Consider the following 115,343-nt stretch of genomic DNA (forward strand, 5'->3'; position numbering starts at 1 on the left):
ACACATGGCTCGCTTGGCAACATGGCGGCCGAGGATACGGAACTGGCGGCGGTTTGCGTGCGCGCCATCCGCGCCGTCGATCCGAACCTCGTCTTCATCACTCTCCCCTATTCGCGGACCATGCGGGCCGCCGAGGCCGCCGGCCTCAGCGTCGCCTGCGAGGTCTATGCCGATCGCAGTTATCTCGAAAATGGCATGCTGGCGCCACGGCAAATGGAGGGCGCGGTCATTCATGATGTCGACCAAAGCGTCGACCAGGTGCTCTCGATGGTCTGCAACAACAAGATTCCGACGGTCGGTGGCGCAAGTCTCGACGTCACCGCGGCCACCGTCTGCATTCACGGCGATACGCCGGGTGCGGCGGTAACGGCGCGCGCCCTGCGTGACAAACTTATCGCCGCTGGCGTGGATATCGCGCCCTTTTCCAAGCCTGAAATCTGAACGAGGACTGATCTTGACCCGTACCGTATATCTGAATGGCAGCTGGCTCGCCGAAGCTGACGCGAAAGTCTCCATTTTCGACCGCGGCTTCCTGTTCGCCGACGCGATCTACGAAGTCACCGGCGTGATCGGCGGCAAGCTGCTGGAGTATGCCGGTCACGCGGCACGCCTGCAGCGCTCCACGGCCGAACTGGGCATCGCCTGCCCGCTGACGGAAGAGGAACTACTTGAAGTTCATCGCGAGATCGTCCGCAGGAACGATCTTCGGGAGGGGCTTATCTATCTGCAGATTTCCCGCGGCGCCGCCGACCGAGACTTCGCCTTCCCTGAGAACGCAACCCCGACGCTGGTTCTGTTCACCCAGGCCAAGTCCGTGCTCGACAACCCGAAGGTCAAGACGGGGATTTCCGTTGCGCTCGTTCCCGACCAGCGCTGGGCTCGGCGCGACATCAAGACGGTCCAGCTGCTCTATCCCTCGATGGCGAAGATGCAGGCCGCATCCGTCGGCGCCGATGACGCCTGGCTGGTCGAGGACGGCTTCGTAACCGAAGCAAGCGCGGCAACGGCACACATTATCAGCAAGGATGGGACGCTGATCACGCGGGGCCTGTCAAACGCGATCCTGCATGGCATCACGCGCCTCAGCGTTCTCGACATCGCTCGCAACGCCGGCCTTCCCGTCGAGGAACGCGCGTTCACGCCAGAGGAAGCGAAGGATGCCGCCGAGGCCTTCATCACCTCGGCGACCAACTTCGTTCTACCCGTGACCTCGATCGACGGACAGGCGGTCGGCGACGGAAAGCCTGGACCCCAGACGCTGAAGCTCCGCCAGCTCTATATCGAAGACAAGCTGGCAAACGCCATCTGACCCATCGTTGTCGCCCGTTTACGGGCGACAACCGCTATTTCGCCGGTGTCGGCTCGCCGAGCGAGAGCATGAGGCGGTTCGCCCAGTTGAAGAAGGCGGCGCCGTGAATGACGTCGGCGATTTCGAGATCGTCGAGACCCTCGTCATGCAGCTGGTCGACCTGCTCCGCGCCGAATGCTGGCGGTGTCGCGGTCAAAGCCACCGAGGCCGCGACCACGGCCTTCCAACGGGGGCTGGCGAGATCGGCGCCGGTGCCTTCGTCAAGCAGCCTCTGAACCTCTTCAGTGCGCTTCGAATGATGCGACGGAAAGCGCGAATGTACCGAGGCGCAGAAGATGCACCCGTTGCTGCGCGAAGCGGCCGTGGCGGAAAGCTCACGCTCGGCACGCGGCAAACCCGCCTCGGTATTGTAGAAAATGTCCTTGTCGGTCTTGGTGCGGGCTTCGAGGATCCCCGGATCGCGCGCAAGGAGCATGAAGTACGGAGACTTCGACCGAGAGGCGTCAACGAGGCCGGCCCAGTGCCGTTCGGTGAGCTCCCCCTCTGAAAGCGGCTCGAGCCAGGCGTCCAGCCGATTTCTTCCTGGGTAAACCTATTTGGGCGATTTTCAATCCGCGGATGAATGACGATATCGGTCATGACGAGCTCCTTATTCCGCGGCCGCGCGTGGAGCTCCGACGCGCTCCACACAAGCCATTGGAATTTTACCCCGCGATGCTGTCGCTGATCCGTCGCGCGACAGCGCGCGCCTGTGCCCGGATATCGGGAACAGCCGTGATCTCCCAGAACTGACCGGCCGTCAGCGCGCCTACCGCATGCATCGGCACTGAACCGGGATTGCCGCCCACAACCCTGGAAGCCTCGTCCACTCCAATACCAAGCTGAAGGGGGTCGGCCTTGATCAAACCCTGCCGCATCATCTCCCGCAGCAAGGGCGAATGAGCGATGCCGGCGCGTTCCACGCCCGTACAGTTAACCAGCCAATCGCAGGTAATATCCCTCGCATCGTGCGTTCCTCGCCCGCGGTAGCGGAGCATAAGCTGATTTCCCGCCTGCTCGACGCTTTGAAGATATCCGGCATGAACCGACACCTGACCGCTCGCCATCATGCCGCGAAACCTGTCGTAAACATCCGGCGCCACGCGATGGCGATGAATGTTCCACCATGCAAGACCGTGACGCAGAAATCTGGAGCGCTCCGACGGCGGCAGCCGCTGCCACAATGCCTGCGTCTTCGGACGCAAGGTGTCCATGACGCTGCGCCAGTCTCCGGAGCGGCGGCTCTCGCGGCGCAATTCGCGCAGAAGCGCACTCATGCTGCTCGGCAGGCTGGCCGGATCAAAATCCGCCGGTGGTTTTGGTGTCCTTGCGTGCCCGTGCGGCACAAGGCCCCTTCGCGACAGCACGTCGATCCTGCCGCGGAACCCCTGGGCAAACAAGGCAAGGACCTGATCAATCATCGTGAGTCCCGAGCCGAGGATGCAGACACTGTCATGTGCCTCCACGCGACGAAGCCAAGAGAGGCGCCAGGGATTTTCGACAGTCCTGTCGTGTGCCTCCGCGGAAAGTCCAGAGAGCTTAACGGGCATCGGCGCGTTGCCGACGCCGAGACATAGCACCACGTTTCGTCCGACGATCTCGTCGCCATTGTCGAGCAGGAAGCCAAGCGTGGCGCTATAGCGCTCCACGCAGCCGGTGGCCTTCGCGCGGATGAAATCGACCTTGCAGCGTGATCGCTTATCCCGCAGCAGGGCTGCGAGCGTATCTCGAACGTAGAGCCCATAATCTTGGCGCGAGGCGAAATCGCCATCACGCAGCGGACGCTTGCGCTCGGCAAGCCACGTCACGAACGCATCCGGCCTGTCGGGAAAGAGGCTCATCCTGCCGGCCGGCACATTCAATCTGTGCAGATAGAGCTCCGAGCGATAAGCGGTTCCGCGTCCAAAGCCCGGATCATCGCCAACAACGGCAACCTTGGCCGAAGCGGGAAGATGCTCGATCAGATTGCAGACAGTGGCGATTGCCGAAAAGCCCGCCCCTACCACCACCACGTCATAACTCATGCGCATCTCCCTCGCGGCCCGCATGAAGACGTGGTTTCTCCGGCGGGAGTTTCAAGACCGCTACAGCGAGCGGTTGACGCCACACCAGTCGGCGACAGCTTCGGACCGTCGTTCCCAACCCAAACGCTGGCCGGGAACAACCGGCCAGAAAATTCGTTGTGTCAGCATCTCGGAATAAACCCCATCCGAGACTCTCCCGTGGCGAAGCGCGTGCAGCGTCGGGTGCTTCGCCATCGGGATCCGTGGAAAGGAGACTAAGATGATGAACCGCGCCAAGCAGACAGCCGACGAGTATCGCCACCTTGGAGGACGGCGGTTGGCGGCTTTTGACGACAACAAGGCCTCAACGCGAGCCTGGGACAAGGATACGCCGGAAGCCGAGCGTTTTTGGCAGACGAGGATTGCGACCCTCCCGGATAAGGAGCGCGCTGAGGTCCAGTCGTTCTTGCCATCAATCGTTGACGAGACCGACGAGCCACGCGGCGGACACTAACATCCTGTCAGCGGTTTTGAAACTTTCTGATTTTCAGAACGTTTAGCTGGTCATGAGGGACGATGATATTGATCCGACCAACGCTGGCGGCACCCAACCGGGTGAAAGAGAAGATCCGGCCCAGGAGAACACGCCAACGCCTGATATCGCCCCTCCACCAGAGGTCCTGAAACCCGAGGAAGACGTGACGCCCGAGGAATTCGAGGCGGCACGAAGGGCTTATCTTCTCAAGCGGTTCTGGATCAGCGCGCGCGGTTACTGGACGCGGCGCGGTGACAAGCTGGCTTGGCCGCTATCCATCGGCCTGCTGGCGCTGATCGGACTGAACGTCTGCTTCCAATACGGCATAAACGTCTGGAACCGCGGCCTCTTCGATGCCATCGAAAAGCGCGATGCGCCCACGGTCTACTTCCTTGGCGCGCTCTTTCCGCCGCTAGTGCTGGGAAGCGTTGCCCTCGTCACCATTCAGGTCTACATGCGCATGAAGATGCAGCGGCGTTGGCGATCATGGCTGACGAAAGCGCTCATCGGGCGCTGGCTGGCAAGCGGTCGCTACTATCAGCTTAATCTCATCGGCGGTGACCACAAGAATCCGGAGGCGCGCATTTCCGAGGATATGCGCATCGCCACCGAATCCCCGTCGACTTCGTCGCCGGCGTCATCGCGGCCTTCGTTTCGGCTTCGACCTTCATCGTGGTGCTCTGGATGATCGGTGGAGCATTGTCTTTGCCGATCGCTGGAACCGTGATCACCATTCCCGGCTTTCTGGTCGTCACGGCCGTTCTCTACGCCATTATCACATCAACCTCGATCGCCTTCATCGGCCGCCATTTCGTCAAGGTCTCGGAAGCCAAGAACCAGGTGGAGGCCGAATTTCGTTACACGCTGACGCGTGTGCGCGAAAATGGCGAGAGCATCGCCCTGCTCGGTGGCGAGGACGAAGAGCGCAACGACCTGGAAAAGACCTTCGGCAACGTTCTGCATCAATGGGCCCTGCTGGCGCGTCAGTACATGCGAACGACCCTGGTTTCGCACGGTTCGATGCTGATCGCGCCGGTCGTGCCTGTTCTGCTCTGCGCGCCCAAATTCCTCGACGGCAGCATGAGTTTGGGTCAGGTCATGCAGGCCGCATCCGCGTTCACCATTGTCCAAAGCGCGTTCGGATGGCTGGTCGACAACTATCCGCGGCTCGCCGACTGGAACGCATGCGCAAGGCGCGTCGCGTCCCTGATGATGTCGATCGACGGGCTGGAGCGGGCTGAACAGAGCAATGCGCTTGGACGTATCAAACGCGGCGAAACCGAAGGCGATGCGATCCTCAGTTTGAACGATCTCTCTGTCTCGCTGGGCGACGGCACGGCCGTGGTCAAGGAGACGGAGGTGGAGATCCAGCCAGGGGAGCGGGTGCTTGTGGCAGGCGAATCCGGATCCGGCAAGAGCACCTTGGTCCGGGCGATCGCCGGCCTCTGGCCATGGGGCGATGGCGCCGTCAATTTCCGCCCCGACAAACGCCTCTTCATGCTGCCGCAGCGACCTTACATCCCATCGGGGACGCTCCGCAGGGCAGTGACTTATCCGGCGGGCGCCGACACATGGACGGTCGAGGAGATTGGCGGTGGCCTTGAGCAGGTCGGCCTCGGTCATCTGAAGGACAGGATCGAAGACGAGGCGCCTTGGGACCAGACATTATCAGGTGGCGAAAAGCAGCGGTTGGCGTTTGCAAGGTTGCTGTTGCACGATCCCGATATCATCGTTCTTGATGAGGCGACCTCGGCCCTCGACGAAAAGAGCCAGGATCGGCTGATGGAAATGCTGATCGGCGAATTGCCGAAGGCCACTATCTTGAGCGTCGGGCATCGCGTCGAACTGGAAGCGTTTCATAGCCGCAAGATCACATTGGAAAAGCGCGATGGCGGTGCGAGGCTTGTGAGCGACGTCGACCTTATCCCGAGGAAGAAGAAAAAGCGCAACGTCCTGTCACGGCTTGTACGAAATCGGCGCCGGCGCCGTGATGGCGGAACGCCCGTGTCCGGCGGAGCTGGGCAATGAACCACCCAGAGCTCATCAGCCCGGGCCGGTCGAGCGCGCGCCGACAAGCTCCAACACATCCACCTTGCCCGCCCGCCCCTTGAGCCGCGCCAGGCCGAGCGGTCGAAAATCGAACCCACCGCCGACCGCATCCCTCACCGCCGCGCTGACCAGGATCGACGTGTTGAACTCCTTGTTCAGCCCTTCGAGCCGTGACGCCACGTTGATCGTATCACCCATTGCCGTGTACTGCTGGCGCGAAGCGGCACCGAAACTGCCGACAACGGCCGGCCCGGTGTGCATTCCAAATCGCGTCAACAGCAGCGGACGTCCATCCCTCTCATTGGCATCGTTCAACGCATCCACGGCTGCCTTCATCGCAAGGGCGCACCGGCAGCCCTCTTCGACATGGGTTGCGGTCTCGACGGGCGCGTTCCACATGACGAAGATGGAATCGCCGAGATATTGGACAACCGTCCCGCCATGGCGCTCGGCAATGCTGTTCAGCAGTTCGAAATAGGTGGAGAGCGTTTCGACGACGTCTTCCGGCGAGTGCTGCTCGGAGATGGTGGTGAAGTCGCGGATGTCGGTGAACAGCGCGGTTATTTCCTGCCGCTTGGCGGTGACGATGGCCGGCCCGCCCGGCCCCACGATCCGCCGAACCACCTCACGTGGCACATAGAGCGCGAACTGGCCGATGGCCCGGCGGCTTGCCGCGAGAGCGGTCGCGAGCGTATTGATCTCGGTGATCAAGGAATGCGAGGTGGTCTTTTCGTGAACGTCGAGGTTGCCGATCTCCCGTGCCTCCTCCGCCAGCTGGTTAAGCGAGCGGCTGACCATGCGTGACAGAAGCACCGACGCGACGACACCCGCGATGACAAAGCCAGCAGCGATAATGAGATTGTGCATCAGCGATCGGTTTGCTTGCTCCACGAGGTCCGCCAATGGCACGACGATCGCCGCCTCGCTTCCCGCGAACAAACCGGACACGCTGATCGGCGCAACCTGGATCAGATAGCGCTCGTCATCGAGGTCCAGCCGCGCGAGCCCTCCGGCGCCGAGGGCCGAATCTCGCCGCAGGTTGGCCACGGTGGCCAGGCTGGTGTCGAAACCGCTTGCCGTCGCGCCGATGCCGCCGGCGCTTCGAGACCATAGATCCATCAGTCTATTCATGATGTCGGGGTCTGAATGAGCGACCAGCTGATCTTCATCGTCGATAATGTAGGCACGGGCGCGTGACGAAATTTGGCTGGCATCCAGGAGACGACTGATCGTCCTCAGGTGGATGTTGATACCGACCACGACGTTGCCGTCGTCGCGCATGGGTGCCGCGATCGTCAGCGTCGGCGTCTTGAGGGTTCCAGCCACATAGGGCCCGACCGAAACCGCCTTTCCATCCTGGACGACCGCCTGGTACCAAGCCCGCTGCCGCGGATCGAAGGATGCGTACTCGACCGATCTCTCCTCGATCACGCGGGCGTTGGCATCGAGAAAACGCAGCGTTGACACGGCGTCCGGCCGGTCCCTGCCGGCGATCGTCCGGATCGCGAAAGCCGTTCCATCGGGCGCCGACAGCGTCTGCCTGACGTCATCGCGGATGGCGGCGATCACCTGCAGGTACGAGCCATCAGGATATCCGGTGTAGACGCTTGTCGCATTGGGGACGTTGCGCAGAACCTCGAGAAAGAAGCCCTCTTTCGCGCTGATATCCGCCGGCGGCGCGGAGGCGAGCTGCCGCATGGTCGAGGCCAGCGCCACCGCTTCGGTGCCTTCCTGCAATGTGTTTCGGTATCCCTCGATCAGCCGCAGGCTCATCTCGCGCATCTGTTGCGCCCCCGCGGTGACTGCCGCGCTCGTTCCCTGGCTGAAGGCCATCCAGATGATTGGTACCGATGTGCAGAGAAGCGATCCAACGACCAGCACGCCAAGATGCAGCCTAAGCGGCCGGGACCAGTCCACAAGCCCCTTGGACGTGCCATGCCGCTTCATGCCGACCCCCTCATCCGCGCTCCCTTAACACCAGCTAAGCGTGTTTTAAGCCGGCGCACAAGATGGGCAAAGGACGGACGGTGCGGAGGTCAGGAAGTGTTTGCCGGCGTCATGTCACGAACTACCGCGATGTTCGACATGGGGCTCGACCAAGACATGTCTGGCTTCGCGTCTGCCATCGATCCGCTCAAGCAACATTTGCGTCGCCGTTCGTGCCAACTGGACGGGGTTCTGGTCGACGCTTGTCAGCCCGACCAGCGGCAGCGCCGAGACGGGCGAGTTGTCGTAGCCGATGATGGCCAGGTCCGAGGGCACGCCGATATCTCGCATCCGCGCGATGTTGATCAGCGGCACGGCATCGAGATCCGACCAGACGAACACGGCTCTCGGGCGATCGAGAGCGGATAGAAAATCGTTCAGGGCGGCGGTTCTGTCGGCATCAACAGGCGGAAGCCGCAGCACGCGCGCCTCCAAGCCGGCCGCCCTCATGGCGTCCAGATAACCGAGCTCTCTTTGCACGGCGACGATGGTGGCCGGTGAGCCCTCTATGTCGTAGCCGAGCATCGCGATATCGCGATAGCCTTTCGAAAGAGCAGCCTCGACAGCGAGGTAGGCGCCCTTCCGGTCGTCGGAATTGGCGGTGTCGTAGGTCTGAGCGTCCGGCTCGTGATGCGCGATGACCACGATCGGAATCTGCTTGGCGTAGCGCTCGAGAACCTTGCCGGAAATACGGGGAGCGATGATCAGAACGCCATCCATGCGGTTGTCGATCATCGACTCGATCATTGACGCCTCGATCGGCTGAGCAGATCGCCCGAGCCCGACCAGCGCCTTGAAGCCGCTGTCGGCGAGCGTGTTGCTGGCCGCCTCGATCAGGCCGGGCAGGAACGGGTTAGAGAGCTCGATCGCCAGCACGCCAATGGTGTTCGTCCGCCCCCGCATGGCGCGGGCGGCAACGGATGGGCGATAGTTGAGCTTCTCGATCGACGTCTCGACTTTCGTGCGCAGAAGCGCGCTGACGCCATATGCGTTGCGAAGGACTTTCGATACCGCGGCGACCGAGACGCCGGCGTCTTCCGCGACATGGCGGATGGTGACCCGCGCTCGCGCTCCGTCGTTATCCTTCTGAAAGGTCTGCATAATTTTCCGTTCATATCAATCTTGCCCGGAGTATAGGCATTTTTCTGTTGCACATCAAACAGGAATGTAGAATGATATACATATAACGATACACACTTCGTTTGATGGTCCGCCTCAAGCGGATCGGGAGGGGACATGAATATTATGCAAGGGCGCGCGAGCGCTGCCGCTGGCTCGTCATTTCAATTCACCGCCGCGATGGTGGCGCCACTATGCGATGAAGGCCAAGGCACCGCCGGCACCTTCGTGTCCCGCGACTTCCAGCTTGAGCATGCCCCTCGCGAAGCCGTGCTCACCATTTCAGCGCTCGGGCTCTACCGCGCCTTTATCAATGGCCGCCGCGTCGGCTCGGACCTGTTGACGCCGGGCTGGACCTGCTACGACGATCGCATCGCCTATCAGACCTATGACGTCGCCAGCCTGCTTCAGCCGGGCGAGAACAGGATCGAGATTTGGCTCGGCGACGGCTGGTATCGCGGCCAGCTCATGTGGGCCTCGAACCCGATCTTCAATTGCTGGGGCGACCGCACGGCCGCCATTGCCGAACTCAGCGTCGATGGCGCCTTGGCGCTGAAGACAGATTCCACCTGGAAAAGTGGACTGACCCCCGTCACCAGGAACGGCATCTATTACGGCGAGGACTATGACGCCCGCTTGAGGGCGGAAGACGCGTTCGGCGTTGAAGAACTCGCCTTCGACAAAACCTTGCTTGTGCCCCATGAGACGGCCGCCGTTGTCGAGCTCGCCCCGTTCGAGCCGATCGACAGCTGGACGGAAGAGGATGGCCGGCTGGTCCATGATTTCGGCCAGAACGCCGGGGCGTATATCCGCATCGAGGCCCAAGGCGAGGCTGGCGCGAGCGTACGCGTGGAGCATTCCGAAGTCCTCGGGCCAAACCGGTTCTTCGACAACCGCAACTACCGCAGTGCCAGGGCCGAGTTGGTTTACACGCTGTCGGGAGATGGCGTCGAAATCCACGCGCCGCTGTTTACGTTCATGGGCTTCCGCTACGCTCGCGTGACCGTCACCGGCGATGCGAAGCTTCTCTCCATCAAGATGGTCCCGATCACCTCGGTCCCGGTCGCGACAGGCGGCATCATGACCGGCGTGCCCGCCGTCAACCGCCTTGTCGAGAACACGATCTGGTCGCAGCGATCGAACTTCATCGAGATACCGACGGACTGCCCGCAGCGCGACGAACGGCTGGGGTGGACGGGCGACGCCCAGGTCTTTGCCGGCACCGCATGCTGGCTTGCCGACAGCCAGTCGTTTCTCCGGAAATTTCTTCGCGATGTGATGCACGATCAGAGAGAGAACGGAGCAGTGCCGCACTTCTCGCCGGATCCGACACGTCTGCATCCGATCAGCAACCGCGGCGATTGGGCCGGATCGACCGGTTGGGGCGATGCGATCGTCATCATCCCATGGCAGCTTTATCTGCATTATGGCGACAAGGCAGTCCTGCGGGAGTGCTTTCCGGCGATGTTGCGCTGGCTGGATTACCTCTGGGGTATTTCCAACGGCCCGATCATCCGCCCTCCGGCGGTTTGGGGTGAGCACGGCTTCACCTTTGGCGACTGGCTGCAGCCGGTCGGCGACAATCGAAAGCCGCGCCCGACCGTCGCCGACGATTGCGCCGCGACGCTCTATCACTTCGTCGCAACGCAGCTGACGGCGAAGATCGCGCGGGTCCTCGGCGATACGAGCGAGGCACGGCGCCTCGACAGCAAGCTCGAGGACATCCGCGCGGCATTCAAGAACGAGTTCTTTTCCCCATCAGGGCGCATTGCCCATAACGACCAGACATCGTGGGCGATCGCCTTCCTCCATGGTCTCGTTCCGCTGGAATATGAAGAGGCAGGTCGCGGTTATTTCCGCCGCGTCGCGGAAGAGACCGATGGCGTGATCGGCACCGGGTTTATCGGCACCCCTGCGTTGCTGCCAGCCCTCACCCGGCTCGGCATGCTCGATCTCGCCGAAAAGATGTTCCTCAATCGCAAGGTTCCCGGCTGGCTCTACCAGGTGGAGCGCGGAGCAACATCGATCTGGGAGCGTTGGGATGCGCTTGCCGAAGACGGAACGATCTACGATCCCGATATGAACAGCTACAATCACTATGCATATGGCGCCGTTTGCCAATGGCTGTTCGAGGATGTGGCTGGTATCAGGCCGCTTGAAGACAAGCCCGGTTTCGAGGAAATCGAGTTCGATCCGGCTATCCTTCCGGCGCTATCGCCCGTTGCGGCCTGGCACGACACGCGCTTCGGCCGCATCGAGGCCGGATGGGATATCGACGGGGGAAAGTCACGTGCCATCTTGAAATCCCAGATGGCATAACCGTGCATATGCGCGGTAATCGTGCAAGGAAGAACCTGACGGTGAACGGCGCCAACGTGGTGGATGACGAGCGTGTCCAGATCGGACATGGGAGCCATTCGATCACCTTCGACATCTGATCAAGACGGCGCGGCGAGCCGCGCACGACGTGACTGATCTTAACGGTAAATCGCAAGTCCTTTGGAGGAGGAGAAGACCATGCGGATGACCAAGTGCAGCATCATCGCGGCGGCCACGTTGGCGCTGGCGAGTAGCGTCGCCCACGCAGACGTGACATTGAGCGTATTGATCGACACGAACCCGGAAACCATCGCTTCCTTCGATGCCGTTTCCAAAGCCTATAGCGAGAAGCGTCCGGATGTGACCTTCGACGTGGAGCAGCGGGCGGGCGGTTCCGAGGGCGACAACATCGTCAAGACGCGGCTGGCGACCGGCGAGATGCCTGACATTTTCCAGTATAACAGCGGCTCTCTGTTCCAGGCCTTGAAGCCCGAGCAGACGATGGCTGATCTCTCCGATCTCCCATCCGCCGCCGGTATTTTCGAAAGCTTCAAGAAGGTGGTCAGCGGATCCGATGGTCATGTGCGCGGGATACCCTTCGGCCCGGCGATGGGCGGCGGGATTTTCTACAACAGGAAGATCTACGCGGAGCTTGGGCTGCAGCCGCCGAAAACCTGGGCCGAATTCATGTCCAACAACGAGAAGATCAAGGCAGCCGGCAAGGTCGCCATCGCCCAGACATACGGCACGACCTGGACATCGCAGATCTTCGTCCTGGCGGACTTCTTCAACGTCCAGACCGAAGTTCCGACCTTTGCTGACGATTACACCGCCAACGAGGTCAAGTACGCCACGACACCCGCGGCACTTCGCGGTTTCGAGCATCAGGAAGAGGTCGCGAAAGCGGGATTCTTTAACGAGGATTTCGGCGCGGCGAGCTTCGATGACGGCATGCGCATGGTCTCGACCGGTGAGGCAGCGCACTATCCCAGCCTGACCTTCGGGATCGGCAACATCCAGCAGAACTTTCCCGACAACGTTCAGGATGTCGGCTTTTTCGCGGAACCCGGGACCGATGCCGCGAAGAACGGTTTGACGATCTGGATGCCGGCGGCACTCTATCTGTCAGCCAAGGCCGAGCATCTCGACGAAGCCAAGAAGTTCCTCGATTTCGTGGCCTCCAAGGAAGGTTGCGAGCTGATGGCGAAGGCCGTTCCGTCGGGTCCCTACCTGATCAAGGGCTGCGAGCTGCCGAAGGACGTGCCGCAAGCCGTCACGGACATGTTGCCCTATTTCCAGACGGAAGGCCGCAATGGCCCGGCGCTGGAATTCCTGTCGCCCGTGAAAGGACCAGCGCTCGAGCAGATCACCGTCGAGGTTGGAACGGGTATCCGTTCCGCCAAGGACGCGGCCGCGCTTTACGACCAGGACGTCGCCAAGCAGGCCAAGCAGCTCGGCCTCCCGAACTGGTAACATCCAGACGCACCTTGCCAGGCAAATATCCGGGCAAGGTGCTTAGGAACCGCCATGGTTATACGCAAGTCACCCTACCCCTATTGGTTCATCCTGCCGGCGGCGGTCATTTTTACCGTTCTGTTCCTGGCACCCACGATCGCATCCTTCTGGTTCAGCCTGACACGTTGGGATCTGTTCACGACAGAGTTCATCGGGCTTGAGAACTACAAGCAGTTCTTTCGCGAGCCTTTCCTCATCCAGGGGCTGACCAACACTGTAATCTATGCGGTGGCGACGTCGGCCGCGAAGACGGTTCTCGGCCTGCTTCTGGCTGTGCTGCTGACATCCGGCCTTTGGGCTCAGGGTCTTCTTCGAACGGTAATCTTCTTTCCCGTGCTGGTGTCGACCATCGGCGTCGGCATTACCTTTTCGGTTCTCATGCATCCGACGCGTGGCATCATCAATGTCGCGCTGGCCGCCATCGGCATCCACGGACCGGGCTGGCTGACGGATCCGGCGCTGGCGCTCTATTCGATCGTGCTCGTCGATCTCTGGAAGGGCATCGGGCTTGCGACGGTGATCTATATCGCCGGACTGGCATCCATCAGCGCCGACTACTACGAAGCCGCGCGCATCGACGGCGCAACCAGAACGCAGATGCTCTTCCGCGTCACCATACCGCTGGTCAAGCCGGCGACGATCACCGTCATCACCCTGTCGCTGATCGGTGGGCTGCGCAGCTTCGATCTGATCTGGGCGATGACGAAGGGTGGCCCCGGATTTTCCTCGGACGTGCTCGCGAGCGTGATCTACAAGCAATATCAGGCTGGCTTTTACGGCCTTTCCACCGCCGGGAACGTCATACTGTTCGTGCTGATCGCGGTGATCGTTCTGCCGCTGACCTTCTGGCTTAATCGCAGGGAGGTCGATGTATGACCCGGCGCCAGTTTTACACCGGGGCCTCGGCGCTCGCCGCATGCTGCGTGATCTTCGTCATGCCGTTCCTGTTCATCTTTTTGACGGCCGCGAAAACCAAGCAGGATGCCGCGGCGCTTAAATTCACATTGCCGAGCGAATGGCAGCTCTGGACGAATTTCGTGGATGTGATCCAGGCCCGCAATTACATGCTGCTGCTGGCGTACTTCAACTCGACGGTCATCACGGTTGTTGCCGTCACGTTGCTCGTGCTGTTCGGCGCGATGGTGGGCTATGTGCTGCAGCGCCGGCCATCGCGATGGAACGCGGTGATCTATGCCTTTGTGCTCGCCGGTTTGATGATCCCGCCCGCCGTGGTACCGACGATCTGGGTGTTGCAGGCGCTTGGCTTGTTCAAGACGATTTCCGGCATGGTCCTGATCCAGGTCGCCTACGGCCTGTCGTTCACCGTGCTGCTTTTTCGAAGCTTCATCGCGACCATCCCGCGCGACCTGGACGAGGCGGCGATCATCGACGGCGCAAAGCCGCTGCAGATCTTCTTCCGGGTTGTGCTTCCTCTGCTGAAGCCGGTGACCGTGACCGTCATCGTCGTCCAGTCGATTGCGATCTTCAACGATTTCACCAACCCGCTCTACTATTTGCCCGGCCGGGAAAACGTGACCGTGCAGCTCACCCTCTATAATTTTCAGGGACAGTTCCAGACGCAGTTCAACCTGCTGTTCATGAACATCCTGCTTGTGACCATTCCGCCGCTGATCGTGTTCATCTTCTTCAATCGACAGATCGTGGCGGGCATGACGGCCGGCGCAGTGAAAGGATAAGCCATGACCAGCGTTGTTCTCGATGGCGTCAGAAAGAGCTTCGGTAGCCTCGAAGTCATCAAGGGCGTCGATCTCAACATCGGCGCCGGAGAATTTTGTGTGTTCGTCGGACCTTCGGGCTGCGGAAAGTCGACGTTGCTGAGGATGATCTCGGGCCTGGAAACATCAAGCGCCGGAAAGATCGTCATCGATAACAAGGATGTGACCGATGCCGAGCCCTCCGAGCGTGGCATCGCGATGGTGTTTCAATCCTATGCTCTCTACCCGCACCTCACGGTCGCCGAAAATATCGGCTTCGGTCTCTCGCTCGCGAGACGCCCGAAGGCGGAAATCGCTGAGAAAGTGAAGCAGACCGCGGACATTCTGCAGCTCTCGCATCTGCTCGATCGTAAGCCGAAAGCACTTTCCGGCGGCCAGCGGCAGCGCGTGGCGATCGGGCGAGCGATCATCCGCAATCCGAAGGTGTTTCTGTTCGACGAGCCGCTTTCCAACCTCGACGCTTCGCTGCGCTCTCAGATGCGCATGGAGCTCACCGAGCTGCATGCCCGCCTTGGCGCGACGATGATCTACGTGACCCACGACCAGGTGGAAGCCATGACCATGGCCGACAAGATCGTGGTGTTGAACGGCGGTCACATCGAGCAGGTCGGCTCTCCGATGGCGCTCTACAACGGTCCGCGGACCGCCTTTGTCGCGGGCTTCATCGGATCCCCCAAGATGAACCTGTTCGACGGAGCCCTGGCCAAGGCCGAGGGGTGCCGGGTTTACGGAATCCGGCCTGAGCACCTGGCGCTTTCCTCGACCGATGGTAAATGGCGGGGCACAGTCCGGCATATCGAGCGGCTGGGAGCGGATTCGATCATTCATCTCGATGTCGACACCCTCGGAGCCGTGCTCGTAAGGGCTGATGGCGACAGCACCATCAGCGTTGGCGACACGGCGTTTGCCTCACCCTTGCCAAACAAGGAACATCGTTTTTCTTGAGACAGCTTCGGAAGCAAGCGCCGGCCATCGCGGATGGCATCGGAAGCTATACGTCTTTTCGGGCTTAAGCCACGCGATCCCGCGCCGGCCGCACTCTCGAGACCGTTCGTGTCAACGACACTTCCTTCCCTTGATCGCGGTGTCGGTGCGTCCTTCCTTCGGACGAGATATGATCGCCCTCAAGCCAGGATCATTGGAACGGAGAATGATGTCGCCGCCCCTGGCGCGCGATCGCCCGTGCGATGGACAAGCCCAGGCGGACACCACCCGTATCTCGATTGCGCGACGCCTCAAGCCGATAGAAGGGTATCAAATACCTTCTCACGCATTGTCTCCGGAATTCCAGGGCCGCTGTCTTCAACGACGATATCGACCGTCGCAAGCGGCTGCGCAACATGCACGCGCGCCTTCCCACCGTAGCGCACGGCGTTTTCAGCGAGATTGCGCACGGCGCGCCGCAATTCATCCGGGCGGCATCGATAGGTCATCGTCGGGCCCTCGACATATTCGACAGCCTGGCCGAGATCGGAGAGATCGTCGCGGTTGCTGCCGACCAGCGCATCCAGTTCCATGGCTCTTGTCTCCTCGACGTTCGCCTCTCCGCGCGCGAAAGCAATCGCGGCCTCGGTCATGTTCTGGAGCTCATCGATGGTGCCCAGCATCTTCTGCTGGACGTTCTTATCGGTAACGAACTCTGCTCTCAGACGCAGTGACGTCAGGGGCGTTCTGAGATCACGACCGATAGCCGCGAGCATTCTGGTCCGGTCGTCGACGAAGCGACGGAGCCGTTCCTGCATCTTGTTGAACGCCTCTGCCGTGCAACGAATGTCATCCGGACCTTGCTCGGGAAGTGGCGGAAGACTTTCTCCCCGACCAAGGGCTTCGGCCGAGAGCCGGCGTCGCTCCATGCATTAGTAATTCATTAACCGGGCTTGGATAGAAATTGTTAACCATCCCGTCGATGCATGGCGGGTGCCCGTTAGCCTCGACCGAACCAGATGAAATCACCGCTCTCGGCATTCTCCCGCCGCCTAGGCTTGTTCACGGCACTTGCATCGGCCACGCTGCCGGCGCACTGCCTTGCCCAGTCCGCGTGGTCCGGTACCGCGGACAATGAGTTCAGCAATTCATCCAACTGGACCCCATCCGCGCCCGGGTCCAGCGACACCGCGCGCGTGGACGCAGGTTCCCCGCAGGTCACGACGGACGTCACGATCGGCCATCTCGATGTGGGTGGTGGCAACGTTACCGTCACCTCTGACGGTACGCTCAATGCCGCGAGCGGCATCACGATCAGCTCGGGCAGCCTTGGCATCAACCAGGGGGGCGTCGTCAACTCGGATGTCAGCCTGGACGGCGGCAGCCTCTCTCTTGATGGCAACCTCGGTGGCCAGCTAAACCTCAATAACGGCAATGTCACCGTAACCGGCACCGGCACGCTCACCAGCGCCGAGGTCAAGGCCGGGACGGCCCTTACCAATAATGGCGCCACCGGCGCCGCGAACATCTCCGCCGGCGGAACATTGGTCAACAACAGCGGCGCGACGATCGCGACGGTCACCAATGCCGGTACGGCGTCGAATGCCGGTGCGGTAGGCAGCTTGACCAATACGGCGGGGACCTTCACCAATAACGTCGGCGGAACGGTTAGCGGAAAGACGACCATCACGGGTGGGACCGTCACGAACAACTTCGTCATCACCGATGCGGATGTGGCCGCCACCGCTGCCTTCATCAACAACGCCGGAGCCTCAGCCGGCGCGATCAGGAATTCCGGCACCGTCACAAACGCGGGAACGATCGCCTCCATCCAGAACGAGGCTGGATCATTCACCAACAATACGGGCGGCATCGTCACCGGTACTACCAACGTCGACGGCGGGAATGTGACGAACAACGCCACGCTCAATGGGGTTGAGGTCGGCACGGCGGGCATCCTCACCAACTCCAGCGGCGCCATCGCGGGGGCGGTCACGAACGCCGGCACCACATCCAACGCCGGCACGATTGCGAGCCTGACCAATACGGCGGGCACCTTCATCAACAACGCCGGCGGAACGGTGACTGGAAAGACCACCGTCACTGGCGGAACCGTCACGAACAACTTCGTCATCACCGATGCCGACGTCGCCGCCACCGCTGCCTTTATCAACAATACGGGAGCCACGGCCGGTGCAATCAGGACCTCCGGCACCGTTACAAACGCCGGCACGGTCGCCTCCCTGCAAAGCGATGCCGGAACCTTCGTCAATAATGCAGGTGGGGTCGTTAGTGGCAATACCAGCGTCAATGGCGGCGTCGTTACGAACAACGCCACGCTCAACGGCGTCGAGGTCGGCACGGCGGGCATCTTCACCAACGCCACTGGCGCGACCGCCGGGGATGTCACGAATGCCGGCACCACATCCAATGCCGGCACGGTTGCCAGCCTGACCAACAGGGCTGGCACTTTCACCAACAACGCCGGCGGCACGATTGCCGGGCAAACCGTGGTCGCGGCCGGAACCGTGATCAACAATTTCATCGTCACCGACGCCGACGTCGCGGCCGTGGCCTCGTTCGTGAACAACAGTGGGGCCACGGCGGGCGCGATCAGGAATTCCGGCAGCGTCACAAATGCCGGAACGATCGCCTCCGTTCAAAACGACGGTGGGAGTTTCGTCAACAACGCGGGTGGATCGGTAACCGGCAACACGACAGTGAGCGGAGGTGAGGTCGTCAACAATGCGACATTGGCCAACGTCGATGTCGGCGCGCGGGGCACCCTCATCAACAACAATGGCGCAGTGGCGGGAACGATTACAAATGCCGGCAGCACCGCGAACGACGGGACTGTCGCCGCATTGGTGAACAATGGCGGCACGTTCTCAAACACCGGAACCATAGCGGGAACGGCAACGGTTTCGGGCGGCGCGCTGATCAACGACGGCATTATCTCGGGCGCGGTCGACGTCAATGACGGCGGTCTGCTATCCGGTAGCGGCGCCGTCGGCGAGCTCGTCGTGAATGCTGGCGGCTCGTTGTCACCAGGACCGGGTATCGCGACGCTCAGCGTCAACGGCGATCTGACGTTTGGCGCCGGCTCGACCTATCAGGTGGACATCCAGGCCGACGGCCGCTCCGACAGCGTCAATGCGACAGGCGCGGTTGCCATCCAGGGAGGCAGGCTCGACATCAGAGCGGCTGGCGGCAATTATGCGACGACAAGCAGCTACACGATCCTGACCGCCGGAAGCGTTACTGGCGCCTTCGATACGATCTCAAGCGATTTTGCCTTTTTGTCGCCGACACTCACCTATGATGTCACCGGCATAGACATGACGCTCGATCGCAACAATGTGCGCTTTGCCGACGTCGCCGATACGGCGAATGGTCGGGCAACCGCTACGGCCGTGGAAGCATCAGGCTCGGGCAACGCGGTCTATGACGCAGTGTTGTCATTGGATGACATCACCGCGAAAAGCGCGTTCTCGCAACTGAGCGGCGAGGTTCATGCCTCGCTCAAGAGCGCCCTCCTGTGGGAGAGCCGCTTCGCGCGCGAGGCGATCCTCAATGACATCGCTTCACGCGAGGACGACGCGGTTTTCTGGACCTCCGGCTACGCGTCGTCCAACCGTTGGTCGGACAATGGAAATGCGGCGGGAATCGATACCGGCGTTTCCGGTGTCGTGTTTGGAGCCGATGCGCCGATCTCCGATCAATGGCGCGTTGGCGCGATAGCGGGTTACAGCAGAGGCTCCTTGGACCAGGCGGACGCGGATTCCTACCACGCCGGCCTTTATGCCACGGGCGACTTCGGGCCGATAACCCTCACAAGCGGCGCCGTTTACTCCCATAACGAAGCTTCGATACACAGGGACGTCTCGTTTGGAACATTTTCGAATGAACTGAACGCCGAGTATGCGAGCGCCACCAGCCAGCTGTTCGCAGATGTCTCGTGGACGCAACAATGGAATGCCGTCAGGTTCCAGCCATTTGCCAACCTCGCTTACGTCAACCTCAAGACCGACGCGTTTCAGGAAAGTGGCGGCGCTGCAGCTCTGTCATCTGGGGGCGGTAACGATGCAATCGCCACATCGACGGTTGGGTTGCGTTGGTCCATGGATTGGTCGCAAGGCGACGTGCCTATCCTGTTCTCCGGCATGTTGGGATGGCGACATGTCGCGGGTGATGTGACGCCATATTCCAGCCTCGCCTTCGCCGGCGGTTCGCCATTACTCATCGGTGGCGTCGATATTCCGCAAAACTCGATCGTGACACAGTTTGGTATTTCTGCGAAGCTTGCCAAGTCGGCGCGCCTGACACTCGCCTATACCGGTGAGTTTGGCAAGGATCTGCGCTCCAGCGCGGCACAGATCAATTTTGTCACACGTTTCTAGAGGCCGAGCCCTCATGGGCATCAGGCGTAGCCCTTGGCCAGAGCCGGTGCAATCTGCAGCTCCGCAAAGAGCGAACGACCGATGTCGGTCGATTTATTGAACTCGCCGTCTTTGGCGCGACGGATGTATCGCTTATTCGTCCCTGTATCGACGAGTTCGCGTTTTGACATCATTTTCTCCTCGGTTGAGGATTTGAAACGCGCAAGATTCCAAAATGTCGCGAACTGCTCAGCGGGCTACGCTCAACCAGCTGGATGCGCCACTGGAGCTCCGCCATGCGCACCAGCGCTAAAGGACCGGGCCGTCCGCTACGTCTGTGCGCCCTTGCAAAGCCCCGCATATCGCCGTGCCTTTAGAGATCATCATTGCCGAGGGAGCTCATCGGGACAAAAGGGCATATTGCCGATCGCCTCTTCCGCGGCGGCCACTTCGTCCAAGATGCGGCACGCATGGGCGTAGAACATCTCACCCGTCTCGGTCAGGCGAAGACACCTCGTCGAGCGCTCTATTAAGACCCGGCCGACTTCGGCCTCTAACCTCGCCAGAGCCCTGCTCACAGACGATTTAGGCATTTTGAGTGAACGCGCAGCACCCGAAATGCTTCTAACATCGGCGATCAACGCAAAAACGGCGAGGTCTGTAAGGTGGAACATTCAACAAGGCTCACATGTTTAGGCACCGATGTCCACAGCTCGTTGTGTTGTTCATCGATGCAGGAATAATGAAAGGCTAGAGGATGAGAAACGTTTTCATCGCAATCGGCATAGCTCTTTTGACCACAGGCTCGGTCCACGCGTTCGATGCTAAGGGTAAGGGCGGGTACGACAGCTTGCTCGGAGGTGACGCGAATGTGTGTCACCGCGAACCGTGGCGCTGTACAAAACACCCTGAGAGCGCCGAGCGACGCCATTACCGCGACCGAGATTTCAGAGAAAACAACCGCCACTACGATCGACGTGATCGCGACTGGCGACGTGGCCATGACAGCGACTGGTACGACTAGCTTAGGGCACCGTGTCCGTTTTCTGTTAGCGGTTGATCGTCCGACTTCTTGAAACACGGTGACGGGGCAGGGAACGCTGCCAAAACGGCGAAAACCCGGATCCGATTGAAACTTTGAATTGGAGGTCAATATGAACATCAAGAGCCTACTTCTCGGCTCCGCAGCTGCCCTGGCAGTTGTATCCGGCGCTCAGGCTGCTGACGCGATTGTTGCAGCTGAACCGGAAGCAGTAGAATACGTTCGCGTTTGCGACGCATACGGCACCGGCTACTTCTACATCCCGGGCACGGAAACCTGCCTGAAGATCGAAGGTTACATCCGCTTCCAGGTAGATGTTGGTCGTGGCGAAGGCGGTAACTCTGACTGGGATTCGTTCACTCGCGGTAACGTTCAGTTCACCGCTAAGAGCGATACCGAATACGGTCCGCTCACCGGCGTTATCGTTCTGCAGACGGACGCTGACAACGCTTCGAGCCAGTCTTCCTACCTCGACTCGGCTTACATCGACATCGCCGGCTTCCGCGCTGGTCTGTTCTACAGCTGGTGGGACGATGGCCTTTCTGGCGAAACCGACTCGCTCGCTTCGAACTCGACGCTGCACAACTCGGTCCGTTATCAGTATGAGTCTGGCGACTTCTACGCTGGTATCTCGGTTGACGAACTGGAAGACGCGATCCACACGGGTCTCGGCGAAACCTCCAACGACGTTGGTATCGCTGCTGGCATCGGTGGCAAGGCTGGCGCATTCAGCTATCAGCTGATCGGCGGCTACGACACGGACACCGAAGAAGGTGCGATCCGTGGCATGGGCACCGTTGCAGTTGGCCCGGGCACCCTCGGCCTCGCGGCTGCTTGGGCTTCTGGCCCGAACGCCTACTTCGAAGAGTCGGAGTGGACGGTTGCTGCTGAATACGCCATCCAGGCAACCGACAAGTTCAAGATCACCCCGGCTGTTCAGTACTTCGCTAACGCGAAGAACGGTGGACAGGTTGGCACGATCTCGACGGTTACCGACTTCACCGACGTTGACATCTGGAAGGCTGGCGTAACGCTCGACTACCAGATCGTGGAAAACTTCTACGCCAAGGCTTCGGTACAGTGGCAGGACCGCACGGTTGCTGTCGACGACAACACCTGGTCGGGTTACTTCCGTCTGCAGCGTGCATTCTAATCTGATCTGACTTCGGTCTAATCAGGAAAGCCCGGTTCGCAAGAACCGGGCTTTTTGCATTCTTGGCGGTGTGCAAGTTGCGCTGGAAAGCCTGGCGTCTGAAGGCCTGGGTCGGAGTGCTACGTCGCCGCCAGAAAAGTCCGGATGCCCTGGAGCGCCGGCTCTGAATGCAGCAAAGGCGGGTGGCCCTGGTCGGGAACGCTGACGATCCTGAGATTGGAATGGCTATCAGCCATCGCTGTTAGCGTGTTCTCGGAAAGCAACGCCGAATTCTCCCCGCGAACCACCATCAGGGGCAGGCGTGCGAAACGCTCATATTGCGCCCAGAGGTCCGGCATCGGCTTGGTGAAATCGATAGACAACAGCTGCCTGGCAATCGCGGGATCGACATCGGGTACCAACTGACCATCGACGTCGCGAAAGATTGCCGTCGCCATCTCCGCCCAGTCGCTATCCGACAGGGCAGGGAATTCGGTGCCATGCCGTAGCTTCAGCAACGCGGCCGCCTCTTCCATATCGCTCGGAAGCCGTGCGGCGTTGAGATCGTCGCGGATCTTCATCAATCCGCCAGCCTCGATGACCGGGCCGATATCATTAAGAACCACCGCGGCCACCAGATCGGGGTTCATTCCCGCAAGCAGGTGCAGGATCAGGCCGCCGCGTGATGTGCCGATGAAGGCGGCGCGGCCGATGTTCAGATAGGCGCAGGCTTCGATGACATCGCGGGCTTCGACGGCGAGATTGTAGTTGGCCTTGTTTTCGTCCCAGTCGGAGAGACCGCGCCCTCGGTAGTCAAGAGCAATCACCCGTCGTGGAGCAACCGGATCCCGCGACAGGATCAGGGCCAGCTGATGAAAATCGCGGGAATTCCGTGTCAGCCCAGGAAGACAGATCACCGGCAGCCGGCCTTCGGTCACATCAGAGCCCGGATCATAGTCCCGCAGATGCAGCGTCAGGCCATCACTGGAAACATAAGTCCGGTCCTGAAAGGCTCGGCTGTTGGTATCGTCCATCGTCTCTCCCCGCCTTGACGAGAAGAGACTAGACTTCGCTGCACCGGCAGGCAAACGGCGCTTTAGGACGCGTTGCGTCCGCCGATCAGGTCCTTCTGGATGCTGACGGGCTGACCCAACCGGGCCTTGTACACTTCGTAGTTCTCTATCACCCGCTGCACATAGTCGCGCGTCTCAGGAGTAAACCTCATAATTCGGCTGCTGCGGGAAACTCATTCCCGGCGTGGTTCCCAGCCCTCAGAACCACGGCTGAAGCGGTTTCCCAAGGAACGTCCCGAGAATACCGAAAGGCTATGGAGCGGCTGAACGCTCCGCCACAGGCGACGGTGAGGTCGTGTTGTGGTCTCCACGTCCGTGGTGGGGACAGCCTCTGTGTGCGAGCCACCTTCTCTATCTCCCAAAGGCTGAAGCTTGCCCCCGCTCTTGCGTGCCTTCCTTTCCGCATGGGTGACGGTCGGGCGCATCGGTCGGGATTGCCAACGCTCGTGCTGAAGCGTTGGTCCATTCGGCCTTTCGGAGAATTTCATACCTCGTCTTGCGATAACGAATGCTGCCGCCTCATGGGTCGACAGGCCATAACGTCTCGCAAATTTATAACGCCCCACTCGGGTTGTATGAGCGGATGCAACGACGGAAAGCGGAATACCTTGCCGGGCCGATGCCGACGTCATGGCCTTGGTGAATTGCGCATTAGGGTATAATGCCACCCTGCGGGAATACGTCTTATCGGCGAACGCCCGGCGCGACGAGCGAACCTGGGCGAAATCGAGCTTTTCGATCACCAGAGGCACGTTCAGCGTCTTAGCGAATGCCGCGATTTGCGAACAGACTTTCCGGATCTTGTCCTTTGTCTGGTTGGCGGTGCCCCCGCGGTGCGGCATGCGAAAGCTTTGGTCTCGATGAGGTTGCCCGCGCCATCGACCATTGCCGTGACGATCTTACCCGCATTCCAGTCAAGGCCCACCGCGCCGCCATCCCAGCAGACGGGCGGGACCGTGGTCTCCTCGTATATGGTGACCGACACCTTCCACGACACATCATCTTTATGAAACCGGACCGTTATTGGTGCCCCTTGGGCCAAAGCTCTTTGGATACTAACACGACCGTGATGGAAGTTTAGGCCCTTGATGTCGAGGATGTAGATGCTGCGACCTTTGACCACCTCGCTCCGATCTGCTCCCGCCGCCAGCGAAGCGGGCAGCCTGAGCTCGAGGTCGTGAAGGCCCCCTGCCCCATGCAAACGCGCGTACCTGTTCCCAGACGGCGTACTTTTGTCGCCCTCCAGTAAAAAGTTGCTGGAGAGGGCTTCACGCCACGCTCTCCGCCATTCTTCATGCGATGAGAAACCCGATGCCTGCAAATGATGCTGCGCACGAAAGAGCTTACCGGGCGCAAAATGGATCGATGGCTCCTGGATCTCACACTCCACTCGCTTCAGTCGCGAGGCGATCTTCTGGATTTTGCGCTTCGCGAAATGGATGGATCGCAAAATATGAGACTTGCGGGCTACGAGAATTTCCAGACGTTTCTCGCAGCGGAATTTGCGATCGAGCGCATCTTTTATTTTCCGTAGCTGAGTGGCCGTTAATTGGTTTGGCCGGCTGTCCAACATAGATGCCGCTTCTGCCAAGCGTTTCCGGTTGTGGGCGATGTGCTGATCTGTTTGGGAAATCCTCTTCTTCTTGATCTCGAGACGTAGGCATTCCTGCCAGAGGCGACGTCTCAACTGGTCCCGGTGGAGCTTCGAGACAGCTTGAGCAGATTTGACCCTGGCGAGCAATTGGCGGTGAACCATTGCCACCACAGCGGAATGGACCCCGAATTCCCTATGCACCGATCTCCGCAGATCACCTTCCCAAGTACGCCCCCTGCGAAGACGGCTGTAAATAGTTCGCTCGACAGTGCCCAGAATGGCCGCGTACCGCTGGAGAACGTTAGATTGCTGCGCAGTCAGGGTTAAACGTGTTTGGAACGTCCGATACATAATGACCGCCCATCTCGTGACGCCTCCCCTAGAGTAGCCATCCCCTCACCACTCGACAATATTCGCGACGCCATCCAATTGGCGTAAAGCCTCGGCTTCGGCTTTGTCGCCTGTAAGTCCTCACTCAAGAGCAACGTCTCGTACCATGTCAGCTTCCGGGTACCGTCCGCCCGCTAGCATCGACGTCTTGCCGAGGCCGGGAGGACCGTAGAGTATGATGCTTCCCAGCCGGCCGGCCGCGATACGCCGGCGCAGGATGGAGCCAGGAGCAACAACAGCTTCCTGGCCAATGATGTCGTCGAGCGTCGCTGGCCTCAGCGCCGCGGCAAGAGGTTGCGGATTCATCCGTCCAGCAGTGTCAAACAGGTCGCTCATCAGGTCATCCGGCGGGTCGGCAATCACTCATCCGTGGCTCGTCAGCCATTTTGCCGCTCACAACGCGCCGTGATCGGCAGATGCCCGGTTTAAGATGAAGATACCGGATCCGCAAGACATCTGGCGCAAGGCCGATATCGCGCAGCACCTGCCCGCGACATGCTTTCGCCTGCGATCCGGTCCGTGGACTTCCAGCACTTCCAGCAAAAGCGCGACGGATGGGGCGAAGGCCTATCCTTGATCAGCAATCACGCACTTGCTGCCCCAACTGCTGCAACAGCTTGAAAGCGTCATATCTCCGCAGGTGAATATCGGCGGCCGGGCCCGCGGATGGCGTGAACGTTCCGTCGACCATCGTCAGCATGCTCATCGCGTCGCGAACATCGCGGTAACGGCCACTGGCGACCGCGCCAAGGATAGCCGCGCCTAGCAACACCGGTTCATCGGCTGACGTCGCGACAATAGGCTTGCCACAGGCATCCGCCAAAAGCTGACGAACGAAAGCCTGCTGCCCGGCTCCGCCGCTGATGACGACCGTATCGATCTCGACACCCGCCTGCGCTTGTGCGTCGATGATCTGCCTGAGCCCATAACCGATGCCATAGAGCCCCGCCACGTACAGCCGGACGAGGCTGTCGATATCGCGTTCCATGCCAAGGCCCGCGATCAGCGCGCGGGCGTGCGGATCGGCCAGCGGTGCGCGGTTACCCAGGAATTCAGGGACGACGTGAAGGCCTGTCACGAGCGAGGCGGCATCGGTTCCCGCTGTGCTGGCGGCGAGGTCGGCAAGCATGATGGGAAGCGGTTGGCCTTTGTCCTTTGCAATTTGCGTCGCTTCCGCCGCGGCAGGATGAAAGGAGAGAAGCTGTTCGATCGCAGCACCCGCGGCACTCTGGCCGCCTTCATTGAGCCAAAGCCCAGGAACCATCGCGGAATAGTAGGGTCCCCATACGCCCTGCACGAAGGCCGGTTCGACTGTTGATGTCATCGTGCAGGATGAGGTGCCGAAGACATAGCCGAGGTTCGCCGTCGGTCCGTCCCCGAAGCCGACCGTCCCGATCCCGCCGGCATGGGCATCGATCAGTCCGGCGGCAACCGCCGTCCCCGGCAACAGACCGAGTTCCGCCGCCGCAGCCGGCGTCAGGCCGCCACCAAGCGCCGAGCCTGGTTCGACAATCGTCTGGCCGATGCGGGCAAAGCCTTCATCCGCCAGCGCGCCGAGGCCGACTTCCTCGAAATATGTCGGATCCCAGCGTTTCTCGTGCGCGAGATAGGTCCACTTGCAGGTGACGGTGCAGGTGGAGCGCGAGAGGTCGCCGGTGGCGCGCCAGGTCAGGTAATCGGCGAGATCGAGGAATTGCCACGCCGCGTCGAACACGTCAGGCCGATTCTCCTTCAGCCACAGCAGCTTGGGCGTCTCCATCTCGGGAGAGATGCGCCCGCCGACATAGCGCAGGACCTCATGGCCGAGCGCATTGATCCGCTCCGCCTGCGAAACCGCCCGGTGATCCATCCAGACGATGATGTTGCGCTCGGGATCCTCCGATGGGCCGACCGGCAAGGGCTTGCCCTGGTCACCGAGGACGACGAGCGAGCATGTCGCGTCGAAGCCCAGTCCGACGACGGTCTCCGGGCTTACGCCTGCATCTTGAACGGACTGACGCACGGCGTCGCGGACCGCCCGCCAGATCTCGTTGCTCGACTGTTCGACGATCGATCCCGCCTCGCGGTAAAGCGTGATGTCGCGCTTGGCCGAAGCCAGCATCCGTCCGCCGAGATCGAACACCCCCGCGCGAGCGCTTCCGGTGCCGACGTCAACGCCGATCACGTAGCGCGGTGTTTGGACTTCGTCGCTCATGGTCTCTCATCTTTCTGGCATGAATGGCTGATGCCCGCGCATCGCGCGGAGATCACGGTCTCTAGAGGTCGACGCTGTTGGGGAGGATCACGAGGTCACGAATGGTCACGTTGCGCGGCCGCGATAGCATGAAGAGCACGCAGTCGGCGACTTCCCTTGGCTGCATCAGGCTGCCATTGGCAAGCGCTTCCTCCATCTTCGCCTTCGGCCAGTCATCAAGCAGCGCGGTCACGACCGGACCCGGCAGGACAGCGCCGACGCGTACGCCGTGTTGCGCGACCTGGCGGCGTGTCGAATGCACGAATGCCTGCACCGCGAATTTCGAGGCGGTGTAGATCGGTTCCCAGACAACCGGCACGACACCGGCGATCGAGCTGGTGAACAGGATGTCGCCCGACTTCTGGGCGATCATGTGCGGCAACACGGCATGAACGGAGCGGAAGGCTGCGTTGATGTTGAGGTTCAGCATCCTGTCCCAGGCATCGGGATCGCCTTCGGCGACCTGCCCGCCGATATAGGCGCCGGCATTGGCGTGGAAAATGTCGAGCCCACCAGCGATCTCCAAAATCCTGGGAAGGATGCCAGAGAGTTGCTTGCCGTCGAGAAGATCGACGACGAGAGGGAATGCGCGCTCGCCGAACTCCGCGCAGATTTCATCCAGTCTGTCCTTGGCGCGGTCGATGAGAACGACGGTCGCGCCTTCGGCGTGCAATGTGCGGGCGCATTCGAGGCCGATGCCGGAAGCCGAGCCGGTGATGGCGGCGACTTTGCCTTTCATGAGGTCGGTCATGAATTTACTCCTAGAAGTTTGATCAGGCGCGTCCGTGGCTGACGCGGGAACGACGGGCGAGCGAGTCGACGATGACGGCAATGGCGAGAACGCCGCCCGTGATCATGTAGCGCAACGACGAGCTGAGGTTGAGCAGGGTCAGGCCGTTGGAGATCGCCTGGATGACGATGATCCCGAGCAGCGCGGAATAGGCGCTGCCACGGCCGCCGAAGAGGCTCGTCCCACCGATCACGGCGGCGGCGATGGCGTTGAGGTTGACGTCACCAGTGCCGGCCTGCTGGCTCGATGAGGCAAGACGCGAGGCTGACAAAATGCCGCCGATGGTGGCAAGCGTCGAGCAAAGCACGAAGGCGCTCAGATAGATGCGGCGAACATTGATGCCGGCGCGCCGCGCGGCTTCGCGATTGCCGCCGACCGCGAACATCGAGCGTCCCCATTGGGTACGCGTCAGGCCGTAGTTCAAGACCACCGCGATGGCGACGAACAGGCCGAACATCCACGGAATGCCGCGACCGAGGTTGAGATAGTAGACCGCGAATTCGAGTGCCGCGGTCAGCACGACGGCCTTGATGGCTGTCGCCGCGAAGGGCTGCGACGATAGGTTGACGGCAGCGCGTTGCTGGCGTGTCCGCAGGCCCTTGGCGATGATCACGGCGCCTGGAATGAGAGCGAGCAGATAAGACAGCCAATCGGGCATCACCAGGATCTGGCCGAAGCGGACGAGCGGGGAAGCATAGGGAAGGTTGATGCTGCCACTCGGGCCTAGGATGTAAAGCTGCATGCCGAGCAGCGCCAGCAGGCCGGCAAGCGTCGCCACGAAGCTTGGCATTCCCAGCCGATTGTAAAGCAAGGCGTAGACGGTCCCGATGACCGCGCCGGCCGCGATGGCCGCGATGATCGCGACGACAAACGGGAGGCCGTTGTTCACCCAGAGAACCCCGAGAATGGCGGATGACAGGCCGCTCATCGAGCCAACGGAGAGATCGATCTCGCCGAGCATCAGCACGCAGACGATGCCGAGTGAAATGATGCCGACGGTCGCGCAGTCGAAGAGCAGGTTGACGAGGTTGTTGGGCGCGAGGAACACCGGATTGAGAAGCGAGAAGACCGTCGAGATGACGATCAACCCGACCGCGACGGGAAGCATGCCCAAATCGCCGGATTTGACGCGATCGATAAAAGCGCCGACCATCGCCATCATGCTGTCGTCATGGCGGACGCGTTCGTCGCTGCGATCGAGCGTCGTGGCGGGTGCGAGTGTTGTATCGGATGGTTTCTGGCTCATGCCGGTCTCCCGCTGTTTTCCTGCGCCGTGCCTGTCTTGCGCTCGATGCGGCGCGAGACGGAATTTTCCGTGGCACCCGTGATCGAGGCCACGAGTTCCTGGTTGGAGGCATCTGGCGTGAAGACGCCGTTGTTTCGGCCCAACCGCAACACGACGATGCGATCGGCGACGGCGCGGACGTCTTCCATGTTGTGGCTGATGATGATGACGCCCAGGCCCCGGTCGCGGACGCGCTCGATGAGATTGAGCACCTCGGCCGTCTGCGCGACGCCGAGGGCCGCCGTCGGCTCGTCGAGCATGATGATCTTCGGATTGAGGAGCAGCGATCTGGCGATCGCCACCGTCTGGCGCTGGCCACCCGACAGCGAGGCGATCGGCTCCCTGACAGAGGGGATGCGCGCGGCCAGTTCCCTTAGCAAGGTCCAGGCGCGAACCTCCATCGCGACCTCGTCGAGCGCCCAGGGCGAGAGCTCATGCCCGAGAAACAGGTTGGCGACGACGTCGAGGTTTTCGCAGAGCGCCAGGTCCTGGAAGACGGTGGCGATGCCGAGTTCCAGCGCTTTGCCCGGGCTGTCGAGCGAAACGCTCTGGCCGCAGAATTCGATCGAGCCGGAAGAAGGTTGATGAACCCCCGCCAGCACCTTGACTAGCGTCGACTTGCCGGCGCCGTTGTCTCCCACCAGGGCGACGACCTCGCCCGCCTTGACGTCCAGTTCGATGTCGGTCAGCGCCGAGACGGCGCCGAAATTCTTCGACACGTTTCGCAGTCGCAGGATGGGCTGCCCGCGCTCCGGTACATTGCTTGCTGTGGTGCTCATGGCTTAAGGCCTTTGTACGTCCTTGAGAAACCGGCCGCACGCTGTGCGGCCGGAGTGGCGGATCGGCACTTAGTTGCCGATGCCGAGCTTCTTGCAACCTTCGGCATATTCACCGGTGCAGATCTGCTCGGGCGTCTGGATCTTCTTGTCGAAGATTTCCGCCTTGATGTTCTCCGCTGTGACGACGGCCGGGATGAAGAGCTGCGACGGCGTGTTGTAGAGCGTCGTCTTGGCTTCCGGCTTTTCGCCCTTGATGAGCTGGACCGCCACCTGTGCCGCCGCAGCGGCTACGATCTCGGAGGGCTTGGAGATCGTGTTGTACTGGTCGCCCGAAATGATGAGCTGCAGTGCCGCGATCGTCGCATCGTTGCCGGTAACAGGCGGAACGGGATTGACGCCCGCCGCCTTGAACGCGGCGATCGCGCCGCCGCCGGTGCCGTCATTGGCGGCGACCACGCCCTTGATATCGGCGCCGAAGCGGGTGATCTGGCCGGCGGCCCATTCCTGTGCCTTCGGCGGCGCCCATTCCGGCGTGTCGAATTCGGCAAGCGTCTTGTACTTGGATTCCTTCAGGCCGCGATGGATGCCGTCGCGAATGAGGCCGGCGGCCGCGTCGGTCGGCGAGCCGTTGATCTCGAGCACGCCGGCTCCGTCGGGCACGCCGGCCTTCTTCAGCTGCTCGACAAGCGACTTGGCGATGGCGTAGCCGATGCCTTCATTGTCGAAGGAGACGTAGAAGTCGGCCGGCTTGTCGGGAATGGGGCGGTCATAGGCGATGACCTTGACGTCCTGGGACTGGGCGAGTTCCACGAGGCCTGCCGCAGCGGCGGAGTCGACCGGATCGAGCACGACGACCTTTGCGCCCTGCGCGATCACCGAATTGAACTGCTGCTGCTGCAGCGACGCGTCGCCATTGGCGTTCTGATAGACGACGGTGCACTTGGCGCACAGCTTGTCCATTTCGGCCTTGAAGCCTGGAAAATCGTGCTGCTCATAGCGGGTCGACGCCTGATCGGGCATCAGGAACGCCACCGTGGACGCCTCCTGGGCGAATGCTGCTCCGCCAAGCGCGATCAGCATGGTCGCGGATGCCAGGGAAAGTTTGCGATAGGTCATGTTCTCCTCCTTAATTGACCAACGACAAGGTTCGGCCATTGCCGCAACATCGGCCTGACGCGCGATGCGTCATCGCCCCAAGCCGCGGCTCGACGAGAGCCGCACGGCAAAGAGGACCACCAATAGCTGCGAAATCACCTCCCGGTACCAGCCTCCTAGCTGGCACGTATCATCGATTGAGCTCACTTGCTCAATCGATGAAGCTAGATTTGCCACTTCTCTCGTTTGATGTCAAGTTAGCGCCCGATACAGGAGATGAGAATTTTGAGTCTGGACAAGCAGCAGAAGCGCACGACGATTTATGATCTTGCTGAACTCGCGGGTACGTCCGCGAGCGCGGTCAGCGTTGTCCTGAACGGAAACTGGAAGAAGCGGCGCATCAGCAAGCAGCTTGCGGAGAAGATAACGCGCATAGCCGAAGAGCAGGGTTACGCGCTCAACATGCAGGCAAGTCTCCTGCGTCGCGAGAAGTCGCACATCATTGGGATGATCGTTCCCAAGTACGACAACCGGTATTTCGGTTCGATCGTCGAGCTCTTCGAGACGATGGCGCGTGACAAGGGCCTCTTCCCGCTCATCACCTGCACGCGACGCGACCCCGCGCTTGAGATCGAGGCCGCTCGAACGATGCTTTCGTATCAGGTGGACTGCGTGATCGCGACAGGTGCGACCGACCCAGACAGGATCACCGAGCTTTGCGCCGCCGCCGGCGTACGCACGATCAACCTCGACCTACCGGGCAAACTCGCGCCTTCAGTCATTTCCGACAATTTCGCAGGCGCCCGGGAACTGACGCGAAGAATTCTCGTCAGTTGCCAACAACGATTTGGCGCCATGGAGCCGCTGATGTTCGTTGGCGGACGCGGTGGCGATCACAACACGATGGAACGCTTGAGGGGCTTTCGCCAGGCACATGCGGATCACGGCATCGACCTTGAGGACGACAGGGTCATCGCCTGTGGCTACGCCCCCGAAAAGGCGCAGACCGCACTTCAGGAGCGCGCCGCCAGCGGTTTGCCGTTTTCGAGAGGCATGTTCGTCAACTCGACGATTACACTCGAAGGTGTGCTGCGCTGGGTGCGGCTCGCCGGACCTGTCAGCGAACAGGAATTCGCTCTCGGCTGCTTCGACTACGACCCTCTCGTCGCCCTCCTCGGCGACAACATCGAGATGGTCCGCCAGGATGTGCCGGCAATGCTGACCCGGATGTTTGAGCTTATTGAGCTCGGAAACTTCGAGCCCACCGTGTCCGAAATCCCGCCCGTTCTGAGGTAAGTGTTACCGCGCGGCCCAGAGAGCACCGCGCCTGAAGATTTCATACATCTGCGGCACATCGAATTCCTTGGCAGCATGGCCAAGCGACGAGTAGAAAACGCGGCCCTTGCCATACATGCGCTTCCAGACGACAGGCATGGTGACGCCATCGATCCAATAAGCATGTTCACCGGTAAAGGTCGTCGTCGCCAGCACATCGTTCGACGGGTCGACATGCATGTAATACTGCTCGGAACTGTAGCGAAAATCTGCAATCCCCGCCATCCGCCGCAGTGCATGCGACAGGCCACCGGCTTCCGCCGGCGTTCGGATATCACATTGGTGTCTAGAAGGATCATTCGAAAGTCATAGGTTCGGCAGGCGTATCATCACGTGTCCGCTGCAGGGCTTCGACATCCGCATTGGAGAGCTCTGCATTGCGACCAATGCCCAGCAACAGAGAACCAAGCTTTACGCCCTGAGAAGGGCGAGCCGCGGCCTCGATAATGTCGCGGATTTCAGCCTCCGTGCCGCAGCCATTGTGAGCCGCGCGCACGCGCAAAGCGCGATGTGTTTCATCAGGAAGGATGCGGATCGTTACGGCCGGCATCGATATCACCTCGGCTTTAGTGATGACACTGATATCGATATATGTGAAGTGACACCAACATCCAAACAGAATTCGGGTTGCGGGCAAAGCTGCTCTTGTGGGATCGCCCGACGGTGAACGCGCATCCACATCGGCTGGCATGACGGTCTCGCGGAGTTTAACATCACGACCCCAACCAGTCAGGTGGCCGACAAGCTCCTATCTGTGCTCCGGGTTGTGCTTTGGAGGCGCCTCTCCATTTGCCTCGGCGCGATCCCGGTGCAAGGCAGCGCGCGCCAGCATCATCAGCGTGATGGGTGTCGTTACCGTCACGAAAATGCCGATCAGAATCTCGTGGATCGCCAATCGCGACGACGCCACGGAAAAGAAGATCATCGAGCCGAGCATGACGCCACCGATCCCCCAGCTAGTCCCGAGGGTGGGCGCGTGAATACGTTGGTAGAAGCTTGGCAGACGCAGAAATCCGATCGCGCCAATCAGCGCCAGAAGGGCGCCGAGCACGAGAAAGAAGGCGACCAGCGCCGCCACCCAAACAGGCATATCCATAGCCGGGTGCATCATTCGATCACCTCTCCGCGCATAAGGAATTTCGCCAGCGCGACGGTCGCAACGAAGCCGATCATGCCGATGACCAGAGCGGCCTCGAAATACACCACCCGTCCCGTTCCGACGCCGAATGTCACCAGAAGCAGCATGGCATTGATGTAGAACGTGTCGAGGCCGAGGATCCGGTCCTGCGCGCGGGGCCCGACGAACATGCGGATCGAGACGATGGCCATGGCGGCGACGAGCATGATCTGGGCGACCGAAACGGCCGTGAAGAGGATGATTGCACTCATGCGAATATCTCCAGCAACAGCGCTTCGTAGCGGTTCTTGATCGTATCGCGCCATACGGCTTCGTTCTGGATGTCGAGAACGTGCAGCAGCACCGAATGATCGTTGGAATCATATTCCAGCCAGGCGGACCCCGGCGTGCTCGTCAGGATGACGGCTAACACGGCGAGCGCGAACTGGCTGCGGAGTTCCAGATTAATCGTGATAAAGCCGGGATTGTGCCGGCGTTTGCCGCTGCGCAGGATGATCCACGCGACGTCGATGTTGGACTTGACGATATCGCGGAAAACCAAACCGAAGAGCTTCGGCAGGAGATACCACTTCTTCAGCCGTATCGGCTCCGGCTGCAGCGACGCCATCGCCCAACCCGCAAAGACCGCAACGATAAGGCCGAGAATGAAATGGCCGAGGGTGAAGCCGTTGAGCAGCAACCACATAATGAGGAGGCATGTCGCGAGAATGGGATAGGGAAGCATCACTCGCCCTCCGTTCCAGCTTTGACGCCCTTGATCGGCAGCGCGTTGTTGACCGCGTCGATGTAGATCGACGGCTTGCTCAGCGTCCGGATCGTCGTATCCATGTATTGCATCGCCGGCCCGGCCCGCACGGTGAGTGCAAGCGTCAGGGCCAAGAGGAACATCACCGGCACGATCTCGATCACCAGCACGCGGGGAACCGTTCCCTCGATCGAGCTCCAGAAGGTGCGGATGCCGACGCGCGTCATGGAAATCAATGCGGCGATGCCCGAGAGAATGACAAGAACGACCAGCGCCCAGATCGCGGCCGTGGGCGGCACGCCGATGGAGCCGGTGCCCATCATCGCTGAGAGCATGGCGAACTTGGCGACGAAGCCCGAGAGCGGCGGGAGGCCGGACAGGAGAATGCCGCAGGCCGCAAAGCAGATGCCGAGAACAGCCATGGTCCCCGGCATTGTCACGCCTTCTTCCTCGTTTTCGGGTTCGTCGTCCGCCTCGCCATAGGCCTCCATGGTAACAGCCAGAACGTTTGCGCCGGCATCCTGGCCGCGCTCGACGAGCTCGATCAGCATGAAGAAGGCGCTTATCGTCAGTGTCGAGCTGACGAGATAAAGCAGTGCGCCGGAAGAGACGGCACCGTCGTTGATGCCAAGCACCATCAGCAACGTTCCCGAGGAGACCAGCACCGAAAAGCCTGCGAGCCGTCCGAGTGCCTGCGATGCAAGCACGCCGACGATCCCGAAGATCAGCGTCGCCATGCCACCATAGAGCAACACCGGCGCGCCGAAGCCGGCCGAAGGTCCCTCGCCGAACAAGAGCATCGTCAGCCGCAGGATCACGTAGATGCCAAGCTTGCTCATGATCGCGAAGATGCCGGCCACCGGCGCAGATGCGGCGCTGTAGGCGGTGGGTAGCCAGAAGCAGAGCGGCCACATGCCAGCCTTGATGAGGAAGACAACACCCAATATGCCGGCACCTGCCTCCATCAGCATGCGCCGGTCGGGCTCGATCTCGGGGATGCGGGCGGCAAGGTCGGCCATGTTGAGCGTCCCGGCGGTTCCGTAGATGAGGCTGACGCCAATCAGGAACAGCAGGGCGGCAACGAGGTTGACGGCGATGTAATGCATGCCGGCCTTGACGCGCAGCGGGCCGGAACCGTGCAGCAGGAGGCCATAGGAGGCTGCCAGCATGACCTCGAAGAAAACGAAGAGATTGAACAGGTCGCCCGTGAGGAACGCCCCGTTGACGCCCATGAGAAGCAGCTGGAACATGCTGTGGAAATGCGCGCCCACGGCATGCCAGCGGGCCAGCGAAAATACGAGCGCCGACACGGCAAGCAGCGCCGTCAAAAGCAGCATCATTGCGGAGAGGCCATCGAGAACCAGCACGATGCCGAACGGCGCTGACCAGTTACCGACGAGATAGACGCCCTCGAAGCCATTCGGGCCGCTTTCGATCCTGAACAGGATGAACGCGATCACCACGAGCAAAATGGCCGACGCGAGACTGACCATCGCCTTGGCGACGCGCCGCCGCTCGTCGATGAACAGCAAGAGCGCGCTGGCGATCAGCGGAATGAGGATGGGCGCGACGATGAGATGATGGGACCAACCGTTCATTTCGGCTCGTTCCTTCCGTCGACATGGTCGCTGCCCGTCAGCCCGCGCGACGCGAGCAGAACGACGAGAAACAGTGCCGTCGTCGCAAAGCCTATCACGATAGCCGTCAGTACCAGCGCTTGCGGCACCGGATCGGCGAGAATGGACGGATCGTCATTGCCGAGGATCGGCGGCACATTGGCCTTCACGCCGCCGACGCCGAAGATGAACAGGTTGACGGCGTAGGAGAGCAGCGAGAGCCCGATGATCACCTGATAGGTACGCGGACGCAGGATAAGCCAGACCCCGCAGCTCGTCATGATGCCGATGGCGATCGACAGAACCAGTTCCATCACCGCTCCTCCGATTTGGCCGCTTCGATCGTGCGCAGGCGATTGATCCGCAGCGATTGGTGGGCAAGCGCGACAAGGATCAGCACGGTCGATCCGACAACCAGCGAGAAGACGCCGAGATCAAAGAGCAGCGCCGTCGCCGCCGGCACCTTGCCGATCAGGGGCAGCTCGAGATAGCGCGAATGCGAGGTCAGGAACGGATAGCCGAGCAACCAAGCACCGGCGCCCGTGAGCACCGCCGTCAACAATCCCGCGCCCATCCAGCGCAACGGCAGGATGCGGATGCGGTCTTCGGCCCAGCGCGTGCCGCCGGCGAGATATTGCAGCAGAAAGGCGATCGAGAGCGTCAATCCCGCCGAGAACCCGCCGCCCGGCAGGTCATGCCCGCGCATGAAGAGGTAGACGGAGAAGGTGATGATGACAGGGAACATCCACTGCATGATGACCGATGGGACGAGCAGATAGTCACGCACCGTGTCGCCAGCCGAACGCTCCGGCCGCTCCTCGTCGAAGCGATTTTGCACCTGCTGCTGCTCCGGCATCCCCATGCTGTCGTCAGCCGGACGAAAGCGGCGCAGCAGGCCGTAGACGGTGAGCGATACGACGCCGAGCACCGCGATTTCGCCCAGCGTGTCGAAGCCGCGGAAATCCACGAGGATCACATTGACGACGTTTCGTCCACCGCCGAGCGAATAGGCGTGCTCGAGAAAATAGTTGGCGATCGCGTCGGGCACCGGCATCGTCATCACGGCATAGGCGATTGCCGACATGGCGACGCCGCAGAGGACGGCGAGCGCGAAGTCCCGGAAGCGCCGGAACCTGGCGCGGATCGTCATGGATTCACGAATGTCTTCGGATCGCTTCGGCAGCCACCTGAGCCCCAAGAGGATGAGAACGGTGGTGACGATTTCGACCAGCAACTGGGTGATGGCAAGATCGGGTGCGGAAAGCCATACGAAGGTGGTGCACACGATGAGGCCGACGCCGCCGAGCATGACCAGTGCGGCAAGTCGGTGGTATTTGGCCGTATAGGCGGTGCCGATCGCCAGGCACACTCCGATCAGCCAGAGCGCGGTGAAGATAGGATCGACACCGGAATAGACAAAGGGGCGATGCTCGAAGCCTCTGAGATAGAGCGGCAGCGCACCGGCCAGGAGACCTGCAACCACCAGCCACCGCAATTGCGGCTGCAGCTTGCGCGTTCCAAGGCGCCGCTCGGCAACACGCGCCCAGCGCCAGGAGACTTCCACAAGGATTCGCTCGAAGATGCGCTGCCCCTTCAGCCGCCGGATAAAGGGCGGGCCATCATCGCAGCGAGACAGATAGCCTTTCAACGCCCAGTAGATCGCGGTCCCGGCGATCAGCGCGATGACGCTCATGATCAGCGGAAGATTGATCCCGTGCCACAGCGAAAGGCTGTACTCAGGCGTGTTGTCTCTCAGAACGCTGATCACGGCGCTATGGAGAAACGGTCCGATCGAGAGTGCCGGCACGATACCGACAACCAGGCACAGCACGACGAGAAACTCGATCGGGAATCGCATCCAGCGCGGCGGCTCGTGCGGATGCGCGATCGGCAGGTCTGTCGGCGGTGGCCCGAAGAAAACCGTGTGAATAAAGCGCAACGAATAGGCGACGCTGAAGGCGCTGGCGAGCGTCGCGACATAAGGCAGGATTCGATCGAGGATGGAATCGGCATGCGTCTCGACCGCCTCGGCGAAGAACATTTCCTTCGAGAGAAACCCGTTCAGCAGCGGCACGCCTGCCATGGCGGCGCTGGCGACGACAGCAAGCGTCGCCGTGATCGGCATGAACCGGTACAAGCCGCTCAGCTTGCGCATGTCGCGCGTGCCGGTCTCGTGATCGATGATACCAGCCGCCATGAACAGCGATGCCTTGAAGGTCGCGTGATTGAGCATGTGGAAAATCGCCGCCACCGTCGCCAACGGGCTTCCAAGGCTCAGTAGCGTCGTGATCAGGCCGAGATGGCTGATCGTCGAATAGGCTAGCAGACCCTTCAGGTCGCGCTGGAAAATCGCGAAATAGGCGCCGAGCAGCAAGGTGATCATGCCCGCGGCACCGAGTATCCAGAACCACTCGTAAGTTCCCGACAAGACGGGCCAGAAACGCACGAGCAGGAAAACACCCGCCTTCACCATTGTTGCCGAATGCAGGAACGCCGACACGGGCGTTGGCGCCGACATGGCGTTGGGTAGCCAGAAATGAAACGGAAACTGAGCGCTCTTCGTCAGAGCGCCGAGCAGGATGAAAATCAGCGCGGGCACATAGAGGCTGTGATTTCGGATCAGGTCGCCTGAGTTCAGGATCTTGTCCAGATCGTAGCTGCCGACGATCTTGCCGAGCAAGATCAGGCCTATCAACAGGCAAAAGCCACCGATCCCGGTGATCGTCAGCGCCATTCGCGCGCCATCGCGCGCGGCGGCATTGTTATGCCAGTAGCTGATCAGCAGGAACGAGAAGATGCTTGTCAGCTCCCAGAACACCGACAGCAGGATGACATTACCCGATATGACGATGCCGACCATTGCTCCCATGAATGCGAGCAGGAACGAGAAGAAGCGCGGAACCGGATCGTCTTCTGACATGTAATAGCGAGCGTAGAGGATCACCAGGAAGCCGATGAAGGTGATCAGCATGGTGAAAATCCATGCAAAGGCATCCATGCGCAGCGTCAGATCAAGACCGAGCTGCGGCAGCCATTCCGCGTTAAAGCGAATGACGTCACCATCAATGACTTGCGGGTAAAGAGAGGCGGTGAGCAAAAGGGAAATGAGGACGACGAAACCAGCTAGACCAGCGGGCAGACGACGTGATGCCGTTCTCAAGAAAAAGACCGATAGAATGCTTCCGATGAACGGCAGAAGCAGCAGCGCAACGAGCATGAACGGTTCGGCTGTTATCCCAATGCGTCGATCCTTTTCGAATTATGATCCCCCGGCTGAGCACCTTAGGTACCCACCTAGAAATCTCTCTGAAATTAGCCTATATGATCTATGTCAACCAATATGGGCGATAGTCGAACATGGGTCAAGCTTACGACCATAAGATTTTGTCACCGGCTCTTTGTCGAGCGGCCCGCGGTCTTCTGGACTGGACACAGCTCGAGCTGTCGGCGCGTGCGGGTGTGTCGCGAAGCACGGTTCGCGATTATGAAGGTGGGCGCCACGATGTCCACCGTGCGACGGCGGCACAATTGAAGTTCGCGCTGGAAAATGGCGGTGTCAATTTCATTGCTCTGGATGACGGCAAGATAGCCGTTTGCGCCAACCAATCGCCGGGGCAGCCTTGACGTATGGTAAAATGTGGATCTTTGCGCATGAGTAAGAAACCCGACCACTCCGCGGACCTTCTTGTGACGGAGAAGGACGGTGTGGTGGCAAGGCTCGTCGTGCGCGGCGCAGCGCGTCGCCCCGATGCCTTGCAAGGCTTTTTGAATGCCTTTGCCTCGGCAATGCTCTCCTCCAACGCCTGTCCAACGGCAAGCTTCATCGCGGGAAAGGTGCTTCAGCGAACGGAACGAACGGGGATTTTCAATCTCGAGGAAACGGCGTCGCGCAAGCAATCCTTCGAAACGGCATTGCGCCACGCTCGCCAATCATCCGGCTTTCCCCACCAAGGCTTGGCCACTGAACTCGCTCAGCTGAGCCCATATATTGCCTGGCGAAGCGGTCGCTCCGGTCCGTTTGCGAGCGTGAACTTCTCGAAAGCGCACGCGCACAGCATTTTGATCGGTCCGTCGGGCATTGAAACTCGACCAGACATCCGGATTTGTTTGATCCTGATGGAGCCGTATACGCGGTTTCCCGATAACGTGCAGGCCCGCTCCAAGGCTTTCCTGCTTCTAAGCCCCTCGGAAATATGCATCGATGGTGAAGCTTGGTTGAGGGCTGACGCAGGATCGGTTTTCGCGGTCGAGGCAGGGCAGACATTCGCGATACGGTGCACCTCTCAACCGCTACTCGCCATCTGGTGCCAACTTGAAGAGGGCTTCAAGTAGCCGCTCGTTTCCAGTCCCTCCCCTCTTTACGCAAACGATTTTGCCGAAGGTTTCGGACCGAGATACGGAAATGCCGCGCGGCTTTCGCGGTCGTCGATTCCGGATCCCCTTCCGCTCATTCCCGAGCATGCTCCTCCAGCGTCTCGCCGCAGGTCTAATATTTGGTCGACTGCTTCGGCGCTGCCGCGAATAGCTTGTGAAAATCGAGCTATCGCGGGCTAGTGGCAAAATAGCCGCGCGCGAAAAATATGAATTCTATAATCAACTTTAATATTGCGCCGCTCCGCTCTTGGATGCTAGCAGCGTCCTATGACCAGCGCTCACCGTCCTGAAATTCTTGATACGTTTCTTCACGTGCGAACGCGTCTTTCGGCTGTCATCTACCGGCGAGTGAAATGCTCGGCAACGACCGCGGACCTGTTGCAGGACACATTCCTTCGATTTTGGGAGCGGCGGTCGTTGTTGCGAGAGGTCGCTGACCTAGCTGGATACTTCATGACGACCGGTCGCAATCTCGCCGTGGACCATGAGCGGCGCAAAAGGATCGCGCCCTTCGTTGATGGCATCGATGGATTGGAGGGAGTATCCGATCCCTCTCCATCCGTGGAGCAGATAGCGATCGGGGTGCAGGAACTGAGACGTATCTCCGCGATCATTGACCACATGCCGCCTCGCGCCAAGCAGGTCTTCCTCATGTCTCGTATCGACGGCCTCACCTATGTGGAGATCGGGAGCCACCTCGGGATTTCCCCGAAGACGGTTTTCAGCCATATGGTGGTTGCGCTTGAACGTCTTGGGAGCGAAATGGCGTCGGGCAAGTAACCACCGGCAACGGGATCAACACACGGGCGGGTGGGACCGTGAGAGATATGCACAAAGACATCGGGAAATCGCAGCAACCATCGGTCGATGCATCGACAGGCGCCGCAGAGTGGTTCGCGCGCTTGCTGGATGACAGTGCGACGCCGAACGACCTGGTGGATTTCAGGACATGGCTAGAAGCCGACCCGTCGAATGCTGCGGCCTATGCTGAAATTGAAAGGCTTTGGCTCGGCGCCGGCATGGTGCCGGACAAATCGGAATCAGATCGCCTGTCGCGACGAAAGCTGCTGAAATCGGGGGGCGCGCTCGTGGTCGTCGCCTCATCCGCCCTGGCAACAGCCGCGTATTTACGCACCTTGCCCTCAGACTTCAGGACAGGAAAAGGCGAGACCAAAATCATTACTCTACCGGATGGATCGATCGCAGAACTCTCTACGGAGTCTGCAATCTCGCTTGACTATACGGCGACACAGCGCGCCGTCTCACTGGTCGAGGGAGAGGCATTTTTCACCGTGACAAAGGACAGTTCCCGTCCCTTTGTCGTCAATGCCGGAATACTGCGGACCGTTGCACTCGGAACGCAGTTCTCGGTTTCCGAAGAAGACGACCGCATCACTATTGCTGTCGCCGAACATTCAGTCCGAGTGTCTTCGCCGTTCGAGGCTTTCGAGGTGCAGGAGGGGCAATCCGTCGTGTATGCCAACGACAGGATCTCAAAGCCGTCCGAAACCGATATTGGATCACGGCTTTCGTGGCGCGAGGGCAAGCTGGTCTTCATTTCCACGCCCCTGGAAGACGTCGTTCGAGCACTGTCGAAATGGCGTCGTGGCAAGATGATCGTCATGGAAAGCGAGCTTGCCAGACGGCCGGTCACGGTAATCGTCGATATCAGGCGAGCCGGCACTATCCTTCAGACGCTTGAAAACGGACTACCTATCCGCGTGGACACCTATTCACCCTGGCTGGCGCTGATCTACCCGAGATAAAATAGTTTCAAAATGTACTCAGGTTTTTTCCAGCCTACGTCGTCCCCTTTTTGAAGCCCCGCATCATTGGGGGTGCAGACTATTTTTCAAGGGGACGTCCGTGTCTGTGTTGAAATATTTCGCAAGAGATCACCGAAGCAAACTGAAGATGGCTCGCGGCGTTCTTCTGGCGACCTGCATCGTCTTCGGCCCGCTTGCCGCGGCGACACTTCATGCCCAAACAGCCGGCAAAGGCTACCAATTCTCGATCCCGGGGCAGTCGCTATCGGCCGCGCTCGTCCGCTACTCGTCAATCACAGGCGTCGATGTTGTGTTCGATGGGGCGATGCCCGGCAATCTGCGTACATCAGGGCTCTCGGGCGACATGCCAGCTGAAGCCGGACTGTCGCGACTCCTGGCGGGGACGGGCCTCTCCTACCGCTTTTCATCAGCGAATACAGTCGTTCTGGTCAATCCAGCCGGAGGAGTAAGCGTCGTCCCCTCCGATGGTTCAACCGTGCTGCAGCCAATCAGCGTGACCGGCGAACAAGCGCTCGGGCCCGTCGACGGCATTGTCGCTAGACAGAGCGCAACCGGAACCAAGACCGACACGTCGCTCAAGGAAACGCCACAGGCCATCAATGTCGTCACCAAGGATCAGATGACGGCACAAGGGTCGGCGACGCTGACGCAGGCACTGCGCTATACGCCGGGCGTGATCAGCCAGTACGGCGACGATTCTCGCTATGACTGGTTCACCATCCGCGGTTTCCGCCCGGGCCGTTATCTCGACGGTCTCCGCTTGCCGTTCGGCTCGCGTGGCTATGCGCAGCCGCGCGTGGAACCCTACAGCCTCGAGCGAGCGGAAGTCCTGAAGGGCCCCTCGTCCGTGCTCTATGGGCAAGGCGAGCCGGGTGGCTTGATCAACATGGTGTCGAAACGGCCGAGCGCGACGGCCAAGAACGAGCTCGAACTGCAGCTAGGGACCGGCAACCGCGTCCAGACGGCTTTTGATCTCGGCGGCCCTGTGAACGGCGACGATGCGTTCCTCTACCGGATCGTGGGCGTTGGCCGCATCACCGATACGCAGTACGATTTCGTCAAGGAACGGAAGGCCTATATCGCGCCGTCGTTCACGTTCCAACCGGACGACGCGACATCGCTGACGATTCACGCCGGCTATCAGAAGATCTATTCGCCCGGTGGCGGCGGCGCGCCGGCGCTGATCGCAAACGGAACGCTCTACACCAACATCTATCCCGAGTTGCCGCGTAGCACATTCCCCGGCGAACCCGGATATGACTACTACAAAAGCGATCAAGCCTCGGTGGGCTACGAATTCGAGCACGAGTTCGACGACACGTGGACGGTTCGCCAAAACCTGCGTTACTCCTACATCGGAACCGACACGCAGCGCGTTCAGCCAGCTTGCGTCTTGGCTTGCAGCCCGGCGGGATTTGATCGCTACGCCTGGGCCTTTCCGGAAAGCGCTCGCGCCGTCACCGTCGACAATCAGGCGATTGCGAAGTTCTCCACCGGCGCGCTTGACCACACCGCTCTCTTTGGTCTCGATTACTCGTATGAGAGCAGCCGCTACGAGGAATCCGCCCTCAGGTTCATTCCTGCGCCACTCAATGGCTACGACCCGGTTTACGGCGCCACTACCATTACACGTCCCGCTATTGCGACGAGAATCGATCAGCATCGTAGCCAGCTCGGCATCTATGCTCAGGACCAGATTGAATGGGACCGTTTCGCGTTTTCCATCGGCGGTCGCTATGATTGGGCCAACACCGACACCCGGACGCGGACAAGTACGTCCAATACGCTTGTCGATCAAAACGACGGACGTTTCACCTGGAAGACCGGCCTCGTCTACAACTTTGACGATGGAATTTCACCATACGCGGGCTACTCGACGTCCTTCAACCCTGCCAGCGGCACCGATCGTCTCGGAAATGTGTTCAATCCGACCACGGGCGAGCAGTTCGAAGTCGGCGTGAAATACCAGCCTAACGGCATGAACAGCTTCGTTACGCTGTCTGCATATCACCTCACCCAGGACAACGTACTGTCTCCGGATCCGCTCAACACCAATTTCCGGGTCCAGACAGGCCAGGTCACCATGAAGGGCGTTGAGGTCGAAGGAAAAGCCGAGCTGAACGATGCCTTCTCGGTGATTGCCTCCTATGCCTATACCGACAGCGAAATCACCAAGGACAATCCGAATGCTGCAGGCGTCAGCAACGAAGGCAACCGCTTCGCCTTCGTTCCACGCCACCAGGCGTCCCTCTGGCTGGACTATGCCTTGCAGAGCTCGACCAACTGGGACGGCCTGAGCGTTGGCGCAGGCGCGCGCTACACCGGCCAGACATTCGGCGACAATGCCAACAAGTTCGACATCCCGAGCTATACCGTCTTCGACGCCGCCGTCCGCTACGATTTCGGCAAAGCGAACCCGAAGCTCGAAGGCCTGAAGGCGGCGCTCAACGTCAGCAACCTGTTCGACCGGGAATACGTCTCGACCTGCATTGCCGCGACGGGATGCTACTGGGGCGAGGGACGCACCGTCTATGCCACCTTGAAGTATAGCTGGTGACGTTGACAAAGCCTCGACACACGCGTCCCGTTCAGCTGACGCGGCGGCAATTCGCCGCCGCGTTCGGTGCGTTTATGATGCCGCGTATCGCTTGGGCTGAACGCCCTTCTTCCAAGATCGCTGTCCTGGACTGGGGCTGGGCGGAAAGCCTGCTTGCGATCGACGTCGCGCCGCAGTCGGTCGCGGAGGCTCCGCTCTATGGCGACCGTGTTGTCGTGCCGGCGCTTCCCAAGGACACGATCGATCTCGGTCTTCGTTCGTGGCCCAACATGGAACTGCTGAGGTCGCTACGGCCCGACCTGATCCTGTCGCAGGCGAATTACGGCGTCTCTCAAGCGCGATTGCAAGACATCGCGCCAACCATGGCGCTGCCACTTTATACGGCCGAGCAACAGCCCCTGCGACGATCGCACGAGGCTTTGGTCGCGATCGGTGAGCGTATCGACCGCTACCCCGCAGCCGAAGCCTTCCTTGATCGCAGCTACGCAAGGCTCGCCGCCATCAAGACGGAGATGACTGCCTATGACGGACGCAAACTCCTGATCGTCAAATTCACCGATGACCGCGTGATCGACATCTATGGCGCCGGAAGCCTGTTCGACGACGTGCTTGCGAAGATCGGAATCGCAAACGCCTGGAACGAACCCACCAACAATTGGGGTTTCGCGACCGCCGGCCTCGACGCCATCGCCCGATACCCTGAGGCGCGGTTGCTGATCATCGAACCCGGTCCGCCCGATGCGTTTCTCAGAAGCGCGCTCTGGCGGTCGCTACCTGCGGTGCAGCGCGGCGATGTCGCCACCATTCCGCCCACCTGGGTGTTCGGGGCATTCCCATCAGCAATGCGATTTGCCGAAGTTCTTCGAAAGGCCCTTGGTCTTGCATAGAAACCAATTCGTGACGCCCGCCCGCGTGTACTGGCTGGCCATGACCCTCACGCTCTCCTTCTGCGCCCTGGGACAACTGAGATACGTTTCGCCGGCGCACATTCTCGACGCGTTGTTTCATCCAGATAGCGCCTCGTTCGGTCAGACCTATGTTCATTTCTCCCTTCTGCCTCGCATTGTCGTTGCTTTGCTTGCCGGGACAGCGCTTGGGTTTGCGGGCACGATCTTTCAGCAAATACTGAAAAATCCACTGGCGGAGCCATCGACGCTCGGCGTGCTCTCCGGCGCTCAACTGGCAATAATAGTGGTATCTCTCTCTCTTGCTGGCGTCTCCGCTGAACAGCGAGAACTCGCCGGCGTCAGCGGCGCGTTGGCTGCCGTCGCGCTCGTCTGCGGACTTTCCTACAGAAGCGGGTTCGCGCCGGTCACCCTACTCCTGTCGGGAATGATCGTGAGCTTTGCAGCCGGCTCCGCGTCCGTGGTGATGGCGTTATTCCACCACGAGTATCTGCGAAGCGTATTCATATGGGGAAGCGGCTCGCTTATCCAGAACGACTTTTCTAATGCCACCGCGCTTTCATGGCGGATGCTAGTGCTGATTCCCGCGCTCCTGCTTTTCGTTCGACCGCTCGCAATCGCTGGGCTTGACGATACCGGCGCTCGAAGCCTCGGTATATCTCCTTCGAAACTACGCCTGGCCGTCCTCTGTCTGGCGACAGTGCTGTCGGCGATGGTTGTTGCCCGGATTGGCGTGATCGCGTTCATTGGCTTGGCCGCCCCTCACATCGCGCGGCTTGCCGGCGCCCGGACACTGCCGCAAAGGCTTCTCTGGGGAGCGTTGATCGGCGGCGCCGTGTTGCTGATGGCGGATGGTATCGTGCTGATCATCACCCCCTTCATCGGAGAGGTGCCGACAGGAACGATAACCGCACTCGCCGGTGCGGTTGCGATGCTTTTTATGCTGCGCGAAGTGCCACCGGCCCCATTCCAGGCAGGCGCCGAGGGTGCCCGCCACGTCGTGGTCCCGATCAGGCGAAGCCTGGCGCTGCCGCTGTCTGTCGTGTTGATGGTCGTTGTCGCTGGCCTGTCGCTGACCGAGCATGTCTTTTCCAATGACATCGACATGTCGGTTCTCGTACAGGGGCGTTGGCCGCGTGTCCTCACATCCGCGTCAGCGGGCGGCATGCTGGCCTTGGCAGGAGCCGTTCTGCAGGCGGTTGCCAGAAACCCGATGGCCAGTCCGGAGGGCCTGGGCGTCAGCGGCGGTGCCGGCTTGGGCATCATCGCAGCCCTGTTCCTCGGCGGCATAAGTTCACCCATCATGCCCTTGGCGGGCGGCATCATCGGCGCGCTCCTTGCACTGGCCATAATCCTCTTTGTCGCCAAGCATCATGATTTCGCGCCCGGCCCAGTGATGCTTGCAGGCGTCGCGGTGGGCGCGTTGGTCACGTCAGTCATTTCCGTCATCGTCGCCAGTGGCGATCCGCGCGCAACATACGTTCTCGCATGGACGATGGGACCGACGTTCCGCGCCACCGGCGTGGTCGCAATCATCGCCGCGATTATTTTACTCGTTGCACTTTTGCTTTCGCCCCTGTTCCGGCGTTGGATCGAGATCCTGCCGATGGGCGACGCATTCGCGCGATCGATCGGCATGCACCCGGTGCGCATTCGCGCAACGCTCTTGTTGTTTTCCGCAACGTTGACTGCGGCCGCTACGCTCATGGTCGGGCCACTTAGCTTTGTCGGCCTCATGGCCCCGCACATGGTACGGATGACGCGCCCACGGGGACCCGGATCGTTCATGCTGATGTCGGGCGTCATCGGAGGGCTGCTGATGATGCTCGCAGACTGGATTGGCCGAAGCGTCGACTTTCCTTATGAAATTCCAGCGGGCGTTCTGGCGGCATTTATTGGATGCCCGTATTTTATCCTCTTGGTTTTCCGACAAGGCGCCAAAAGTAGATAAGGAAACCGGGACTGCCGCAGGCTCGGTTCTCGCACTTTTAAAGAAATCGAACCATCGGTTCCCTTGATTACGGCCGTTGAAGCATATTGCCGGCCGGCATCATCGCAGACTATCTTCAGATTGCTCAGATCAGCTCTCCAAATCTCTGGCATCAACTGTTTAAGCTCTTGCTCCAATTTTCGCGGAGAGCTCAGGCTATACATACCCGCACCGCGATGGGCGCGGGATCGCTGCCGAGCGATATTCCGGTTGAGATCGAGGCAGTGTTCGACGTGTCACGAGACTGATTGTAAACGATCATCCGGCACGCTAGCGATAACACTCCAGCGAACCCATAGTCGACCGGAGAGAACGCGCTCCAGCCATGATGAACGCAGATCCGGTGCGTTGCGGTCACGGATGCCGCATTAGCCTCGAAACATAGGTGAAGCGGTCGCCCGGATGGATGCTGATTGAAGCGAGTACGAGTTCACTGGTTCCCAGGAAATAGCGGCGGGTGATTTCCAGCGCGTGGCCGTCGACTGGCGCCTTCAACGCTTCGGCATATTGGGCCGGAACGCCGACGCCGCGAAGTGCTTGCTCCACCTGCGAGATAGGCCGGCCCGCCGCCTCCTCCACCAGTTCTGAGACCGCTCCCACGTGCAGCGCCATGCGGTCCGACACGAAACTTGCATATCGCCTGTCGACGTACACGTCGGTCCAGCAGATGGGCGGTGCGGTGTTCACAAGCTTGTCGACGCGGCGGTAGGAGATCTTTAGCCACTTCGAACCGGGATTGGTCTGCAGGCGGGTCGCGAGACTATCATCCAGCACAATCTGCTCAAACGTCAGGCCGTCCCGCAGCGTAATGGCAGCATATTGGACGATGGCCTCGATCGAGCTGAATGTCTGCGAAAAGCTTTCACCCGATGTCAACGGCTCAGATGCCTCGATGCGCGTGCCGAGGCTCGGTCGCCGTGACACCATGCCGAGTTTCTGCAATTCGCCAAGCGCGGCGCGGACCGTCGAGCGGCTGACGCCCAATGCTTCGGCCAAGACGGGCTCGCTGGGTAGGGTCGACCCCACCGGATAGACGCCATTTGCGATGTCGAGAGACAGCTGTTGAGCGATCTCCGCATAACGCTTGCTTGCCTTCATTCGCCGAAAATCTCCATCTTTACTGAATGTTATAGGCAGCGCAGGGGGAGCAGACAAGGCGACCTGATTTTGTTCGTACAAAATGTTTTGTTCGGATAATGACGGGGGACTAAATAGGTGCCCAAACCGGCCTGGGCGCGCGCGAGTGCGGCTTCCGCATCAAGACAGCGGCCAACCAGGGCTTCATCGCTGAAGACCGCGCATCGCGGCCGTCCCGAACATATGAACAGCAGAGAGTCGAATACCGTGCTTGACACCATTCCCGCTTCCGCCGGCGAGGCGATAGATGCCGCACGTGACCCGCGATGGTATTGCCGAAGTCGTACTTTCCTCGGTCTCGTCACCAGCTCGCTCGCCGAGACGCCACCGACGTCATGCTGATGATGGCGACCAAACTCGGCGAAGTTTCGGAGCCCTTCGTTCCCGGTCGCGGCGCGTCTTCCACGATGCCGCAGAAGCGCAATCCGATCTCCAGCGAACTCATCCTTGCGGCCGCCAAATCGGTCTTGACCGCTTCCGCATTCGCCAATGCCCGCTACATGCTGGATGGGGCTGGCGGTTCACGAAGAGCGGATGCGCGCCAATCCGGACCTCACCAATGGCCTGATCGTGGGGGAAGTCGTAATGCTGGCGGCCGCCCCCAAGCTCGGCCGCCAGCATGTGCATGACGTGGTCTACGAGGCATGCCGCACTGCAATCGAACACGCCTGAGACCCCGCCGATCGAGAGATGCCGAGGCTGTCGCGGAATGTCGCAGAACGACGCACTAGGTTTCGAACCTAGAAAGATCATAGCCTTAGCCCGGTCCCGGTGCTTCCCTTGAAGGACACCGGTACCGCATTTGCCGCCGCTCCCGCTGCCCAGCGCGCTGCCCGAAGAAAGGAGCATGACCATGTCACGACCTCAAGGACTGACGGAACAACACATCTCCAAATTGCGGCGGGCACGAACCCCAAGCAGGTACGACGTCCCCGTCGGGGAGACGCCGAACCTGTTTGTCCGGGTCGGCGCGCCGCAGACGATGTTCGTGCTGCTCGCCCGGTTCGGTTGCAGGAAAAACTCCAGCCGCCGCGCCATCGGCGTCTTCGGGGTGATGTCGCCGGAGCGGGTCCGGGCGATTGCGACCGAATGGAACGCCCTTGTCAAACGCGGCATCGACTCCTGGGAGGAAGACGAACGGAAGGCGAAGGATGAGGAACTGAAGGACCGGCACACGTTCGCGTCGGTGATGGAGGACTACATCGCCGAGCTGCCGTACCGGGAGAGGAACACAACGTCGACGACTCATCGAACCTAACGCCGAGCTGATTAGAAAGTCGTTGAATATGATCGTATTTCGAAGCATCCTCCGACTCGCAAAGCATATCAGGGGAAACACATGGCATCCGGCATCGTAAAGTTCTTCAACGCCGATAAGGGTTTCGGTTTCATCACGCCGACCGGGGGCGGAGCCGACATCTTCCTTCACGTATCCGCGTTGCAGGCTTCCGGCCTCCAGTCGCTTCAGGATGGCCAGAAGGTCACCTTCGACACAGAGCCGGACAAGCGAGGCAAAGGTCCGAAGGCGATTGCCATCCGGATCGCTTGAGCGGCGGGCGTTAGACGCGGCTTTTCGAGTATATGGCCTGCCACTCGGACAACGCACACGTCGGTTTTTTAAACTGGCCGGAGGCATACCTCGCCAGGGCCCAGCCACCACCACCCTCCCCCGCGCTTCTGTCGCAGCACGGGCGTTTGGGTTCTACCGCACTGGTGAAGTTGGTGGGGACCCCGCGTTCAGCACACAATCATTGCCAGTACGGTAGAGCGACGACCATGCAATTGAATAGCAACCGCCCCAAGGTCTGGCACGTACAGTTTCAACAAGCTGCCTGGAAATTCGCGCGAGCCGTTCTGGCGCTGCTCTTCATCTTTATTGTTGTCCCGGTCGCTTGGGTGAAAATCTTCCCGTATTCGCAAGCATCTGCCGACTTGGGGCAAGGCACGACCGTAACGATCAAGAAATGGTTCGGCGTTCCCGACAACAGTGACTTCGATGCGATTGTGGCCGCAGGTGCAAGGATCAACGCTGGGCCAATCATTGATACCTCGGTCGTAGACCCCCGCTTCAATATTACGTCCTTCCGTCAGATATCATCGGCGTAATCGCCACCACAGGCGCATCCACTTTCGTCGATGTTTGGAAGAGTGCAAAGCCTCGGGTAATCAGCAGCCAGATGATTGATCCCCAGTCGTCTGCTGACTGGCGGTTTGTCGGAGCGATCCTGGAAACAGAGAAAGAGTGGCTGGTGTATTTTCCAGCTGCTGAGGTTGACGAGTGCATCCCGCTTCTATTCGCAGAAAGCAGCCCTTTTCGAACCGAGCATCAGGCGGAAAGTCACTGCCCGAAAACCATCGCAGATTGACGGGCCGCCGATCGACAGGATTAGGTCCAGCGCGTCTCACTGCCACCATGGTCGCCAGGTCCATGCCGCTCAAACCGGCTGGCATGTCGACATCGGTGAAGATCGCATCGACATCCGATCTCATGCCAAGAACACACAGCAAACCCAGCGTCTTCCAACGCGTCCGCCAGAAACAGGCGGATCAGAGGTTCATCTTCAACCACAAGCACAATCCGTGACCGCATCTTCATATTTTTGTCCCCTGTTGTCCGGGATGTAACGCGGCGTCTGAGCGAATGGCCTCAACCCACCCACAGCAAAACTAAAACAGATTTAATAAAATGCGAACAATGCCTTTGAAGTCATGGCTTCATGCAAAGGCACCGCATCTGCTGCTATGCTCTCTTTCAGCACGCGCAGGGCCGCGAAAGGGCTGCGTCTCGCTCTTCAGTGTAGGGTCGAAGTGGGGCGACGGGCTGAAATGACCTTCGGGACGGCACCGACGAGGCGTGCGGTCGACTTCACGATTTCGCTTGCTACATCTGCATCGCCCGCAGCTACATCTGCAGCAAGTTCTTTGATCGACGTGGCGCGGCGCTCACTAATTCTGCTAACCGCTTGCTATCGTCACGTAGTTGCCGGGCGAATCCAGCCAAGACCTCACTGAATTAGAGGAGGACAGTCCTAACCTCCTCGGTCGTCGATATCCCGCGGCGAGAATTACATCCCCTGCCCTCCGTGATTGTATTTCGGATGCAAAAAGGTCGGGTGACTGTTGGCACCCGACTTTCGACTGTCGCGAAAGCACCCTAATTCAATAGAGAGCGAACTGCATTTGATAAGTGGTCGGGAACTCAATTCGAGTTTTGCACGGACGCGGGGGTAGACACTTGTCCGGAGCCCGCCGATCCGCCCGGGGTGGGTGATGTTGGGCTCCGAGGCGTGAACAGAAGAAGAACCGCGATCAGTCCAAGGAAAACGACGGCGGCGGCCAATCCCAACCGCGACCTGTCCCTGAGCCGCCGTGACACAGCTGGCTTGGTCGCCTCATACGTCGTGGCCTGATCAACAGAACCGTCGGGATCACCTCTTTTGATAGCCATAACTGCCTCCGTTACGCTAACGCCATTTTCGGACCGCAGTTCCCTTGGTGCCGCTGATCTTCGAGGTAATCGCTCCGAGGCCGGATGAGCAAAGCAAATGCGGTCGCGCGAACACCCCGAATTGGGGTCCAGTCGAGTGAAGCACCCTGTCGCTCGTGACATCGGTTCATTGAGGCGCTCAGGCTCGTCGAAAGTCCTGCTGTGCACAACTTAACGGCCGTAATTGCAGCTGCCGCGAATTGTAATATTTTTGTGAACTTAGACGGGCCTCGCTCGTTGAGTCGCATTCGATCCACGGGATAGTGCCAGCATGCCGTATGAAGATGGAATGCAGATCGTATTTGACCTGGTCGACAGAACGATCGTCGTTGCGTTCCGTGACGAGGTTAAAATGCTTGGGCCGTTCAGAGATCAGAAGACAGCCGTGCGCGCTGGCGAGCAGTACTGCCGTGATCGCGGCTGGGATGATGCTGAGACATCAAAACGGCGACCTCACTAGGTTGGTACGTCGGCGTCATTCGGAAGAAATGGCCGCAACTGCGCGGGCATGGGTCAACGCTGCTCACCGGTCGTGCCCCTACAAAAATCGACCTATGCCGCGTCCGGTAACGTCCTCAAAAGCGCGCTTTCCTCATAGGGCTTGCTCAGGAAGGTGATGCCTTCACCAATATCCGATGCGCGCAGCGAGACAAGTCCCGAGGTCACTATAACTCGCGTTTCAGGCCAGAGCTGTCGGACTTTCGCAGCGAGACCAAGTCCGTCCATCTCTCCCGGCATATTTATGTCGGTGATAACCGCATCGACCCTGTGCTTTCTGAGCCATAGCAACGCTTCCGATGCGTTCGCGGCCTCCATCGCGACATAGCCCGCATCCTCAAGCGTACTTACGGCTGCGAAACGCAAAATTGGTTCGTCATCGACGATTAGGACCTTGCGATGGAGTTCGAGCGCACCCTGGTTGGGCGCGAGGAGTTCCACTCGTGTGGTGAACCGATCCCTCCTTTCGAGTACTTCACGTCCATCCGGCGAGGCGCGGGTCATTTCCATGTGGTCTCTTTCTGAAGCGGCCTGCAGCCAGTATTCTTGATCGCGGCCCCATTGACGTCCGTTTTCTTCCCACAGCCCGTAAGCGCGTTTGCTGATCCACTCGTGACGTTCGTCAGACATGATGACCTCCGCATGTCGAATAGCGAGCGGTTTGACCTGCTCGAAATGTGAGCCCAATGCCGTGTTTGCCGGAAAGTTTCCGTGCGATGGCGCACAGATGCACGTGACTGCTCATTCGAGCGAGCGCGACCATGAATGGAGAAATGTCCGGCACCGTACTACGAGCGCAACCGGCCAAAAAGAGAGTACACTCATTGCTTAATCCTCGGTAGTCGCGGCTTGGAAAAGCAATATGCTTATCCGACGCTTGAAGGCGGGAGCATCAAGATGTTGCAATCCTTAATTTCTTTGTCCGACGATGAGATCGAGCTGGTCACAGATGCTGTCAATAAGTGGTGCCGAGCGAACCATTGCGCGATCGACAGCAGCGACGGCCGGCGCGCCCTCACCGCTGCAATCGATCTCGTCCAGTTTAGGCAAGATGACTCCCTTCTCCTGGAGGAGCTCACCTCGCGTTTGCACCCCGACCAGGAATTTCTCAAAGAAACTGTCCATGGCGCAAGCCGAGTTTCGCGATAAACTCGAACTTAACACACGAGATCGCGATCTAGATCATCAAGTCTCAGCGCGACGCTGGGAATGCGAAGGCGGCTCGGCTGCGCGAAATGCGTTGCAAAACGATGCCAAGGCGGCCTCTGGCCCACGAACACGGACAACACCAGGTTTAGCTAGCGTTCGTCCGCCCTTGGCGTTCTGAAGATCTAGCCGCGGTAGCTGTAAAGCTTTCGATTACTCGGCCTGTCCCTCAGCTCTCGACGGCGCTTTTGCGACACCCGCCGCAGCCGCAGTGGAGGCAGGCTGGCAGCCAGAAGAGGTCGCCGCTGCAATGATCGAGATTGCCCACGATCACATGCTCCGGTCCTTGCCAACCGCGGCCTCGAGCGCAATCTTGCGATCCTGAAGAAAAGGAGATTGTAAGCGGCATGTGCGGTAGGTTCACGTTCGAGCATGAATGGTCGGCGTTTTTCGATCTCTACAACCTCCCATGGGTTTCCGAACGCGGTCGAAACTTGGCAGCCCGGTTCAATATCGCGCCCACTCAGCATGTTCTGGTGGTTCACAACGACGCGGAAGGCCGCCGACGCCGTTTGTTCCACGATGGCCCCCCGCCGCGCCGATACCGCACCCTTAATTAGCCTCTCCTCAAAATTCTTCCCATTGCTCTGCCCGAGTTTGCTTGGACAGCGGACGATTGGCGTCCGCCAGAAAAGGCACGCGTGAGCTCGCTGGCCAGTGCCCTGGCTGGCGACGGGACCGAGGTTTCGTTGCGGATCACTACCCTTGCTCCGGGAACTGCGCTCACGTTGACCAATCGAAACTGCTCCACCAACTCCTTGAGCTTCGCGGATTCGGAGGCTAGCGTCGCGCCAGCCGCATTGGCTTCCTCGACCATAGCGGCGTTCTGCTGGGTCACTTGATCCATCTGATTAACGGCCGTGTTCACTTCGGCCAGTCCTATAGACTGCTCACGAGCAGACGTGGCAATCGAATCCATATGGTGGTTCATCGTGACGATGTGGGCTTCGATCGTCCGCAGTGATTCACCAGTCTGGCTGACAAGCCGAACCCCGTTTTGAACTTCGTCGTTCGAGTTCCGGATCAGGTCTTTGATCTCTTTGGCAGCTTTAGCCGACCGCTGAGCAAGTTCACGGACCTCCTGGGCAACGACAGCGAAACCCTTTCCAGCATCCCCTGCCCGTGCAGCCTCGACACCCGCATTAAGGGCCAGAAGGTTTGTCTGGAAAGCGATTTCGTCGATTACGCCGATGATGTTCGATATCTCGTTGGAAGAACGTTCAATCTTGCTCATTGCGTCGACGGCATTCTGCACGACCTCCCCGGACTGGCGTGCACTCTGGTTGGCCTCCATCGCGACAGTGCGGGCTTCCTCAGCCCGTTTTGACGAATTCGAAACGTTCGCTGTAATCTCGTCAAGGGCGGCGGCAGTCTCCTCCAACGCAGCGGCCTGCTGCTCGGTGCGCTTCGAGAGATCATCGGCGCTTTGGCTAATCTCACGCGAGCCGCTCTCGATAGAACTTGTTGCTCCCGCGACTGATGTCAGCGTCGACCGCAACTGCTCAACAGCACGGTTGAAATCAGCCCTGAGTGTTTCAAAATCGTCCGCGAAACGCGCGGTGAGTTGGAAGCTGAGATCACCCGACGCGAGGTGCTTGAGACCGTCCGCAAGGCCGTTCGTTGCTTGCGCCATTTCCTCAGCACGAGTCCGATCTCGCTCGCTAGTGGCTCGCCGCTCGTCTTCCGACATTGCTCTTTGATGTGCGGCGTCTTCCTCGAGTTGGCCGGTGCGCACGGCGTTGTCTTTGAAAACCTGCACGGCGCGGGCCATCGCCCCGATCTCGTCCGAGCGGGTGCTACCTTCGACCGTCGGGCTGAGGTCGCCCGATGCAAGCTTCGCCATCGTCATCGTGATCCGGGAGATCACTCCGCCGAGAGCTCTGGCAAAGAAGAAAAAGCCCAACAGCGAAAGCAGGGACACGACGATGATACCGATAACGGTCATCCTGATCGATGCCGACGCTTCCTGGGCGACCTCACTGACATTGGAGGCAACCTCAAGGACGCCGATCGTCTTTCCGGAGAAATTCTTGAATGGCACGGCGTTGACTAGAAGAGTCTTGCCACCGTTTTCGATCTCAAGCTCCACTGCCTCTCCGTTGAAAGCTGACGTCAACTGCTCCTCAGACGTAAACGGCTTGGCAGCGGTGGATGCCTGGACTGAGAACTTCCCGTCAGCCGCGATATAAACAGTAATGTCTCCATCCAGCTTGGCGGCAATAGGTTCGAAATAAGCGTTCGTCAGCCCGGTTCCGATATCGACAACGCCGACCGCTTTACCGTCGGCGATAATTGGAGCCGACGCAAACATCGAGACGGCAGACTTACCGGGCTCGATCCCAGCAACAAGTTTTCCAGAGGCCAGCGCTTCAACGACGGTCTTGCGGCGACCAGTCATATCGTCTCCGAATTTCTCCGGTGTGTGGATACGAGCGAGAGCAACCCCCTTGGCATCGGTGAACGTAATGTTCTGAAGACCGCCGCTTTCCTTGATCGCCGGCATGGCGCTCACATAGCGAGCGATGAGTTCATCCCGAGAGTTCGAAGCGACCAATCGAGCGACATCGGGTTCACCTGCAAGTGCGAGCGCGAGTGATGAGGCCGCCTTCTGTTGTGCATCCATGTCGGTCCGAATAAGGGCAAGATCGCCGGCGGCTTCGCGTGTCATAGATTCATGCTCGGCTAGGGTCTGCCTGTAAAGGACGCTCGCGCCTATAGCGACGCTCGAGAACAGGACAGCGGCAAAGCCGCAAGCTGTTATTGTGATCCAAAGAGGTCTTTTGACTACGACGTCTTGCATTCGACTCCACCCCACCAAAATTGTGGCTACCAAGTACCGGCAGAACTTCAAATATTTTGTTAAACGTTTAAGCAATTTCCGCTAGGTGACGGCTCGTTGGTCTGTTGGTGATCACCTTTCTCTGTGAAGAATTTTGTGATCGGCCATCTGCGGATTACATGAGTAAGTTCTAAATAATGGGTTGCCGTAAGCGACGAGGATGATACCGTCGAATTGCTTGAGATGACCTCCTTCGACCCCACTGCGGCCTGCGGCGGGGTTTCTTTTGTCAGCTCGCTTTCCTGAGCTCATCCATGTCGTCCGGAAGCACATGCATGCCAGCCGCGTGAGCTGCCGTCACGAAGGCGGCACGGGCCGCTTCCGGCTCTGCCGCAAAGACCATGGCGTCAATTGATCGCGCAAGCGCACTATGGAAAGCGGGCTTCGATTTGTCCGGCCATCGATCTGTGAGGTACATGATTATCTCCTCGACGGTCTCGGCGGGAGCATATTGGCCAATACCGTTGATTTCGACTTCGAGCGGCTCGATCGGTGTGAGGCATACCGGGTCATGACGCGCAACCTTCCTTGACGGCAGATGCGAGTCAACTGGTGACGAAGTGATTCGTTCCGAATCAAATCAGACAGTTATGGGACTGTGAGGTCTCGACCTCGCCGAAGATTTCCAGCCAGGCTTTCACCCTAATTCGTTCGTCAATGATGTCCATCGTGCTAGACCACAAGGGCGGCAGATCAATCGCCACCTTAGTGACCCATCGCCGGAGGTACTATAGTCCCTCAGCGTCAAATCCTCGAAACATCAGCCTTACGAGCGGCATGCCACGCATCATGTGCGGCCTGCATTCCAGCGGTTCGTTGCCAAACATCCTCCCGAACCGACCCGCTACGCCAGCGCTGACAGGGCGATCCTCGCAGAGAATTTGATAGAGGTGCTGTTGCGACATGCCCAGCGATTTGGCGATCTCGGCCTTAGGCTTTCCGCGCGCTGGAAGAAATCTCATCGCGAAGGAGCGAGCCTGGATGAGTTGGGCATCTCACAAGATCGCGTTTCCCAGTGAACGAGGCCATCTTCAGCTCCAATGCAAGACGCCCATCGCGACGTCGGGATTTCGGTTCGAGAGCCCCGCAAGCCTCTGGATGAGATTTTCTCGAGTCCCGCTTAGGCTGCCTGGATCGTATTATGCCAACAAATCACCTGACAGGTGAACCAAAGAGGTCCCGATACTGTCTTGGTTGGCTCCTGAGATATTGATCGGGAGCTCGCACGGTCTCCCCCGAAATGGGCCGCGGCATGCCATGGCCAACGTGGATCATAAAGAATTGCCCTCGCGAGAGCGACAAGGTCAGCGTCACCGGTCGTCAGAATTCCCTCCGCTTGCTCGAACTCCGTGATCAAACCGACGGCGATGACGGGAATGTCGATGGCCTGCTTGACCGCGCGGGCGAACGGCACCTGATAGTTGGGGCCGAGAGCGATCTGCTGATGTGATGCCAACCCGCCTGTAGAAACGTGGATCGCCGAACAACCTCTCGCCTCGAGGGCCTTTGCAAACACGATCGTCTGATCGGTGTCCCAGCCACCTTCGGCCCAGTCGGTCGCCGACACTCGCATAGTCACAGGCTTGTCGGATGGGAACGCCTCCCTGACCGCATCAAATACTTCGAGCGGGAACCGCATGCGATTTTCGAGAGAACCGCCATACTCATCGCTACGCCTATTGGACAAAGGCGACAGGAATTGATGGAGAAGGTAGCCGTGCGCACCATGTAGCTGTACGGCGTCGATACCCAAAGCAGCAGCTCTTAGCGTGGCGTCGACGAACGCGTTTCTGACACGCGAGAGCCCTTCTTTGTCGAGGCTTTTCGGGTGATCGTACTCGTCCTTGAACGGGATAGCGCTCGGCGCGACGGTCTTCCAGCCGTTATCGCTGCCCGGGCTGATCTGATGGCCTCCTAGCCAGGGCTTTTCAGTCGAAGCCTTGCGCCCGGCATGACCAAGCTGGATGGCGATCGGGATGTCGGACCACCTGCGCACGCTGGTTAGCACGCGGGCCATAGCTGCCTTGCATGCGTCCGAGTAGAGGCCGACGTCACCGTATGAAATCCTTCCCTCCGGCGAGACCGCTGTCGCCTCGATAGTCAGAATGCCCGCCCCCGAGAGTGCGAGGTTGCCCAAATGGATTTGATGCCAGTCAGTCATCTCGCCCTCGACTGCGGAGTACTGGCACATCGGTGCAATCACGATGCGATTGCGAAGCTCGAGAGAACCGACACTGACGGGTGAGAATAGTCTGGTCTTCGACATTGCAGCTCCTTCAGGGTCGGTCCACGCATTGGTAATGCTTCTCGACAATATAGCAACGTGGTTCTCAAAGGCATGGCACTTGAGCAGCGTTCTCCTTGGCAGGGGTATTGAGCCCCTGCCAAACTTTACCCGCCGCAGTGGGCCGTGTTCAAGGAACCGTTACCGCGCGTGCTTGTTAAGGTCATGACCAATCCAGGAGGCTTCCATGACCTATGACAGATATCCAATCCCGCCCTACCCCGAGCAGCAGCAAGAGCCGCCCGGCTATACGGGTCAAATGCAACCCACTCCCGATCACGGCGAGCAGTCCTACCGCGGCAACGGCCTGCTCGAAGGAAAGGTTGCCTTGGTGACAGGTGGCGACTCCGGTATTGGCAAAGCTGTTGCGATCGCATTCGCTCGCGAAGGCGCGAATGTGGCGATTGCTTATCTTAACGAAGATGGCGATGCCGAGGACACAGCAAAGTGGGTACGAGAAGCCGGCCGTAAGGCCGTTTTCATTCCGGGAGACCTGACAACGGAGACCCACTGCAACGAGGTGATCCAGCGAACGGTGCGCGAGCTCGGCGGCATCGATATCCTCGTTAACAATGCAGCGTTTCAGCGAACATACGCCGACATCGGTGACATTTCTGTCGAAGAGTGGGATCGGACGTTCCGCACGAACATCTACGCGCCTTTCTTCCTCTCAAAAGCTGCCATTCCATATATGCGATCGGGCAGCGCGATCATCAATACGACGTCTATCCAATCGCGCCAACCCTCGCCTCAACTGCTGGCCTATGCGTCGACGAAGGGCGCGATCTCGAATTTCACCGCCGGGCTTGCGGGAATGGTGGCCGAAAAAGGCATCCGGGTAAACGCTGTCGCGCCCGGCCCGATCTGGACACCGTTGATCCCTTCGACAATGCCGTCGGAAAAAGCGGCAAGGTTCGGTCAAAACACGTTGATTGGTCGGGCCGGGCAGCCGGCGGAGTTGGCGGGGGCTTACGTGCTGCTCGCCTCCGACCTTGGCAGCTACATGACGGGTGCCGTCGTTCCCGTCACAGGCGGCGAGATCATGATTTAGCGATCAGTCTGCGGCTCGATAGAGCGGAATGTCGAGATGTTAGCTTCACTCGTGCGGCGGGTTGACCGCAGGCTCACGCCCTCACCAGTACAGAGCCGCGACTAACGCCCTGACAATCCCGATTTCCCGCTCGCAACCGTTCGACGCTCACGTAAATGGACTGCGGCAGGAGGTAGCGTTTCGCCGGGGAAGCGTAAGGTAGAGACAGTTGAGCTCGCTGACTGATAGTGAATGAAGCGCCCCGGTTTCGACGACCAGAGCGGCGCGACAATTCAGACTCTATGCCAAGCTGCTGGGAGCCCGAACGACAAAAAGGCCCCGGCCGGAGCCGAGGCAGTTTCCCCTAATCACGTTGTTGCGCGAATGAAACCAACGTTGAAATACTCGCGGTGCTCCGAGCCGGGCATCAGTTGATAAAGCGCACTGCCAACATCAGGCGGTCACCTCGGGTCGGGGGTGAGGCGCGATGATAGCAGGAAGTGTCCTGAACGAACCCTGTTCCCGCCGGGCCTTCGATCGTTATTTCGTTGTCCCTTCCGAACTGCCTATACACGGCCTCTGGCGAGGCTCTCGCCGACCCGAAAAGCATTCTTAAAGGCTTAGACTTGTGCGACCGCTTCATCATGACATGAGCCCCGGAGAAGCGATCGGTATCAGTGATGTAGAAGCTCGCGTACACGAAGCTGTAGCCACCTACATCGTAGTGATAATCGATGACGCCATGTTTCAGCCGCCGGCGCTCCTCGTCGTTCATGGCCGATGCAAAACTCCAGTCCAGTATGGTCACTATCTTCCGGGGCTCGTGCCCGAGATATTTCCGCACGATGGACCGAAGAATTGGGTCATCAATCACCTTCTGCACCGCCGAGCATCGCTCTGGCTTGGTGATGCCACCAATCGGCATGAGCCTCCCGTCAGCTGCGACGCCATCCTTGACGTCAGAGTATTGGAACGTCGGCCCGGTTGGATCGTAAATGGCGTGTAATGGCTCCGACAGGGCGAATTCCCTGATTTGATCAACCACGTATCCCGGCAAGTTCAGGCCGATAAAAACGGCTTCATCATGAATTGATTGCACAATGTCAGGCACATTTGCCTGAGGAAACAAGGTCGGCATGCTCCATCGGCCTAGCGGTTTCCGTTTGAATAGCTCTGCCGCTCCTCTTGCGGAGCTGTATCCAATTCTGACTAATCTGAACCGTCCAAGCATGTAGGCTAAATCCTTGGACTTAATGCGATTAATTATGCCTCCCCCACGCATCCGCTCTCTCCGGTTGTTGACCCCGCATTAGCTGCCGCGCATATAGAATACCGACTTGGCGGCTCACGTACACGGGCCGAGGATCGGCATAAAGTGGTAAATCCATTTCGACATATAGCTGAGCTGTTAAAGCCCTGGTGCCAACAACGAGAGCCGCGGCTCAATCAATCACCCGCTCTGCGGCATGTCTATTTAGCGGATGGCTATCCGCGCCAGCGTTCTCAACTGCTCCGGAATTTCTTGACCCGGCTATGGACACCACAACTCTCTTCAGAGCACCAAATCCGCCGTCCTCCCTTCGATTTATCAAGGAACAGCCAGCCGCAGTTGTCGCCCTTGCATTCCTTCACTTGCCGACGCTCGGATCGTGTTGCCAATAGCTCGGCGGCGGATGAGGAAAGAACGTGCACAAGGTCGGCCGGTGTCTCGATTTTATGCGCCCAAGTCCATGCCGCGGATCGTTGCGCGAAAACCTGACGGCCACGAGCCGCCGTTGCCACTGCGCCGATATAAGCGACGTCATCCATCTTGGGTTTTCCGCGCGCGTCCTCATTCAGAAAGACACGGTACACGCATTCGCGGAGTTCCACCGAAGCTTCCAGAGCCGTTGCTGCCGCAGCAGGATTCTCTTTTGCCATCTGCTTCAAACCAGCCGCTTGCGCGTCCGAAACGAGATCGACCCGTCTACTGAAAGTAATCAAGTCACCGTAATCGCTGAGGAAATCAGGACCCCATCGATTTCGTCGGCTGTCGACGGTGTTCACAAAGTCGAGCGCGGGATGGCCGCCGCTCAGTCGCATATCTTTTACTGATTTTGCCATATGGAACAGGATGCAGTTGCGTTAGTTGTAACGGTATAAACGAATTATACTCGTTACATAGATCGGGTCCATACCATGTCAGCTTCAAACTATGGAAAATTCGCGATCCTCTGCGCTGTTTGGGGTTTGACCTGGATCGCTGTGAAATTCGGGGTGACGACCTTGCCACCCATGCTGTTCGCGGCCCTGCGCTTTGTTACGGCAGGGGTTGTCTTTCTGTCGATAGCAATCTGGCACCGTTGCTCGATGCGAGCATTGGCTGCCGACTGGTTCCCAATCTTCATTGCCAGCTTGCTGATGATAACCCTCTGCTACGGACCGTTGTTCTGGGGAATGACAAAGGTTCCGTCCGGCACTTCTGCCGTCTTGGAGATGTCTCTGACGCCAGTTTGCCTCTTCGTGTTTGGTATGCTTTTACGACAGGAATCATGGAGTTGGGCAGCGGCCGCCGGCCTGGCCGTCGGTTCCATTGGGCTATATCTTCTATTCGTAGGGGGAGATCGCGCGAGCTACGACGACGGGGCGTGGATAGGCATTATTGCCGTCTGCTGGGCTGCCGCATCGTCGGCACTCGGCTCGGTGTTGGCAAAACCAATTATCGCGAAGCACGGCAGCACGGCAATCGCGGGGGCAACGACCCTCTTGGGCGGATTGCTGCTTGCCGCTGCGGCCTCAATCTGCGGCGAAGATGTCACCGACCTGGCGGTCTCCAACTGGACCATGAAGGCGTTCGGTGGTTGGCTGTTTCTGGTGATCTTCGGTTCGCTGATTGGATACCGACTTTACATGCAGCTCCTGAGGGATGCGGGGCCGACACGCGCAGGCATGTTTGCCTTCGTATCGCCAGCTATTGCTGTCGCAGTCGGCACCTTCTTGGCAAGGGAGCCGCTCACCGCCACGAACCTCGTCGGGATGGCTTTCATGCTCTTGTCGGCGGGAGTCTGCCTGTACGGTACAAAAGTGCCATCTAACAAGATGTCCAGATAATGCCGCCCCGTGCTGTATGACGGGCCGGCCGCAAATTTATCCCGACGCTTACCGTTGTGCCCCTAAACTAGGTTGTGCTCCGCCTCCCTCTCTAAGTCTCTGATCAAAGCTTCATATTCAGCAACGCGGTCTTTTGGTGAGCCGGTGGCGATCAGTTTCCGCGTGTAGAGGACCGCGAGGCTATAGTGTTCGAAGATTTCAACGGCCCAATGAGACTGAGCGTCAAGTGGCGGATGGCAGGCACTCGCATAGCCGGTAGCGCCCGCTTGGGTGGTGGCGTCGAGCGCCAGCCTAGGACAGCCTTTATGTTCGTCCGGCTTTGAGCGCGCGGACGATGCCGTGTGCGTTCCTCGAGGCGTCTCCCTCGCCACGTCACGAGATTTCATTTCACCGCTGTGGTATCGGGACAGAATTCGTATGGTGCAGACAGAGCAAGAAGCCTCGGACCGGGTTGTCCGTGACGCCTGAGATGCGCGAAGTTCACGATCACTTGGACGAACGTTCGTCGTCCAAAAGCTGCCTGATTGCCGCCACGCCCTTTGCGGTGTCAGACCATGACTGTCGCCAAATCAGCAGTGAAACACACGCCATCGTCGCAGCCACGAATGGTAATGGGCCAAGAAACCAGAACGCGGCAGCTACCGTAAAGTAATACGATCGGACCCCGACACTGAACGATCTAAGTGCTGGATTGAGGACGAGCGTCAACGCGTGGGTCCAGGCTACAAGGTCGCGCTCCTCTTGGCGAGACGGGCTCGCGCCTATCGCTGCGAGGCAGTAGTTGATCTGACGAACTGCCCAGATGAAGTCCGAGAGCCCTCTCAAAAGCGTCGCAACAACGAGCAATACTTTGCATTGGAAGAACCAAGCGGGGTCCTGAACGGCAAACATTGCTATCAGACCGTGTCCCGATCCGTAGTTCGGCTCAACGAACAACGCGCCGCTCAAACCCACGATGACAATAAGGTTAGCCGAGCCGAAGAACGACGCCGAGTTGATCGTATGTCAAAGAATGGCGGCGTCGCCGATAAAGTTGTTATCCCTCGTCAGCACCTCTCTCATCCAGGAAGAGCGAATGCGGACCATGTCGATCGAGAGGCTGTCGTTTCTCCTTGGCCAACCGATCGCGATAAGGGGCTCAAAAGTGATCCACACAATCAGGAAGAAAAGAAACGCGAGGGCATTCAGAAAATCCATCGGCGACCTCGAACTATTTATCGTGCCAACTGTAATCGGGGTGGCCGCTACTGCAAGGGGAGCGCGCTCCTGATTTTCAGTCCGCTGAAAAGCGCCTCGATAGCTTCGCAAACAACTTTTTCAAGCCAGGCTCGCCCACGCGATGAGCTGCTTCCGACGCCGAGACCCAAGCCAACTCCCTTTGGCCGCGCTCCGGAAAAATCGATCGGGTCTCCCTCACCTTGATAAGGTGAACCGGCGCCCCTCCCTGCCAGACTGAGTGAATGCCCTACCAACCCCTCTACCACTGGCGCCGCACAAAGCTCACGGTCTTGCCAACTGGACAGCCTGAAGCAGATATCATTGATGACCGACATCGACGCAAGATCCGCGCTCCTGACGCTGCTGAAAGAGATGAAGCTCGAACCTGGGTTTCGCTCAGCCTCTATGAGATCGGCCCGCCCCTCGGCGGCCAAGGCATCAGCCAGGACGCTATCGTCAAAGCGCTGTACGCCATCAAGGATGAAGGCGTGATTGATCTGCCGAGCGGTAATCGGCTCGTCCTGCTGAAGCCACTTACATGAGCAGAACGAGCCCCGTAACTAACTTCGCATCTTGATGTTGCGTAAAAAAGCCGAAGCACAACGCCCCGGCCCTTTGTTGGTGCAGTCAAAGCGTTGCAAAGAACGCCTCACCGGCAGCTTACTTGCGTGCGCCGCCCGGACGGCCCCTGTTCTGGCCGGCGCCACCGGAGGTCTTCGCATCGTTGGACTGGCCAAATTGGGTGCCGCCGAGGTGTCCACCGCCGCTGCTATTGGCAACGTATCGTTCCGTCCGACGCTGAAGCTCGGCTGCATTGGTCTTGCTCATAGGATCTTCCCTTTGTTGAACAGAAATCGCCTCCGGCCGGGCGGCCGGGGTGCGTCGAATCGATTTTGAGAGAAGAAGTCAGCTTGAACGCCTGAGACGTTAAACAAAGCTCGACCAGCAATTTCGATTTGAAAGCTTTGCGCGCTTATCGCACCCAAAGCAAGGGTAGCCCGTCGCCCGCTCGTGAATTTCGGCCCGCCAGCGGGCGACCGGAGCACAAAACCGACTGGTGCGACTGAGACCCGGGAACTCTCCGCCCTTCCATATGTTCGTGTGTGTCGCTGTGAACGGTCTGCAGCCAACGCAGCGGCAAGGCGAAGGGCTTTCGTTGCTGACGGCCCTTCGTCGACCTGTTGCTGGGTCGGCTTTCCGTTACAGTGGCGTTAACATGGCCGACCCAGTACGGGCCGAATGGCCTTGCCACCGTGGAACTTATCGCCGTTTCTGCGTGTTTTACACCGCCGGGATGCATCCCTTGCCTTCACCGGCACGTGGAGGGCCTTGAGCCCCTGTAACTCTCTCGGCTCTCCACATCCTCGGAACATGCGGTCGCTTACTCCGTTTTGAGTTTGACCGCGCTCGCTAGCTTGCCGGCTTTGCCCTGACGCGGTTAAAGGGTGGGGAGCCTTCCTGAGGTTCCCCACTTCCAACCGGAAAGACAGGAGCACCTGCATGTCAGGCTACGGTCCAACCCTTCGCCTTGCCCTACTTCTGCACCGTCTGAACACCGACGAGTTCAAGCCGCTCCCTCCGGGCCTAGGGCGAAAAACGGTGAAAGTTGCGGATGAAGCGGGGTTTGTCGAAGTCAGCGATAGCTCGCGGTTTCCGATGTGCCGGTTGACGGCCGCAGGTCTGGCTTACCGTAAGGCGAACCCATACCGCTTCGACTAGGATCGCAAGACGTGGCGGCCGGGACACCGCAATGACTGGTGTGACTGAGCCTCTTCAGACTTTTGGCTGCCTTGGATGACAGTGGACTTGCCGTAAACTTGCCATTGCATCCTGTGAGTGTCGCTGAGATGAAAACTGAAATCGACCACGTCGCCCATGGCTGGGCTTTGCTGGCGCTACGCAATCCCGAGATCCGCGCGCTTTCTGAGCACCGACAATCGATTGGCGAGATGTGTGAAGCCTACAGCATCGCCGTCCTCCACCTTCGCGAGTTGAGAGCACTTGGCCCCGACACCGATCACATCGCCGAGTATGAACGCCTTATTGCCGAAATCGAGCACGAGACGTCGTATTACTTGACAATGCGCGCTCGATTGTCGGCCTAGATGTGCCGGAGCGATCAGTGGTCCCTGCCAGCGCGGGGCGGCGTAATGATTTGATCGAAAGTGCTTGGCATCAACGTCAAGTCAACCCGATATGGGGGCATCACCTGAGCGTTTCGCAAAGCATTTGGCTTCGACCGGGCTGTGAGCTTGTTGGAAGTCAGAGGTCTTTGGTCGGTTCGCTTGCGAATAGACAGCGGAGGCATTTTTGTTCTCCTTCATTGGCTGTGTATCCCATGACAACAATGGCTCGACGTGTTTGTTCCGATCGGCGTTTGGTCAGTCTGAGGCCACGCTCTGGATGCTTAGGACGCGGAACTTATCGCGCTCACCTGTGTTCTTTCCCGCCGAGATAGTCTCCCAACGTCTTGCTCGGCACTTTTGGCTGCCTTGGATGACAGTGGACTTGCCGTAAACTTGCCATTGCATCCTGTGAGTGTCGCTGAGATGAAAACTGAAATCGACCACGTCGCCCATGGCTGGGCCTTATTGGCACTGCGAGTTCCTGAGATCCGTGCGCTGGCGGAACATCGCCAATCGATCGAGGAGATGTGTGAAGCCTACAGCATCGCCGTCCTCCACCTTCGCGAGTTGAGAAACCTTGGCCCCGATACCGAACAAATCACCGAGTATGAAAGCCTTGTTGCCGGGATCGAGTACGAGACGTCGTATTACCTGACGATGCGCGCTCAACTGTCGCCTAACTTTGCGGGAACTGATCCCGCTCAACCGCGTTCTTCCCCGCCGAGATAGTCTCCCAACGTCTTGCTCGGCACGTGGAGGGCCTTGAGCCCCTGTAACTCTCTCGGCTCTCCACATCCCCTTCACTCCGGAACATGTAGACTTCTGGCTCGTTTCGATCCGACCGCGCTGGTTAGCTGTGCCGGCTTTGCCATTGTTGCGGTTGAAAGGTGGGGAGGCTTCCGGGGTCTCCCCCACCGCCACACGGATGGATCAAGCCGTAATGCGCATCTACTGCGTGTGTTAACGATATCCTAAAATGCAATTTGACGTGGTACAAATTTCTGCGATTGTCGCCCCGGGCAACTGAGGGGTTAAACCGTGACTGTAGGAATTTGGGCTCGCCGCGCTGGTGCCGTGATGATGGCGCTTGCGCTGGCAAGCTGTACGACGACACAGGCAGAATTTGCGAAGAAGCCGTCTGCCGTGAGCAAGGCAGCGCTTTGCAAAACCGCGTTGGAGACGACAGATCCCGCATTCCAGTTCCAGCTGGTATCCGAGGTGACCCGTCGCGGCATGAACATGTTGCAATGTCAGCAGATGGTCATCCAGCAGCAGCAGGCCGCAGCAGCTCTCATTGCTATCGCTGTAGTCGGCACCGCCGTCGCGGTATGCGCGAATAACAACTGTGGTGGCGGCAGCTACTACCAGCCTCGGCGCTACCCCGGAAACTGCTATTCGCCGAATGACACGGCGGCCGATGGAACACGCTGCGGCAACCGAAGCGCGATGTCACGACCTGGTGGGTGGTGATCACTAAGACGCCAATTTGAACACCACCGTCGAAATACAATATTAGACGACCACACTCCATGGGCCTGTCACGCCTTTTTCACGATGCCAGATATTGCGCGAGATCGAACCTTGCTGACCTCTTTCAAGCAACCAAAGGAGGTGCTTCAATCTTCCACCTCGACGAAAAAAACGCAGTAGCCTTTACCGAGGATTCCGTCTCTCGCGCCGTGAAAAAAGCAGGCGTGGAAGTCAAGACCGTCCGTGTCGAGCCTCACGGATCTGTGGTTATCAACGGGGATAACGGGGGGCTTCTGAGGGAGGACATGCCCCGCAAACGCTATGCTTTCACCGTGCAAGAATTCGACCGCTTCGGAAACTAACGCTGGTATTTTCGCATTGGCAAGGGGAAGCGCATCCGGCTCCCGGCACCATGGGGGTCAAAGGAGTTCGAGGCCGAGTGGCGCCGCTGCATGGCAAACGAGGAGCCCGCCCCTGCTCCAACCACGCAAATGCCTGGGCTACTAATCGCCAGCCGAGGTCTTCATCGCTCATTTGCGCGAAAGCGGCTGATCCCCTAACCTGCAAACGAGGCAGGATGCACTCGGGTTGGGTTCTCCAAACTCGCACACCATAGACTCCAATTGAGAAAATCACCGCCAGGACTCATGCGGAAATACACCGAGACCGAAAGGACTACCGACATGCGCGGACCGATTATCGAGAAGCTCTCTGACGAGATCGGTATCTAACCAGCGACTTTCCCCGCGCCTAGTGCTCGTGATCGTTGATCCGATGGGGACACGGCGCGGGAAGACGGTCTCGGCGCCCTTAGGCGATGGACTTGGCGGGTGGTGCCGCCTCGTGCTTCGATCCTCGATGGGATGGAACTTTCGGCCGCCCGAAGTATTTTGACGGAATGAAACTCAATATCGCAATCGTAACAATGGTAGGCACTGTGTTGGCTGCGTGCAGCCCAGCTGGGCCATCAGGCAATTCATCCGTACCTCAGCCCGCCAAACCTGTCGAACTCAAAAAATACATGGGCCACTGGTTCGAGCTGGCGCGCTACGAGAACCAGTTTGAGCGCGGTTGCGAGGCGGTTACCGCCGACTACTCGCTCCGCGACGATGGCATGGTTCGTGTGCTGAATGCCTGTCGCGAAGGCGGGATAATCGGTAAGCGCAAAGAGTCCGAAGGTAAGGCAAAGATTGTTGCAGACAGCGGAAACGCCAAGCTCAAAGTCTCGTTCTTCGGCCCGTTTTACGGGGATTACTGGATCCTCGATCACGCCAACGACTATTCCTGGTCGATCGTCGGCGAGCCCTCAGGTCGCTATTTGTGGATCCTGACGCGGACACCAACACCCTCAGAAAAGACCAGTGACATGCTTGTCGAAAAGGCGAAGACGCTAGGCTACGATGTCGACATGCTGAGGTGGACGCATCACTGAGCGCACCATGGGCGCTTGCCGCTCTGCAGGGCGTACTTATCAGGTAACTAGGTCGCGTCCCCATTAAAGGGTTTCGCTTTAGTCAGGATGATGATTCAATGTCCTTGGAAGGAGATTGATATGCGCCGTCATGAACTTAGCGATGAAGAGTGGGCGATTATCGCACCACTTTTGCCGAATAAGAGCCGTGGTGTCGAACGTGTTGATGACCGCCGGGTGATCAATGGCATTTTGTGGCGTTTCAGAACTGGCTGCTCTTGGCGGGATATCCCTGAGCGCTACGGCCCTCGTACTACACTTTACAATCGGTTCTCGCGCTGGCGTAAAGCCGGCGTTTGGGACCGACTTCTTGAAGCGGTATCAAGGCGTTACGACGGCGATATAGTTATGATCGACTCGTCGTGTGTGCGCGTTCACCAGCATGGTGCCAACGCAAAAAAGGGGGCTCTACCGATCCTTGCATGGGACGTTCGCGCGGCGGCCTGACGACCAAAATCCATGCCATGGTCGATGCGGATGGCCGACCGTTACGAATGGAGCTGACAGCAGGCCAGGCAGCGGATGCTCCGGTCGCTGAGAGGCTGATATCTGACATCGAACCAGGCACGACGCTACTTGCAGATAAAGCGTATGACACGGATGCGATCCGAGCGTTTGTGAAAGGCCGCAAGGCTTGGGCTAACATCCCAACAAAGATAAATCGGAAGCAGAGCTTCAGCTTCAGTCGCTGGGTCTATAGGCAGCGAAACCAAGTGGAGAGGTTCTTCAATCGTATCAAACACATGCGGGGCCTGGCCACGCGCTACGACCGTCGCCCTGACAATTACCTTGCTGCACTGAAACTCGTTGCGACACGAATTTGGATCAATTCAGTTTGCGAGTCCACGTCCTAGGACAGGACTGCAGCGGATAATGCCGGTATAATCGAGTGATGGTCTCCCAGCCCATACCGGGTTTCTCGCCCACAGAAAGGCCGGTGCAGAACACAGCGCATACATTCGCTGAAGCAAATGTCCTTTAAGGGGAGGATACTGCTCAGACAGCTGTGCGTACACCAGATCGTTGTCGTCTGGGACATTCTCCCCGAGTTCAACGTGCGAACGAGCGCGCGGCGCGTAGTTTGGGGCAGTCGCGTCAGAACCTCGGCGGCGACGACGGGCCTACGCTCAAAGACATTCGTGATGCCATCATCGTTTTTGAATGCCGTGCATCCGACCGCCGTGACACCTTCGATCGGAAGGTCCTCGTCGCCCAAGTCGGCGCGGCGGCGAGCTTCGCGAAACTACGGCAGAGGTTCACTGTGGGATGCGAGCGGATGTGCGACGTAGATGGCGACAGGTGCGAGACCAAGTTTCCTTGCCTCGACGCGGCGCCCTTGTTGGCGCCGAAGGTCTCTTAGCTCCTAACAGGGCGCGCGCCTCGCCCCGAGCCAGCCTCGGTCCTTTCTTACAAAGCGAAACCTAACGTGCTCCGCCTGGGATACTATTGACGCGGGTGACCGCATTCAGGATCGGTGGCGCAATGGGTCGTTTCGTCGGCGACGAAGAACCTGATGGGCGCAGGATGCCGATCAGGCGTTGGTCGATGATGGTTGCGGACCGTCGGATCCCGCATTTCTTCGCGACCCGTCTCATGCAAGCCCCCAACTCTGGTCGGCTGGGCTTGCGATCTCGTGCTACCTGCGGCGGCCTCCGTCCTGCTTGTAGTTTTATTCGGCGGCCTCCACGCGCTCGGTACGCTTCTACTGTTTCGCGCGATAAATCGCGGCGTAGTCATATCCTGGCACTGGTGTCAGGGTTCGTCAGAACGGAACGAGCATGGCTGAGGAAGTCGATGATCTTCCCAGTCTGGAAACGCGGAGCCGCGCGGGAATAAACTCGTGGTTCTTGACCACGACCGCCCGCGCGGCAACAGGAGTTCGTGGAACGAAATCGCCGCTCGCGCATTAAGATGCGTTACCATCCAGGAATATCGATGACAGAACACAATAACAGTCGGCAGGACGCCAGAGACGCCGGTGACCGTCTTGTCGCTGATCACGCTTCGGAAGACCCGTTCGCCGCAGCGTTCAAAGCCACGCGTATGCCGATGCTGATCACCGATCCTCGTCAAGCGGACAATCCGATAATCTTTTGCAACGCAGCTTTCTGCAAGCTCACGGGCTACTCCAACGAAGAGCTCATTGGCAAGAACTGCCGCCTCCTTCAGGGCCCCGAGACCGATCCGGACGCCGTGTCCAGGCTTCGCGAAGCCATTGCTGCCGAAAAAGATCTCGCGATCGACATTCTCAATTACCGAAAAGATGGGTCTCCTTTCTGGAACGCCCTCTTCGTCAGCCCGGTCCGGGATATTTCTGGCACGGTGATCTACTTTTTTGCCTCTCAACTCGACTTCACGAATATCAAAAGCAAGGAAGCCGAACTCGCGCGCGCGCGTCACCTCGCCGAGGAAGAAGTGGGGATGCGAACGGCAGACCTGACCGACGCCCTGCGTGCAAAGACAACGCTGGTCCACGAGGTCGATCATAGGGTCAAGAATAACCTCCTTACGATCGCATCCATCGTAAAGCTCCAGGCCCGGATGACCGAAAACGACATTGTCAAGCGTACGCTGACGTCTGTTCTCAATCGCGTTGAAGCTCTTAGCACCGTCCAGCGCAAGCTTTTGAACGACGAGGAAGTGGGGCAATTCGACGTAGCCGATTTCGCGAACACCCTCATGATCGACAAGATCGGCGCACTGAAGCGCTCCGACATACACCTGACAACGGATCTACACGCGGTTGTGGTGCCTGCTACCAAGGCATCGCCCTTGGCTCTCATTATCAACGAACTAGTCGGCGACGCGATAAGAAGAGGTCTGAGCGACGGCGGTGGCGAGATCCATCTGGAGATCAGACGGCTCAACGGACACTTCCTTATCCGAGTCGTCGATACGGTCACGCCGGTTGACGTAGACAAAGAGGAAGCTGCGTTCAGCCAAGCCATGCTCGAGGCGTGCCTGAAGCAGCTTCGAGCAAAAATCGACCGAGTTGTGAAGGGCCACCGGACAGACGTTACAGTCACGCTGTCCGTTAAGGACTGAAAGGATTTGATTTGAATATTCTGATTGTGGAAGATGAAGTCCTTCTTGCCATGGAGCTGGAAAGCGAAGTGGAAGGCGCCGGGCATCTCGTTGTTGGGACGGCGACCGATAGCCGTGAGGCGATCGAGATCATTGATGCCACCTCGCCGCAATTTGCCTTTGTCGACATTCAATTGCTGGATGGCCCAACGGGTATCGACGTCGGACGCTACCTTTCGGCCAAGGCCATTCCATTCGTGTTCGTATCGGGAAATCTCAAGCGCATACCGGACGACTTTGCCGGTGCGCTCGGGGCGATCGAGAAGCCCTACACGGTTAACGGTCTGCAAAACGCCTTGCAGTTTCTGCAGATCATCATCGATGGCGGCCATGGCTCGCAGGTCGCGCCGCCTAGCCTCGTCCTCTCCCCTGCCGCGCGCGCCACCGTTGCGGCATGATCAACTCCGCGATTTCGCGGTGAAGGAAACCAGTGAGTTCACCATCGGAGCGCATCGGCGCCGTTCGGAATTCAGGTCTGCTTGGCGTTCAGGGCCAGTCCGAATTTCAGGACATTATCGAGGTCGTAAAGGCCGGGCTGGACTGTCCCGTGGCGCTTGTCTCCATTCTTGACGAGGACCGGCAGGTCTTCATCGCTCATCTCGGTCTGCCGGAGACATGGGCCGAGGCGGCAGAGACCCCGCTGACCCATTCCTTCTGTCAACACGTGGTGCGGGACAATCAGCCCTTGATCATTGGCGACGCGACGATCCATGATCTTGTCAGAGATAACCTGGCCATCACGGATCTGGGCGTGATCTCCTACATGGGCGTCCCGGTCACAATGCCGGACGGTCTGGTTATCGGAGCGTTGGCGGCGATTGACGGTGAGCCCAGAACTTGGACAAGACGAGAGCTCGAGCTGTTGAGCCGCATCGGCAAGGTTGCCTCGAACCAGATCGCTACGTTTCTATCAGAGCGCCGGTGGAGTTCGCTTTTCGAGCAGCTCGAGGAAGGTATCATCGTCGGTTCGGTCGTCCGTGACGTCAATGGAACTATTGTCGATTGGCGACATGACAGCGTCAATCCGGCTTGGAGCAAGCTTGTGGACTGTCCCGTCGAGGACGCCACCGGTCGTATGATGCGAGAGATCTTTCCAAATTTTGGAGAGGAGTGGGTATCGGACGTCGCGCTCGTTGTCGAAAGCGGACAGAGCAGGCGTTTTACTCGGCACATTCCCTCCCTCGGACGTTGGTTCGACGGCTACGTGCAGGCGACAGGGGATGACAAATTCATCATCATTTTTGTCGATGTGACAGACAGAATGGAGGCTGTGGAGGCCCTTCGGGACAGTGAGACAAAACTGCGCCTGATCGTCGAGGGCGCCAAGGATTATGTGATCGTGACCATCGATCACGAAAAGCGTATCACGAGCTGGCTTGGCGGCGCAGAGGACACCTTTGGCTGGACCGAAGCAGAGATGCATGGACGACGGTTCGAGGAGATATTCACGGAGGAGGACCGCGCGGTCGGCGTTCCAGAAACTGAAATGCGCAAAGCTGCAGCGGAAGGCGTGGCACTTGATCGAAGGTGGCACCAAGCGGCCGACGGAACACGGGTTTTCCTAGACGGGACCATACGACCGTTTCCAGGCCATTCCGGTCCGGAAGTACCAGGCTTCATCAAGGTGGCCAGAAACGCGACATCTCAGAAGATCGCCGAAAATCGGCAATTGGCATTCCTTGAGCTCGGCGACAAGATACGGGAGCTGGACGATGTGAAAGATGTTGCATTCGCCGCAGCGGAAATCATGGCCCGCAACCTGGAGGGCGCGACAAGAGCTGGTTACGGGGTCATCGATCCCATCGTCGAGACCGTGCAGATGCTACCCGATTGGTGCGCCGAAGGTATCTCGACTGTCGCCGGCTCGCACCAATTCCGGGATTATGGCTCCTATATCGAAGATCTCAAACGCGGCGAGACGGTCATTATTCCAGACGTGGCCAAGGATCCTCGGACATCGGCGTCAGCCGAGCTTTTCCATTCGATCGGGATTTCTGTGCTGGTGAATGTGCCAATCATCGAGCACGGCGCCTTCGTAGGAGTCATGTTCGTTCACTACGACAGACCTCATGATTTCTCGTCGGAGGAACGCGACTTCGTTCGGACGATCGCAGATCGCACACGAGAGGCGATTTCGAGGATTCGCGCGGAGCAGGAGCAGCAGGTTCTTAATCACGAGATCAGTCACCGACTGAAGAATACGATGGCAATGGTCCAAGCGATAGCCACGCAGACCCTTCGCCCTGTCACCGATCGGGCGCCTGTCGAAGCTTTTACGAGCCGGCTTCACGCTCTTTCGAAGGCACACGATGTTTTACTCGGCCAGGACTGGTCGTCGGCGCGGATGATCGCCGTGATCGATTCCGTTCTCGGTCAGCTCTCATTGCCAGAGCGATATTCTATCTCGGGTCCAGACCTGCAGCTTGGACCGCGCTCGGCGCTCTCTCTGGCGCTGCTGATGCACGAACTCGGGACCAACGCGCTCAAATATGGAGCCTGGTCCAACGAAGCAGGCAGTGTCGATGTCTCGTGGATGATCGAAGGAGCCAGTGATGACAGTCTGCTTGTTCTTGCGTGGGACGAGCATGAAGGCCCTCCAGTGACCGCCCCATCTGGCAAGGGGTTCGGATCGAAGCTCATACGTCTCGGCTTGACGGGAACCGGCGGTGTCGACGTTGATTATTCCCCTGATGGGCTGAAGGTTAAGATGCGCGGACTGATTTCGCAGTTGAGGCAGTCGTGATGACCGTGAGTAATATTGCCAAGGACGTCGCAATCGTTCTAGTCGTTGAAGACGAGCCGCTCCTGCGTCTTGCCGGCATAGACCTCATCGAAGCTGCTGGATATGAGGCGGTAGCGGCGTCGGACGCGACAGAGGCGATCGCGATACTTGAGTCACGCGATGACATCCGTGTAGTCTTTACAGATGTCGATATGCCGCGCGGCGTCGACGGAATGCGCCTGGCCGCGATCATTCGAGACAGATGGCCGCCAATCAAGGTGATCGTGGTCTCCGGCCACATCGAGGATCCCGGAGACATGATCCCGGCCGAGACGGTGTTTTTCTCCAAGCCTTACCGGGAGGAACAGATCGTGGCAACCATCAGGCAGATGCTGTCATGACACGGACCGGACTGAGCCCGCGTGCTTCTGGAGTTAAATCCATCCCTGGGTGTTCGGTGCGTCCGAATTCAGCTTGGCGAAGTCGACGAATGCCCTCAATGGCGCGGGCATGAACCTGCGGGAGAAATAAAGGCGCGGCCCATCGAAAACTCATCCATGAGTCCGGTGGAACTAGCTCTAGTTCCCCCAATGCGACGTGCGGCTCGAACCAGTTATCGAACCTGTATATCACACCGCGACCCGCGCGCGCCCAATCGATGGCGGCAGCCGCCGCATCCACGCCGACGATCAGCCTGCCCTGTGGGTCGATATTGACCGACTGCCCGTCTCTCTCCAGTTCCCATGGCACGAAGGCGCCGCTCGAGAACCTGAGCTGTATGCAGGCGTGGGCAAGCAACTCGTCCAACTGCTCTGGCATGCCGACCTTTGCGAGGTATGACGGCGCTGCGAATGACTGCGGAGGTGTCGAGGAATTGGCGCGAGCACAATGTCGTTGCCGAGGCAGAACGCCGCAGGCATCCGGTATCAGGCGATACTGACGCGGTCGAAGCGGCGGGATAAGGTGAAGGCCCGCCACGCTGACGAAGTGGGCTCAGGTCTCAGTGGCTGGGATGAGTTTGAAAGCAAAGGCCTGCTGCGATAGATGTCCTTTTAAAGTAACCCGGCTAGGGCAACTCGACATCTATTCCGTGGAACTCGTCTCGAAATGATTTCAGACCTTTTTTGTCGGCTGCTGTCACGATCACAAATCGGTGGCCGTCTCCAGGTGGCTCCTGGTTTGACAAGTCGAACATCCAGATCGTTGTCGCGGTTCCCCTAGTGATCTCGATCAGCTTCTTCATGGCTGGATCTGCGACGGCGTCGACGACGAAGCTCATCTGATAAGCAAACGTCTCTTGGCCCGAGCCTCCCTGGAGCTGCTCCCTGAACCACTGCCAGACGTTGGGAAAGTCGACCGGAAACGGAGAGAGGTCCATGTTCACGTGAACAACGTCCCGCGCGAAAATGACCTCACCATCGAAGAAGGCATGAATACCTAGAAAGTATTCGGGGAGGTCCATGTGCGCGGATAGCGCGTCTTTCAGCATTCTCAAATTCGAAGTCTTTTGGAACACGTACTTCCCCATGCGATTGACAAATGCAGTCGAAAAAATCCTTTGTTCTTCTATGGGTGGCGCAGAACCGTTAAAAGTTGGCCATACGATCCAGGCGGGTATTCGTGGAGGTCTCATCGATAAAGATGAGCCGCGACAAGGCCTTGTTGAAGAACCGCTTTCGGCGGTTGATTCAAAGGTCACGGCCATTGGCGATCTCCGGCCTGCGCTGCTCGCTTGCCTTGAGGCCTTTTTTATTGCTTAGCCCAAGCCGGTGCAAAAACCGCCCGACCGTAGCGCGATGGATTTCAATTCCGCGCCCCGCGAGTGCAACGCGCAGCTCATCCTGAGTCGTTTCGTCATGCGCGGACATCCGCTCGCGAACCCAATCAGCATGAGCCATAAGCTTCGCGCCGCCAGGCGGGTGGCCCTGCTCGGCGGCGGCGAGAGAACCGGATGACCGATGCAGGATCATCATGCGGTTGAGGTTCGCTCTGCGCTTGCCAACAGGCATGACACTGCTTCGGAAGCAGGTGAGCCGAACAACACACCTCGCCCGGTCGTGCTGTCGTCCTCCATGCAATTTGTCGTAAGGTGGGTCGGTCAGCCTCCAAGCTGCCCGCCTTCACCTGCTACTGGACCTTCTCGGTTCCATTAGGCGTCGTCACTTGCGTCGGCCCTCCACCGTTCCCAGACGGTGACGGGTTGCGATCGGTAGCCTCCGGAGGGCGGCCACTACCATCGGCCGCGTTGTTGTCGAAGGTACCAGGACCCGAGGGCTGAGCATTGATCGGGTCATTCTTCGTAGCGGTTGCAGGCTGAACATCAGGATCGACGCTCTCACCCCAAATCTCGACGCCGCCCCATGCCATCAGCGCGAGGACAAGGCTGCAGACCAGCACCACGAAGACTGGTTTGCCGTAGCTTCCTTGCCGAGCTTCGCTCGCGGTTTCTGTGATCTTATCAGTCTGTCTGCCGTTGAACTGTGACATTGCGGATCTCCTGAACTTCAATAACCGCCGACGATTGGTAGGATTTCACCTGTGATGTAACTCGACATCTGCGGGGACGCGAGGAACACATAGGCGGGTGCAATCTCCTCCGGTTGCGCCGCGCGTTTCATGACCGCCCCGCTGCCAAATTTCGCGACATCCTCGGCCTGCTTGTCGGAGGGATTGAGTGGAGTCCAGACTGGCCCAGGCGCGACGGCGTTTACTCGGATGCCCTTCGGCACGAGCTGACTCGACAACGCTTTGGTGAAAGCGTGAATGCCACCCTTCGTCATCGAGTAATCGAGGAGCTCCTTGGACCCTTCGAGGCCAGTCACCGAACCAGTATTGATGATGGCGGAACCGTTGGACAGATGCGGGATCGCGGCCTTGGCCATATAGAAGTAGCCGTAGAGGTTCGTCTTCAGGGTCTCGTCGAAGTGTTCGTCGGTCAGATCTTCGATATCCGTGGTGTGGACCTGGAATGCGGCGTTGTTCACCAGGATGTCGAGCTTCGAGAATTGCATCTTCGTCTTCTCGACTGCCTTGCGGCAGAAGGCGGGATCCTTCACATCGCCGCGAATGATGAGACACTTGCGCCCTTCCTTTTCCACCGCGGACTTGGTTACCTCAGCGTCCTCGGTCTCGTCGAGATGAACAATGGCGACATCGGCGCCTTCCCGGGCGAAGAGGATTGCGACCGAACGTCCGATGCCGGAGTCCCCACCTGTGATGAGTCCGACCTTGTCCTTCAGCTTCTCGGAGCCTTTGTAAAACGGCGCGTCGTACATAGGCGCCAGCGGAAGGTCTGCCTCGGATCCGGGTTTGTCCTGATGGACGGCCGGAAACGGGGGCTCTGGATATCGACGAGCGCCCGCCTGCATGGCTCCGTCCGGCTTCGACTTCTTCTTCTCGTCGGCCTTCTTTACCTGCTGCTGGATCTCTCGCTGTTTTTTGGATGTGGCTTCTGACGACATGAGACGATCTCCTTGCTGTTGGAGGCCTAACGTCGGCCGAGGCAAAAGGTTTGCGTTCTTGAAAGAATTCGAGCGCACACGAAAACCTTGTCAAGGCAGCCTGCTGGAGACATCGACCACGCCCCCCGAATTGGCTTCCGTGAGCGTCTGTCGACCGCCCTGCCTGCGCAAAACGGGCGTCTTTTGCCCGGACATCGCTCCCCAAAGCCAAGCTGTTGGCTGGGACGGGGGCGCTTCCGTTAGAGCGCGGTATTTTGCGACGAGTCCAACGCGATTTCGGTACGGCGGTTGAAGCGTGGTGGTTGACCTGGCTGGCGTCGCCCGCTGGCCCTCCACAAAGGCATCGTCCCGGATCCGAAGGTGGCAACCTCCATCATCAATTCCCCAGCGTGATTGACGGATCCTTCATAATGAAACTCCGGGGAAGCAGCCATGCGTACCGAGATGGCTACTCAGCCCTCGCCGTTGAACTCGACTGTGACTTTCCCGTCATCCCTTTTATGACTCGAGTTCCTAACATTACAGTTGCGCGTTTTCATGAACTCTGAATCTATGGGTCTCCATGATTGGGAGGTCATGGATGGCAGGTGCGTCAATCGAGACGACGTTGGAACTTTTTGCATCGTCGCTGCGCGACGTGAAGGCTCGTATTCGAAGATTGTTTACGCAGGAGCGCGTTGCGGCTTCGGCGAACCTTTTCCTGGACGGCTTGCTGGGTGACGAGCGCCGCAAGACAGGCTGGATGCGCGCCGAGGCGGCCGGTGATTCCGGTCCCTGGCGGCAACAAGCTATTCTCGGTCGCGGACGCTGGGACATCGAAACCCGCTCATGGCATGGCTGGCACCGCCACGTTTCCCTCGTCATGCTGGCCTTCGCCATGATGGCGGTGATCCGGTATCGCGCCAATGACGCGACGCCCCCAAAAAGACCGCGGATTCCGACCATCAGGAGTTGATCCGCTGGTCTATCCAGGAAGTCCGGCGCATCGCCAATAAGCTCGCCCAGCGTCGCATAAAGCACGCCTACGTCATCGCATGGTCGTGTTGGAGACGCGCGCATCAGGCCGCCGCCAGGCGCGCGCATTTGGAAACAAAAATGCAACTGTAATGGTAGGCGGCAAGCGAGTTGTCGCCTAAGCACCAAAGAACCAGGTCAGCCGTTCGGTCGGATGACGACCTTCACGCAACCATCCTGCTTGTCCCGGAACGTTTGGTACGCCTCGGGACCTTCCTCCAGACCGATACGGTGTGTGATGAGGAACGAGGGATCGATTGCGCCCTCCTCAATCAGGTCCATCAGTGGCTTTAGATACCGCTGAACGTGTGTCTGGCCCGTCCTCAGCGTCAGTCCCTTGCCGACGACGGCGCCAAGTGGAGTGGGCACGGCAGGCCCGATGAACACGCCCGGCAGGGATACAACGCCGCCAGGACGGCAAGCCCTGATAGCCTGGCTCAATGCGTACGGACGTTCGGTAGAGGTAAGCTTGGTTTGCATCGTCTCCATGACACCGCCCGCGCCGTGGCTCTCCATGCCGACCGCCTCGATGACCGCATCAGGGCCCTTGCCGCCGGTTAATTCAAGGATGCGCTGTTGCAGGTCTTCGTCGGTGTAATCGAGCGCTTCGGCGCCGGATTGCCGGGCAAGCTCCAGCCGTTCCGGCACGGTGTCGATTGCGAGGACACGCTCCGCGCCGAGAAGGAAAGCGGACTTGATCGCGAACAGACCGACAGGGCCGCAGCCGAACACGGCGATGGTCTGGCCCTGTTTGATATCGCAGTTTTCCGCCGCCATGTAGCCCGTCGGGAAGATATCCGACAGAAAGAGGACCTGCTCGTCGGAAAGTCCGTCCGGGACCTTGATCGGACCGACGTCCGCATAGGGTACGCGTAAATATTGCGCCTGCCCGCCGGGGAAACGACCGTATAGTTCGGAGTAGCCAAAGAGGCCCGCGGTCGGATAACCGACCTGCTTGGCCTGTTCGGCGCCGTTCGGGTTAGAGCGCTCGCAGAGGGAGAATTGGCCCCACTTGCACTGACGGCATTCGCCGCAGGATATTGTGAACGGAACCACGACGCGGTCCCCTACCTTCAGTTTCGAGTTGCCGCGGCCGACCTCGACCACTTCGCCCATCGTCTCATGGCCCATGACGTCGCCGGGATGCATTCCCGGCACGAAGCCGCCATAGAGATGGAGGTCGGAGCCGCAGATGGCGCAGCTCGTCACCTTGATGATTGCGTCGCGGTCGTGCTGAATGATCGGATCGTCGACTTCCTCACACCGGATGTCGCCGCTGCCGTGCCAGGTAAGTGCTTTCATGTCTTTTGTCCTTTGGATTGAGTTTCGATGATGCTGGCGGGTTACGGCTGCCACCGCCACCCGCCGCGCCGTAGACCTGCCCCGTCGCGTAGCTGGCCCGAGGATCGGCAAGTTGGACGTGGATCGATGCGAGTTCGGCGGGCTGTCCCGGGCGGTCCATTGGCGCGTCGCCCCCGAACTTCTCGAGCTTTTCCATTGTCGCGCCGCCGCTGACCTGAAGCGGCGTCCGGACGGCAGCCATCGCCTATGCCCGCGAGGGCGCGGGCGTTGCCATCAACTACCTTCCCGACGAAGAGCACGAGCGTCGCGCTCGCCGCGGAAAATATTGATCGTCGGCTGATCGGAAATTTAGATTGAAATGTCATCTTGATCCCGTCGGCATGTGGGCGGACATGCCCAACTCGCTAACCTCTACCGCCGGGTGTTGTTCCCGCTAAATCAAATCGTGGCAGGAATTGCCGTGGCGGAGGGAACAGAGGTTCAGGACGCTGCCGGCCCCAAGGGCGCCTCCGATGGAAGAGGCTCCGGTCTTTCAAAGAAGAGGCGGAAACGGTCGAAAAAAGTGGGACGGCAGCTTGCTAAACCATGATCTTGTAAAATGGGATTTTTGTCCCACTCGGGGTTAAGCAGATGATTTTCTTGGAATTCGGCAGACCCTCAAAGTATGCTCTCGCCAAGCCTTCGATCCCAGGGCCTCCCAGTATGAGATCGCTGCGGACAGATCGCGCGCTGGGCTGCCATTTCGTTAGCCATGGCGAGAAACCGGCAAAACCACCATGTTCACCATCCCTGTCGCGTCCGGTTAGCACGCTCGCGATCTCGAATTTGGAAATGCGGACCTGGCCCTGATGTTCCCCCACCCCCGTGTACGCTAAGGTACAAAGCATGCAAGATGGGTCGGATCTTGCCTGAGAATTGGAACCTCCAGCTGCCCGACGTGTTTTCAAACGTCATTTCATAGGAGGACACGATGGCTACCACCAAGACCAACACGAAGACACTTGATGATTTGTTCCTTGATACGCTGAAGGATATCTACTTCGCCGAGAAGCAGATTTTAAAAGCTCTACCAAAGATGGCCCGCGCTGCACAGTCCGAAGAAGGCAAGGCGGGTTTCCTTCAGCATCGAGATGAGACGCAGGGTCAGATCGAACGCCTGGAACAGGTTTTCGAACTCCTTGGCAAGCCCGCCCGTGGCAAGACGTGCGAAGCGATCCAGGGGATCATCTCCGAAGGCGAGGAAATCATGGAAGAGTTCAAGGGTTCCCCTGCCCTTGACGCAGGATTGATTTCATCGGCTCAGGCTGTCGAACACTACGAGATCGCTCGTTACGGCACGCTTATAGCCTGGGCGACCCAGCTTGGCATGAAGGATGCAATCCCGCTGCTCCAGGCAAACCTCGAAGAAGAGGAAGCGACGGATCAGAAACTAACGCGGCTTGCCGAGGCGGCGGCGAACGCCAAGGCCACGAAAGCAGCCTAACGCTTGGTCAGGGCTGCCCCAAAAGGGGCAGCCCTATCGTATGTCGGCCAGTAGCCGTCCTCCGTGATGTTGATTGGGATCGGCGAAAGTCTCGATAACGCTTCCACCGTAAACTCCACCTGCAGCATGAATGCCCGCATTGGGCTAGGCATAGCGATGCCAGTGAGTTTCTCGCGTGCTAGAAAACGGCCCACGCCCGCCTCCCGCAGACGCCTTTCCCCCTCGGCCGCGATCGACGCATTCTTGCTTTGAGCGACAGACTTGGTTTCGGTTAGGCCACCTTCGATTACCCTGAACATCCCATTGCCCTGATTACGTTTTGCAGCCTATCTCAAAACTTACCGCGATTCCTGGCAAGTCTTCCGACATTCAGCGGTAATAACTTTCATGCCGCGTGACAAATTCGCGACAACACTCGTCTCTGATAGCAGGAGCAAGAATCGGCCACGGGCTAGCTTTTGGTCTGAAGGATACGAATGCGTTACGCTGTGGTCGATATTGATCGCCGGAGCAAGGCAACTTGGGTTGTTGTACACCGACCCATTTATCGAAGACGGCGGCGCGGGGCCGAAAGTCATGATTGGAAAGCTGCCGAGGCTGTTCGCGTGGAGCCAATTGTCCTTGGCATCGAAGTTCCAATGTATGTGCCCACCAAACGCGACATCCGAGCAACGATCCAACAGCTCCCTGGCGAGGCAGGCCATGGAACGCGGGGGGCAGGCCTAGTGTCACGGCGATGGCCCTGGCCCTGGTGCTCGCGATCTTGGATGGGCTCGCATCAAACCCGCCAGGTCTCAGTGCTTGCAGGGTTGGGCTCCGAGACCTCAAAGTCTCGGCGACATACTCGTGTTTGAAGCATTCGTCGCCCTGGCGCGTCTGATGGGCACGGCGGATGACGCGACTTGCCGCTTACGCAGCACGGGAACGACTGGCCGGGGTCGATGTAACCAGCGCTCTTGGTCCGGATCGTGCATGAGCATGCTCGGTGCCGTACTCATACATGCCGATCTTTCCGACAACCTTGAAGAGCTTCGTCGGCAATGCCTTGTGGTAAGGTTCTCCAAAACAAGAAGGCCCCCGACCGCTACTTAGCGCTTACCGCCCGAGCCGTCCTAGCATCTCACCGTCCCAAGTTCATTACCAAAACTGACCTTGACAACGCGCCCGGGCAAGGCGGTCGGAAGTTAACCCTGCGAGCGCCGGTCAGAGACAGCTTACTTCTCCCGAGGTTCCCTATGTCGAACTAGATCGAAGTCATCATCGTTCTTTCCGTCGTCGCTGTCCCTGTATTTAAAGCTATCGAGTCTCCGCTGCCCCACTTTGTCCGGTTCTTAGGAACTGATGTGGGAACCGTCAGCGACCTTCTTGGTTTGCGTTGGAGCAAAACCGGAGATTGATATGACCGAAGAAGCACGTCGCCCGACGCCACCCTACCCCAAGCAGCATCAGGAACCGCCAGGCAAGACCGAGGCGATGCAACCGGTTCCTGACCACGGTGAGCAGTCATACAAGGGCAGCGGCAGGCTTGAGGGTAAGGTCGCCCTGATCACCGGCGCGGACTCAGGCATCGGCAAGGCGGTGGCAATCGCGTTTGCTCGCGAAGGAGCAGATGTCGTGATTTCCTACTTGAGCGAAGACGACGATGCCGCTGATACTGTGAAGTGGGTTGAGCAGGCAGGCCGTCGAGCAATTGCCGCCCCGGGCGATATCACCTATGAGGAGCATTGCCAGGAACTCGTCCAACGAGCTGTCCGCGAGTTGGGAGGCATCGACGTTCTCGTCAACAATGCCGCCTTCCAGCGAACCTATTCCGACATATCGGAAATACCCGTCGAGGAATGGGACCGGACGTTCCGCACGAACATCTACGCACCTTTCTTCCTGTCAAAGGCGGCAATCCCGTACATGCGTCCAGGAAGCTCGATCATCAACACGACGTCGATCCAGTCGCGGCAGCCCTCACCGCCGCTGCTGGCCTACGCGTCCACGAAGGGCGCGATCTCAAACTTCACGGCGGGTCTCGCTGAAATGGTTGCCGAGAAGGGTATCCGAGTAAACGCGGTTGCACCCGGGCCGATTTGGACACCGCTCATCCCGTCGACGATGCCAGCGGAAAAGGCTGCCAAGTTCGGCCAGCAGACCCTGATCGGTCGCGCGGGGCAACCGGCTGAGTTAGCTGGGGCTTACGTTCTGCTGGCTTCAGAACTCGGCAGTTACATGACCGGCGCCGTGGTCCCGGTGACAGGTGGCGAGATCATGATCTAGTGCTCTTCGTCGGCTTGGCTCACCACCGATTGGCAAACACCAAGTATGCGGGTCGTGCCCGCGAGTTGGCTTGCTTTTGAGATTGCGCCCAGCTTCATTGTTGAGGTGGCATGCGAGGGCCTGGCCTGTGCAGGGCCGGGCCTTCGCCGCGGGGCGGTAACCACTCACACTGTCCTGATTGCAGCTTTCCGAAGCCGTTGAACTGCATCTGGACCGCGACCAGGCTCAGTTGGATCAAACCATTCCCAGCCAAACTTCGACATGAACGTGTACGCTTATGGCCGGGTTGCAAAACAGTGGATCCTGCAGAGGGCCTTCGTGGGTTAAGGACAGGACCTCGGCGCAGTGCGGCTTAATAACCGGTTGCAGAAGAGTGCCTGCTCTTCCGATATATTGTCATTGGAGAGGTCCATGCGGAGCACGATTTGATGAGAAATCAGCAAGAGCGGTTCGGTTGAGCGTATCTTGGCAGCTATGGGAGACGTGGCTGTCAGCAGCCAGACCCTCGACAAGCTGAAGGCCAAGCGACCGGTGGTTCCTTATCAAGGCGAGGAGCATTGTTCCGTGGTTGGACGGATGATGGCGATCCGCGCCACGCTTCATACAACGGCCTTCGTGAGGTCCAGGATAGCACTGCGATCTTCGAGATTGATAGCATCGCTTAGAGGAGATGCATCTCTCCAGCGCCGTCGGCACTGGCGCCGTTTAGCCGCGCGCCGCCGAATAATGCGGGAAACGAGCCAAGCACGGGGAGCTTAAATGCGTTAAGAGATGACCGCGTCCTTGCGCGGCCACCTCAAATCAACTGATTAAAATCTTTACATCACCAGCCTGTCGCGGAGTTCCAAGCGCGTCCTTTTGATGCGGCGTCGGCCTTTTCCAGCCCTTGCTTAATTCGATCATCGGAAAATGGCTTACCAATTATGTCGACCGCGCCATCCAGGCCATGCCCCACGTCACCCGGAGATCCCGTAACGAAGACCACGCTTACTCCAAAACGGTCCGTGAGACGACGGGCAAGGGCTGCTCCACTCATGCCATCGGCGAGCCCCAGATCCACTAACGCCACATCAACGCGGGGTGCGTGAGCAAGAGCCTGCTCCACGGTAGTGACAGGCCCAACTGCTGTGTGCCCCACTTCGGCAACAATTCGCTCAAGCTCCAAGGCAATAAGCGCTTCGTCCTCGACTATTAAAACTCGCATGACACTCTCCTAAAAAAGCAACTATTTAAATCGCCCTCTGTGAAGTTCGAGGATTTTCACATGTTATTGAAGGCTGCCTTCCCTTGGCTGACCGAGACGAGAGGACTGTACAATTCTCCCGCGATGGACGTTGACGATGGAGCGGATCGGCCCTCTGATCCACGCCATCAAGAGGGCGTCACTCAATTTTTCCGCTAAGACCAATCAGTGGAGGACCGCCCCGACCGGGTATCGTGCATGACGGCACTGAAACGCAGTCAGCAGGCCTAGCGCACGCAGGACCACGCTCTCGGTTAGGATGATATCCGCCACAGCAAGTTCGCCCGCCGCTGAAGACATCGCGCTGCTGACGGATCGCAGTATCATCCCAAGGGCATCGTCGCCCTTTTCCGTCGCTACATCCGCATTACTTTCAATTGGCGTGGCAAGCAGCTCAATGATTGCCTGGCGCTCCGGTACGGTCATGTATCTGATGTCAACTGTTGAAGCGATCATGATTGCCCTCCGTGGTTCCGCCTTCGAACAAAACATAGACTACGCGATCAAGCCCCGTTCGAGCCCAAGCGTACGGTGGCGAACAATGAACTTACCATTCCAGGGACGCGGGGACGCGCGCGGCATGCCTGCCAGTCATCGACCATGCCGGGGACCTTGCCGCACCTGCGCCAGCAGTTCGGCTTTCAGGCGGCTTGGGCGCGGGGGGGGGGCGGGTTTCCGTTGCCTTAGATGTCGATTTGGGTCCGGGGGAACCGGCAGTTCTTGCCGACAACTTTGAGCTTCCAGTGATCCGTGGAAGCGTCGATGACGGCAAACGCGAAATCCCCAGGTTGTCGGACCTTTTCAGTAGCCTCGAAGGCTTCTGGATCACCAGCATTCAGCCGCGCGTCAATGATGGACAAATGCCGGTGACGGAAGAACTCGATTCTGTTGCTGGAACGGTGGTTGTGTCAAACTCGATCGCACACTTCAAGAATGCGCCCCCGCTCGGGCCCAACTCTGACCGTCCCACAACCCGAGCATCCATGACGCCTCTCCTGGAAACATGAAAACGTATCGACGCAGGCTGTGACGCAGCATCGTACGGCTCTTTTCCGGGGGCGCTGGCACGACGACAATCTAACCCTTAGTTGAGTGTGATGTAACTATCGTTTGCGGAATGGGAGACGTATCGCCGTGGGACGCAAGCAAACACTCGTGCAGCCGGAACCTGCCCTCCTTGTCGCCGACGCGTTATGGTAGCATTCGAGGCGCGGGAGCGCGAGACGACAAGACGTTTGGGCCACGGCGGATGCTTGGAGGCGATCCATCCTCCAGCAACAGTCCGGCGCCGCTATACCTCGCTTCGCTTCAGCAGGTAGTCCAAGCCACCTGCCCGATACCAGCGAAACCCATAGGGCTCTAGCACCATGTGATGCTCGTAAGTTCCCGTTGCCTGGCTGTCGTGTCCGTCGAGAATGTCAATCAACATTCCCGGATTGCCCTCATTGTTGAGGCTGAAACTGATTTCGACGGGCTTGTCGTGGAAATTATGGATGATGACGACGACGTTTTCGCGCCATTCGTACCGCATGATCAGAACACCTGGATCCTGGCAGTCGATCACGGTGCAAGTGCCCCATCCGATCTCTGGAGCTTCCTTGCGCATTCTTATCATTCGCTCGGTCCAGTTCAGCATCGAGTCACTATCACGGCGCTGAAAAGCCACGTTCACATTCTCGTACCCGTATGGACCCTGTGAAATCAGCGGTAATACGGGTTTCTGACCTTTCGTGAAGCCACCTTGGGGCTCGTTTGACCACTGCATTGGAGTACGCGCGCAGTTACGCTCGGGCAGCGATAAGTCATCGCCCATGCCAATCTCATCGCCGTAGCGAAGAACCGGTGTGCCGGGCAAAGAGTACATGAGGCTGTAGGCGAGCTTGAGACGACGGATGTCTCCTCCCAGCATCGGAGCTAGGCGTCTGCGAATTCCGCGATCGTATAGCTGCATGTCCTTGTCTGGCCCAAAGGCGGAGAAGACTGCTTCCCTTTCATTCTTTGATAGCCGACCAAGATCAAGTTCGTCATGGTTGCGTAGAAATATGCCCCATTGGCCAGTACGCGGGAGCTTCTCCGTGTCCCGCATTGCCTTTGCAAGCGGACGGGTGTCCGCGCTCGCCAGCGCATAGAAGAGCGACTGGTTAACGTGGAAATTGAACATCATCTGCAGGCGCTCGCCGTCGTGCCCGAAGTACTGCATATTTTCCCTCGGGACGACGTTGGCTTCCGCCAGGATGATGCTATCGCCCTTTCGCCACTGAAGAAATTCGCGAAAAGCGCGCAGCATGTCGAAGTATTCCTTGGGCTTTTTCACGTCCGCGCCCTTTTCGGCGATTACGAAAGGCACGGCGTCCATTCGAAACCCGGAAACCCCGAGTTGGATCCAGAAGCCCATGATTTTAAGGATCTCGGCCTGAACAAGCGGGTTGGCGGTATTAAGGTCAGGCTGGAAATCGTAGAAGCGGTGGAAGTAATATTCGCCGGAATGCGTATCGCGCGTCCAAGTGGATTTTTGTACACCGGGGAAGACCATGCCCTCGCTTGCGTTTTTCGGCTTTGTCCTGGACCAGACATACCAGTCCCGGTACTTTGAGGTTTTGTCAGCCCTGGCCTCCTTGAACCAGGGATGTTCGTCTGAGGTATGGTTGACAACAAGGTCGATGAGAACTCGGATCCCGCGCTGCTTTGCGCCATGCGTGAACTCGACAAAATCCCCCAAGGTCCCATAGCGCGGATCAACGTTATAATAGTCGGAGACGTCGTAGCCGTCATCGCGACCAGGCGATGCCTGGAATGGCATCAACCAAATCGCGGTGACGCCAAGCCCAGCCAAGTAGTCCAAGCGACGTTGCAGGCCTTGGAAATCGCCGATTCCGTCTCCGTTGGAATCCATGAACGTCTCCACCGATAGGCAGTAGACGACCGCGTTCTTGTACCAAAGGTCGTTGATCAAGGCGTTGCTCCCATCAGCAGATTGATATGGTGGTGGAAGGCATCGGCAACGGAAAGGTTCCAGGGTGTGAGCTGCCCGCGAGATTTTGGCAGCGGTTTCGACGAGGTTCTGGGAGCCAGTGTAGTTGCCGCTACATACCAGGGACGTGCAATCTCCCGCGGACCTTGACCCTCGTGCGTCCTTCAGGGCCGACCGATGCCTTATCTTCGCGCAACAATCTGGTGGGCTCTTCCCACGCCGAACAGGAGCGCCAGGAGTAAACTTGGCGAAGACTTCGCGTCACCGCGGGTGCCACGTCATGGGAGGCAGAACACGTGAAGAGTGAAACCACCTCGCGGTTTGCGTGGAAGCGTGATCGGCGGGCGTCGAAGTCGATGACATCTCGAGTCCCACCACTTGAAATTAGAGACGATGGCGATAGTTATGTCCGCTAACGTACAAAGCTCGCGCTAAGTCTCGGGAGCATACTCTTTCAGAGAAGCGAGCCCCGCATGCCCACGGACCAGATAGTCGTGCTCGTCGTGGACGACGAGCTTATTCTTCGCCTGTCGATCTCGGCCGAGTTGGAAGACGAGGGCTTCGTCGTGTTTGAAGCTGGCACGGCGGACGAGGCGATAGCGACCCTCGAGCGGCATCCGGAAATCCGGCTCGTGTTCACGGACGTGGACATGCCAGGAAGCATGGACGGGCTGAAACTCGCAGCGTTCGTACGCGATCGTTGGCCGCCGATCAAAATCATCGTGACGTCAGGCTACCGCCAGCCGGAAATTGGCCAGCTTCCGCAGGGCTCGCCCTTCTTGACAAAGCCCTATGCTTCCACCGACGTCGCGACTATGATCCGTGGGCTATTAATGGGTTGACACGGGCTTGGCCGTAGAAAGGCCATCAAGCCATCAAGCCATCAAGCCATCAAGCCATCAAGCCGCTATTCGCGCTGGTCAAGCGTCGTCGATGTGACCCGCGTTTTCAGTGAACTCTCGTTCCTTGGCTATCCGCACGTCAACGGACATCTTTTCGCTCTTGTATGGTCCGAGTGACCCGGTGGCGCCGTCGTTGTTCCATTCCACCCAATGACCCTTGTCATCGGATCGAACGACTACGGATAGTGAGTGCTTCTCTTCTGACATGACTAGGTCCCCTACTGTCGCTACCACAGCTGGAATGATGGCAATGCGCCGCTGGAATTCGCGATCGAAGCTAGCTCAGCGAGTTTGATCCCTGGCCTCGTCACGCGCGATCCGCGCTTCGCGAAGCCGTTGAGTCTTAGCTTGTCGCGCCTGTTCCTCGGTCTGAAGTTCCTCGACGGCTTGACCGTGTGCGAAGAATTGGGATTGGACGCGGTCGAATGCGGCTTCGGCCTGCTGCCTGGACTTGCTGTGGGTCATGAAACCTCCTTGGGTTTCGGGGCTATGAAGCGAAAAGGCCGGACAACATTGCCCGGCCCTTCAAACGCGCTGCCCCATTGCCAGTACATCCGTGGTCAATGGGGCGGCCCGTTCAATCATGCAGCTTGCAGGTTGCAGGCAGACATCTTGCCGGACTTGGCGTCGCGCTCGAGATCATAGCCGATCTTCTGGCCCTCGACGATTTCGCGCATTCCCGCACGCTCGACGGCGGAGATATGGACGAACGCATCAGCGCCGCCGTTATCCGGCTGAATGAAGCCGAAGCCCTTTGTGGAATTGAACCATTTTACTGTGCCCGTGGTCATAATGAACCCTTTCAAAGCATAGAGTGAGGTACCGCGGAAGCAAGGCTTCGCGGACGGTGATACGACTATTTTTGAGAGAGAAGGTTCGAATAGAGCGCGGTGCCAATCGCGCGGTAGACAAAGCTCGGCAAGCAAAAGATCGATTAAGTCATAGATAGAGGCTTTACGCCGAAAGTCAACCGATAGTTTTCCAGGGACCGGTCGCTTCTCTTTTCGGATTTGGCCTCGATTGATGGTGTGGATGGCTCCTTCTTCCGCCGGCGTATTCCGGCATGGTTTCGGTGTCATTGCCTGAAGCAAAGGAGCGCTTCATGTCAGAACTTGCCACAGTCGGTATCGACCTCGCAAAGAGCGTCTTCCAGATCCATGGTGTGGACCAAACGGTCTGGTCCTTGTGCGGCGGCAGCTTCGCCGCAGCCAATTGCTTGCGTTCTTCCAGAACCATCCCCGGTGCCTCATCGGCATGGAGGCTTGCGCTGGTGCTCATGACTGGGCACGCAAGCTTCAGTAACTGGGACATGATGTCCGGCTGATGCCACCATCGTAATGTAAAGCCCTACGTCGCGGAAAGACCGACGCCGCGGACGCGGCCGCCATCTGCGAGGCTGTGACGCGGTCCTCGATGCGGTTCGTCGCCATCAAGAGCGAGGCCTGCTCGTGGGTAATGGTTCTTCACCGCACGCGGGACTTTCTGGTTCGCCAGCGCACGCAGATCGGCAATGCGATCCGAGCGCATATGACAGAATTCGGCATCATAACCGCGAAGGGCGTGCAAAATGTCGAGCGGCTGAAGGAACAAGTGGATCAATTACCGCAAGCGGTTCGGATGCCCTTGATCTTACTATTAGACCAACTGTCCGAGACGAACACGCGGATCGAGCGGCTGACCGACGAGATCGAAGAGACCCATTCGCAAAGCGAGACAAGTCAGCGTCTGGCGACGATCCCCGGTGTGGGGGTACTGTCGGCGACGATCGCGGCAACGACCTCTGATGTCGACAATTTCGACTGCGCGAGGGATTATGCGGCTTGGCTCGGCCTCGCGCCCAAGCCTCATTCTACCGGAGGCAAGCAAAGAGTGGGCGCTGTATCGAAGATGGGTGATCGGTACATCCGGCGCCTGCTGTATCTCGGCGCCATGGCGCGGATCATGCTCCGACGTCGGCTCAAGCGGGAGCCAGGAGCGGACTGGCTGTCGGGCATGCTCATGCGCAAGAAGACGAAGATTGTCGCGATTGCCTTGGCGCATCGCATGGCACGAATGATTTTTGCCGTCCTCGGGGACGGGGTCTCGATACGAGCCGCGGGTCGCCTGACGGCTCCTGGAATGGTCAGGGCAACGTGAGGTGATGGCAAACAAGCGGAGAAGAAGAACCAGGACACCCCGATGAATCCGAAGCTCTTCGAGAGCGCTCGATTGAGTGGGACCTGTTCTCCAAGCGGATATTCATCAGGGCTCGCAGCGGTTTCGCTGCGCCGTATACATGGCCGCAACCGACCTATTTACCGGAACCGATCTCGTCCTTTGCTCGCAGGAGCCATCCATACAGGGATTCAGGTCGGCGCCGATGCGATCGCTGTATTTCTTACGCGAGGTTACCAACGCTATCCTATATCGGTCGTACGAAGAGATGACCTATATTTTCATTCGGCACGAGGTTTCGAGACTGACAGGCACGCGCACGGCTGCCGGCTTAGGGGTTGTGCCCTTCCGTCGGCCGAGCAAGGCGAGACATGACGTGATGGTCTTGCGACTATTTCCGGGCCCGAGCGTCCACAACAACCTGGAATTAGGGCGGCCGAGGACAGCCGAATTCGCATCAATAACTACGGTTGCCTACAACATGTGACGGTTTCGGGGAATGCGATCCGCCCCGATTTCTCGACGGGCCACTTCTCTCGAAACCTGGAAACAGGAGAGGCCGCGCCCGGAGGTTTACCTTTTACGTTTTCGATCCAAGGATGGTGGAGGATCTGCTGGATCGAGGAGCCGTGGACGAATGGCGCGAGGAGGATGCGGTGACAAAGGCCGAAAAACGCAGACAGGCGGCCTACAAGGCAAAGCTTCCTCTGTCGCTTAAGCAAGTTAGGGAAGCTCTGAAATCGGCGAGTGAGAAGACGGATGACGCGCGGCCACGAAGCTGCGCGGATGGGAGGAATTCGATCTCGATGGCTTGCTCCATTGACGGAGTTGGATTGATAAACCTCGTATCCCGGAACACATCGGCGTTGGAGACGTTTTCCAGAAAATTGTCGAGGTTTTGATCATGAGAAGCTTGATCATGAAAACCATAGCGATCGTCATCACCGCGCTGTTGGCGACTTCTCCCGCGGTCGCGATCTCACGCCTGAGCCCGCTCAAGATGACGTGCGAACAGGCGCGCGCAACCGTCCACAACCAAGGCGCCGTGATTTTTCGCTGGTCGTCGCCCAGGGGACTTCCGCTGTATGACCGCTTCGTGCGGAACAGCCGCTATTGCGACGCGAACGAGTATGCCGAATGGAAGCGGATTCCGACGCGCGACCAATCATGCCCGGTTTTGTTTTGCGAGAACCTTGATCGTCTGGACGGCGACTTTATTATCCCGGACAACTCGCTCTGACGGGGTCGAACGCGCGTGCCCCACAAGGGCTTTTGTTGACGGGCTACGATCCACACATCATTCCGGGCGAACTCGCGGATATCGTGAGGCTCAAAAGCCGATCGCGCTCCGCGATATCGTTGATGCGGTGAGCAAAGCTCTGAATGGCCCGCGGCGATAGCCCCGACCACTCATTCAGCGTCTGGCGGGGCGCGCCAGCCTAGGCTGCTGGCCGACTCCACCCGCGTCAGTCCGCCAAGCCGCCCGCGCGAAACCGCCGATCAGATAAGATCCCGCGCCGCGCCCTCGCGCGCCCTCGCAATCCCGCGGCGCTGCAACGCATCACGAAACACCGCTTCGACCTGATTGGCTGCCGGTGTCAACACTGGCGGCGGCGGCTAGAAGAGCTTCAAGAAATGGCAGGCGGTCTTCAAACCCGGTCTTCAAGTCAAACAGAATCCGCTTGCCCTTAGCGGTTGCTCTCGCTAACTTTTTCCACTCCGCCAGTATCGCTGCGCTAGCGCGCTCATGAAATTCGACCGCGGCGCCGTCCGGCCCCACTCGCACCGATGCAATTCCGAGACGACCTGCCTGGGCTCGAATGCGGGCCGTTCGAAGCAACGCCGCCACTGGGTCGGGGAGGTCACCGAAGCGATCCAACATCTCCTCCTCCAACTCGTCGAACTCTTCCTTCAACCTCATCTTCGACAGACGTGTGTAAAAGCCTAGTCTTACGGTTGGATCCGGGACGAAATCGGAGGGAATGAAGCCGGTTACGCCGACCTCGAAATCAGGAAGATCAGGGAAAGCGGCTTTTCCGCCGCGAAGCGAGCTGACCGCCTTTGCGAGAAGCTCCTGGTAGAGACCAGTTCCGAGAACCTTTATGTGTCCCGCCTGTTCCTCGCCCACCACGCTACCGCCGCCACGCAGTTCAAGGTCATTCATCGCCACGTCGGCTCCCGATCCCAGACGATCGAACTTGAGCAGTAAGGATAGGCGCTGACGACTATCATCGCTTTCCTTCTCACCTGGCTCGGTCAGCATGTAGGCGAGCCCTTGCGATCGGCCCCTTCCAACGCGGCCCCGCAACTGGTGAAGCTGCGCCAGGCCGAATTGATCGGAACGCCAGACAAAAATCGTGTTCGCGCGAGGGACATCGAGACCGCTTTCAACGATATTGGTTGACAGCAGAATGTCGGCCTCGCCTTCTGAAAAGCGGACAACCGCGTCATCCATCTTGTCCACCGACATCTTGCCATGCGCCACCAGGACCGAGAGTTCCGGCGCTATCTCCGCGAGCATTGCCTGGAGCGGATCGATGTCGGCGACCCGTGGGGCGACGAAAAAGGACTGCCCGCCACGACGTCTCTCGCGCAGCAAGGCCGCGCGGATCGTTGCCGCGTCGATTTGGAGGATCGAGGTCCTGATGGGGCGGCGCCGAGATGGTGCGGTGGTAAGCAGGCTCACGTCTTGAACGCCGATGAGAGCGGATTGCAATGTGCGCGGGATAGGCGTCGCGGACAGCGCCAGGACGTGGACGTTCGGCGAAAGCGCTCGCATGGCGGCCTTGTCAGCGGCGCCGAAACGATGCTCCTCGTCGATGACGACCAGTCCCAGTCTCTGGAAGCTCACGTTCTTTCCAAGGATTGCGTGGGTCGCGATAACAATATCGACGGTCCCTGCCCTTATCTCATCGCGCGTGCGCGTGACCTCGTCGTTCCTCACGGCGCGAGACAGCAGGCCGACCGAGAGCCCAGACTTCTCAAATCGCTTCTTGAACACGTCATGATGTTGTCTGGCCAGAACAGTTGTAGGCGCCACGACCGTCACCTGCAGATTGGACATCGCGACGGCCGCCGCTGCTCTCAGGGCGATCTCGGTCTTTCCGAACCCGACATCCCCGCAAATCAGGCGATCCATGGGACGGCCACTCGCCATGTCGGCGAGATATTCATCTATCGCGCTCATTTGATCGGTGGTGAGACCGTAGGGGAAGCGCGCGCAGAATTTCCGATACTCGTCTTGCGGCGGCACTATCGGTTTCGTTTTAGTTTCCGAACGTCGGCGGGCAACGTCAACGAGATGCTTGGCCGCGGACCGGATATCCCGCTGGAGGTCATTTCGCTTGCTTGCCCATACATTTGTATTGAGCCGGTCCAGGGTAACGGATGACGCTTCGGCGCCGTATCGCCAAAGGAGGCCAAAATCCTTCATCGGAACGATGATCGAGGCGCCCCCGTGATACTCAAGCCGCGCGGAGTCAAATTCCACGCCTTCGACAACGGTGGTTTCGATCGCCCGCAAGATCGCGACCCCATGTTCCTCATGGACAACAACATCCCCGATCTTGAGATCCGGCGCCCGCAGCGTCGACCGGGTATGGTCGCGTTGGTCGCCGATGGGCGGCCCAAGAATGTCCTGGCAAGCCACAACAACAAGATTTCGTCCACGATCCACATACCCTTCCGTCCACGGGATCCTTCCGCTTCGAACGCTCGATCCCGTCTCCAACAGCTCTTGCCAAGTCGTGGCTGGCACGACGTTCGTGTTCAGCGATTTGCTCACCCGATCCGTCAATCGGCTCAACTGGGGTTCGTCTCCCACTATCGCGAGATGGGTGCCATTTGTGGCGACATTGTTGACAAGCTCCGTTAGAGCTCCGAACCCTTTCCGACCCGCTTCCAGCGGCAGGTATCCATCCGTATCAAGCAGTGACCAGCCGGGCCCCGAGCGCGCGTCGTCCCAAGCCTCGCGATCGAGGTAGAGTGAGCGCTGCGTCAAGGGCGCCCCGGAGGATATTCGCGCGTCCTCCATGATGTCGAGATACTCGTCCACTCTCCGGTCGACGTCGTCCTCGATAAGGAAGGTGGCGGGTTTAAGCACGTCAAACACTGTTTCGAGCGCGCTGTAATTTCTCAACATCCGTGTGTATACCGCCTGGCCATCGGAGGCTTCGTCGAGCTCGCCAGGGGCAAGGATTATTTCTGAAGCTGGTCCGAATAGCATCTCTTTGACACTCGCTTGCGTGCGCTGTGTCGCCGGATCGTAAAACCAGAGTTCCTCGACGATGCCGTCCTCGTTCAGATAGCATCGCATGGGGAGGTTGCCGCCGGCGGGAAATATATCAACGACGCCGTTAAGGATAGCGACCTCACCTGGTTCATCGACAACACCGTCCACCGCGTAGCCTGTCCGCGAAAGGAAGGCTTCAAACGACGACAGATCAAACCGGCCGCCGACAGCGACTTCGAAGCATGCAGACTGGATGACGTCCGCGGGTGGAATTCGCTGAAGCAAGGCTTCAAGTGATGTCACACACAATCGTCCGCCCGGCCGCGTCGCCAGCCACTCGCGCAAGGCATCCATTCTCATTCCCATTGAAGCTCGCGATGGCGGTACCCTATCAAATGGAAGACAGTCCCACGCGGGCAGATAAAAGAGTTTGCTCCCGAGCGAGAGGCATTCGCACGCCTCGATGATGCGCTTCGCACGTCCGTCCGAGCGTGCGACGAAGACGATGTCGTCGCCGTGCTCAGCGCCGACCTGGCGCGCGAGCTCGCTAGCGATAAATGATGAATTCGCGGCGCTATGTTGGTTTTGAGGGGCTACTGGCATCGATCCTTACCATGTATCTTGGAGGCGGGCGAAAAGGCGATAGTCAACGATGATCACGCGGCTAGGTTCCGGATGGATGGATGCTGGTTGCTTTCGCGAGATCGCGCCATGGGACAGAGCCTTTTGCCCCGGCATGCCCTGTCTACTCCCGCAAGCGGGCGCGTGGCGCGTGGCGGGAGTGGCCATGGACCGTGGGATACGTCTTCCAAACCCCGGCCACCGATTCCATCCCGGACACTGGCTATCCGCGCCCGCGGCTCTTGGATTTTGGCACCGATCTGGCCTCGCTGTTCGCTCAGACGCCTGCACCGGTCCCGGACGAGTTTCCAATGGCGGCGCCGAGGCAACAAAGCCCGCTTTCGAGCGTTAATCCAAAGGTGAAAGGGAGGACGTTCATGTCTAACGTGTCAAAAGCAGGTGGCGACGACCACAACAATGCCACAACTCGCAACACATTCGGTTCATCAGTCGAGAGCCAGGCGCAGATTTCGGACGCGGCGGCCGCGGGAGCATCGGGGGGTGAAGCGGAAAAGCTTTCAATATATCGGCTGGAGCCAATCGCGGCACCGGGTGATCCGCGGTGGGTGAACTCGCCCGGCCACGGGGTCGTCATGGTCGCGGCCCGAACGTCGGGGGACGCTAGGATCGTGGCCGCGAGTCGCGAACTCGACTTCATGGAAGTGGATGCCGCGCCCGCTGAGGATGTGACGACGTTCAACGCAAGCGCTTTTCGCGACGATAAGCTCTACACCGTGATCGAGGTCGAGCGAGGGCGGACCGATATCGCCCGCGGAGTGATCAAGGGCGAGATCTCGGTTGATACCATCAGGCCGGTGCAACCAGACTGAGACGCGGTTCGCAACCTCGCTCATCCATGCCAGAAGCAACACGGGATCGGAAGATGTAGATGTCGGTCCCGTCAGTGTCCAACATATGCCGAAGGCGGGAGGCGCCCCCACCGAACGCAAGTGCGCGATATCAGGCGCCCTCCCCCGGAGAGGCTCGATCGGATAAGCGCTACCGACGGCCAAGCTCGGAAGCCTACTTCACGGGGGCTCGGCGGCGGAAAATCCGTCCCGTCATTGGAAGCTGAATTCGGGTCGTGGCGGCTTTTTGCTCGAGGAGGCCCGCATATTCAATCTGATCAACGAGACCGCGATATAAGGTTGATAAGCTCAAGGCGGGTCGTGGGTTCAGACATGAACGCCATTTCATTGCGCGGATCTCGGCGCGCGAACTTGATTAGCCCCGACGTCACGATGATCCGAATGCTCGGCCACCGGCTCCGCACGGTGGCGACGAGTCCCAGCCCGTCCATCGATCCGGGCATGTCAGTGTCCGTGAACAGCGTGTCGACGATGTTGGTCTCAAGAAGAACAAGTGCCTCGGCAGCGTTGGCGGGCTTCAAGCGTTCGGAAGCCGGCTCTGTCCAGGAAGTCCACCGTGTCGCGGCGTATCCGCGGCTCGTCCTCGACAATCAGAATGTTTCTGTTTTTGGCATCGCTCCGGTTGTCTTGGCAAGCAAATTCGCCACGCAGTTTTACGAGGACCTCGCGCCCATCACTTGATGCGCGCGTCGCCTCCAATAAATCGTACTCGGCGGATGCCTGATCCCAGTGATATTTATCCTGTCCGAAGGGCCGGCCGGCCTCCTCCCACAAAGCATAGGCACGCCTGGCGATCCATTCGCCACGATTTTCCATTCCAACCTCCCCATGATCCGGATTGCGCGAACTATTAGCCAAACCTCCTCGGATCAAAGCAGCTCCGGCCTGGACAGAGCCGAACCCGCGTTGCCATCGACGGCCTTCGTTTGTCTCTCGGCGGCTCAAACCTCGTTAATGTCGCGAGGTTCCCGTCGCGAACATGGCGAAGCGACATTCTCGTGAGATATTGATTTGATGCTGATCGATTGGCGCGCGAGCCGACAGCTGGCGATGGTGACCGGTGCCCGACGAGGCTAGGCCTGCTCCAACCCGCAACACCCAAGTACGCCCCGCTTGAAGCGATTTAGCGCGGTAACGGGAACGAACACTCACCCTTGGAGTTTCAAAATGGAAAAATTCCTTGAAGGGCTGACATGACGAATTCTCACGGCGGTAAGCAAATTGTAGCCGGCGACTGGACGCGTCTCGGCGCGAACTTCGATGGCGATGGAGTGAACTTCGCGATATTCAGTGCGCACGCCGAGCGCGTCGAGCTGTGCCTATTTGACGAGACGGGAATAATAGAGACCGACCGCGTCGTGCTTCCGGAATTCACGAACGAGGTTTGGCACGGCTACGTGCCGGGTCTGAAGCCCGGAGCACTTTACGCGTACAGGGTCCACGGGCCTTACGACCCGGAGAGCGGCCATCGTTTCAACCCGAACAAGTTGCTGATCGATCCATATGCGCGCGAGCTGGTGGGGGACGTCGAATGGAGCCAAGCGCAGTTCGCGTATAAGTTGGACGCCGAGGAAAAGGACATGTCGTTCGATGAGACCGACAGCGCCCAGTCAATGCCTAAATGCCGCGTGATTGACCCGTCCAGTTACGACTGGCAAGGGGACACGAAGCCGCGGGTTGCCTGGTCGAACACGATCTTCTACGAGACCCACGTGAAAGGTTTCACCAAGCTCCACCCCGCCGTTCCCGAGGAGCTGCGCGGATCCTTCGAAGGATTGGGGCACCGAGAGGTCGTGGACTACATCCGCAACCTCGGGGTCACGTCCGTCGAGCTTCTCCCCGTCCACTGGTTTCCAGATGACGCGCACCTGCTCGACAAGGGTCTTAAAAACTATTGGGGATACAATTCCCTAGGCTTCTTCGCGCCAACTGCCCGTTACTACGGCCCGAAGGGCATTGTTGGCTTCCGGGACATGGTCCGCGCCTTCCATGACGCCGGCGTCGAGGTTATTCTCGACGTGGTCTACAACCATACCGCTGAAGGCAACGAACTCGGTCCCACGCTGTCGTTCAAGGGGATCGACAACTTTTCCTACTACCGCACGATGCCCGAGCAGCCTCGCTACTACATCAACGACACAGGAACTGGAAACACTGTTAACACCTCCCATCCTCGCGTCCTGCAGTTGATAACCGACAGCCTCCGATATTGGGCTGAAGAGATGCATGTGGATGGCTTCCGTTTTGATCTCGGTACTATCCTCGGCCGTGAACCGGAAGGCTTTGATCAACGAGGCGGATTTTTTGACGCGGTCGGGCAGGACCCCGTTCTGTCTCGATTGAAGCTTATCGGGGAGCCGTGGGACATCGGTCCAGGGGGGTATCAGGTTGGTGGCTTTCCGCCGGGGTGGGCCGAATGGAATGACAAGTATCGGGATACGGCGCGCGATTACTGGAAGGACACCGATGGCACCACGGGGGATTTCGCGGCGCGTGTGCTTGGGTCTGGAGACGTGTACGACCTTCGTGGCCGCAGACCGTGGGCCAGTGTGAATTTCATTACGGCGCATGATGGTTTCACGTTGAATGACGTCGTTTCCTACGATGAGAAGCACAATGACGATAATGGCGAAGACAACAAGGATGGTCATGGCGACAACCGAAGCCATAATCACGGCGTCGAGGGTCCAACGGATGACCTAGACGTGATAGATGTTCGAGAACGACAAAAGCGCAACTTCCTGGCAACCCTGTTCCTATCCCATGGCACGCCTATGCTGCTCGCTGGCGACGAATTCGGTCGCAGCCAGATGGGCAACAACAATGGTTATTGCCAAGACAGCGAGCTTAGTTGGGTCCATTGGGAAAACCTCCCGGTCTCCGCCGATAGCCTTCGGGGCTTCGTGAAGAGGTTGATCAGCCTGCGTCAGTCCAATCGAATTCTTCGGCGGGAGAGCTGGCGCGATGGCACCCTGGTGACGTGGCTTAATCCAGGCGGCGGCGAACAGACGCAAGAGCATTGGGCCGATCAAGGGAGCACGACCATAGGCTTGCGTCTGACGGCAAGTTCGGACACGGAAGGGATGAATGACGTCATCATTCTGTTCAACCCGCATGATGGTGACGTGGAGTTCAGCCTGCCCGAGAGTTCGGGCAAGGGCTGGGTGGTTACTTTGACGACCGCCGATCCGATCATTGGGGAACAAGATATCGGCGAGACGGAGTCCTATCTACTCTCTCCGCGCAGCCTTGTGCTGCTATCCGCCAAGGGGTGAACCCGGCAATAAGGGTGAGTGATTGGTTGACGGATGGAAACCACAATGGCCGTCAGCATGTTACGCCCTGTTCTCGCCTAAGCTTTACCGGTGACGGTTTAGCATCCTTGATCCCCTACGCCAGCGAAGATAAGGGAACTATTGCTCGAAGCAAAGGTTCGGGTGACAGGCTTGATCGATAATCCATACTCTTTCCTCGAGATTTCTCCGATCAAGCCTTTCGACACGCAACCCCCATGGAGACAACCATGTCCGACGGAAATCAAGGCCCTGCCTGGTGGTTCGCCTGGGTGGGCCATACCAACACCAATCTCGGCATGGCCCGATTTCTCGCGGTCCCCGTTAGCTTTGTTGTCATCCTCGGGCTCGTGGCATGGTCAATATGGCCGTGAAGCCTTGGAGGATTCGGGCAAGACCTGATTTGCGCTATATCGACGAAGCCACGGGCAACTTGCGTCATCACGTCATCTGGTGGCGACAGGTGATCGACCCTTCACCAGCCGTCACCAAGCGCGGCTGCTTGAAAAACCGATTGGTGTTTTTCCGAGTTCGATGGCAGTAAGTAAGCACCGTATTCGGCGGCTTGCGAGAGCCTCGGATCGCGGTGGAAACGGTGCTCGCGGGAGCCTGTCAAACCAGGCCCCGTGGGCGGTGCCCTGGTCCTATCGCATCTTTCCCTCATTTTCCTCCGCGGGATCGAAGTTGATGTCCCAATCCTTGACCGGCTTTCTTCCTGGAGGTGTCTTATGTTCGGTCGCGTCCTCGGAGCCTGTTATCACGGTGGGCTTAGCGCTGTGCACCCCCGTGGCCTTGCGATCAGCGACGGACTTGGCAAATTGACCCTTGGCGTCCTTCTCGATGTCCGACATGTCATTCGCCTTTCTGCTTAAGGCCATCGGAGATCTTCTTGACCTCGGGATCGGCGTTGGTTTCACCGTTGGCATCCTTGGCCGTGTCGGGATTGTCTTCGGCGGGAAGGTAGCCAGGCGGGATATTTTCCCGCGGTCCTTCCCATCGGGGCGATTGGTCGGTGGTGCCGGGAGCACCTTCACTTTGCTTGCTCATACCCATTGTAAAACTCCTTGTGGTGAATGGGTAACCTCGCAAAACATCACTTGTTCCGGGTTGATCATGATGTTTGGTTTGATCCGAGAGAGACAATCTAGTGTCTCGTTCCTTTTCCAGAAGCGATTGAGAGTGTCGCGGCCTTCCAGGTTTTCCACGATGGCGACAAGGCCATTTTGGTCGCGGGAGCGGATGGGGACTTGGCGGGGGGCGGGGCTCGCTCGCGCCATCAACCAATCTCCCCGCTTACGCGATAGCCACGAACCGAACGTCCCCAATTAAAGACGCCAGGACAGGAACGATCAGGCGACCAATAAGTTTAGTGGTCTCAACTCGCCAAAGGAGCACCATCAAAATGAGAACCGCCCTCGCCATCGCTGGACTTGCAATCCTATTTACTTCGCCCGTCCTCGCCCAATCCGCGGCCGAAAAGACTGGGGTCAACTCGGTCATGGGCGTTGCTCCAAGGACCGAGGACTTCGTCACCGAGGTGGCGAGCTCCGACATGTTCGAAATCGAATCCAGCAAGCTTGCCGTCGAACGCTCGCAGGACGCCGCGACGAAGACATTCGCCCAGCAGATGATCAGCGATCACATGAAGACGTCCGCGGAGCTGAAGGCGATGATCGATGGTGGCAAGGTCAAGGCCGCGATCCCGAGCGCGATGAGCTCGGCGCAACAGAGCATGCTGGACGATCTGAAGAAGCTCAACGGGGACGATTTCACCAAGCGGTACCACTCGGATCAGGAAGATGCCCATGAAGACGCCGTCGATCTTTTCAAACGGTACGGCGATGAAGGCGAGAACGCGGAGTTGAAGGCATGGGCCGCGAAAACCCGACCCGCGTTGGAACATCATCTGACGATGGCCAAGGACTTGAATAAGTAGTCTCGGATATCGGATTCAAAACGCCGTGGACCAGGAAATCCACGGCGTTTTGGTATCGACGCATTCGAGCGCGTTATTCGTTCCATCGCGACGCAGCGTTCGATGGTACAGTTCAACCTTCGCCTCCAGGCTCGACGCCGTTGGAACCGGTCCCTGGGAATGCCAGACGTGACGATGTGCACTCCGTCGCACGCGTGCCAATGATGTAGGTCCCGTTGAAGGCGAACCACTTCACAGAGGGCGGGTTGTCACCAGGACGCAAGCGGCCAGCGCGGCGGCGATCCGGGCATTTCGATTGGGCAAGCAGTCACTGGCTCCCTGGACCCTCGCCGTCTTCGACGGCTCCTTTCGCGGGCGTACCCAGCGCTTCCGACGACGGAGTTTTCCTCAAATCGCCCGTGGCCGAAGGCGCATCCGGATCGGCATCGTCTCCACGCATTGCCGAACGCAGTCCTTTCGCGGCTTTTTTCGCCAGCTCCTCGCGCCGCTCGTCGGCGCCATCCGAGACGCGCCGCTCGTCGGTTCCGGCCTGTTTCGATCCAGTCATCCTATGTCTCTCGTCTGTTTGAGGAGGGATGCATTGCAAACCGCGCTGGCATCCAAAGGTTCCGTCAGGCGTGGTCCGGCGCGCTTGCCCCTTCCCAATCGAGCCCCGAGAGCGGCAGCGACCAGGCCGGGCTCGGCCTCAGTACCATGGTCCGGTCAAGACCACTGACGTTGAACGCCGTCGACACTCGGACCGCGACGGGAATTCCTCCTCGGAAGGGCGCACTCGGCACAAAAGTTCATTCGATGTCAGATTCGGATGGCCCCGGTTTCAAAAGCCTGCCCGACGATTAGCGCGATAGGCGTCTTTTATTGGGAACAACACGAGGTTTTCGAGGTTCATGGGTTCCACAACGAAAGGAAACACCCTGTGCTCGGGGAGCCGGCTCCGGTGAAGGGCGACCCCGGCGGCAAGTCCCGCCGATCGTTGTGAGCGACTTTTCCAACCCGCCTAGAAATGTATAGGAAAGCTAATGAAAAAGGTTCGAAATCCGATTAACGCATCGCGACAGCGTTCTGGCCTGGAACGGCCGACAGAGGATCCCGGCGCGCGGGAAGGCCTGGCCCCCGCGCCCAATGAAGGGGAGATGACGTCACCTAGCGAGCCTAGCGTGTTCAACAGCGAGGATGAAACGGTATCTGTCCACGAGCGAGAGCGCGACGAGTGGATTAGCAAGCGAGCCTACTCGTTGTGGGAGCAAGCGGGCCGGCCCGAAGGGCGCCACGTCGAGCATTGGGAGCAGGCAGTTATCGATTTCAAGGAAAAAGGAAACGTTGACGGGGAAGACGCTCCAGACGGGGTTGGCGCGCCCGGCTCGTCAGGGACGTCGCGCGCCACATAGCAGCGACCGCCCGGCGGACGTTGCCCGGTCCGCGCCACCTTTTGCCTTGCGAGCGGCGCAACACCGGAGCCCACGTCGTTCAACTGGCGCGACGATGATCGCATCGCCGCGGATCGGGAGCGCTCCTCCCTTGGTGTCAAACGTATTGGAGAGTATCCTTGAACCATATCTGGCTTATCGCCGTCGCGGGAGGTGCCGCCCTACTGGGATCTGCGCTCGCGTTTGGAATGATGAAAGAGGATCCGAGACGTACGGCGTTTTCGATCGGCGTCGCGGTCCTCTTCGCGGTGGTTGCGCTTGGAGTTGCCCTTTTCGTGTCATCCTTCGCGACGGCACCGATCCGCGCCGCCGACAGGGAGCATTCCGAGGAAAAGCTGCCGGCCGGCCCCACCCATACCAAGGAGTTGCCTGGGAAGTAACGGTCTTTCCTCAATTAGGTCCTCGCGCCGCCCGCTCTTCATCCGGCTCAAGGCGCCGGGGGCGGGAGGTCGCTCACGAAGGTGTCGGCAATGAGGGTGCTTGGTGTTTTGGTATTGATTGCATGCTGCGCGGGCATGTGTACGACAGCCGCGTGGATCGCGACCTCACCCCAAGGGGAGTTTCTTCCTGGAGACCCTCGACTGGCCGGCCCAGGGGATATCCGTCGAGGAGAACAGATCTTCACGGCCGCGGATTGCTCCTCTTGCCACGCCACTCCCGGCCAAACCGACCGCCTTCACCTTGGAGGCGGGCTAGCCTTGGCATCGACCTTCGGTACATTCAGGCCTCCGAACATATCGGCCGACCCGATTGATGGAATCGGAAATTGGGACGTCTCGGACTTGGCGAACGCACTGGTGGCGGGGATCTCCCCCACCGGCGCCCATTACTATCCGGCCTTCCCCTACACCAGCTATACTTCGATGACACCGGGCGACATACGCGACCTTCATGCCTATCTCAGGACTGTTCCCTGGGTTAAGGGCCGCGCTCCACCGCATCATCCCAGCCTTCTCTTCGCGATCAGGAGGTCCGTCGGAGCATGGAAGCTTCTTTTTTTCAGTAAGGGTCGCTCCGCCGCCCCGCCAGCCAAGGCGGACAAGCTGCTTGCCCGCGGCTATTATCTCGTCGAGACGCTGGCGCACTGCGCGGAGTGTCATTCCAGTCGAAACGTCGTGGGCGCGATAATCCCGGAAACACGATTTGCGGGCGGAATTGATCCCCAAGGCACGGGCTACGTTCCGAACATCACGGCCGCTCGTATCGCGGATTGGAGCGAGGAGGATCTCGTGCGGATGTTGACGACGGGCGAGACGCCCAACCATGGCCGGGTCGGTTCCTCAATGTCCGACGTCGTGGAGAACACAGCTCGCCTCCCGGAAAGCGATCGCGAAGCGATAGCTCATTACATTAAAACGTTGGGAGCGATTCCCTCGCCGCGACCTTGAGCTTAGTGGGTATAAAGATAGGCGACCAGGTCCCTGGCTTCGTCGGGACTTATGCCACTCGCCGGCATCGCCGTTCCTTGAGCGTACTGCTCTGGCCCAACAATCCAGCGCCGCGCGTTTTCCGCGTTGTTGGGCAGGGTCCCGGCTATGTAAACGCGCGCCCGCAACCCCGACAGCGCCGGCCCAACCTGACCATCGGCGCCAGGCACGCCAGGGATCGTATGACAGCCAGCGCAACCGTAACGTCGAAAAATGGCGGGTGCCCGGTCCAGCTTTCCTCCGGTCATCAAAATCGCGGTCTCGCCTATTTCATGGCGCGTCTTGATGCGATTGACCATCAGGAACGACACTGCCAGCGCCGTGCACAGAAGGCATGTCAGCAAAGCGGGGTAACCCGTCAACCTACGCATTTTCGATCCTTGTGCTCGATTGCTTGATCCAAGCCGATAGGAGAAAAATCGCGGCTCCCGCATAGACCGTGCCCGCCGGGATCCACATTAAAAGCCCCGCCATTTGCTGATCTTGCAGGGGCGAAATTCCCCACTCGCGGGCGTCGGCGGTCTGAGCGACATAAAGAACACGCGGCGAGAGCGCGATCAACGCGCCCAACACGCTCGTATGCATCATCGTGACGAAGAGATGCCAAGCCGCGACACCCCGTTCGCTGCGCCAAATCATCGCCCACCAGAAGAAGATCGCCGTAATGAAAAACGCCAGATGCTGGGCCCGATGCGCCGTCGTGTCCGCGATGGAGGTGTCCAGCAGCACGGGTGCGTGCCAGACCCATATCGCCGCGCCGTGCAGCAGCGTCGCTAGCAAGCCGCCAGTTAGCGACGTCCATGCGACACGAAGCGGGGCAGCGTTGAACATCCGGCTCGCCGCCAGACGCCCGGCTCGCGGAAGCGACCACACCATAAATGCCGCCGGCCGCGAAAGGACGATAAGAGGCGCCGATACGGCCATCACGATCTCGTGCTCGATCATGTGCACGGCGAAAAGATGTTCTCCCAGCCAATGGATCGGCGATATCAAGGCGGCGGCCAGGGAGATGAGGCCGGCATGGAATGCCAGGATTCGAAGAACCGGCGAGCGCCTGTTGACGCAAACGCGTTTTAGCAATCGACGGCTACCTATCATGGACGCTGTCGCGGCCACGCAGATGGGGACGATGACCAGGGGGTCGAAGGTCCACGGATATGAGCGCGCGTGCGTTTCTCCCCCATGTGCGAAGGCATTGCCGGACACGGCGATCAGAACGGCGAAGGCAATCAACGTGCGCATGGGTCGACCAACATTATCGCGGCTCCCTGTAGACTGATCGCGAACATGAACATGGCCGCGAGAAGCTGGAGCGCGCGACCAACCTTTTCGCCAGGGGTTCCCAATTCTTGCCTACGCCCTAGACCGAAAATCGATCCGAAGGCGCTCAGGGCAATCGCCGCGGCGAACGAGACGAGCATCCAGCTCGAACCCGCGGCGCAGTCGCGCCACGGAAGTATCTGTCCGAGCTGCGTCGTGGCGGCCCAGGCTATCGGCGCGACGGCAAGGCCAACAAATCGAATGGAGCTTGGGGTCATAGGCGTGGGACCCAATAGATGCAGCCGTAGATTGGCAGCCAAGCCACGACAACGAAGTTCCAGTACATGGCGTTGTCCGCCACGTCGTCATGGCGACGCGCGTTGTCCGAGTGCCTTGTGAACATCAAGCAAGTGAGAACCAAGGTTTCGGCGAGATCGGTTAGAACATGGCTGGTATGAAGACCTAGCAGCAACCAGACGATAGAGCCGTAGGCATTGCGATCCCATCCCACGTGCAGTGCTGGAAACTCATGAATTCTTATGAGAAGTGGCGCTATGCCGAGGCAAGACATAACCAAGAGACCAGCTCTTGCCTTCGGCAGGTCCCGCCGCTTTGCCCAGCGTGACACCAGGAAATTTGGAACGAGGCTGGCCAACAACAAGACGGTGATGGCGGTTCCCGCCCAAAGATCCGGTCGCGGCGCGTCAATGGGCCATGCGGGGGCAATGCTCATCAAATAGAGATACATGACGATGGCGAGCGCGAAGCCCGTGCCCTCGATCACCATGAATGCCAGGGTACCCCACCATGCGGGGCTAGCGGCTCCGCTTGCGTGCGACGTGAGCGTGGAAACGTCACAAACCACTCTCTCCTTCATGACTCGTCCTCCGGCACGCCTTTTGGCCAGAACCAGCCTATCAAGGCAATCGCGATGGGGATCGAGCCCCACACAACCGCCCACGGGGTGAATATCGACCAAACCAGAACCATGGATGCGGCCACCGCGGCAAGGAGCGGCCAAATGGAATCGCGCGGCGATGACTCCCTTGCTTGCGGCGTCGATGACGCCACGGTGCTGACGAGCAACTCGCGTCGATCGACACAAAGGCCCGTGGCGACACAAAGTTCCTCATCGTCCCAGAGGGGCTCGCCTGAACGCACGACCGGAATCCGCGCGAAGTTGTAAGGCGCCGGCGGAGAGGCCGTCGCCCATTCCAGCGTCGGGGCTCCCCATGGATTTGGGCCGGCGACCGGGCCGGTTCGCGCGCTTCGAACGACATCGATCGCAAACAGGAGAAAGCCGGACGCCAGGACCAGCGCGCTGAGGCTGATCATGAGGTTCAGACCACTCCAGGCAAGCTCGGGTTGGTAGGTGTATACGCGACGAGGCATCCCGGCCAGTCCAAGGACGTGCATGGGAAAGAAGGTGAGATGAAATCCCGTGAACACGAGCGCGAAGACCCAACGGCCCAAATTCTCGCTCATTGTCCGACCAGTGAATTTTGGAAACCAATAGTAGATCGCGCCGAGCAGGGGAAACACCGCGCCGCCCACGAGCACGTAGTGGAAATGCGCCACGACGAAATACGTGTCGTGAACCTGCGTGTCGAACGGCACCGAGGCGACCATCACTCCGGTCATCCCGCCGATCACGAAGGTTATGATGAAGCCGAAAACAAAAAGCAGCGGCGTTTTGCAGACGGGCCGACCCAGCCAGATTGTCGCCAGCCAACAGAATATTTGCAATCCCGCGGAACGGCGATCGCCATGCTGGAAGCGGTGAAAAAGCTCTCCCCTAACCGTGGCAATCCGGCAACGAACATATGATGAACCCATAGGCCGAAGGCCAGGACGCCTGTTGAAACCAGTGCCATCACCATTGACAGGTAACCGAAAACCGGCCGCCGCGTGAAAGTCGTCACGATGGTCGATACCATTCCGACCGCAGGAAGAAATATGATGTAGACTTCGGGGTGACCGAAGAACCAGAAGAGATGCTGCCACAGCAGGACGTCGCCACCCTCGGCGGGATTGAAAAACTGCGTTCCCACCAGTCTGTCGAGGATCAGCGAGGTACTGGCGATCATCACTGCCGGCATGGCGAGGATCACCATGAACGACGTCACCAGCATCGACCATACGAACAGCGGAACGCGGTCGAGAGACATGCCAGGGGCGCGCTGCTTGAGGATAGTGACAACGAGTTCAACGGAAACGGCAAGTGCCGACACTTCGGTGAAGGTAATCATCTGCGCCCAGATGTCAGCCCGCTTTCCAACGCCATATTGGGGGCCCGACAGCGGCACGTAGGCGAACCATCCCACGTCGGGACCGGCATCGATTATGAATGCAGCCCATAAAACAATTCCGCCGGCCAGGAACATCCAGTACGAGAACGCATTGAGCCGGGGAAAGGCGATGTTACGGGTCCCAACCATCAGCGGCACGAGATAGACCGCAATCGCTTCCATGACCGGTACGGCAAACAGAAACATCATGTTGGTGCCGTGCATCGTGAATATTTGGTTGTACCGGTCTGGTCCAATGAATCGCGCTTCGGCTCGCGACAACTGCAGTCTCATCAAGAGTGATAAAATTCCGCCCAGGAACAGAAACACGAACGCCGTCACGATATAGCGGCGACCTATGATCTTATGGTCGACCGTGGACAAGGCACCCCAGAAGCTCCGAGGCGTACGCCAGATCGCTGTCAGGTGCCGGTCGACGTCGGCCAGGTCAAGGTCGGTGTCACGAAGATCGTTCGCACGGTCATGAGCCGTCATTTGAGGCTCTCCAGGTAGGCCGAGACGGATCGCAACTCGTCGCTGGTGAGAGGGACTGCGGGCATGTTGTTGCCAGGTTTAAGTGTTTGAGGGTCGGCGATCCACGCGGCCAACGTACCCCTCGTCCGGTCGAATAGACCCGCGCCAATCGTCCCGCGGCTTCCGACATGCGTGAGGTCGGGGCCGGTCGTCCCGTCCGCGGTGGTCCCGCGAACGCGGTGGCAGGCCGCGCAAGGCTTTCGCAGGAAAGCAGCCTTGCCGCGCGCCAGCTCCGGCTGATCTGGCACGAGACTTTCAGCAAGTTGGCTCGCATACCACCGACGATATGAAGCTTCATCGTCGGCCATGACCAACAGCGCCATGTGGCTGTGCTGAAGACCGCAGAATTCAGCGCATTGGCCGCGGTAGACACCTGGTCGATCCGCGTGAATTGTCAGGGTGTTGGTTCGCCCTGGTACCAGATCCTGCTTGCCGGCCAGGCTTGGGACCCAGAAGGAGTGGACGACGTCCGCGCTCTCGAGTTGTAGCCGCACACGGGTGCCCACGGGAATATGTATCTCGTTCGCCGTTTGGAATGCCGATTGGCCATCTTGGAGATAGGTGACGCGCCACCACCATTGCTCGCCTCGAACGACCACCGTCATCTCCGGCTCCCCGATACCGTCGATCAGCCGCGTGGTGTAGAAGCTCGCCACCGTCAGGCCAGCGATAATCACCGCCGTGGCGACGACCAACGAGGTCACGATGAACCTGGCACGTCTGTCCGAGCGGGCGGCGCGGTCGATCGGAGAGGACCGATGATGAAGAACCGCGTAGGCGAGAGCCGCCACGACAATGACCCCACACCGTCACGCCCACGAAGATGAGGATCAGCATGAGCTGCCTTAGGTGGACCGCGGGCTCGCCATGAACGTCGAGCGCTGACTGTGTTCCCGCGCAGCCGGCAAGTGTCCCGATGACAAATATGAGGGGTATCTTTCCATTCACGGGCTTGGCCCTTGCCGCGGGTGGACACCTATCGGACCCTCTTCGAACAACATGACCGCCGGCCCGCGGTTTTCCGCGGCCGCGCATGCTTGGCGTCATCTCGTCCGGGAGCACTGACTTTCGGTGTGTAGGACCCCATGGACTGAACATAGCCGGCGAGCTGCCAGATCTGCTCGATCGGGATGCGTTCACGGAAAGGCGGCATGCCGTGCGGCCGTCCGTCACGGATTGACGCAACGATCGAAACCATCTCCGGGCCATAAAGCCACCAGCCATCCAGGAAAGACGGGCCTTGCCCACCTCGTCCGTCGCCATGACATGTGGGGCAGCCGAACCAAGTATAAAGGCGCTTGCCTTGGCTCAGGTTATAAGCGTCGTTTTCGTATGGTTGGCCGCGCGCGAAGTCTATCTCGGGCGGCGCTCCACTTATGCCGTTCGGCATCAGCCTGAAACCGTCCAGTTCGGAATTAACGGGCGGATCGAGCCGGAACCTTCTGCCTTCGTCGATCCAGCCCATCACGCCGGCGCCTACGATAAGCGCGGCGGCAACACCCGACCAAGAGATGACATGCGACCAAGTGACGGCATGCCGGATCGGCGAACTTTGATCACGACAGTCCACGGGTTGATCGCGATCGCCGCGTGGAGCGCGCGCCACGCCCGAAAATCCTCGGCGGGCTGGGCGCCACGTCACGAACAAGGCCACCCCAACCAGCAGCATCGTAAGCCCGTTTATAAGCCTGGAAGATGTTATGATCATCCTTCTTAATCTTCACGTTAGTCGCGAGGTGCCTCCGAGGATCGGGTGACCGTGACAGGAAGCAGCTTGTAGGACGGGGTTTTGGACCTTGGGTCATGGTGGTCCAAGGGAAATAGCGGGTTGGCCTCCGGAAAATAGGCGGCGCACGAGCCTCTCGGGATGTCGTACTCGACAATTCGAAACCCGTGGACCATGCGTTTGCTTGATGGGTCGATCGCGGTGACAAGATCGACCGACATCCCGTTCTCAAGACCAAGGGCCGCGATGTCGGCGGCATTCATGAATACAACTCGCCTCGTTCCATCCACGCCCCGAAAGCGATCGCTGTAGCCATACACGGTCGTATTGAATTGATCATTGGACCGAAGAGTGGCCAAGTGAAGAACGTCGGTCCGTCCCTGCGTTGACAGGTCCGGGAAAAGCCTCCGCGGCGTCAAGAAATTCGCCTTGCCGTTCGCGGTGACCCACTTTCGTTCGCGCGCCGGAACGGGTCGAGGAAATCCTCCCGGCTTGAAAAGCCGCTTGTTGAAGTCCCTGAAGGTTTCGGGATATGTCTCCTCGATCGCATCCCTGATCTTGGCGTAGTCGTTTGTCCACTCGTCCCAAGGAACGCTATCTGATCGCAACGTGGCCTTGGCCAGCCCCGCGATGATCGCGGGTTCCGAGAGCAGCTCCCCGCTCGCCGGTTTCATTTTGCCAACGGAGCCGTGGAAGTGAGCGATCGAACTTTCGATCGACACGGCCTGGGGACCCGTGGCCTGTTGATCGATCTCGATCCTGCCCAGGCAGGGCAAGAGGTACGCGATTTCTCCGTGGACGACGTGGCTTCGATTGAGTTTCGTCGCGATCTGCACGGTCAGTCGCATTTTTCGCCAGGCTCGTTCCATTGCGTCGGTTTCCGGCGCCGCCCTCAGGAAATTGCCTCCGAGACCGAGGAAGGCGCGCGCCTCCCCCCCAAGATCGCCTGACAGGTCTCCACTGTCGTGCGGCCAGTCCATCGAGGCGGTTCGAAGTGGTAGAGCTCGGAGAGCTTGTCCAAGGGTACCAGACCTGGCTTCTCGGTTATGCCCACGGTTCGTTGCCCCTGCACATTGGAATGTCCCCTCACCGCGCATATGTTCGCGCCGGGCTTTCCGATGTTGCCACGAAGCAAGGCTAGATTGGCGACCATGTGGACCGTCTGAACGCCCATGAGATGTTGAGTGAGACCCATCCCGTAGACGAGTAGAACCGCCTTGGCGTTAGCGTATATGGTCGCGGCCTGCTCCATCTCTTGACGTGAGAGACCTGAGATTTTTTCCAGTTCGCTCCAGTCATGGCCGCGAGCCGCGGCGGAGAATTCCTCGAAGCCCGCCGTATGCTCCGCTATGAAGTCGTGATCCAGCACATGTTTCTTATCCACGGCCGCCATCGAAGCCGCGAACGCTACCATCGCGGCGTTCGAGGGATCGGCGGGTTGACCGTCATTTCCCGCCACTTTTGTGCTGGTTTCGGCGCGAAGGGCATCGTCCGCCTCGATCAAGGCCTTGCATATACCAAACAGCGCCGCGATATCTCCTCCGTTGCGCACCTGGTGGTAGCTCGACGAGATCTTGGTTTCAGGGCCGCCTAGCATTTGCGTCGGCGATTGCGGGTTCACGAAGCGCTCAAGCCCCCTTTCCCGAAGCATGTTGAAGGTCACGATCGGGACGCCTCGATCGACCGCGTCCTGCAGGTCATGGAGGAGCCTCGGCGACGATGTCCCAACATTCTGGCCGATGTAAAATATGCAATCGGTGTTTTCAAAGTCCGACAGGATCGCTGTCCCGACGGAGGCGCCGATACTTTCCGGCAGCGCTACCGACGAACTCTCGTGGCACATGTTGGAGCTGTCGGGCAGATTGTTGCTGCCATAGATGCGCGCGAACAACTGATACATGTAGCTCGCCTCGAGGGACGCGCGGCCCGAGGTGTAGAAGTCGACTTGCCTTGGCTCGAAGCCCCGGAGTTCCTTGCCTATTTCCGCGAATGCTTCCTTCCATGAAACCGGGACATACTTGTCCGTCGAAGGATCCCAGCGCATCGGATGGGTCAAGCGACCCTGCTCCTCGAGATCGTGATCGCGCCATCGCTCAAGCTCGCTCAATGTGTGGGATGCGAAGAATGCCCTGTCAGCTCGGCGATCGGTGATTTCCCATGCGGTCGCCTTTGCTCCATTTTCGCAGAACTCGAGGGGATGGGTTTTCGCGGGCTTGGCCCATGCACAGCTCACGCACATGTAACCTTGCGGCTTGTTTTGCTCCGATAGCCTTCTAGCGCCTAAGGCAACCTTGCGCTCCCGGAGCAATATTTCGGCGACGGATTTGGCCGATCCCCAGCCCCCGGCGGGTCCTCGGTAACGCTTGATCTTGGGTGGATGGCCTGGTTTCGCAGACATGGCGGTCCCTCTTTTGTCGGCAAACCACGAAACGTGCCGTTTGTTCCCGATGGTCATGGGGTGGTCCGCGTATCGAAGCCGGGGCGGCTCCACGCAGCCTCGCTCGATGGTAAGATTGGCCGACAGACGAGCGGGAAGCGTGCCTAAACTAACGTTGGGCCGTGGAACGTAACCACACCAGTCCCGTGGAACTATCCTTCATGAATGGTGTTGGGACTTGCCACGCCAGCGAAATATTTTCTTGGCTGCTGACTGTTTAACCACTGGAGAGAAGCCTAGTGCGACGGCCCGCCCTGAGACTGCTTGTCGGAAAACGTGTCTTGATCGTTGAAGACGAGTATTTCCTAGCCGATGAGACCCGGCGAGAACTGGAAAGCAATGGGGCGGTCGTCGTGGGGCCGGTGGGCACTGTCGGCGCCGCCTTGGAGTTGCTCGAAACGGAACAGGTCGACGCCGCCATACTGGATATCCATCTCGCCGACGAACTCGTGTTCCCGGTCGCCGAGGAACTTGAACGACGAGAAATTCCCTTTGTATTCGCCACGGGATACGACCCTTCGATCCTGCCCTTGAAGTTTACCGGTTTCGCGCTTTGCGGGAAGCCAACGGAACTCGGCACCATCGCCGAGGCTTTGTTCGGCAATGGTCCGGTGGACCTTCACTGACACCGTCTATCCGAGCATGCCGGCCAGGCGCGCGCGGGCGCGGCTCACCCTGCTCTTGATGGTGCCGACAGGAACGTCGCAACGCTCGGCGGCGAGTTCGTAGCTCATCCCCTGGATCAGCACCAGATCCACGACCAAGCGAAAATCTCGCGGCAGAGTGTCAATGGCCCGCTCCAATTCATGGGCTCGCAGCTTCCAATCCTGGGTCGGTGGTGACCAAACCTCGCCAGCGCAGTCATCCAGGCCGCCGACCTGTTCCCTCCTTGAGAGCTTGTATTTCGTGCAGAAGGTGTTGCGCATTATCGTGAAGAGCCAGGAGCGAAGGTTCGAACCGCGCTGGAACCGGTGCGAGCTCCCGATTGCCTTCGTCAAGGTTTCCTGAACAAGATCGTCGACGTCGCTCGCCCCCCGATGAAATCGCCGAGCGAATTGCTGTAA

General features: G+C 59.2%; 96 protein-coding genes and 16 pseudogenes (2 of these 112 cut by a window edge). 53 read left to right on the forward strand and 59 right to left on the reverse strand.

The features are described from left to right. Together P3R82_RS08595 and P3R82_RS08600 are read left to right on the forward strand one after the other, a co-directional pair. Nucleotides 1–441 carry the 3' portion of a 5-oxoprolinase subunit PxpA gene (locus tag P3R82_RS08595; protein WP_111564532.1) on the forward strand. It extends 333 nt beyond the left edge of the window, so the window shows 441 of its 774 coding nt (coding positions 334–774); its start codon lies beyond the left edge, outside the window; its stop codon occupies nucleotides 439–441. A gap of 7 nt (nucleotides 442–448) precedes the next feature. After that, complete coding sequence (locus P3R82_RS08600) at nucleotides 449–1,309, forward strand: D-amino-acid transaminase (RefSeq protein WP_111564595.1); 861 nt, start codon at nucleotides 449–451, stop codon at nucleotides 1,307–1,309. A gap of 34 nt (nucleotides 1,310–1,343) precedes the next feature. Here the strand turns inward: P3R82_RS08600 and P3R82_RS08605 are convergent. Continuing rightward, nucleotides 1,344–1,948: pseudogene (locus P3R82_RS08605) on the reverse strand (alkylhydroperoxidase domain protein). A 65-nt stretch (nucleotides 1,949–2,013) separates the two neighbouring features. Then, nucleotides 2,014–3,378 carry an FAD/NAD(P)-binding protein gene (locus P3R82_RS08610; protein WP_283193679.1) on the reverse strand — a complete coding sequence of 455 codons (1,365 nt, stop codon included), beginning with the start codon at nucleotides 3,376–3,378 and terminating at the stop codon, nucleotides 2,014–2,016. A gap of 253 nt (nucleotides 3,379–3,631) precedes the next feature. Here P3R82_RS08610 and P3R82_RS08615 point away from each other — a divergent pair, with 253 nt between their 5' ends. Together P3R82_RS08615 and P3R82_RS08620 are read left to right on the forward strand one after the other, a co-directional pair. After that, nucleotides 3,632–3,865 carry a hypothetical protein gene (locus P3R82_RS08615; RefSeq protein ID WP_111564531.1) on the forward strand — a complete coding sequence of 78 codons (234 nt, stop codon included), beginning with the start codon at nucleotides 3,632–3,634 and terminating at the stop codon, nucleotides 3,863–3,865. A 52-nt stretch (nucleotides 3,866–3,917) separates the two neighbouring features. After that, nucleotides 3,918–5,914: pseudogene (locus P3R82_RS08620) on the forward strand (ABC transporter ATP-binding protein/permease). Nucleotides 5,915–5,929: 15 nt separating this feature from the next. Here P3R82_RS08620 and P3R82_RS08625 read toward each other — a convergent pair. Together P3R82_RS08625 and P3R82_RS08630 are read right to left on the reverse strand one after the other, a co-directional pair. Beyond that, nucleotides 5,930–7,852: an adenylate/guanylate cyclase domain-containing protein gene (locus tag P3R82_RS08625; protein WP_283193915.1), complete on the reverse strand. Its 1,923-nt coding sequence runs from the start codon at nucleotides 7,850–7,852 to the stop codon at nucleotides 5,930–5,932. A 144-nt stretch (nucleotides 7,853–7,996) separates the two neighbouring features. Next, the gene (locus tag P3R82_RS08630) at nucleotides 7,997–9,022 is read right to left on the reverse strand and encodes a LacI family DNA-binding transcriptional regulator (RefSeq protein WP_111564529.1); all 1,026 of its coding nucleotides are present in this window, start codon (nucleotides 9,020–9,022) and stop codon (nucleotides 7,997–7,999) included. A gap of 144 nt (nucleotides 9,023–9,166) precedes the next feature. Here P3R82_RS08630 and P3R82_RS08635 point away from each other — a divergent pair. From P3R82_RS08635 to P3R82_RS08655, 5 genes and pseudogenes are all read left to right on the forward strand, one after another. After that, nucleotides 9,167–11,355: pseudogene (locus P3R82_RS08635) on the forward strand (family 78 glycoside hydrolase catalytic domain); the annotation flags it as partial. Nucleotides 11,356–11,557: 202 nt separating this feature from the next. Further along, nucleotides 11,558–12,832, forward strand: coding sequence for an extracellular solute-binding protein (locus tag P3R82_RS08640; protein ID WP_283193680.1), 1,275 nt, complete (start codon nucleotides 11,558–11,560; stop codon nucleotides 12,830–12,832). Between the two features lie 54 nt (nucleotides 12,833–12,886). Beyond that, nucleotides 12,887–13,750, forward strand: a complete 864-nt coding sequence (locus tag P3R82_RS08645; protein WP_111564527.1) for a sugar ABC transporter permease — start codon at nucleotides 12,887–12,889, stop codon at nucleotides 13,748–13,750. Then, nucleotides 13,747–14,571, forward strand: coding sequence for a carbohydrate ABC transporter permease (locus tag P3R82_RS08650; protein WP_111564526.1), 825 nt, complete (start codon nucleotides 13,747–13,749; stop codon nucleotides 14,569–14,571). The genes P3R82_RS08645 and P3R82_RS08650 overlap by 4 nt, the downstream gene beginning before the upstream one ends. A 3-nt stretch (nucleotides 14,572–14,574) precedes the next feature. Then, nucleotides 14,575–15,555, forward strand: a complete 981-nt coding sequence (locus P3R82_RS08655; protein WP_111564525.1) for an ATP-binding cassette domain-containing protein — start codon at nucleotides 14,575–14,577, stop codon at nucleotides 15,553–15,555. A 111-nt stretch (nucleotides 15,556–15,666) separates the two neighbouring features. Here P3R82_RS08655 and P3R82_RS08660 read toward each other — a convergent pair. Then, nucleotides 15,667–16,448 (reverse strand): annotated as a pseudogene (locus P3R82_RS08660) (ATP-binding protein); the annotation flags it as partial. A 282-nt stretch (nucleotides 16,449–16,730) separates the two neighbouring features. Here P3R82_RS08660 and P3R82_RS08665 point away from each other — a divergent pair. Next, complete coding sequence (locus tag P3R82_RS08665; RefSeq protein ID WP_283193681.1) at nucleotides 16,731–19,934, forward strand: autotransporter domain-containing protein; 3,204 nt, start codon at nucleotides 16,731–16,733, stop codon at nucleotides 19,932–19,934. Between the two features lie 20 nt (nucleotides 19,935–19,954). Here the strand turns inward: P3R82_RS08665 and P3R82_RS08670 are convergent, their stop codons facing one another. Together P3R82_RS08670 and P3R82_RS08675 are read right to left on the reverse strand one after the other, a co-directional pair. Further along, nucleotides 19,955–20,104: a hypothetical protein gene (locus P3R82_RS08670; protein ID WP_181459325.1), complete on the reverse strand. Its 150-nt coding sequence runs from the start codon at nucleotides 20,102–20,104 to the stop codon at nucleotides 19,955–19,957. 446 nt (nucleotides 20,105–20,550) lie between these two features. Continuing rightward, the gene (locus P3R82_RS08675; RefSeq protein ID WP_283193682.1) at nucleotides 20,551–20,916 is read right to left on the reverse strand and encodes a hypothetical protein; all 366 of its coding nucleotides are present in this window, start codon (nucleotides 20,914–20,916) and stop codon (nucleotides 20,551–20,553) included. Between the two features lie 151 nt (nucleotides 20,917–21,067). On the opposite strand from P3R82_RS08675, the gene P3R82_RS08680 reads away from it, so the two are divergent. Continuing rightward, nucleotides 21,068–22,108, forward strand: coding sequence for a porin (locus tag P3R82_RS08680; RefSeq protein WP_283193683.1), 1,041 nt, complete (start codon nucleotides 21,068–21,070; stop codon nucleotides 22,106–22,108). A gap of 119 nt (nucleotides 22,109–22,227) precedes the next feature. Here the strand turns inward: P3R82_RS08680 and P3R82_RS08685 are convergent, their stop codons facing one another. The 9 genes from P3R82_RS08685 to P3R82_RS08725 all read right to left on the reverse strand — a co-directional run bounded on the left by P3R82_RS08685 (nucleotide 22,228) and on the right by P3R82_RS08725 (nucleotide 31,347). After that, on the reverse strand, nucleotides 22,228–23,121 hold the full coding sequence (locus tag P3R82_RS08685) for an alpha/beta hydrolase (RefSeq protein WP_113176642.1): 894 nt from the start codon (nucleotides 23,119–23,121) through the stop codon (nucleotides 22,228–22,230). Between the two features lie 62 nt (nucleotides 23,122–23,183). After that, on the reverse strand, nucleotides 23,184–23,312 hold the full coding sequence (locus P3R82_RS08690; protein ID WP_283193944.1) for a hypothetical protein: 129 nt from the start codon (nucleotides 23,310–23,312) through the stop codon (nucleotides 23,184–23,186). 602 nt (nucleotides 23,313–23,914) lie between these two features. Beyond that, complete coding sequence (locus tag P3R82_RS08695; RefSeq protein ID WP_283193684.1) at nucleotides 23,915–24,955, reverse strand: hypothetical protein; 1,041 nt, start codon at nucleotides 24,953–24,955, stop codon at nucleotides 23,915–23,917. 270 nt (nucleotides 24,956–25,225) lie between these two features. Beyond that, nucleotides 25,226–25,480 carry a hypothetical protein gene (locus tag P3R82_RS08700; RefSeq protein ID WP_283193685.1) on the reverse strand — a complete coding sequence of 85 codons (255 nt, stop codon included), beginning with the start codon at nucleotides 25,478–25,480 and terminating at the stop codon, nucleotides 25,226–25,228. Between the two features lie 241 nt (nucleotides 25,481–25,721). Next, nucleotides 25,722–27,338, reverse strand: a complete 1,617-nt coding sequence (locus P3R82_RS08705) for an FGGY-family carbohydrate kinase (protein WP_112949523.1) — start codon at nucleotides 27,336–27,338, stop codon at nucleotides 25,722–25,724. A gap of 61 nt (nucleotides 27,339–27,399) precedes the next feature. Beyond that, entirely contained in the window at nucleotides 27,400–28,128 is a 729-nt protein-coding gene (locus P3R82_RS08710) for an SDR family oxidoreductase (RefSeq protein WP_112949522.1), read from the reverse strand. A 22-nt stretch (nucleotides 28,129–28,150) separates the two neighbouring features. After that, nucleotides 28,151–29,413: a sugar ABC transporter permease gene (locus P3R82_RS08715; RefSeq protein WP_283193356.1), complete on the reverse strand. Its 1,263-nt coding sequence runs from the start codon at nucleotides 29,411–29,413 to the stop codon at nucleotides 28,151–28,153. Then, a complete protein-coding gene (locus tag P3R82_RS08720) occupies nucleotides 29,410–30,231 on the reverse strand; it encodes an ATP-binding cassette domain-containing protein (RefSeq protein ID WP_037179379.1) in 822 nt (273 codons plus the stop codon). Before P3R82_RS08720 ends, P3R82_RS08715 begins: the two co-directional genes overlap by 4 nt. A gap of 69 nt (nucleotides 30,232–30,300) precedes the next feature. Continuing rightward, complete coding sequence (locus tag P3R82_RS08725; RefSeq protein ID WP_283193686.1) at nucleotides 30,301–31,347, reverse strand: sugar ABC transporter substrate-binding protein; 1,047 nt, start codon at nucleotides 31,345–31,347, stop codon at nucleotides 30,301–30,303. Between the two features lie 264 nt (nucleotides 31,348–31,611). Here P3R82_RS08725 and P3R82_RS08730 point away from each other — a divergent pair, with 264 nt between their 5' ends. Beyond that, nucleotides 31,612–32,622: a LacI family DNA-binding transcriptional regulator gene (locus tag P3R82_RS08730; protein ID WP_283193916.1), complete on the forward strand. Its 1,011-nt coding sequence runs from the start codon at nucleotides 31,612–31,614 to the stop codon at nucleotides 32,620–32,622. Between the two features lie 3 nt (nucleotides 32,623–32,625). On the opposite strand, the pseudogene P3R82_RS08735 reads toward P3R82_RS08730, so the two are convergent. From P3R82_RS08735 to P3R82_RS08770, 8 genes and pseudogenes are all read right to left on the reverse strand, one after another. Then, nucleotides 32,626–32,880: pseudogene (locus P3R82_RS08735) on the reverse strand (ThuA domain-containing protein); the annotation flags it as partial. A gap of 76 nt (nucleotides 32,881–32,956) precedes the next feature. Continuing rightward, nucleotides 32,957–33,211 (reverse strand): plasmid stabilization protein, encoded by a 255-nt coding sequence (locus P3R82_RS08740; protein ID WP_111564516.1) that lies wholly within the window; start codon nucleotides 33,209–33,211, stop codon nucleotides 32,957–32,959. A 198-nt stretch (nucleotides 33,212–33,409) separates the two neighbouring features. After that, nucleotides 33,410–33,772: a monovalent cation/H(+) antiporter subunit G gene (gene mnhG / locus P3R82_RS08745; protein ID WP_181459324.1), complete on the reverse strand. Its 363-nt coding sequence runs from the start codon at nucleotides 33,770–33,772 to the stop codon at nucleotides 33,410–33,412. Next, nucleotides 33,769–34,050: a K+/H+ antiporter subunit F gene (locus P3R82_RS08750; RefSeq protein ID WP_037185734.1), complete on the reverse strand. Its 282-nt coding sequence runs from the start codon at nucleotides 34,048–34,050 to the stop codon at nucleotides 33,769–33,771. Before P3R82_RS08750 ends, mnhG begins: the two co-directional genes overlap by 4 nt. Next, nucleotides 34,047–34,523 carry a Na+/H+ antiporter subunit E gene (locus P3R82_RS08755; RefSeq protein WP_113200923.1) on the reverse strand — a complete coding sequence of 159 codons (477 nt, stop codon included), beginning with the start codon at nucleotides 34,521–34,523 and terminating at the stop codon, nucleotides 34,047–34,049. The genes P3R82_RS08750 and P3R82_RS08755 overlap by 4 nt, the downstream gene beginning before the upstream one ends. Further along, nucleotides 34,523–36,142, reverse strand: coding sequence for a monovalent cation/H+ antiporter subunit D (locus P3R82_RS08760; RefSeq protein ID WP_111564514.1), 1,620 nt, complete (start codon nucleotides 36,140–36,142; stop codon nucleotides 34,523–34,525). Before P3R82_RS08760 ends, P3R82_RS08755 begins: the two co-directional genes overlap by 1 nt. Beyond that, nucleotides 36,139–36,474, reverse strand: coding sequence for a Na+/H+ antiporter subunit C (locus tag P3R82_RS08765; protein WP_018897795.1), 336 nt, complete (start codon nucleotides 36,472–36,474; stop codon nucleotides 36,139–36,141). Before P3R82_RS08765 ends, P3R82_RS08760 begins: the two co-directional genes overlap by 4 nt. After that, nucleotides 36,474–39,395 carry a monovalent cation/H+ antiporter subunit A gene (locus tag P3R82_RS08770; protein ID WP_349294064.1) on the reverse strand — a complete coding sequence of 974 codons (2,922 nt, stop codon included), beginning with the start codon at nucleotides 39,393–39,395 and terminating at the stop codon, nucleotides 36,474–36,476. The genes P3R82_RS08765 and P3R82_RS08770 overlap by 1 nt, the downstream gene beginning before the upstream one ends. 122 nt (nucleotides 39,396–39,517) lie before the next feature. Between P3R82_RS08770 and P3R82_RS08775 the strand changes: the two genes are divergently transcribed. The 7 genes from P3R82_RS08775 (at nucleotide 39,518) to fhuB (ending at nucleotide 47,734) form a co-directional block, all read left to right on the forward strand. Continuing rightward, nucleotides 39,518–39,784, forward strand: coding sequence for a helix-turn-helix transcriptional regulator (locus tag P3R82_RS08775; RefSeq protein WP_111564512.1), 267 nt, complete (start codon nucleotides 39,518–39,520; stop codon nucleotides 39,782–39,784). A gap of 27 nt (nucleotides 39,785–39,811) precedes the next feature. Next, nucleotides 39,812–40,492: a dimethylsulfonioproprionate lyase family protein gene (locus P3R82_RS08780; RefSeq protein WP_111564511.1), complete on the forward strand. Its 681-nt coding sequence runs from the start codon at nucleotides 39,812–39,814 to the stop codon at nucleotides 40,490–40,492. 309 nt (nucleotides 40,493–40,801) lie between these two features. Further along, nucleotides 40,802–41,314, forward strand: coding sequence for an RNA polymerase sigma factor (locus P3R82_RS08785; protein WP_111564510.1), 513 nt, complete (start codon nucleotides 40,802–40,804; stop codon nucleotides 41,312–41,314). Between the two features lie 47 nt (nucleotides 41,315–41,361). Next, nucleotides 41,362–42,300, forward strand: a complete 939-nt coding sequence (locus tag P3R82_RS08790) for a FecR family protein (protein WP_111564509.1) — start codon at nucleotides 41,362–41,364, stop codon at nucleotides 42,298–42,300. 148 nt (nucleotides 42,301–42,448) lie between these two features. Next, entirely contained in the window at nucleotides 42,449–44,878 is a 2,430-nt protein-coding gene (locus tag P3R82_RS08795; RefSeq protein ID WP_111564508.1) for a TonB-dependent siderophore receptor, read from the forward strand. 77 nt (nucleotides 44,879–44,955) lie between these two features. Continuing rightward, a complete protein-coding gene (locus P3R82_RS08800) occupies nucleotides 44,956–45,765 on the forward strand; it encodes an ABC transporter substrate-binding protein (protein WP_283193687.1) in 810 nt (269 codons plus the stop codon). A 10-nt stretch (nucleotides 45,766–45,775) separates the two neighbouring features. Then, nucleotides 45,776–47,734 (forward strand): Fe(3+)-hydroxamate ABC transporter permease FhuB, encoded by a 1,959-nt coding sequence (gene fhuB / locus P3R82_RS08805; protein WP_111564589.1) that lies wholly within the window; start codon nucleotides 45,776–45,778, stop codon nucleotides 47,732–47,734. A 393-nt stretch (nucleotides 47,735–48,127) separates the two neighbouring features. Here the strand turns inward: fhuB and P3R82_RS08810 are convergent, their stop codons facing one another. Further along, entirely contained in the window at nucleotides 48,128–48,952 is an 825-nt protein-coding gene (locus P3R82_RS08810; RefSeq protein ID WP_162718023.1) for a GntR family transcriptional regulator, read from the reverse strand. Nucleotides 48,953–49,163: 211 nt separating this feature from the next. On the opposite strand from P3R82_RS08810, the pseudogene P3R82_RS08815 reads away from it, so the two are divergent. The 5 genes and pseudogenes from P3R82_RS08815 to P3R82_RS08835 form a co-directional block, all read left to right on the forward strand. Beyond that, nucleotides 49,164–49,573: pseudogene (locus P3R82_RS08815) on the forward strand (lyase family protein); the annotation flags it as partial. 184 nt (nucleotides 49,574–49,757) lie between these two features. Then, nucleotides 49,758–50,168, forward strand: coding sequence for an Arm DNA-binding domain-containing protein (locus tag P3R82_RS08820; RefSeq protein WP_112989028.1), 411 nt, complete (start codon nucleotides 49,758–49,760; stop codon nucleotides 50,166–50,168). A gap of 81 nt (nucleotides 50,169–50,249) precedes the next feature. Continuing rightward, nucleotides 50,250–50,459 carry a cold-shock protein gene (locus P3R82_RS08825; RefSeq protein ID WP_111564504.1) on the forward strand — a complete coding sequence of 70 codons (210 nt, stop codon included), beginning with the start codon at nucleotides 50,250–50,252 and terminating at the stop codon, nucleotides 50,457–50,459. Between the two features lie 227 nt (nucleotides 50,460–50,686). Next, complete coding sequence (locus tag P3R82_RS08830) at nucleotides 50,687–51,016, forward strand: hypothetical protein (RefSeq protein ID WP_111564503.1); 330 nt, start codon at nucleotides 50,687–50,689, stop codon at nucleotides 51,014–51,016. A gap of 1,652 nt (nucleotides 51,017–52,668) precedes the next feature. Further along, nucleotides 52,669–52,857, forward strand: coding sequence for a hypothetical protein (locus P3R82_RS08835; RefSeq protein ID WP_111564502.1), 189 nt, complete (start codon nucleotides 52,669–52,671; stop codon nucleotides 52,855–52,857). 92 nt (nucleotides 52,858–52,949) lie between these two features. Here the strand turns inward: P3R82_RS08835 and P3R82_RS08840 are convergent, their stop codons facing one another. Beyond that, complete coding sequence (locus P3R82_RS08840) at nucleotides 52,950–53,525, reverse strand: response regulator (RefSeq protein ID WP_111564501.1); 576 nt, start codon at nucleotides 53,523–53,525, stop codon at nucleotides 52,950–52,952. 267 nt (nucleotides 53,526–53,792) lie between these two features. Here P3R82_RS08840 and P3R82_RS08845 point away from each other — a divergent pair, with 267 nt between their 5' ends. Beyond that, complete coding sequence (locus P3R82_RS08845; RefSeq protein ID WP_111564500.1) at nucleotides 53,793–54,044, forward strand: hypothetical protein; 252 nt, start codon at nucleotides 53,793–53,795, stop codon at nucleotides 54,042–54,044. A gap of 613 nt (nucleotides 54,045–54,657) precedes the next feature. Here the strand turns inward: P3R82_RS08845 and P3R82_RS08850 are convergent. The 3 genes and pseudogenes from P3R82_RS08850 to P3R82_RS08865 form a co-directional block, all read right to left on the reverse strand. Continuing rightward, the gene (locus P3R82_RS08850) at nucleotides 54,658–56,901 is read right to left on the reverse strand and encodes a methyl-accepting chemotaxis protein (protein WP_111564499.1); all 2,244 of its coding nucleotides are present in this window, start codon (nucleotides 56,899–56,901) and stop codon (nucleotides 54,658–54,660) included. Nucleotides 56,902–57,169: 268 nt separating this feature from the next. Further along, on the reverse strand, nucleotides 57,170–57,505 hold the full coding sequence (locus P3R82_RS08855; protein WP_349294065.1) for a DUF982 domain-containing protein: 336 nt from the start codon (nucleotides 57,503–57,505) through the stop codon (nucleotides 57,170–57,172). Nucleotides 57,506–58,092: 587 nt separating this feature from the next. Continuing rightward, a pseudogene (locus P3R82_RS08865) lies at nucleotides 58,093–59,206 on the reverse strand (NADH:flavin oxidoreductase/NADH oxidase). 205 nt (nucleotides 59,207–59,411) lie between these two features. On the opposite strand from P3R82_RS08865, the gene P3R82_RS08870 reads away from it, so the two are divergent. After that, complete coding sequence (locus tag P3R82_RS08870) at nucleotides 59,412–60,275, forward strand: SDR family oxidoreductase (RefSeq protein ID WP_283193688.1); 864 nt, start codon at nucleotides 59,412–59,414, stop codon at nucleotides 60,273–60,275. A gap of 406 nt (nucleotides 60,276–60,681) precedes the next feature. On the opposite strand, the gene P3R82_RS08875 is transcribed toward P3R82_RS08870, so the two are convergent. Further along, nucleotides 60,682–61,392: a hypothetical protein gene (locus P3R82_RS08875; protein WP_283193689.1), complete on the reverse strand. Its 711-nt coding sequence runs from the start codon at nucleotides 61,390–61,392 to the stop codon at nucleotides 60,682–60,684. Between the two features lie 365 nt (nucleotides 61,393–61,757). Continuing rightward, on the reverse strand, nucleotides 61,758–62,357 hold the full coding sequence (locus P3R82_RS08880; RefSeq protein WP_111564495.1) for an ABATE domain-containing protein: 600 nt from the start codon (nucleotides 62,355–62,357) through the stop codon (nucleotides 61,758–61,760). Nucleotides 62,358–62,432: 75 nt separating this feature from the next. On the opposite strand from P3R82_RS08880, the gene P3R82_RS08885 reads away from it, so the two are divergent. Continuing rightward, nucleotides 62,433–63,344 (forward strand): EamA family transporter, encoded by a 912-nt coding sequence (locus tag P3R82_RS08885; protein ID WP_111564494.1) that lies wholly within the window; start codon nucleotides 62,433–62,435, stop codon nucleotides 63,342–63,344. Between the two features lie 486 nt (nucleotides 63,345–63,830). Here P3R82_RS08885 and P3R82_RS08890 read toward each other — a convergent pair. Then, nucleotides 63,831–64,541: pseudogene (locus P3R82_RS08890) on the reverse strand (DUF599 family protein). Nucleotides 64,542–64,804: 263 nt separating this feature from the next. Between P3R82_RS08890 and P3R82_RS08895 the strand changes: the two are divergent. Then, a complete protein-coding gene (locus P3R82_RS08895; protein WP_111564493.1) occupies nucleotides 64,805–65,104 on the forward strand; it encodes a hypothetical protein in 300 nt (99 codons plus the stop codon). 118 nt (nucleotides 65,105–65,222) lie between these two features. Here P3R82_RS08895 and P3R82_RS08900 read toward each other — a convergent pair whose 3' ends face one another. Further along, nucleotides 65,223–65,390: a hypothetical protein gene (locus P3R82_RS08900; protein ID WP_181459322.1), complete on the reverse strand. Its 168-nt coding sequence runs from the start codon at nucleotides 65,388–65,390 to the stop codon at nucleotides 65,223–65,225. 1,019 nt (nucleotides 65,391–66,409) lie between these two features. Between P3R82_RS08900 and P3R82_RS08905 the strand changes: the two genes are divergently transcribed. From P3R82_RS08905 to P3R82_RS08950, 10 genes are all read left to right on the forward strand, one after another. After that, a complete protein-coding gene (locus tag P3R82_RS08905; RefSeq protein ID WP_112435633.1) occupies nucleotides 66,410–66,667 on the forward strand; it encodes a hypothetical protein in 258 nt (85 codons plus the stop codon). Between the two features lie 444 nt (nucleotides 66,668–67,111). Further along, complete coding sequence (locus tag P3R82_RS08910; RefSeq protein ID WP_146618544.1) at nucleotides 67,112–67,417, forward strand: hypothetical protein; 306 nt, start codon at nucleotides 67,112–67,114, stop codon at nucleotides 67,415–67,417. Between the two features lie 351 nt (nucleotides 67,418–67,768). Then, nucleotides 67,769–68,158, forward strand: coding sequence for a hypothetical protein (locus tag P3R82_RS08915; protein WP_283193690.1), 390 nt, complete (start codon nucleotides 67,769–67,771; stop codon nucleotides 68,156–68,158). A 59-nt stretch (nucleotides 68,159–68,217) separates the two neighbouring features. Beyond that, complete coding sequence (locus tag P3R82_RS08920; protein WP_283193691.1) at nucleotides 68,218–68,520, forward strand: hypothetical protein; 303 nt, start codon at nucleotides 68,218–68,220, stop codon at nucleotides 68,518–68,520. Nucleotides 68,521–68,981: 461 nt separating this feature from the next. Continuing rightward, the gene (locus P3R82_RS08925) at nucleotides 68,982–69,590 is read left to right on the forward strand and encodes a lipocalin family protein (protein ID WP_283193692.1); all 609 of its coding nucleotides are present in this window, start codon (nucleotides 68,982–68,984) and stop codon (nucleotides 69,588–69,590) included. Between the two features lie 114 nt (nucleotides 69,591–69,704). After that, nucleotides 69,705–70,483 (forward strand): IS5 family transposase gene (locus P3R82_RS08930; RefSeq protein ID WP_283193918.1). Its coding sequence is split into 2 segments (ribosomal slippage): nucleotides 69,705–70,031 and nucleotides 70,034–70,483, totalling 777 coding nucleotides; the frame shifts between segments, so codons are not numbered across the junction. A gap of 1,081 nt (nucleotides 70,484–71,564) precedes the next feature. Further along, nucleotides 71,565–72,674 (forward strand): PAS domain-containing protein, encoded by a 1,110-nt coding sequence (locus tag P3R82_RS08935; protein WP_112989292.1) that lies wholly within the window; start codon nucleotides 71,565–71,567, stop codon nucleotides 72,672–72,674. 11 nt (nucleotides 72,675–72,685) lie between these two features. After that, nucleotides 72,686–73,111 carry a response regulator gene (locus tag P3R82_RS08940; RefSeq protein ID WP_111564486.1) on the forward strand — a complete coding sequence of 142 codons (426 nt, stop codon included), beginning with the start codon at nucleotides 72,686–72,688 and terminating at the stop codon, nucleotides 73,109–73,111. A 32-nt stretch (nucleotides 73,112–73,143) separates the two neighbouring features. Continuing rightward, on the forward strand, nucleotides 73,144–75,456 hold the full coding sequence (locus tag P3R82_RS08945) for a GAF domain-containing protein (RefSeq protein ID WP_283193693.1): 2,313 nt from the start codon (nucleotides 73,144–73,146) through the stop codon (nucleotides 75,454–75,456). Continuing rightward, a complete protein-coding gene (locus tag P3R82_RS08950) occupies nucleotides 75,456–75,836 on the forward strand; it encodes a response regulator (protein ID WP_283193694.1) in 381 nt (126 codons plus the stop codon). The genes P3R82_RS08945 and P3R82_RS08950 overlap by 1 nt, the downstream gene beginning before the upstream one ends. On the opposite strand, the gene P3R82_RS08955 is transcribed toward P3R82_RS08950, so the two are convergent. From P3R82_RS08955 to P3R82_RS08975, 5 genes are all read right to left on the reverse strand, one after another. Next, nucleotides 75,817–76,413 carry a LysR substrate-binding domain-containing protein gene (locus tag P3R82_RS08955; RefSeq protein WP_349294051.1) on the reverse strand — a complete coding sequence of 199 codons (597 nt, stop codon included), beginning with the start codon at nucleotides 76,411–76,413 and terminating at the stop codon, nucleotides 75,817–75,819. The genes P3R82_RS08950 and P3R82_RS08955 overlap by 20 nt on opposite strands. Before the next feature lie 88 nt (nucleotides 76,414–76,501). Then, nucleotides 76,502–77,140, reverse strand: a complete 639-nt coding sequence (locus P3R82_RS08960; protein WP_283193696.1) for a hypothetical protein — start codon at nucleotides 77,138–77,140, stop codon at nucleotides 76,502–76,504. Continuing rightward, nucleotides 77,124–77,444, reverse strand: coding sequence for a transposase (locus P3R82_RS08965; protein ID WP_283193697.1), 321 nt, complete (start codon nucleotides 77,442–77,444; stop codon nucleotides 77,124–77,126). Before P3R82_RS08965 ends, P3R82_RS08960 begins: the two co-directional genes overlap by 17 nt. 118 nt (nucleotides 77,445–77,562) lie before the next feature. After that, complete coding sequence (locus tag P3R82_RS08970; protein WP_283193698.1) at nucleotides 77,563–77,922, reverse strand: hypothetical protein; 360 nt, start codon at nucleotides 77,920–77,922, stop codon at nucleotides 77,563–77,565. A 17-nt stretch (nucleotides 77,923–77,939) separates the two neighbouring features. Then, complete coding sequence (locus P3R82_RS08975; RefSeq protein WP_111564482.1) at nucleotides 77,940–78,896, reverse strand: SDR family oxidoreductase; 957 nt, start codon at nucleotides 78,894–78,896, stop codon at nucleotides 77,940–77,942. Between the two features lie 580 nt (nucleotides 78,897–79,476). On the opposite strand from P3R82_RS08975, the pseudogene P3R82_RS08980 reads away from it, so the two are divergent. Beyond that, nucleotides 79,477–79,710, forward strand: a pseudogene (locus tag P3R82_RS08980) (IS701 family transposase); the annotation flags it as partial. Nucleotides 79,711–80,048: 338 nt separating this feature from the next. On the opposite strand, the gene P3R82_RS08985 reads toward P3R82_RS08980, so the two are convergent. Further along, entirely contained in the window at nucleotides 80,049–81,212 is a 1,164-nt protein-coding gene (locus P3R82_RS08985) for a zinc-dependent alcohol dehydrogenase (RefSeq protein ID WP_349294052.1), read from the reverse strand. 49 nt (nucleotides 81,213–81,261) lie between these two features. Further along, nucleotides 81,262–81,444 (reverse strand): annotated as a pseudogene (locus P3R82_RS08990) (NAD(P)-dependent oxidoreductase); the annotation flags it as partial. 738 nt (nucleotides 81,445–82,182) lie between these two features. On the opposite strand from P3R82_RS08990, the gene P3R82_RS08995 reads away from it, so the two are divergent. The 3 genes and pseudogenes from P3R82_RS08995 to P3R82_RS09005 form a co-directional block, all read left to right on the forward strand. After that, entirely contained in the window at nucleotides 82,183–82,695 is a 513-nt protein-coding gene (locus P3R82_RS08995; protein ID WP_111564479.1) for a ferritin-like domain-containing protein, read from the forward strand. Between the two features lie 1,398 nt (nucleotides 82,696–84,093). After that, nucleotides 84,094–84,960 carry an SDR family oxidoreductase gene (locus P3R82_RS09000; RefSeq protein WP_162718026.1) on the forward strand — a complete coding sequence of 289 codons (867 nt, stop codon included), beginning with the start codon at nucleotides 84,094–84,096 and terminating at the stop codon, nucleotides 84,958–84,960. Between the two features lie 498 nt (nucleotides 84,961–85,458). Next, nucleotides 85,459–85,625: pseudogene (locus P3R82_RS09005) on the forward strand (ATP-dependent DNA ligase); the annotation flags it as partial. Nucleotides 85,626–85,783: 158 nt separating this feature from the next. On the opposite strand, the gene P3R82_RS09010 reads toward P3R82_RS09005, so the two are convergent. The 3 genes from P3R82_RS09010 to P3R82_RS09020 all read right to left on the reverse strand — a co-directional run bounded on the left by P3R82_RS09010 (nucleotide 85,784) and on the right by P3R82_RS09020 (nucleotide 89,156). Then, nucleotides 85,784–86,164 carry a response regulator gene (locus P3R82_RS09010; RefSeq protein WP_111565444.1) on the reverse strand — a complete coding sequence of 127 codons (381 nt, stop codon included), beginning with the start codon at nucleotides 86,162–86,164 and terminating at the stop codon, nucleotides 85,784–85,786. A 204-nt stretch (nucleotides 86,165–86,368) separates the two neighbouring features. Further along, the gene (locus P3R82_RS09015; protein ID WP_283193699.1) at nucleotides 86,369–86,659 is read right to left on the reverse strand and encodes a hypothetical protein; all 291 of its coding nucleotides are present in this window, start codon (nucleotides 86,657–86,659) and stop codon (nucleotides 86,369–86,371) included. A gap of 835 nt (nucleotides 86,660–87,494) precedes the next feature. After that, nucleotides 87,495–89,156, reverse strand: coding sequence for an alpha-amylase family protein (locus tag P3R82_RS09020; RefSeq protein ID WP_112989279.1), 1,662 nt, complete (start codon nucleotides 89,154–89,156; stop codon nucleotides 87,495–87,497). A gap of 491 nt (nucleotides 89,157–89,647) precedes the next feature. Here P3R82_RS09020 and P3R82_RS09025 point away from each other — a divergent pair, with 491 nt between their 5' ends. Next, nucleotides 89,648–90,016: a response regulator gene (locus P3R82_RS09025; protein ID WP_111565447.1), complete on the forward strand. Its 369-nt coding sequence runs from the start codon at nucleotides 89,648–89,650 to the stop codon at nucleotides 90,014–90,016. Nucleotides 90,017–90,358: 342 nt separating this feature from the next. Here the strand turns inward: P3R82_RS09025 and P3R82_RS09030 are convergent, their stop codons facing one another. Together P3R82_RS09030 and P3R82_RS09035 are read right to left on the reverse strand one after the other, a co-directional pair. Continuing rightward, complete coding sequence (locus P3R82_RS09030; RefSeq protein ID WP_111564812.1) at nucleotides 90,359–90,541, reverse strand: hypothetical protein; 183 nt, start codon at nucleotides 90,539–90,541, stop codon at nucleotides 90,359–90,361. 116 nt (nucleotides 90,542–90,657) lie between these two features. Further along, nucleotides 90,658–90,867, reverse strand: coding sequence for a cold-shock protein (locus P3R82_RS09035; protein WP_047514662.1), 210 nt, complete (start codon nucleotides 90,865–90,867; stop codon nucleotides 90,658–90,660). A 311-nt stretch (nucleotides 90,868–91,178) separates the two neighbouring features. On the opposite strand from P3R82_RS09035, the pseudogene P3R82_RS09040 reads away from it, so the two are divergent. The 3 genes and pseudogenes from P3R82_RS09040 to P3R82_RS09050 all read left to right on the forward strand — a co-directional run bounded on the left by P3R82_RS09040 (nucleotide 91,179) and on the right by P3R82_RS09050 (nucleotide 93,470). Continuing rightward, nucleotides 91,179–92,212: pseudogene (locus P3R82_RS09040) on the forward strand (IS110 family transposase). Nucleotides 92,213–92,784: 572 nt separating this feature from the next. Next, nucleotides 92,785–93,053 (forward strand): annotated as a pseudogene (locus tag P3R82_RS09045) (hypothetical protein); the annotation flags it as partial. Between the two features lie 96 nt (nucleotides 93,054–93,149). After that, on the forward strand, nucleotides 93,150–93,470 hold the full coding sequence (locus tag P3R82_RS09050; protein ID WP_283193700.1) for a hypothetical protein: 321 nt from the start codon (nucleotides 93,150–93,152) through the stop codon (nucleotides 93,468–93,470). A gap of 321 nt (nucleotides 93,471–93,791) precedes the next feature. Here the strand turns inward: P3R82_RS09050 and P3R82_RS09055 are convergent, their stop codons facing one another. After that, the gene (locus P3R82_RS09055) at nucleotides 93,792–97,064 is read right to left on the reverse strand and encodes a DEAD/DEAH box helicase (protein ID WP_283193701.1); all 3,273 of its coding nucleotides are present in this window, start codon (nucleotides 97,062–97,064) and stop codon (nucleotides 93,792–93,794) included. Nucleotides 97,065–97,459: 395 nt separating this feature from the next. Here P3R82_RS09055 and P3R82_RS09060 point away from each other — a divergent pair, with 395 nt between their 5' ends. Further along, complete coding sequence (locus P3R82_RS09060) at nucleotides 97,460–97,912, forward strand: hypothetical protein (RefSeq protein WP_111564045.1); 453 nt, start codon at nucleotides 97,460–97,462, stop codon at nucleotides 97,910–97,912. A 296-nt stretch (nucleotides 97,913–98,208) separates the two neighbouring features. Here P3R82_RS09060 and P3R82_RS09065 read toward each other — a convergent pair whose 3' ends face one another. Further along, a complete protein-coding gene (locus P3R82_RS09065; RefSeq protein WP_112437175.1) occupies nucleotides 98,209–98,541 on the reverse strand; it encodes a response regulator in 333 nt (110 codons plus the stop codon). After that, nucleotides 98,432–98,767: a DUF2934 domain-containing protein gene (locus P3R82_RS09070; RefSeq protein ID WP_112437176.1), complete on the reverse strand. Its 336-nt coding sequence runs from the start codon at nucleotides 98,765–98,767 to the stop codon at nucleotides 98,432–98,434. Before P3R82_RS09070 ends, P3R82_RS09065 begins: the two co-directional genes overlap by 110 nt. Before the next feature lie 377 nt (nucleotides 98,768–99,144). Here P3R82_RS09070 and glgX point away from each other — a divergent pair, with 377 nt between their 5' ends. Next, nucleotides 99,145–101,226 carry a glycogen debranching protein GlgX gene (glgX, locus tag P3R82_RS09075; RefSeq protein WP_112437177.1) on the forward strand — a complete coding sequence of 694 codons (2,082 nt, stop codon included), beginning with the start codon at nucleotides 99,145–99,147 and terminating at the stop codon, nucleotides 101,224–101,226. Between the two features lie 662 nt (nucleotides 101,227–101,888). On the opposite strand, the gene P3R82_RS09080 is transcribed toward glgX, so the two are convergent. Both P3R82_RS09080 and P3R82_RS09085 read right to left on the reverse strand, forming a co-directional pair. Beyond that, nucleotides 101,889–102,095, reverse strand: coding sequence for a hypothetical protein (locus P3R82_RS09080; RefSeq protein ID WP_111564018.1), 207 nt, complete (start codon nucleotides 102,093–102,095; stop codon nucleotides 101,889–101,891). A gap of 1 nt (nucleotide 102,096) precedes the next feature. Next, the gene (locus P3R82_RS09085; RefSeq protein ID WP_111564017.1) at nucleotides 102,097–102,297 is read right to left on the reverse strand and encodes a hypothetical protein; all 201 of its coding nucleotides are present in this window, start codon (nucleotides 102,295–102,297) and stop codon (nucleotides 102,097–102,099) included. Nucleotides 102,298–102,646: 349 nt separating this feature from the next. On the opposite strand from P3R82_RS09085, the gene P3R82_RS09090 reads away from it, so the two are divergent. Then, nucleotides 102,647–103,180 (forward strand): DUF4142 domain-containing protein, encoded by a 534-nt coding sequence (locus P3R82_RS09090; RefSeq protein WP_111564015.1) that lies wholly within the window; start codon nucleotides 102,647–102,649, stop codon nucleotides 103,178–103,180. Between the two features lie 307 nt (nucleotides 103,181–103,487). On the opposite strand, the gene P3R82_RS09095 is transcribed toward P3R82_RS09090, so the two are convergent. Continuing rightward, entirely contained in the window at nucleotides 103,488–103,727 is a 240-nt protein-coding gene (locus tag P3R82_RS09095) for a hypothetical protein (protein WP_111564014.1), read from the reverse strand. A 586-nt stretch (nucleotides 103,728–104,313) separates the two neighbouring features. Between P3R82_RS09095 and P3R82_RS09100 the strand changes: the two genes are divergently transcribed. The 3 genes from P3R82_RS09100 to P3R82_RS09110 all read left to right on the forward strand — a co-directional run bounded on the left by P3R82_RS09100 (nucleotide 104,314) and on the right by P3R82_RS09110 (nucleotide 105,995). After that, a complete protein-coding gene (locus tag P3R82_RS09100; RefSeq protein WP_112950508.1) occupies nucleotides 104,314–104,568 on the forward strand; it encodes a DUF2934 domain-containing protein in 255 nt (84 codons plus the stop codon). 158 nt (nucleotides 104,569–104,726) lie between these two features. Further along, entirely contained in the window at nucleotides 104,727–104,987 is a 261-nt protein-coding gene (locus P3R82_RS09105) for a hypothetical protein (RefSeq protein ID WP_283193702.1), read from the forward strand. A 135-nt stretch (nucleotides 104,988–105,122) separates the two neighbouring features. Continuing rightward, nucleotides 105,123–105,995, forward strand: a complete 873-nt coding sequence (locus P3R82_RS09110) for a cytochrome c (protein ID WP_283193920.1) — start codon at nucleotides 105,123–105,125, stop codon at nucleotides 105,993–105,995. Nucleotides 105,996–105,997: 2 nt separating this feature from the next. On the opposite strand, the gene P3R82_RS09115 is transcribed toward P3R82_RS09110, so the two are convergent. The 7 genes and pseudogenes from P3R82_RS09115 to P3R82_RS09145 all read right to left on the reverse strand — a co-directional run bounded on the left by P3R82_RS09115 (nucleotide 105,998) and on the right by P3R82_RS09145 (nucleotide 114,240). Next, complete coding sequence (locus tag P3R82_RS09115; RefSeq protein WP_283193921.1) at nucleotides 105,998–106,333, reverse strand: c-type cytochrome; 336 nt, start codon at nucleotides 106,331–106,333, stop codon at nucleotides 105,998–106,000. A gap of 64 nt (nucleotides 106,334–106,397) precedes the next feature. Beyond that, entirely contained in the window at nucleotides 106,398–107,276 is an 879-nt protein-coding gene (locus tag P3R82_RS09120; protein WP_112437474.1) for a cytochrome c oxidase assembly protein, read from the reverse strand. A gap of 292 nt (nucleotides 107,277–107,568) precedes the next feature. Continuing rightward, a complete protein-coding gene (locus P3R82_RS09125) occupies nucleotides 107,569–108,171 on the reverse strand; it encodes a cytochrome c oxidase subunit 3 (RefSeq protein WP_112436702.1) in 603 nt (200 codons plus the stop codon). Next, nucleotides 108,168–110,077, reverse strand: a pseudogene (locus P3R82_RS09130) (cbb3-type cytochrome c oxidase subunit I). The gene P3R82_RS09125 and the pseudogene P3R82_RS09130 overlap by 4 nt, the downstream one beginning before the upstream one ends. Beyond that, nucleotides 110,074–110,907, reverse strand: coding sequence for a cytochrome c oxidase subunit II (gene coxB, locus P3R82_RS09135; RefSeq protein ID WP_349294053.1), 834 nt, complete (start codon nucleotides 110,905–110,907; stop codon nucleotides 110,074–110,076). The pseudogene P3R82_RS09130 and the gene coxB overlap by 4 nt, the downstream one beginning before the upstream one ends. 153 nt (nucleotides 110,908–111,060) lie before the next feature. Then, a pseudogene (locus P3R82_RS09140) lies at nucleotides 111,061–111,581 on the reverse strand (c-type cytochrome). Between the two features lie 260 nt (nucleotides 111,582–111,841). After that, nucleotides 111,842–114,240, reverse strand: a pseudogene (locus tag P3R82_RS09145) (FdhF/YdeP family oxidoreductase). Nucleotides 114,241–114,560: 320 nt separating this feature from the next. On the opposite strand from P3R82_RS09145, the gene P3R82_RS09150 reads away from it, so the two are divergent. Beyond that, nucleotides 114,561–114,905 carry a response regulator gene (locus P3R82_RS09150; protein WP_283193703.1) on the forward strand — a complete coding sequence of 115 codons (345 nt, stop codon included), beginning with the start codon at nucleotides 114,561–114,563 and terminating at the stop codon, nucleotides 114,903–114,905. Between the two features lie 6 nt (nucleotides 114,906–114,911). Here P3R82_RS09150 and P3R82_RS09155 read toward each other — a convergent pair whose 3' ends face one another. Beyond that, a protein-coding gene (locus P3R82_RS09155; RefSeq protein ID WP_283193704.1) for a sigma-70 family RNA polymerase sigma factor crosses the window boundary here: on the reverse strand, nucleotides 114,912–115,343 show its 3' portion. It continues 60 nt past the right edge of the window; 432 of the gene's 492 nt are visible here — the last part of the coding sequence; its start codon lies off the right edge, out of view; its stop codon occupies nucleotides 114,912–114,914.

Source organism: Rhizobium sp. AN80A (assembly GCF_030053015.1).
GTDB classification, from domain to species: domain Bacteria; phylum Pseudomonadota; class Alphaproteobacteria; order Rhizobiales; family Rhizobiaceae; genus Rhizobium; species Rhizobium metallidurans.

Excerpts from the sequence above, each read along its gene's own strand:
- P3R82_RS09090 (WP_111564015.1), top strand. The coding sequence starts at position 102,647 with ATGAGAACCGCCCTCGCCATCGCTGGACTTGCAATCCTATTTACTTCG.
- P3R82_RS08920 (WP_283193691.1), top strand. The coding sequence starts at position 68,218 with ATGGGCCTGTCACGCCTTTTTCACGATGCCAGATATTGCGCGAGATCG.
- P3R82_RS08960 (WP_283193696.1), bottom strand. The coding sequence starts at position 77,140 with ATGGCCGTGACCTTTGAATCAACCGCCGAAAGCGGTTCTTCAACAAGG.
- P3R82_RS09080 (WP_111564018.1), bottom strand. The coding sequence starts at position 102,095 with ATGTCGGACATCGAGAAGGACGCCAAGGGTCAATTTGCCAAGTCCGTC.
- P3R82_RS09030 (WP_111564812.1), bottom strand. The coding sequence starts at position 90,541 with ATGACCCACAGCAAGTCCAGGCAGCAGGCCGAAGCCGCATTCGACCGC.
- P3R82_RS09025 (WP_111565447.1), top strand. The coding sequence starts at position 89,648 with ATGCCCACGGACCAGATAGTCGTGCTCGTCGTGGACGACGAGCTTATT.
- P3R82_RS08610 (WP_283193679.1), bottom strand. The coding sequence starts at position 3,378 with ATGCGCATGAGTTATGACGTGGTGGTGGTAGGGGCGGGCTTTTCGGCA.
- P3R82_RS08775 (WP_111564512.1), top strand. The coding sequence starts at position 39,518 with ATGGGTCAAGCTTACGACCATAAGATTTTGTCACCGGCTCTTTGTCGA.
- P3R82_RS09055 (WP_283193701.1), bottom strand. The coding sequence starts at position 97,064 with ATGCCAGTAGCCCCTCAAAACCAACATAGCGCCGCGAATTCATCATTT.
- P3R82_RS09095 (WP_111564014.1), bottom strand. The coding sequence starts at position 103,727 with ATGACTGGATCGAAACAGGCCGGAACCGACGAGCGGCGCGTCTCGGAT.
- P3R82_RS09000 (WP_162718026.1), top strand. The coding sequence starts at position 84,094 with ATGACCGAAGAAGCACGTCGCCCGACGCCACCCTACCCCAAGCAGCAT.
- P3R82_RS09100 (WP_112950508.1), top strand. The coding sequence starts at position 104,314 with ATGACGTCACCTAGCGAGCCTAGCGTGTTCAACAGCGAGGATGAAACG.
- P3R82_RS09085 (WP_111564017.1), bottom strand. The coding sequence starts at position 102,297 with ATGGGTATGAGCAAGCAAAGTGAAGGTGCTCCCGGCACCACCGACCAA.
- P3R82_RS08755 (WP_113200923.1), bottom strand. The coding sequence starts at position 34,523 with ATGCTTCCCTATCCCATTCTCGCGACATGCCTCCTCATTATGTGGTTG.
- P3R82_RS08750 (WP_037185734.1), bottom strand. The coding sequence starts at position 34,050 with ATGAGTGCAATCATCCTCTTCACGGCCGTTTCGGTCGCCCAGATCATG.
- P3R82_RS09110 (WP_283193920.1), top strand. The coding sequence starts at position 105,123 with ATGTGTACGACAGCCGCGTGGATCGCGACCTCACCCCAAGGGGAGTTT.
- P3R82_RS09060 (WP_111564045.1), top strand. The coding sequence starts at position 97,460 with ATGTCTAACGTGTCAAAAGCAGGTGGCGACGACCACAACAATGCCACA.
- P3R82_RS08850 (WP_111564499.1), bottom strand. The coding sequence starts at position 56,901 with ATGCAAGACGTCGTAGTCAAAAGACCTCTTTGGATCACAATAACAGCT.
- P3R82_RS08690 (WP_283193944.1), bottom strand. The coding sequence starts at position 23,312 with ATGAGGTTTACTCCTGAGACGCGCGACTATGTGCAGCGGGTGATAGAG.
- P3R82_RS08780 (WP_111564511.1), top strand. The coding sequence starts at position 39,812 with ATGAGTAAGAAACCCGACCACTCCGCGGACCTTCTTGTGACGGAGAAG.
- P3R82_RS08760 (WP_111564514.1), bottom strand. The coding sequence starts at position 36,142 with ATGAACGGTTGGTCCCATCATCTCATCGTCGCGCCCATCCTCATTCCG.
- P3R82_RS08685 (WP_113176642.1), bottom strand. The coding sequence starts at position 23,121 with ATGGACGATACCAACAGCCGAGCCTTTCAGGACCGGACTTATGTTTCC.
- P3R82_RS08655 (WP_111564525.1), top strand. The coding sequence starts at position 14,575 with ATGACCAGCGTTGTTCTCGATGGCGTCAGAAAGAGCTTCGGTAGCCTC.
- P3R82_RS09115 (WP_283193921.1), bottom strand. The coding sequence starts at position 106,333 with ATGGTCAATCGCATCAAGACGCGCCATGAAATAGGCGAGACCGCGATT.
- P3R82_RS08785 (WP_111564510.1), top strand. The coding sequence starts at position 40,802 with ATGACCAGCGCTCACCGTCCTGAAATTCTTGATACGTTTCTTCACGTG.
- P3R82_RS08615 (WP_111564531.1), top strand. The coding sequence starts at position 3,632 with ATGATGAACCGCGCCAAGCAGACAGCCGACGAGTATCGCCACCTTGGA.
- P3R82_RS08680 (WP_283193683.1), top strand. The coding sequence starts at position 21,068 with ATGAACATCAAGAGCCTACTTCTCGGCTCCGCAGCTGCCCTGGCAGTT.
- glgX (WP_112437177.1), top strand. The coding sequence starts at position 99,145 with ATGACGAATTCTCACGGCGGTAAGCAAATTGTAGCCGGCGACTGGACG.
- P3R82_RS09015 (WP_283193699.1), bottom strand. The coding sequence starts at position 86,659 with ATGATCGCTTCAACAGTTGACATCAGATACATGACCGTACCGGAGCGC.
- P3R82_RS09035 (WP_047514662.1), bottom strand. The coding sequence starts at position 90,867 with ATGACCACGGGCACAGTAAAATGGTTCAATTCCACAAAGGGCTTCGGC.
- P3R82_RS08910 (WP_146618544.1), top strand. The coding sequence starts at position 67,112 with ATGAAAACTGAAATCGACCACGTCGCCCATGGCTGGGCCTTATTGGCA.
- P3R82_RS08900 (WP_181459322.1), bottom strand. The coding sequence starts at position 65,390 with ATGAGCAAGACCAATGCAGCCGAGCTTCAGCGTCGGACGGAACGATAC.
- P3R82_RS08740 (WP_111564516.1), bottom strand. The coding sequence starts at position 33,211 with ATGCCGGCCGTAACGATCCGCATCCTTCCTGATGAAACACATCGCGCT.
- P3R82_RS09125 (WP_112436702.1), bottom strand. The coding sequence starts at position 108,171 with ATGAAGGAGAGAGTGGTTTGTGACGTTTCCACGCTCACGTCGCACGCA.
- P3R82_RS08965 (WP_283193697.1), bottom strand. The coding sequence starts at position 77,444 with ATGCCTGTTGGCAAGCGCAGAGCGAACCTCAACCGCATGATGATCCTG.
- P3R82_RS08935 (WP_112989292.1), top strand. The coding sequence starts at position 71,565 with ATGACAGAACACAATAACAGTCGGCAGGACGCCAGAGACGCCGGTGAC.
- P3R82_RS09070 (WP_112437176.1), bottom strand. The coding sequence starts at position 98,767 with ATGGAAAATCGTGGCGAATGGATCGCCAGGCGTGCCTATGCTTTGTGG.
- P3R82_RS08715 (WP_283193356.1), bottom strand. The coding sequence starts at position 29,413 with ATGAGCCAGAAACCATCCGATACAACACTCGCACCCGCCACGACGCTC.
- P3R82_RS08885 (WP_111564494.1), top strand. The coding sequence starts at position 62,433 with ATGTCAGCTTCAAACTATGGAAAATTCGCGATCCTCTGCGCTGTTTGG.
- P3R82_RS08985 (WP_349294052.1), bottom strand. The coding sequence starts at position 81,212 with ATGAAAGCACTTACCTGGCACGGCAGCGGCGACATCCGGTGTGAGGAA.
- P3R82_RS09050 (WP_283193700.1), top strand. The coding sequence starts at position 93,150 with ATGAAAACCATAGCGATCGTCATCACCGCGCTGTTGGCGACTTCTCCC.
- P3R82_RS09010 (WP_111565444.1), bottom strand. The coding sequence starts at position 86,164 with ATGCGAGTTTTAATAGTCGAGGACGAAGCGCTTATTGCCTTGGAGCTT.
- P3R82_RS08645 (WP_111564527.1), top strand. The coding sequence starts at position 12,887 with ATGGTTATACGCAAGTCACCCTACCCCTATTGGTTCATCCTGCCGGCG.
- P3R82_RS08835 (WP_111564502.1), top strand. The coding sequence starts at position 52,669 with ATGCCGTATGAAGATGGAATGCAGATCGTATTTGACCTGGTCGACAGA.
- P3R82_RS08825 (WP_111564504.1), top strand. The coding sequence starts at position 50,250 with ATGGCATCCGGCATCGTAAAGTTCTTCAACGCCGATAAGGGTTTCGGT.
- P3R82_RS08975 (WP_111564482.1), bottom strand. The coding sequence starts at position 78,896 with ATGTCGTCAGAAGCCACATCCAAAAAACAGCGAGAGATCCAGCAGCAG.
- P3R82_RS08630 (WP_111564529.1), bottom strand. The coding sequence starts at position 9,022 with ATGCAGACCTTTCAGAAGGATAACGACGGAGCGCGAGCGCGGGTCACC.
- P3R82_RS08895 (WP_111564493.1), top strand. The coding sequence starts at position 64,805 with ATGCCCTACCAACCCCTCTACCACTGGCGCCGCACAAAGCTCACGGTC.
- P3R82_RS08845 (WP_111564500.1), top strand. The coding sequence starts at position 53,793 with ATGTTGCAATCCTTAATTTCTTTGTCCGACGATGAGATCGAGCTGGTC.
- P3R82_RS08705 (WP_112949523.1), bottom strand. The coding sequence starts at position 27,338 with ATGAGCGACGAAGTCCAAACACCGCGCTACGTGATCGGCGTTGACGTC.
- P3R82_RS08765 (WP_018897795.1), bottom strand. The coding sequence starts at position 36,474 with ATGGAACTGGTTCTGTCGATCGCCATCGGCATCATGACGAGCTGCGGG.
- P3R82_RS08870 (WP_283193688.1), top strand. The coding sequence starts at position 59,412 with ATGACCTATGACAGATATCCAATCCCGCCCTACCCCGAGCAGCAGCAA.
- P3R82_RS08840 (WP_111564501.1), bottom strand. The coding sequence starts at position 53,525 with ATGTCTGACGAACGTCACGAGTGGATCAGCAAACGCGCTTACGGGCTG.
- P3R82_RS08710 (WP_112949522.1), bottom strand. The coding sequence starts at position 28,128 with ATGACCGACCTCATGAAAGGCAAAGTCGCCGCCATCACCGGCTCGGCT.
- P3R82_RS09120 (WP_112437474.1), bottom strand. The coding sequence starts at position 107,276 with ATGCGCACGTTGATTGCCTTCGCCGTTCTGATCGCCGTGTCCGGCAAT.
- P3R82_RS08950 (WP_283193694.1), top strand. The coding sequence starts at position 75,456 with ATGACCGTGAGTAATATTGCCAAGGACGTCGCAATCGTTCTAGTCGTT.
- P3R82_RS08790 (WP_111564509.1), top strand. The coding sequence starts at position 41,362 with ATGCACAAAGACATCGGGAAATCGCAGCAACCATCGGTCGATGCATCG.
- mnhG (WP_181459324.1), bottom strand. The coding sequence starts at position 33,772 with ATGATGCACCCGGCTATGGATATGCCTGTTTGGGTGGCGGCGCTGGTC.
- P3R82_RS08720 (WP_037179379.1), bottom strand. The coding sequence starts at position 30,231 with ATGAGCACCACAGCAAGCAATGTACCGGAGCGCGGGCAGCCCATCCTG.
- P3R82_RS08830 (WP_111564503.1), top strand. The coding sequence starts at position 50,687 with ATGCAATTGAATAGCAACCGCCCCAAGGTCTGGCACGTACAGTTTCAA.
- P3R82_RS08915 (WP_283193690.1), top strand. The coding sequence starts at position 67,769 with ATGGCGCTTGCGCTGGCAAGCTGTACGACGACACAGGCAGAATTTGCG.
- P3R82_RS08820 (WP_112989028.1), top strand. The coding sequence starts at position 49,758 with ATGACCATGTCACGACCTCAAGGACTGACGGAACAACACATCTCCAAA.
- P3R82_RS08905 (WP_112435633.1), top strand. The coding sequence starts at position 66,410 with ATGAAAACTGAAATCGACCACGTCGCCCATGGCTGGGCTTTGCTGGCG.
- P3R82_RS08725 (WP_283193686.1), bottom strand. The coding sequence starts at position 31,347 with ATGACCTATCGCAAACTTTCCCTGGCATCCGCGACCATGCTGATCGCG.
- P3R82_RS08875 (WP_283193689.1), bottom strand. The coding sequence starts at position 61,392 with ATGCCGACCTTGTTTCCTCAGGCAAATGTGCCTGACATTGTGCAATCA.
- P3R82_RS08650 (WP_111564526.1), top strand. The coding sequence starts at position 13,747 with ATGACCCGGCGCCAGTTTTACACCGGGGCCTCGGCGCTCGCCGCATGC.
- P3R82_RS08970 (WP_283193698.1), bottom strand. The coding sequence starts at position 77,922 with ATGTCACAGTTCAACGGCAGACAGACTGATAAGATCACAGAAACCGCG.
- P3R82_RS08670 (WP_181459325.1), bottom strand. The coding sequence starts at position 20,104 with ATGTCAAAACGCGAACTCGTCGATACAGGGACGAATAAGCGATACATC.
- P3R82_RS08800 (WP_283193687.1), top strand. The coding sequence starts at position 44,956 with ATGCCGCGTATCGCTTGGGCTGAACGCCCTTCTTCCAAGATCGCTGTC.
- P3R82_RS08640 (WP_283193680.1), top strand. The coding sequence starts at position 11,558 with ATGCGGATGACCAAGTGCAGCATCATCGCGGCGGCCACGTTGGCGCTG.
- P3R82_RS08795 (WP_111564508.1), top strand. The coding sequence starts at position 42,449 with ATGGCTCGCGGCGTTCTTCTGGCGACCTGCATCGTCTTCGGCCCGCTT.
- P3R82_RS08880 (WP_111564495.1), bottom strand. The coding sequence starts at position 62,357 with ATGGCAAAATCAGTAAAAGATATGCGACTGAGCGGCGGCCATCCCGCG.
- P3R82_RS08675 (WP_283193682.1), bottom strand. The coding sequence starts at position 20,916 with ATGGCCACGTCGCCAGTCGCGATCACGTCGATCGTAGTGGCGGTTGTT.
- P3R82_RS08995 (WP_111564479.1), top strand. The coding sequence starts at position 82,183 with ATGGCTACCACCAAGACCAACACGAAGACACTTGATGATTTGTTCCTT.
- P3R82_RS08700 (WP_283193685.1), bottom strand. The coding sequence starts at position 25,480 with ATGAGCGACCTGTTTGACACTGCTGGACGGATGAATCCGCAACCTCTT.